Below are 115343 nucleotides of genomic sequence, written 5' to 3'. Positions count from 1 at the left end.
CCGATAACTGTTTTCTTTCAGAGAACTTTCCTTTAAATTAAGTACAAATTTAAAAGCATCAGGAATATTGTATTTCTTTAAATCGCTAATAAAATCGTTATCATCATATGGATTATAACCGTTTTCCAAGATGGTTGCCACCGCATTACGAAGAATTTTAATTGCTGCGTTGCGTTCTCGGAGTGTTTTAAATTGATTTACGCCTGAATAAATAGGGGGTTGTCGCTCTAATTTGTCAGTTTTTGGGTTGCGAAAGGAGAAATAAACGTACCAACGTATAGTTAAATCGCCATTTGCATCGTAGATTTTAGGCTGGGAAAATTTCTTCTTATAACTCAAATCGTATGCGTTAGCGTATTCATTTGACAAAAGTTGTCTGATTTTAGACATAAAAAAAGCGGTTTTAAATTGCTCTAAAACCGCATAAAATCTACATTTTTTTAATTTTTTAACCTAGTAGCGAGGACGGGAGTTGAACCCGTGACCTCAGGGTTATGAATCCTGCGCTCTAACCGACTGAGCTACCTCGCCATTTTTACGGTTATCCGACATCCTTGAATGCGGGTGCAAATATAAAACTTAAATCATAGGTTGCAAATATATATGGAGAAAAAATTTTATTTTTTATAAAGGCTTTTTTATTCATTTATTATTCTATATATTTCACAAATATTCTATATATTTCACAAAAAAATAATCGTTACCCATGGATAAAATCAAATATGAATTAGAGTTTCCTTTAAACTCATCCCCTCAATTGTTGTTTCAATACATATCAACGCCGTCAGGCTTGTCAGAATGGTTTGCCGATAATGTAAACTCAAGGGGTGAATTCTTTACTTTTATTTGGGATGGTTCAGAAGAAAAAGCAAGACTCTCTTCAAAGAAAACGGGAGAAAAAGTAAAATTCAGATGGATTGATGATAATAATAAAGACACCGATTTTTATTTTGAACTTCGTATTTTAGAAGACGAAATCACAAAAGACGTATCCTTAATGGTTACAGATTATGCCATAGAAGGCGATTTAGACGAAGCAAGACTCCTTTGGGAAAATCAAATATCCGACCTGAAACATGTGATTGGTTCTGTATAGATTTTGGTTATTAAAACTTATATTTGCCCTGAATTTAATTCAGGGCTTTTTTTATGATTAATTTTAATGGAACCATACAGTCTTCAGACGCCAATTTATTAGTTAACAATCGTGCTTTCCTTTATGGTGACGGTGTTTTTGAAACGGTAAAGATTATCGACAACAAAATTCTTTTTCTCGAAGATCATTATTTTAGATTAATGTCTTCGATGCGGGTCGTTCGAATGGAAATTCCTATGAACTTTACCATGGAATACTTTGAAGAGCAAATTTTATCTTTGGCGAAAGCCAATAATTTTTCCGCTTCAGCAAGAGCAAGAATTACGGTTTACAGGAATGATGGCGGTTATTACTTACCTCACGAGAATACGATTTCATTCTTGATTCATACAACTTCGTTGGAAAACACATTATATTTAATAGACAAAATAGCGTACGAAGTAGATTTATACAAAGATTTCTATGTGACAAAACAATTGCTTTCATCCATAAAAACTACCAATAAAATCATCAATATTACCGGAAGTATTTTTGCCCATGAAAATGGATTGGATAATTGTTTATTACTAAATGACAGCAAAAACGTAATTGAAGCATTACAAGGCAATATTTTCATGCTGTTGGATGGAAAACTAATAACTCCTCCCGTTTCAGAAGGCTGCCTGAATGGTGTAATGCGGAAGCAAATTATAGTATTAGCCAAAAAAATAGCAAATTTGGAAGTAGTTGAAGAACCAATATCTCCGTTTGATCTTCAAAAAGCAGATGAATTATTTATTACCAATGTTATCAAAGGGATTCAGCCTATTACGAAATATCGTAAAAAGGAATACGGAAGTGATTTAGCAAATGATTTGCTAATCAGATTAAATGCTCAGGTTAGGCTAGGTTAATTCAATAGTGGATTTTCTGGTGCATTAGACCAAATCAAATAATCGCCGCCCAATTCTACTATTTTTTCTTTCCAAAAATCGGCAGTTGATTGTCCTATAATTTTATTCTGATAGATGTTTTCGGCAATAATCCAGGAATTTGATTGCATTTCGCTTTCTAATTGTTCGGCATCCCAACCGGTATATCCCAAGAAAAAGCGAATATTATCCTCCTTAATTTTTCCCTCATTGATGAGGTCTTTAGTCAATTCAAAATCACCGCCCCAATAAATACCGTTTGAAATTTCGATACTATTTGTAATAAGTTCAGGGATATTGTGAATGAAATAAAGATTATCTTGCTCTATCGGACCACCATTATAAATTTTGAACGATGCATCGATTTCAGGAATTAAGTCGTTGATGGTGTATTTTAAAGGCTTGTTAATGATAAAACCGATGGATCCATCGCTGTTATGGTCTGCCAATAAAATAACCGATCTGTTAAATGATAAATCACCAATTATGGAAGGTTCTGCAACTAGCAGATGACCTTTTTTTAGTTTTTCTGAAATCATTTTGGATAGTATTTTAATTAAATTTAGCAAAAAAAACTATTACCTCCCAAATATAATCGATAATAGTATAAAAAAAGCCTTCCAAGTGGAAGGCTTCATTTTATATGGATAAACAAGTATTAGTTTACAGCTGTTTCTAATTCTGCTCCAGCTTTAAATTTTACTACTTTTTTAGCAGCGATTTTAATTGTTGCTCCAGTTTGAGGGTTTCTTCCGTCTCTGGCAGCTCTATCAGATACTGACCATGATCCGAAACCTACTAAAGATACTCTTCCTCCTTTTTTCAAAGTACCACCTACATTACCTAAAAATGACTCTAAAGCTAGTTTTGCAGCTGCTTTAGTAATTCCTGCGTCAGCAGCGATAGCATCGATTAATTCTGATTTGTTCATAATAATAGTTATTAATTGTTGGTTAAACATTATGTTACTTGTAACAAATTTAATAGGATTTCCTTTCTGCGCAAGTGTTTTCGTATGTTTTTCGTCAAATTGTTAATAACTTCGATGAATTGTTGATAAACTAAGTTGTTTTTATCGAAATTCTGTTAGATTCAGTGTTTTCGCACCTTAACAAACGACCGCGTTTTCCGAAAATGTCATCCCGTTTAATAATTCAGAAGTGCTCATTTTCTTCTTTCCAGGGAATTGTAAACTCAAAATTTGAATAAAACCGTCTTTAACGGCAACTTTCAATTCTTTTTTGGTCGCCAATATTTTTCCAATAGGTTCCTGATGTGCTTCCTGAATTATTTTATCTTCATAAATCTTCACATTCCATTCTTGTCCATTGTCTTTAAAAAAGCACCACGAAGCAGGATAAGGCGAAAGTCCTCTGATGAGGTTGTGAATTTCCTTTGCTGATTTAGCCCAGTCAATTTTGCAATTGCCTTTATCTAATTTGTAGGCTGTTTTAATGTCGTCATTGTCTTTTTGAATCGTAGTAACCACATTTCCTTTTTCAATCAAAGCTAAAGTTTCTATAACCGTTTCGCTTCCTAAATGCATCAGTCTGTCATGTAAATGTCCCGCATTTTCATCCGGTGAAATCTCAAGTTCAGAACTCAAAATCATCGCTCCCGTATCAATTTTGTCATCAATAAAGAAAGTCGTGACACCCGTTTTGGTTTCTCCATTAATAATAGCCCAATTAATAGGAGCTGCTCCACGATAGTTAGGAAGCAATGACGCATGTAAATTAAAGGTACCCAGTTTCGGCATTTCCCAAACTACTTTTGGCAGCATTCTAAAAGCCACAACGATTTGTAAATTGGCGTTTAAGGCTTTCAATTCCGCTAAAAAACTTTCGTCTTTTAAATTCGTTGGTTGCAATAAAGTCAAATTATGTTCTAATGCATATTCTTTTACCGCCGAATATTTAATTTTCTGGCCACGTCCTGCAGGTTTGTCGGCCGCAGTAATCACGCCCACAACGTCATATTTATTTTTGATGATGGTGTCCAAAATGCCAACGGCAAATTCAGGAGTTCCCATAAAAACGATACGTAATTTTTCCATTATGATTTTAAGGTATATTGATTGTTTGGTTTGACGATAATCATATCGTGTTCCAATAATTGTTGAAGGGCAAAGATAATATCGTCAGTCGAATTTTTAGTCAGAAATTGAATTTCTCTCGAATTCAAAGGTTCTGTTTTCAATAAGGCAAGGATATTTTTGGCTAACGAAATTGAATTGACTTCCGGTTTGTTTTGTTGAATGCAATAGGAACAAACACCACAATTTGAAATGGTTGTTTCTCCAAAATAATTCAGAATCAATTGACTTTTGCAAACTTTTTGATCATTCACATAATTCAAAACAGATTTCAATTGTGCTGCCTTGAGATTGTTTTGATTCTCTAAATATTTCGAAACGCGGTTAATTGTTCGCTCATCCTGACGGACTTCATTAAATATTAAAGTGGCATCATTATTTTTCGCTTGATAATCGATGATGTTTTTTTCTTTTAATTTTTGCAAAAGTTGGATAACCGCATTTTCATCCGTATTCGATTTTTTGGCAATCAATGGTAAGTTCAGGTTTGCAGGAACTTCATAAATCCCGGAATAGGTGCGAAGTATGGCCAGAATAATCGGTTCCTCTTTAGTATTCAAACTCATATATCGAATCACTTCTTTTGATTCTATAATAAACTGAACCGTGACTTTCTCCGAAAATTCCTGTGACAATGTAATAATTCCCTGTCGGTCTAAAAATTGCATCGCATTGAAAGTCTTCAAAATCGGAAAATGATAGTGTCCGCAGAAATGATTTAAATTAAATGAAAACTGTTCGTCAATTCCTTCTCCATAAGCAATCTGAAAATAATTGCATAACTTCACATACATCGTGGTCAAAAAACTTTTATCGGGCAAAACCGCAATAAACTGACCTTCTGCCTGAATAATATCCGATGGACTCGTTAATAAAACGGCAAATGCTTTTTCGCCATTTCGTCCCGCACGTCCTGCTTCCTGATAATAATTTTCGAGATTTTCTGGTAACTGAATATGGATGACGGTTTTTACATTGGCTTTATCAATTCCCATCCCAAAAGCATTCGTAGCCACAATAACCTGAACTTGCTCGTTCATCCAAAGCTGCATGTTCTTATCTTTTTCTTTAGAGGATAAGCCGCCATGATAATAAGTTGCTTTGAAACCTAAAGACTGCAACTGCGAAGAAATATCCAGACAAGATTTTCGGTTTCGCACATATATAATAGAAGGTTGCGGGTTTTTCTTCAGAATTTGTTCGATTCGAAACAATTTATCTTCGACTTCAAAAACCATATACGCCATGTTTTCCCGGGCGAATGATTTCTGGAAAACCACCGTTTTTTCTAATCCCAATTGGGTAATCACGTCTTCCTGAACCCGCTTCGTTGCCGAGGCAGTCAAAGCCAAAAATGGAATTTTCGGGAAATGGGTTTTTAAATCCGCAATCTTCAAATAAGCCGGACGAAAATCATGTCCCCATTGCGACACACAATGCGCCTCGTCAATAGCAATTAAATTAATAGGTAAGCCCTTTATTCGATCCAAAATCAAATCGGATTGCAAACGTTCAGGCGATAAGTATAAAAATTTATAATTTCCGAATAAACAATTGTCCAAAAGTTCCAGCACTTCATCGGATTTGATGCCGCCGGTCAAAGCAATGGCTTTAATGTCGCGTTTTTGTAAATTCTGAACTTGGTCTTTCATCAACGCGACCAAAGGTGAAATGACTAAACAAATCCCTTCTTTCATCATTCCCGGAACCTGAAAACAAATTGATTTCCCTCCGCCGGTTGGCATCAATGCAAACGTATCCTGACCGCTCAAAACCGAATCGATGATTTCGTTTTGCTGCGACCTGAAAGTGTCGTGTTTCCAGTATTTTTGAAGAATTTGTAAAGCCTCAGACATCAATTGCGAATTATAAATTATGGATTTCGAATTACAAATTAGGAACTCATAACGTACAATTCAAAACTCAAATTAATTAGAAATCTTATCTAAGATAAAAAGAATTCTGTTATCCAACGTGTCTTTTGGAACCTCAATTAAATTGTAACCGTAATTTTCGTAAGTTTCCGTAAGGTGATTATAGATGAGTTTTGCCTGTTCGTAATTCTCGTAACGCGCGTCATCACTCACATAAATTTCTTCCCAAGGCGGAAGAATAAATATTTTTGTATAGGTGTTTTCTCTGCAGGCAACATCAAAAAAAGAAGGATAACTGTCACCAATATAATGCATGTAAGCTAAAACGTCCGGAATACCACGATCCAAAAATACTATTTCGTGTGGTTCGTTTTGTGCATTTAAGAACTGTTTTTTTCTTCCTTCCAATAGCAATTCGCTAAAAAGCAACGGATTTTCAAGAAACAATTGCTCGATCCCCTGTTTTTTAGCTTCCAAAGTTACTTCGCGCGAAATCTCAGGATAACAGCAAAAACCTTTGGATATCAATCCATCGATGATAGTGGTTTTGCCCGTTCCTGGTCCGCCAATGATAACTATGATTTCTTTTTTCACTTTTTAGAAATAAGGCGCAAACTTACTCAAACTATTTGGGATATTAAAACTTAATTTTCAGGAGCGAATGGCTTGGGCTTTTTCTACAAATGCAATTCCTGCTGTGCGTTGTAAACAAAGTTCACTGAACTCCAATGAAAATAAAAGTATGTGAAGTAATCTCCCGAAAAAAAATCGGGAGGATTTCCACTTCCATCAGGGCTAGGGGACTTATCATTTGAATTTTTATAAAATTCCTCAATTCCTATTTCATACATTTAAAAATTATAATTTAAAACGTATATTTGCTTATATTTTTAAATGAAAATGGATAAGGATACCGAAGAATTTTACGAAAGATTGCGATTGGAATTAAACAGCGGTACCGAGCATTGGCCCACCGAATACCTGTTTAAATTCATCGTTCCGTCAGAAAAAGAAAAAATAGAAAAAGTAGAAAATGCATTTGATTGTATGGGTGCCGTTATAGAAACAAAAAAATCTAAAACGGGAAAATATACCAGTATTTCAATCGACGTACAAATGCAAAGTGCTCAGGCAATAATTGATAAATACCTTGAACTTTCTACCGTGAAAGGTATAATTTCCCTATAAATTATGGTTACAAAATATCAGAAAGAAAACGCAAATGATGTTGTTTTCAATTTAGAATACAATTCCGAAAGACAACATTTAATCATTCCGGAATACGGTCGTCATTTGCAAAAACTGATCGATCAGGCTACTGCTATTGAAGATAAAGCAGAACGTAACAAAGCTGCAAAATATATCATTCAGGTAATGGGAAGTTTAAACCCACACCTTCGTGATGTACCTGATTTTCAACACAAATTGTGGGATCAGATTTTTATTATGTCCGATTTCAGACTGGATGTAGATTCACCCTATCCAATTCCTTCCAGAGAAGTTTTGGTGCTAAAACCAGATGTTTTAAAATATCCTCAAAATTTCCCGAAATACCGTTTTTATGGTAACAATATCAAATATATGATTGATGTGGCCAATAAATGGGATGATGGCGAAATGAAAAATGCGTTGGTAAAAGTAATTGCCAATCACATGAAAAAATCCTATTTGAGCTGGAACAAAGACACAGTGAAAGATGATGTGATTTTCGAACATTTATATGAACTGTCAGACGGAAAAATCAATTTGACACAAAGTTCAGAAGAGCTTCTGAATACCACTGATTTGATGCGTACCAACAAACGCGTATCGAACAAAATTATGCCTGCCGGTGCTGCGATTAAACCAAAGATTACCAAAAACGCAAAACCAGGCAACCCAGTCCACAAAAACAGAAAATAGTTAGGAATGATGAGTTCTGAATTATAAGTTGAAAAACTGTAAGGACTACTCATGGCTCATAACTCATAACTTATAACTCATAATTAAAGAAATGGGAACTTTCAAAATCGAAGGCGGTATTCGTCTAAAAGGCGAGATTACGCCACAAGGAGCAAAAAATGAAGCATTACAAATTTTGTGTGCCGTTCTTTTAACTCCCGAAAAAGTCACAATCAACAATATTCCGGACATTATCGATGTCAATAAATTAATCACTTTGTTAGGGAATTTGGGTGTAAAAATTCAAAAAAACGGACCAAGTTCGACTACATTCCAAGCGGATGATGTCAATGTGGGGTATCTCGAAACCGAAGCTTTCAAAAAAGAAGGCGGATCTTTGAGAGGTTCCATTATGATTGTGGGACCGCTTTTGGCACGTTTCGGAAAAGGATATATTCCAAAACCGGGCGGAGATAAAATCGGAAGAAGAAGATTAGACACGCATTTTGAAGGTTTTATCAGTTTAGGCGCAAAATTCCGTTACAATAGAGAAGATCATTTTTATGGTGTCGAAGCTGCTAAGGGTTTGATTGGTACTGATATGTTATTGGATGAAGCGTCAGTAACCGGAACGGCAAATATTGTTATGGCTGCTGTTTTGGCAAAAGGAAAAACTACGGTTTACAATGCCGCTTGCGAGCCTTATTTGCAACAATTATGTAAGATGTTGAACTCCATGGGAGCCAAAATCACGGGAGTTGGTTCGAACTTATTGACCATTGAAGGCGTTAAAAAGCTTGGTGGTTGCGAACACCGTATCCTTCCTGATATGATTGAAATTGGTTCTTGGATTGGTCTTGCTGCCATGACAAGAAGCGAAATTACCATTAAAGATGTAAGTTGGGACAATCTTGGAGTAATCCCAAATACGTTTAGAAAACTAGGAATTACTTTAGAACGCAGAGGCGATGATATTTATATTCCGGAACACAAAGACGGATATGAAATCAAAACAGATATAGACGGTTCAATACTTACCATTGCCGATGCGCCTTGGCCAGGGTTTACTCCAGATTTACTGAGCATTGTTTTGGTTGTGGCCACTCAAGCCAAAGGTGATGTGCTGATTCACCAAAAAATGTTCGAAAGCCGTTTGTTCTTCGTTGATAAACTGATTGATATGGGCGCGAAAATTATGTTGTGTGATCCGCACAGAGCGGTGGTTATGGGACATGATTTCAAATCACAATTGAAAGCCACAACAATGTCTTCACCCGATATTCGCGCGGGAATTTCATTGTTGATTGCAGCACTTTCCGCAAAAGGAACGAGCACCATTCAAAATATTGAACAAATCGACAGAGGATACGAAAGAATTGACGAAAGATTGAGAGCCATTGGAGCGAATATTGTTCGGGTAGAATAAAACACAACAGTTATAATGACCAACGAACAAACAGCTGTAAAGGCAACTTATTTTAGTATAGCTGGAAATACTTGTTTGGCAATTATTAAGGGTTTAGCAGGTTTTTTCGGTAATTCATATGCTTTGATAGCCGATGCGATTGAATCTACGACAGATATTTTTTCTTCGTTTTTAGTTTTGTTCGGAATTAAATATTCCAACAGACCAGCTGATGATAATCATCCTTACGGGCATGGGCGAGCGGAACCTTTAATTACCTTTTTGGTAGTAGGTTTTTTAATTACCTCTGCGACAATCATCGCTTATGAAAGCATCAAAAATATTCAAACTCCACATGAATTGCCTAAATCCTGGACGCTTATAGTTCTTGGAGCAATAATTATCTGGAAAGAATTTTCGTTTCGTTTGGTACTGAAACGAAGTATTGAGACCAATAGTTCGTCACTAAAAGCAGATGCCTGGCACCACAGAAGCGATGCCATAACATCAGTGGCGGCATTTATTGGAATTTCTATTGCTTTGTTTTTGGGAAAAGGATACGAATCAGCAGATGACTGGGCTGCACTTTTAGCATCAGGATTTATTCTCTATAATAGTTATTTGATTTTCAGACCGGCACTTGGAGAAATCATGGATGAGCATTTATATGACGATTTAATTGATAAAATCAGAAAAGTTTCTCACCAAGTAGATGGAATAATAGATACCGAAAAATGTTTTATTCGCAAATCGGGAATGAAATATCATGTTGATCTTCATGCTATAGTTGATGCCAATATTTCAGTGAAAGAGGGTCACGAATTGGCACATAAACTGAAAGACACTTTGCAACAGGAAATTTTTGAATTGGGCCATGTTTTAATTCATATTGAACCTAACGAATAATATTAAAGGATAAACTAAAGTTTTTTTAAATAATAAAAGCGGGACTGATTTTTTAAAATCTGCCCCGCTTTTTATATATAATACTAATTCAAAAACTATCGTAACTATAAAATCTATTCAAAAGCATTCAGGAATTTAATTCCAAAAACAACACCATCACCCTGATATCCGTTTTGGTAAGAGCGAACATAATCCAATCTAAACATTCTGTATTTGCCAAAACCTAAGTCGTCCAGACCAACACTAAATTCCGAATACGGTTTTGTATTGGGAACAGCCAGCGTATGGAATCCTAAAATCAAAGTAGATTTCAATTTGTTCAGTAGCGGAATTTTATTCATAATATACCCTTTGTCATTGTGTTCCATATGGGCTTCAATGTAGCTGTCATTGGTACTGTTGGTATAATAAGGCATTAAATTAAATACATTCAGATAACGTTCTGTTTGACCGATATGCGTTTGGTTTCCATTAAAATGTTTGTAATCCACAAAAGAAATAGCATCGGCATTAAAGAATTTTCCAGCTTTTAAATTCATGCCCAGATTTCCTTTGTTTCCTAAGGTTACATCATAATACAAACGGGTATTCAAATGGTCAAACTCATATTTTTTCTCGCTGCCGGCAAAGCCTTTTTCATAACCAAAGAAAAGCGTTGGGTATTTATCGTTTCTAAGGTTAAATTTCCCGTCAGGACGTGTCCAATATTCTTGTCCAAAATTGATTCTCGCCTGTAATGTTGCCTTAATTAAATTGTGTTTTTCAAATGCAGGAGTCACATAATCATAAGGAGCTTGCGGATTATTGGAAGTATATAATTTGTCTTTTTGAAATATGGTATGATCAGTGAGGTTGAACAATGGTTTTCTTTCGGAATAATCAAGGCTTGAATTTAGAAAAAGTCCGTTAACAATTTCTCTTCCAAAAGATACATTGGCAAAATTTCTTTCGTATAATTTTATGAAGTTACTCTTGAAAGCTAATGTGGTTATCGAGTTTAATATGGTTACAATCGGATTGCTGCTGTTGAATTGCCTGATGCTGCTTCCCGCAGAAATCGTAATTTCACTTTGATTCATATTGTTGAATTTGTGCGCATAAGTAACATAAGCACGTAGTTTTTTCTCTGTAAAACCATAATCAAAATCTGAACTGATGCGTGAAAAGGTCCTTTTTTCTTCATCTCTTTTGGTAAATGATAAGCCGGTATTTAATCGGGTGCCCTGAACCGTATTGAAGCCGGTGCCCAGTAAAATACCATCATAACTTGCAGACCATTTTTTGAAAGAATTTTTATAGGTATATCCCGTTATAATATCAAAAACTCCAAATTTATTCCCTTTTTTATCGATGGAATCTAAGTATACCTGAGATTTTTTCTTTGTTTGTAAAATGTCTTTCTTGAGATAATCGGTGGTTTCTTCATTGGTCAAAGGAACTGGTCGTATCGTATTCCAGAAATCATTGTCTTTTTTATTTGCATTTTCCTGAAAAGACAAAACTTCACGGGTAAATGTTTTTTTATCAAATTGAGGTTCAAATTCAAAATTAGAATAGACATAAGTAAATTTACCGGAAACATTAATGCCAAGAATGCCTGCCTTAAAATCGATGGTTTGCGTATTTTTCACCCAAATTTTAGTAGCCGTATTGTAGCTGAAATTTTGCTTCAGCGTAAATATATTTATCGCCGGACTTTGCATCTGATCTCCTTTGATGTTACAATCCACACCATAAATTGCCCAACTGTCCTCTACAATATATAGGTAGCCTTCCATTACAGGTTCTGTTGCTCTTCGTGGCGTGACTTTTATTTTATTGATTTGATTGTTGTTGTCGTCAAAGAAAGTACCTTCGAGCTTGTATTTGTAATAGTTAAATGCATTGTCAGCAATTGGAGAGATGACATTAACATCAAAAGGCAGATAGTTGTCATAAAAATCAAAATTCACGGAAGCCGCATTGTTAAAACTAAAACCATTATCATTTCCGCTTACTTTGGATGCGATAATCGTTTCTTTCATTTTATCGGGTTTCTGGAATGTGATTTTAGAAACGGTTTCTGATAAATAAAGAATACCGCTTCTGGTAGAATCGAGCATATCATCAAACATATCGAGTTTTTGCCCTAATATTTTCTTTGGTGCATCTTTGATTCTAAAAATCCCACGAGAATAAAAATCGGCTTTGTAACGGGCGGTTTTATCCGAGTTCTCTTTTTTGTTTGCAATAGCATTTCTGATGATTCCGTTAGCTGGATTGTCTTTTGGGTTAATCACGACTTCATTTAATGAAAAACTTTCTTCCGGCATTTTTACATCCAAAGTATAGGGTAATGTTTCGGCAGTAATCGTTATTTTTTGAGTTTTAAATCCTAAAAACTGAAATACAATGATGTGTTTTCCGGTAGTTTTTATATTCAAATTGTATTTTCCCTGTTCGTTAGAAGTGGTTCCATTATAAGTGTTTTCGGCAAAAATAGTTACATAAGGCAATGGATTTCCTTTTTCGTCGGAAACGGTTCCTCTGATTTGTGCATAATTGGCAAATGATATTAGTAAAAAGAAGAACAGGTAAGCTTTTTTCATAATGGCGTTTATATATAAATACAAGGACGATTTTTTTGGGTAAATGGTTGCATGGCGTTTTATTTTATAAAAGATTGCAATGCCAAGTCATAACTCATCAATCCGAAACCAATGATTACCCCTTTTGCATTTGGAGAAATAAAAGATTGATGTCTAAAACTTTCACGGGAAAAAGTATTTGAAATATGAACTTCAATGACTGGAGTTTCAATGGCTTTTATTGCATCACCAATACCAATAGAAGTATGGGTATAGGCGGCAGCATTCAGGACAATTCCATCATAAGAAAAACCAACTTCCTGAATTTTAGAGATCAATTCACCTTCGATGTTACTTTGGAAATAATGCAATTCCATTTGTGGAAATTTACTTTTTAAAATTTCAAAATAATCTTCAAAAGTTTGATTACCATAAATTTCCGGTTCGCGTTTGCCTAACAAATTAAGGTTTGGTCCATTGATAATAATGATCTTCATAGATGAATTTTATAAAATAAAAAACCGTTCTTAATAAGGAACGGTTTAGTAAAAGTATATATTTTTTATTTAAAAAGTATAACCAACGGATAATTGAATAACCTTGTTTTTTACTTCAGCCTCTTTTGACATCTCTGTCAGACCAACCACATAACGCGCTTGAGCGAAAAGGTTTTTTGTGATATTTAGACCAATACCACCAACAGCAGCAAAGTCAAATGATTCGGTTTCAAAAGTTTCAGCAACATTATCGTCTACCAGAAAGCCAAATTGTGGGCCAACATCTAAGCTTAATCTGTCCGAGATTAAATAGAATTTAGCCAATACAGGAACGTTGATATAGTCCAACTTGAAATCATTAGAACCTTCAACTTTAGCCCCTTGCGAAGAAAACATCGCTTCAGGCTGTATGGCAAATTTGGAGAATACCTTAATCTCGACCAATGCACCAAAATGATAACTGGTAAGCGTGCTGGTATTAATATCATTGCCTTCAAAGTCTGAGAAATTTGCTCCGGCTTTAACTCCAAATTTTATTGCTTGTGCTTCAACATTGGTAGAAGCAGCAATTAGAAAAACGATTAATACAATTAATTTACTCATGTTTGTTTTTTTAGTTAGAAAATATAGCAAATATAACGAAATGCGGTAACTAATATTGCATTAAGGCGCCATTTTGCAGTGCTTTAAATGTTCATAACATTGTTAATAATTGCATTTTTCTTAAAAATTCATTAACATATTAATATTTAATTTTGGTATACTAATTTTAAATAAAAAAATATGAAAAAGGTAATTTTATCAGTAGCTGCATTATTCGCATTCGGATTTGTAAGCGCTCAAGATGTTAAGTTTGGTATTAAAGGTGGAGTTAACTTTGCAACTCTTACAGGAGATGTTGAAGATACTTCTATGAAAGTTGGTTTCAATGTCGGTGGACTTGTTGAAATTAAAGTTTCTGAAAAATTCTCAGTTCAACCAGAACTATTGTTCTCTACTCAGGGAGCTAAAGAAGAATACTCTGAAACTAGTGGAGCTGACTCTTACAAAGTTGAAAATAATCTTAATTTGGGGTATTTGAATATTCCTATTATGGCAAAATACTATGTAGTTGATAAATTTAGTTTAGAAGCTGGGCCACAATTTGGATTTTTAATGAGCGCTAAAAGCGATTATACAGAAACTCAAACTGTTGGAGGTGTGACTTCAACTTTTTCTGAAGAGGTTGACGTAAAAGACGATATGAATTCAGTTGATTTCGGTATAAACTTCGGAGCTGGATATGATTTTACTGAAAATATCTCTGCTGGTGTAAGATATAACCTTGGTTTGTCTGATATTACAGACGAACAAGAAGATAATTTCGAAATGAAAAACAGCGTTATCGCTTTATCAATTGGTTACAAATTCTAATATTTTTAGAAGCATAATATTTGAAACCTCCCAATTCGGGAGGTTTTTTTATGGTAAATTTTTACAATTTGGTACTTAATATTTTGGTATAAATGAAGTAATGATAATGATTTACAAACAAAAAATGTATAATATTGATTATCAGAATATTGAATGTATTTTTGATTTAAGAAGTGTAATGTTAAAGGTTTCCTAACTCTGGTTACTTTTTTCATGTATTTAATCGTATAATATTGATAATCAACGAGTTTGCTAATTTTAAAGATAGTTTTTTAGGTGGTTTTTTTAACTTTACCGGCATAAATTTAAAATTAAGAAATCATGAAAAAAATTATTTTATCAGCAGCAGCAGTATTTGCATTCGGATTTGCAAACGCGCAAGACAAAAGTGGTACTGATACTACTATGTCATTTGGAGTTAAAGGAGGTTTAAATGTGTCGACACTTTATAATGATGATGATGCAAATTCTTTAGTGGGATTTCATGTTGGAGGTTTTGCAGAATTTATGTTAAGCGATAAATTCGCTATTCAACCTGAAGTATTGTTTTCTGCTCAAGGTGCTAAATATGATAGTGGAAACGGAGATGTCAAATTGAACTACATCAATGTCCCGGTTATGGCTAAATATTATATAACAGATGTTTTTAGTATAGAGGCAGGTCCTCAAGTTGGTTTTTTAGTAACTGCTGAAGATAATGAAGTGGATATTAAAGATTTTTCTAATTCAGTTGATTTTAGTGTAGATTTGGGAGCAGGATACAATCTTAATGAAAATATGGTATTAGGATTGCGTTTTTGTATTGGTTTAGCTGATATAGAAAAAGATTTGCCTTCTGAAATAGATGGTACTAAAAATTTGGTAGGGCAATTATCTTTTGGATACAAATTCTAATAATTTAGAAGAATAATATTTAAAACCTCCCAACTCGGGAGGTTTTTTTTGTTTTTTCAACGGATTATATTGATAGTCAACGAGTTTTATGGATTAATGAAAAGAGTCTTTTTTGGATTGGTTAACTTTAACTTGTAAGTTAAAATATAGCAAAAATGAAAAAGAGTATTTTATTAGTAGTTGCAATATTTACATTCGGATTTGCTAACGCGCAATACAAAAATTTCGGACTTAAAGGCGGCCTGAATGTTTGTGATTTGTCCAATTCAGAAGCAAGTGCCTTAATAGGATTTCATGTCGGCGGTTTTGCGGAATTTATGGTAATGGAGAAATTTACATTGCAACCGGAATTGTTATTTTCTACCCAAGGCGCTAAGTATGATAATCTAAACTTTAATTTAATTTACATCAATCTTCCTGTTATGGGCAAGTATTATGTGATCGATGATTTTAGTATAGAGGCGGGGCCTCAAATTGGGCTATTAGTGTCGGCAAAAGAGGAGGATTCTGATGTTATAGATTCAATGAATGAAATTGATATCTGTCTAAATTTAGGCCTTGGGTATAATCTTAACGAAAACATGATGTTGCAATTGCGTTATAATTTAGGTTTATCTGAGATAGAAAAAAGGTTACCTTCTGGTATTGATGGTTCTAAAAATAGGGTTATGCAATTGTCTTTTGGGTATAAATTCTAATATTTTGAGCATATTAAAATAAAAAAACCTTCCGCCGCAGCGAAAGGTTTCTCATTATATAAAAAGTTTGTATTCTTAGAATTTGTATCCAACACCAATTTGGAAAACAGAATTTTTTGCATCAGAATTTTCAAAAATATCCGTCATACCATAAATATATCTTCCTGTTGCGAAAAGACCCATTTCAGTTTGGAAAGTTAATCCACCTGCTACACCAACTTCAAAGTCTTTAGCTTCATCTAAAGGACTGTCTCCACCGTTGCTATTTGCATTTGAATCATTTTCTTCGTTTACTTTGAAACTAAATTGTGGTCCAACTTCAAAACTTAAACCTTTTGTAGCATAAACTTTAGCTAAAACAGGCATGTTTACGTAATCTAATTGGTATTCTACTTTTCCTTCGCCGCCAACTAAATCGCCGTCAAAATCGTATTTAAATCCCTGTCCGGAATATAATGCCTCTACTTGAAGCGAAAATATATCCGCTATTGGGAATTCTCCTAATACACCCACGTGGAAACTTGTTCTTGAATCCGGATTGTCAAAATCATTTCCTGATAGCGTAGCGAAGTTGACCCCACCTTTAACACCGAAACTTATTGCTTTAGACTTAGTGTTATCTGCTTCTTGCGCGTTTGCGGTAATCGCTGCTAACATCAAGGTACCTGCGGTAATCATTTTTAAGAATTTCATAAATTTTGTTTTAAAAGTTATGGGTCAAAAGTAAAATGTTTGCCGTCTGTCAGTTCATAAATTTTTCTTAATTCACAAAAAATTAACAAATATGATTTATAATCAACAAAAAAAGTTTAATTTACGGCATAATTATTGAATATAACGTAACTATTTGAGGGTCTTGTGTTTATAAAAACTAATTAATAAAGATTGATTTGTAAGGCAAATAAAATTTACATCTTTAACTGAATTTTGTTTAGTTGCTAAAAACGACTTTTGTGTTTCATAATTGAATTATTTTTGTTTATTTGTACTGACCGTAACGTTTGCGACAGATTTTTTACGCTCCGATACCTTAAACAAATGAACAGCTGGAATAATTATATCAAGGATTTTCAATCTTATTTAAAAATTGAAAGAGGATTGTCTAAAAATACCATAGACAACTATTCTTTGGATATTGAGCGATTGCGTCATTTTTTAGAAGAAAATGCGATTTCCGTTTCTCCTGTACATATTAAGGAAGAAATTCTTCAGCAATTTATTTACAGTGTCTCCAAAGAGGTTAATCCTCGTTCACAAGCCAGAATCATCTCAGGATTGAAAAGTTTTTTTGCCTATTTGATTTTTGAAGATTATAGAGCTAATAATCCATTGGAGCTAATTGAAACCCCCAGAACTGGACGAAAACTTCCCGATACATTATCGGTTACAGATATAGATAGATTAATTGCCGCTATCGATTTGAGTTCGAATGAAGGCGAGCGCAATCGTGCTATCCTCGAAACACTTTATGGATGTGGACTTCGGGTTTCAGAATTGGTTGCCTTAAAGATTTCCGATCTGTTTTTTGAGGAAGGTTTTGTAAAAATTACCGGTAAAGGCAATAAGCAAAGATTTGTTCCGATAGGAAATGTAACTCAAAAATATATCGAAATTTATGCAGGGACTATTCGAACGCATCTGAATATTCAAAAAGGACATGAAGATACTTTGTTCTTAAATAGGAGGGGGCGGCAACTTACAAGAGCCATGATTTTTACCATCATTAAGGATTTGGCAAACAAAATTAATTTAAACAAAACCATAAGCCCGCATACTTTCAGGCATTCTTTTGCCACTCATTTATTGGAAAACGGTGCCGATTTACGTTCAATTCAACTGATGTTGGGGCACGAGTCAATCACGACCACGGAAATTTATGTTCATTTAGATAAAAAACATTTAACACAGATAATCAATACATTCCATCCTAGAAAGTAGTTTTTTATAGATTTTTATTGTTAGATTTGTCGTCTGGTTTTTTCTTTTTTAATGCAAAGTTAACCCCAAAAACAAATACCATAATAAATGAAGTTAGAAACTTTTTCTAATAACCTACTATTAGAAGAGAAAATAATTTTTTACAAGAAATTAATATCTCAAATACCTGATTTAATTTTTCAGGTGACCATCTCAAAAAAGGGAGAAGTACACTTTCCATTTCTGAGTCGTTCGGTTATAACTTACTTTGAACTCACCGACGAAGAGTTAAGCATGGAAGCCTATGACCTGTTAAAGGATAGAATCGCTTCGGATGATTTCAATGATTTTCTAAAATCTATTGATGATTCTAAAAATACTATAAAACCATGGTCTCATGAATTTAGTGTTATACTTCCTTCTAAAGGTATTCGCTGGGTTAAAGGTAAAGCAAGCGTTGAATTAGACGAAAAAGGCAATGTCATTTTTTATGGAAGACTAACTGATATTTCTGAAAAGAAAGAGCAAGATTTACGAATTAAACTTTCGGAAGAACGATACCAATTTGCATTAGAAGCTTCAAAAAAAGGGATTTGGGATTTGAATTTAAAAACTGATGAGGTTTTTCATTCTTCGCAATCCATGAAAATGTTAGACTTTGATGAAAAAGATCATGTAGATTTACATGATAAATGGGAAGATAGGGTCCATCCTGATGATAAAGAAAAATATCTGACAGCAATTCAATTGCACTTAGATAACAAAACCCCTTTTTATGAAAATGCAAAGAGGATGTTGTCTAAAACCGGTAGGTATAAATGGATACTAAGCCGCGGAAAAGTTATTGAAAGAGACAAAAATGGTGCCCCAAAAAGAATAATCGGTACCCATACCGATATCTCAATTCAGAAAGAAAGAGAGCAGGAATTAGAGCGTACACACGAAATTGTAAGCGAACAAAATAGCCGATTATTGAATTTTGCCCATATTGTATCTCATAATTTGAGGTCACATGTCGGGAATTTCAATATGTTATTAAAAATTATAGAAAGTGAAAATAATGCGGGAAATATAAGCGAAAGCTATTCCCATTTAAAATCAACATCTGACGCCCTGACAGAAACTATTGATCACTTAAAAGAGTTGATGGATATTCAGGCAGGATTGGTACATAAACGCGAAAATTTAGATTTGAATTATTTTTTAAAACATACTTTGAATATTTTAGTTAAAGACATTAACGAAAACGGTGTAATTATAATTAATGAAATTCCTGAAAACAGCACTATAGCATTCAATCCGGCCTATTTAGAAAGTATTCTTCTGAATTTTACCACGAATGCCATTAAGTATTCCAGTCCGGATAGAAAACCGGAAATTAAATATACTTTTGTGCTTCAGGACGGAATAAAATCCCTTGAAATAAATGATAATGGATTAGGAATTAATCTCGAAAAATATGGTGATAAGCTTTTTGGAATGTATAAAACCTTTCATAAGCACCCAAATTCCAGAGGTATTGGATTATTTATTACAAAAAATCAAATTGAGGCGATGGGCGGAACTTTGAATATTGAAAGTGAAGTAGGAGTAGGCACAACATTTAAAATATACTTTAATGAAGAAGTATAATAAGGTTTTTATTGTTGATGATGACAAGGTTTTTCATTTCATAATAAAAAAACTGTTGTTAAAAAATAATATTGATATTATCCCTATTTTTTTTGAAAACGGATATGATGCCATTGAAGAATTAAAAGAAAACATAAATTCGGAAACAGATTTTCCGGATTTGATTTTATTAGACATCAATATGCCAATTATGGATGGCTGGCAATTTTTGGATGAATTCAGGGTAGTTAAAAGCCAATTAAAGAAAAGGCCGATTATCTATTTAATAAGCTCCTCTGATGATATTGTGGATGTGAATAAATCGAAAGAATATAATGATGAAATAACGGATTATGTTCTAAAACCGATGGATACGGAAACCATAGAAAAAATATTTTTAAAATAAAAAAAAGCCTTTCAATTTTGAAAGGCTTTTTTAGTTTCTATATTTTAGAATATCTATTTAGCAATATTCACAGCTCTTGTTTCTCTAATCACCGTTACTTTCACCTGACCTGGATAAGTCATTTCTGTTTGAATTTTTTGTGAAATTTCGAAAGACAATGTAGCTGCATTATCATCAGATACTTTTTCGCTTTCAACAATTACACGTAATTCTCTACCAGCTTGGATTGCATAAGCATTTTTCACGCCATTGAATCCAAAAGCAATTTCTTCCAAATCTTTCAAACGCTGGATGTAAGAATCCAATACTTGTCTTCTTGCTCCGGGTCTTGCGCCTGAAATTGCATCACAAACCTGGATAATCGGCGACAATAATGATTTCATTTCAATCTCATCGTGATGCGCTCCAATCGCGTTGCAAACTTCTTCTTTTTCACCGTATTTCTCAGCCCATTGCATTCCTAATAAAGCGTGTGGTAAATCACTTTCTGTATCTGGCACTTTACCGATATCGTGAAGCAAACCGGCTCTTTTGGCTAATTTTACGTTCAACCCTAATTCGGCTGCCATGATTCCGCAAAGTTTAGAAACTTCACGGGAGTGTTGCAATAAGTTTTGTCCATAAGAAGAACGGTATTTCATTCGACCTACGACTTTAATCAATTCCGGATGCAATCCGTGAATTCCTAAATCGATAACGGTACGTTTACCAACTTCGATGATTTCATCGTCAATTTGTTTTGCTGTTTTAGCAACAACTTCTTCAATTCTCGCAGGGTGAATTCTTCCGTCAGTTACTAATTTATGTAAAGCCAATCTCGCGATTTCTCTTCTAACTGGGTCAAAACAAGAAAGAATAATAGCTTCCGGTGTGTCGTCAACAATGATTTCAACTCCGGTTGCAGCTTCTAAAGCTCTAATGTTTCTTCCTTCACGACCAATAATTCTACCTTTTACATCATCAGATTCAATGTTGAAAACGGAAACGCAATTTTCTACCGCTTCCTCTGTACCAACTCTCTGGATGGTGTTGATGATGATTTTCTTGGCTTCTTGTTGTGCAGTTAATTTTGCTTCTTCAATAGTGTCTTGAATATGCGCCATGGCTTTGGTTTTAGCTTCCGCTTTTAAACCTTCTACCAGTTGTTCTTTTGCATCTTCGGCAGACAAACCTGAAATAACTTCCAGTTGTTCTAATTGGCTTTTATGCATTCTTTCAACTTCGTGCTGCTTTTTATCCAGGAGTTCAATTTTTGAATTGTACTCTATAGTTTTAGCTTCAAAATCGTCGTTTACTTTTTTGGCTTTAGCCAATTCATTTGAGATTTGAGATTCTTTATCACGTGTTCTTTTCTCAACTTCAGCTACTTTTCTGTCACGAGCCAGGATTACTTGTTCGTGCTCTGCTTTAAGTTCAATGAATTTTTCTTTTGCTTGAAGAATTTTATCTTTTTTGATGTTCTCTGCTTCAAGATTGGCGTCTTTTAAGATAGAACCTGCCTCTTTTTTTGCATTTTTGATTAGGTTAGAAACATTGCTTTTCTCCATCAGTTTTGCAATTACAAAACCACCTACAATACCTACAATTCCTGAAATAATTATTATTAATGTACTCTCCATGTTTGTTTAAAATTTATATATAAAAAAGCCTACATTAGGTTGCTTGTATAAACTCGGAATGACAAGTTTTGAGCTAACTCACTGTTCAAGTTTCCTCGCCGAAGCGTGGCATGCTTTAGAAGTGATGATTTGCTCATTCTAATTTGTTAGTGTTGAGTTTACCAAATGTGAACTAATGTAGGCAGTATCTTAGTTTCTGTAAAGAACGTTTATTTATCGAGATATTTTGCTAATAAATCATTAATCTTCTTAAGCCTTTCGTTTGTTTCTACGTTATCTATTGACTTGTCGATTTGTTTTTGTTCTAATTGAGAAGCAAATTGTAAAGCACACATGGCCAAAACATCTTGTTTATCACGAACAGCATAACTTTCTTCAAACTGCTTAATCATAACATCAATTTTTTTAGAAGCACTTCTGAGTCCCTCTTCCTGAGACAAATCTACCGTTAACGGATAAACCCTGTCTGCAATTGATAGTTTAATTTTAAGCTTTTCATCCATGGTTTACTAGTCGGACAACTGTGCAATACAGTAGTCAATTTCACGAATTAATGAATTTATTTTTAGCTTTGTATCTCTTTTATTATCGTCACTGCCGAGCAATGAATTGGCCATTTTGAGTGATTCATACTGTGTTTTTAGCACCTCAATCTCATTCGATTGTTTTTGTATAATTGTTGCAGATTGGCTTAATTCTTGTTTTAAATTCTGGGTATTTTTCTCTAAAGCGTCTATTTTGCCAAAGAGTTTTTCTATCCTATTTTCAAGAGTATCAATTATTTCTGCAATTTCACTCATTAGAAACTATATTCATTACTTAATTGACAAAGTTAGTATTCCTATTTAATTATAGCAATATTTTTTCTAAAATTTTACCTTTTTTCTAATGAAAAATTATAATAATTTGTATGATAGCAAGTTATAACTAATAATATTTTTATAATTTTTAATCACTTTTTTCTATATTAGCAAAAACGTTACTCATGAGAATTACCTTCTTTTTTTTTATTTTTTACGCCTCCATTTTTGCCCAAAATCAATATCCTAAAGATTATTTTAGGTCACCATTGGACATTCCCATTCAATTATCAGGGAATTTTGGAGAATTAAGACCGAATCATTTCCATGCGGGATTTGATTTTAAAACCCAAAAAACAGAAGGCTTAAATATATATGCTGTCGCAGATGGGTATGTTTCAAGAATCAAAATTTCCACTTCCGGTTACGGAAAAGCGATTTATATTACGCACCCTAACGGATATACTACCGTTTACGGGCATCTGAAATCGGCAACGCCAATGATTGAAAAACACATCAAATCCAATCATTACATTGAAAAAAAATATGAGATTGAGCTTTTTCCTAAACCGGAAGAATTAATCGTTAAAAAAGGTGATATAATTGCTTTTTCCGGAAACACCGGTGGTTCAGAAGGACCGCATTTGCATTTTGAGATTAGAGATTCTAAAACGGAAAAAACAATAAATCCTTTATTTTTTGGTTTTGACAGCTTAGTCAAAGATACCAAAAAGCCAATAATCACCAATTTGGTTGTTTATCCAATTGATGAAAACGCAACAGTTAATCAATCCAAAAATCCTTTGATGATTAATCTGTCATTACAAAAGGATGGGACTTATGTAGCCGGAAAAGTGCTTGCCAGCGGAAAAATTGGTTTTGGAGTCAATACCTATGATGTGTATGATGTAGCTTGGGACAGAAATGGGGTTTTTAAAATTGAATCTTTTTTAAATGGCAAACCTTCCTTTGGTTTTCGGTTTGATACTTTTGCGTTTGATGAATCACGATATATCAACGCCTTGATTGATTATCCAAGATATAAAAGTATGTACCAGAGAGTACAGAAATTATTCATGAAAAATCCATTTCCATTGAGTATAATTCAACCGAATAAAGACAATGGAATTGTAGAAGTGGTTCCTAATGTTACCCAAATTTATCGTATTGAAGTGTCTGATTTTAATGATAATAAAAGTGTGATTTCCGTTCCAATTCAATATTCGTCAATTCCGGCTAGCGATGTTTTAAGGGTCAAAACAACGCCGTATTTTATAAAAACCAATAAAGAGTACAATTTTGAAAAAGACAATATGTCGGTTTTTATTCCCGCAGGAACTTTTTATGAAGATTTTTATTTAGATTTTGATGTAAAAAAAGACACTTTGTTTTTTCATAACGATAATATTGCTGTTCATAACAATTTTGTGGTTTCTATCCAAGATACCATTACCTCTGAAAAAGAAAAAGAAAAAATGTTCATCGCTTCCATTAATGGAAAAAAGTTAGGCTATAATTCGACGAAATTAAAAAAGAACACTTTCGTTACTTATACCAAAAATCTGGGTCAATTTGTTTTGGCAAAAGATACAACAGCACCAAAAATTTCCATTTCAAAAAGCATAGAAGGGAAATGGTTGAGTGATCAAAAATTCCTTAATCTCTTTATCAAAGATGATTTGTCCGGAATAAAAGAATATAATGGATATCTCAACGGACAATGGATTCTGTTTGAATACGATTATAAAACCAGAAAAATTACCCATAATTTCAATGATGGAATTGTTGCCGAAGGTAAAAACGATTTAAAAGTGGTAGTTTCGGATAATGTAGGAAATTCTACTATCTTTGAAACTCAATTTTTTAGAAGTCAAAAACAATAAAAACGAAAGCTCTTGAAAGTCAAAAATCAAATCATCAACCTTCTTTTTTTATGCATTGGATTCACTGCTTTTGCCCAAAACGCTAGAGTAAAAGGAATTATTTTGGATGAAAATAGCAATCCTGTTGAAAATGTAAATATTTCCTATCAAAATAAATCAGCGGTTACCAATGATAACGGTTTTTATGCCATAACGGTTCCTGCAAACCAAAAAGTAGTACTTGTTTTTACTCATATTTCACTTAAAAAAACAACAGCAACATTGGAGCTGAAACCCAATGAAGATTTTGAATTCAATGTGGTGATGAATGAAAAAGCCGAGCAAATGGGTGAAGTCATCATTACTGCAAACAACAGAAAACGAGTACAGGGCATAACCAATATTGAACCCGAGGTAATCCGAAAAATCCCCGGAGCAAATGCCGGTGTCGAAAATATTTTAAAAACATTGCCAGGCGTTTATTCTAATAATGAACTGAGCACCCAATATGCGGTTCGTGGCGGAAACTATGATGAAAATTTGGTTTATGTCAATGAAGTGGAAGTCTATCGACCGTTTTTGGTTCGTTCCGGACAGCAGGAAGGATTGAGTTTTACGAATACGGATTTGGTCCAAAATATAGAATTTTCTGCAGGAGGTTTTCAGGCTAAATATGGCGATAAACTTTCCTCTGTTTTGGATATTACATACAGAGTACCAACTAAATTTGGCGCATCCGCCGAAGCGAGTCTTCTTGGCGGAAGTTTAGCCATTGATGCAGTTTCAAAAAATCAAAAATGGTCTTCTATTACCGGAGTTCGTTATCGTGATAACAGTCTTTTGGTAAAGAGTCAGGAAACAGAAACGAATTTCAGTCCTACATTTGCCGATGTGCAAACCAATGTCATTTATAATGCTTCGACGAAATGGCAATGGAGTTTTTTAGGAAATATTTCCCAAAACAGATACAATTATCAGCCTTTATCGCGTCAGACTAATTTTGGGACCATCGACGAGCCTATTGCTTTGCAAGTGGCCTATGAAGGTCAGGAAAAAGACCGATATGACACTTATTTTGGAGCTTTGAAATCGACTTTTAAAGCCAATGATAATTTTACATTAAAGATTATCGGTTCAGCCTATCATACTTTAGAGCAAGAATATTTTGATATTTATGCAGGTTATTTCTTAGGCGAAGTTGACACTAGTATTGGTTCAGAAACTTTGGGAGATGTAACTTTTAGCAGAGCCATCGGAACCCAATTGAATCATGCCCGAAATGATTTAGACGCCTTAATTGTAAATGCTGAAGTTAAAGGGTTTCATGAATTGAAAAAAAATCAAATCGAATGGGGTTTCAAATACACCCGTGAAGATATTCGTGATAGGGTAGTGGAATGGGAAGTGATTGATTCTGCGGGATTTTCACTGAATCCTCCAATCATTGATTTGCCCACAAATGACCAGCCTTATAACCCTTATATCGGACCATTAGTTCCTTATCATAATGTCAGAGCTTTAAATTTTGTGACTATTGACAGATTTTCCGGTTATGCGCAATGGAATAGAAAAAGTAAATTACGAAATCACGACGTTTGGTTCAATGCAGGTGTAAGAATGCATCAATGGCAGGTTTCAGGAAAAAATATTGAGGGTAAAAGTCAGGTTGAATTTAGTCCGAGAGCGCAATTTGCCATCAAACCCGATTGGAAAAAAGATATGGTTTTTAGATTCTCGACCGGTTTATATGTACAACCACCTTCTTATAGAGAGTTGAGAAATCAAAGTGGTGAAGTGCTTCCGGATGTAAAAGCCCAAAAATCGATACATTTTGTACTGAGTAATGATTATAGTTTCAAAATGTGGAACAGGCCTTTTAAACTCGTTTCGGAAGCGTATTATAAATCATTATCCGATGTGAATCCGTACACTTTAGAAAATGTCAGAATTCGATATGCAGCGAATAATAATGCCAAAGCCTACGTTCAGGGTCTTGATTTTCGTCTTAACGGAGAGTTTGTTCCCGGAACCGAATCCTGGTTTAGTTTTAGTTATCTGAAAACAGAAGAAAACATTGATAATAAAGGTTTTATTTCAAGACCAACAGATCAACGATTGAAATTTGGAATCTTATTCCAGGATTATATGCCAAACCTTCCTAGTGTGAAATTATATCTCAATTTGGTTTACAATACCGGTTTGCCTGGCGGTTCGCCTTCCTATGCAGATCCTTATGTATATCAAAGTCGTTTGAGAGATTATCGCAGGGCAGATGTAGGTTTTTCTAAAGTTTTTACAGAAAATAATAAAGACAGACCTGATGGACATTGGTTAAAACGTTTCAAGGATTTATCCTTAGGGTTGGAGATTTTTAATTTGTTCAACAATCAAAATGCGATAACGAATACATGGGTTCGGGATGTGTATACAAAAAATCAATACGGAATTCCAAATTATATGACGACAAGGGTTTTTAATGTTAAATTGACCGCAAGGTTATAATTCATTAGATAAAAACTTAAAATTGTTTATATTTGAATTTAAAATAGCGCCTTATGTTTTTTAAAAACTAGGTTAAACGGATCAGAAATTATGAAAAAAATAAATATACTTCTCGTTGGAATTTCTGTTTTGCTCCTTACCAGTTGCAAACAAGAAGCCGTAAAACCAAAAGTGACCTACGATGCGACAAAAGGGAAAGTGAAATCTAGATTAGATACCACTCAAATTGAAGTTGCCGATTTACCAATTCAAATGGAGGGAACCAATTACCTGATTCATCCGGTTGGAGATTTGAGTATTTCAGAAGGAAGGACTAAATCCAGTTATGGTTCTACAAGTGCGGATCGCGTTAGTTTCACAATTTCCAATACGAGTGAATTTGAAATTACAGGTTATTTACGCAACCTGAAATTTCAGCAAATAGGCTCCGATTCAATAAAAGTATTAACGGATAAACCAGTTTTAATTCAAACTGCAACATACCTAAAAACGATTGCTGACAAGACCAAACAGCAAATTATGGTTTATACCATGGCTGACAGGGACACAAACAAAGACGGGAAATTAGACACAAGCGATATCAAAACACTATACATTAGTGAAATTAGCGGAAAGAAATTAATGAAACTTTCTCCGGAACTTCAGGATTTAATTGATTGGAATTTAGTAGAATCTAAAAATCGTTTGTATTTTAGAACGATAGAAGATGCTAATAAAAACGGACAGTTTGATAAAAATGATATTTTGTATTATCACTTTGTCGATTTATCCAATCTAGGGTGGGTAGTTATGGATTATAAACCGGTTTAGTTTTTTTAACTTAAATCAGAATATCACTTTCTAAATCTGATTTTTCTATCTCAAAACTAAAACCTAGTCTTTTTACCAATTCGATTACCAGATTTTTATACCAGTTTTCCGATTTCGGATGGATGTAGATTTTTTCTATGAGATGATTGATGTCAATATCAACCTTCAATCCGTTTTCGATGGTTAAATTGTGTTCAGTCACATCCGAAATAATTCTGATTTCTCGCTCATATTGAAAACTTTTTCGCTTAAATAAGAAAGGAAAAAAAGTATTATCAAACGGAATATATTCTTTTTTATAATCAATATAATTGACCTCGCCAATATGTTGTTCATACAGGATTTCAGGAGTTAAAGATTCCTGTAATCTTCCCAACGTTGACTGAATGGCTAAACCTTCGCTTTTTTGGGTGAAAATTTGCCACATCGCAAAAGATTCATACTCATTAATGTGCCAACTGCTGATGAACACATTTTTCCGATGTGTTTTATAAAAGTCTAAAAAAGCGGGATTGTCTGCTGAAAGTTTTCGGATTTCCTCAAAAGTAGGTTCGCTAAAAGTGCCTTCGTATTGGTCTTCAAACTTGTCTGAACGCGACATGAATAATTTTTTGTAAAGCAATAAATCGACAAATTTGGACAAGTCCAGGTATTTCCAAACGATGGTGTCTGGATCTTCAGGAAGCTTGATGTTTTTGTCGTTGATGTACATTTTTTATTATTTCAAAATTCGTTGTTCAAAATTCAAAAAATCCAAATCGTAAATCAAAATTACTCAAAAGATTGCATCGTCACTAATTTATTATAAGTGCCATTCAATGCAATCAATTCATCGTGTTTGCCTTGCTCAACGATTACACCTTTTTGCATCACCACAATTTTGTCTGCTTTTTGAATCGTCGAAAGTCGATGCGCAATAACTATTGAAGTCCTGTTTTGCATCATATTTTCCAAAGCTACCTGAACATATTTTTCGCTTTCGGTATCTAAAGCCGAAGTAGCTTCGTCCAGAATCATAATCGGTGGGTTTTTTAAAACCGCACGTGCAATCGATAAACGTTGTTTTTGTCCGCCGGAAAGCTTGTTTCCGCTATCGCCAATGTTCGTGTAAATTCCTTTCGGTAAATCCTTTACAAATTCATAAGCGTTCGCGATTTTCAAAGCTTCAATGATTTTATCATCACTTGCATCTAACTTTCCTAACGAAATATTGGCTTTTATAGTATCATTAAATAAAATACTGTCTTGTGTCACTAATCCCATCAAACCACGAAGCGACTGCAAATTCATGTCTTTGATGTTGGTTTCATCAATCGTTATTGTTCCGTCATTCACATCGTAAAAACGGGTCAATAAATTGGCAATGGTGCTTTTTCCACTTCCGGATTGGCCAACAAGTGCCACGGTTTGTCCTTTTTCAATTTCTAACGAAAAATTCTTTAAAACTGTTTCCTGTTCGTATTTGAAATTGATGTTTTTGATGGTTATATTAGAATCAAAAGTATTTTTTTGAATCGCATCCACTTTACTTGTAATGGGGTTTTCCTGTTCCAAAATCTCCAAAACGCGTTCTGCTGCGGCATTTCCTCTTTTGATATTATAAGACGCTTTCGAAATAGATTTTGCCGGAGTAAGAATATTATAGGCTAAACCCATGTAAGCAATAAAGGAAGCGCCATTCAATGTTTTTTCAATCAAAACCATGTGTCCGCCATACCAAAGTAAAATAGCAATAACCATAATTCCCATAAACTCACTTACGGGTGATGCCAGATTTTGTCTATTACCGATACTATTGGATAAATCAAAAAAGCGTTGGGTAGATTCCTGAAATATTCGATTGAAATAATTTTCAGAATTATATCCTTTTACAACTTTCAGTCCCCCTAAGGTTTCTTCTATAGTCGATAAAAATTGCCCTTGTTCCTGTTGCGCTTTGGTAGATTGTTTCTTTAATTGTTTTCCAATTTTAGAGATTACCAATCCTGAAAGGGGAATAAATATAAATACAAACAATGTGAGTTTTACGCTAATGGTCAGCATGGCGGTTATTGTAAAGATAATGGTCAAAGGTTCTTTTACAATAAGTTCCAGAATAGAAAGAAAGGAAGTTTGTACTTCATTCACATCACCTGCAATCCTGGAAATGGTATCGCCTTTTCTTTTTTCAGAAAAGAAGGAAAGCGGTAAATCGATTGTTTTTTTATACATCGCATTTCGCATGTCCCTTAAAACGCCATTTCGCAAAAAAGTAATAAAATACATGGCTAAATAATCACTCAGATTTTTCAGTAAGAAAATCGAAATAATTCCGGTTACCATTATCGATAAAGTAAACCCAATACCATTATTATCAGTAGAAGTTGTAATGTAGTAACTTAAAAAATCTTCCAGAAATCCTTTTGCATTTGCTATTCCTTCCCAAACAGGCCTGGCAGTATTTCTTTTGGTCTGGTCAAATAATACCTGCATCATAGGGATTAAAGCCATAAAAGAAAGCGTGCTGAACAAAGCATACAAAACATTAAAAAAAATGTTCAGGTACGCATACTTTTTATAAGGTAAAATAAAAGGAAATATCTTTTTGAAATTGTCCATTAAACGATTTTTAAATCTAATAGTATGTTTTTGATTTTGCTGTCTAAATACGCTTCGACTTCAGCAACATCTTCTATCGAATCCAATTGCGAATTTACGCTGACATAAAATTTTATTTTTGGTTCTGTTCCGCTTGGCCTTGCGGCAATTTTCGCACCGTCTTCCGTATAATAAATCAATACATCCGATTTTGGGATATTCATGGTTTCTTCTTCTCCGGTAAATAAGTTTTTGGCAATCGAAGTTTTATAATCTTCTACCATAACCACGCGCTCGCCATTGATTTCTTTCAAAGGATTTTCTCGTAAATCTACCATCATCTGGTTGATTTCCTTCAAACCTTCAATTCCTTTTTTGGTCATGGCAACCAAATATTCTTTATAAAATCCATGATCTACGTATAATTTCAATAATTCCTGATATACTGAACTTCCTTCGGCTTTGGCCTGAGCCGCAAACTCGCACATTAACAAAGTAGCTGCAACGGCATCTTTATCACGAACGGCATCGCCGACCATAAATCCGAAACTTTCTTCGCCACCGCCAATAAAATTCAATTCCGGGAAATCCTTAATCATTTTGGCAATCCATTTAAAACCGGTCAGACCTACTTTGCATTCTACTTCATAAGCCGAAGCCAATTCCAACATCATCGGAGTAGAAACTATGGTTGAGCCGATGAATTGGTTTCCGTTGATTTTGCCTTCTTTTCTCCATTGTTCCAATAAAAAGGCGGTCATCAAAACCATGCTTTGATTTCCGTTAAGCAAAACCATCTTACCATCCTTATTTCTAACCGCAACGCCTAATCGGTCACAATCCGGATCGGTTCCAATAACAATATCGGCATTCAATTTCTCAGCCAAAGCCAAAGCCATCGCCAAAGCTTCCGGTTCTTCGGGATTTGGAGATTTCACCGTCGGGAAATCACCATTTGGTTCCGCTTGTTCAGGAACGATATGTACATTAGAATATCCGGCCTGCGCTAAAGTAGCAGGAACAGATTTAATTGAAGTTCCGTGCAAGGAAGTGAAAACAATGCTCAGATTGTCTTTTGCCTCCGCCGAAGTATTGAAACTCGCGTTCTTAATCGAAGATTTGATAAACGCTTCGTCTATTTCTGAATCGATATATTGTATCAGATTTTCATTCGCCTGAAATTTGATTTCATCGTATTTTAAATCTTCAATAACCTGAATAATTTCTGCATCTTGTGGTGGAACGAGCTGTCCGCCATCTTCCCAATATACTTTATATCCGTTATATTCCGGTGGATTGTGGGAAGCAGTAAGCACGATTCCGCATTGGCAACCTAACTGTTTTACGGCAAAACTCAATTCCGGAGTCGGACGCATATCCGAAAACAAATACACTTTTATGCCATTGGCCGAGAAAACATCAGCCACCACTTTAGCCAACGTATTGCTGTTATGGCGACAATCATAAGCAATAGCCACTTTTAATTCCTTTCCGGGAAAAACGCGATGCATATAATTGGCAATGCCCTGAGTATTTTTTCCAAGCGTATATTTATTGATACGATTGGTTCCAACGCCCATGATACCGCGCATTCCACCCGTTCCGAATTCCAGATTTTTGTAAAAACGGTCTTCCAGTTCTTTCGGAGAAGTCGTCATTATTTCTTTGATTTCCTCTTGCGTCTGATGGTCAAATGTTGGCGTTAGCCATTCATTTACTGCATTTAATATGTTTTGTTCGATGTGCATTTTATATTTTTTTAGGAGCTGTTTCCTGCTTTCCGCTCTATCTTTTCTTGCTTAAAGAAAGCAAGAAAAGGATGCCGCTGCAATCAGGGCTAGTCAAGTAAAACCTGTGTTTTTATTTTCTATAGATTTAATAACAACTATAGATTGACTGAATTCGAAACCTTATATCGTTCCTCATTATTTTTTGTTCGTAAAATAATTTCACCCAAAAACCCGGCTAAAAACAATTGCGTTCCAATAACCATGGTAGCCAACGAAATGTAAAACCAAGGATTCTCAGTTACCAAAACCGTTGGTAAATGATTATAAAGGCGAATTAATTTATTTACTCCGATAAATCCTGCGGCAATAAATCCAATGATAAACATGATGGAGCCTAAAGCGCCAAACAAGTGCATCGGTCTTTTCCCAAAACGCGACAAAAACCAAATTGTGATTAAATCCAAAAAGCCATTAATAAAACGATCCATACCAAATTTGGTCGAGCCGTATTTTCGTGCCTGATGTTTAACTATTTTTTCACCAATTTTACCAAAACCGGCATTTTTTGCCAAAACGGGAATATAACGATGCATTTCACCGGAAACTTCCACGTTCTTGACAACGATATTTTTATAAGCTTTCAACCCGCAATTAAAGTCATTCAACTGAACACCGGACGTTTTTCGGGCAGCCCAATTGAATAATTTGGAAGGGATATTTTTTGTAACAACAGAATCATATCGTTTCTTTTTCCAACCGGAAACCAAATCGAAATTTTGATTCATAACCATATCATACAAACCTGGAATTTCCTCTGGATTATCCTGTAAATCGGCATCCATGGTAATCACCACATCGCCTTTGGCTTTGGCAAAACCAGCGTGTAAAGCTTGCGATTTTCCGAAATTTTTCAAAAACCGAATACCCTTTATATTAGGGTTTTCGGCTGATAATTTTTCAATAATAGACCAAGAATTATCCGTGCTTCCATCATCTATAAAGATCACTTCGTAGGAATAATTGTTGGCTTTCATTACAGAAACAATCCAATTGTGGAGTTCCTGCAATGATTCTTCTTCGTTGAGAAGTGGTATTATGATGGATAAATTCATTAAATTAGAAACTTTCAGGTTTGTCATTTTTAACAAATGCACCAATTATTAAGGAATAAATCAATCCTATAAAAGAAAACATAACAACAGTTACCGGAACAACAAGCGCCGGACTCATGAATTTTTTTGTCATAGACATGGCCATATCTAATTGCTCTGAGGTCATTTCAGGACTTTTTTGTACCATTACCTGTCTTGTTTTCTTCAAAATTTCGTCCATAAATTCTGGGAATATCAAATTGAAAACAATACTAAACAACGCATAAATTAAACCGGCAATCAAACAAATGGTAACGCCAATTTTCAGACATTCACCAAAAGAGATAAAACCAAAGTTTAATTTTTTCTTGTAATTATTGCATCCAATAATAATAAGGATAACCGGTAATACTAAATAATTTAAAACATTAACAACAATTCCAACAGTCGGATTTGTTATTGGGTCGATATTTAAAACATAAAGTATAACGAATTCTAAAACCATAAAAATTCCAAAAAGAATTCCGTAAGGTAAAGCAGATTTTGAAGGAGAGATTTTTTGTTCCATAAAAATGATTAGTTTTAAATTAATCCACAAATATATGAATTACCAAATTATGGAACGATAAAATTTGGTTTTAGATAAAGTTTAAAAAAAAGCACTCAAAGATTTGTTTATTGAAAAAAAATTGTAAATTTGCAAACTCAAAATAATAAAGTTAAAACAAAAAGTTATAATGAGTTTATACCTTTTCTTTACAGGAAAGCTTCAAAACAAGTTGTAATTAAACAAATAAAAAAGATTTACAAGATGAAAAAAGGAATTCACCCAGAAAATTACAGATTAGTTGCATTTAAAGACATGTCGAATGACGAAGTTTTTATTACTAAATCTACAGCAGACACTAAAGAAACTATTACAGTTGACGGTGTTGAGTATCCAGTTGTGAAAATGGAGATCTCTAGAACTTCTCACCCTTTTTACACAGGTAAATCTAAACTTATTGACACTGCTGGTCGTATCGATAAATTCAAAACGAAATACGCTAAACACGCTAAATAATAACGTGCTTGCTGTTATATATCAAAAGCCTTCCAATTTGGGAGGCTTTTTGTTTTTTATTTGATTGAATCCCACATAAATGATATTTTTCTTCCGATGATAAGAAAAGAGGGTTCTTGACAATCAAAATTTAAATACTTTTGGAAAAAAACTTTGTAACTTTGAATTCTAAATTTTGTGATGATTAGATTTTTGAATCAGAATATCAAATAATTAAATTAACGAATCAACATTTTATGAACTATATACTTTTTGACGGAACGGTCCGCAAGGCGCTGCTTCCATTCACTTTTACAAGACCCGTAGCAGATATTCGTGTGGGGATTTTGACCATTCGCGAAAAATGGGAAAAACATTTGGGTTCTACCACGACCACTTTGACCGAGGATTATTTGTCAGATAAATTTCCGATGGTTGAATTGGAAGAAAATGTAATGATAAATGCTTCTTTTTTGCCTAATAATGTATTGGTTGAATTGGTGAGTAATCTTGAGCCGAATCAAGCCATCTTTAAAGGAGAAGAAGTTATTGCTTTTTACACGCAGGAATCGCAGGAAGAAGTTGATTTTGATACGTATGAAATCATTGAATATAATGAGGATTGCCTCACAATTGAACATACCTGGGATATTTTTGCCAAAAACGATGCGGCAATCCGGGAAGATTTTGAACTTTTAACAGAGGATAGAAAATCTCAACCCATTCCAAAAAGCGTAAATGTAATTTCACCCGAAAATATTTTTATCGAAGAAGGAGCCAAATTGGAATTCGTAACCTTAAACGCTTCAACAGGACCAATTTACATTGGAAAAAACTCCGAAATCATGGAAGGTTCCGTAATCCGCGGACCATTTGCTTTATGCGAAGAAGCACAAGTGAAATTGGCTTCCAAAGTGTATGGCGCAACAACCGTTGGTCCTCATTGCAGAATTGGTGGCGAAGTAAATAATTCGGTATTGTTTGGGTACTCTAATAAAGGACATGACGGGTTTTTAGGAAATGCTGTTTTGGGCGAATGGTGCAATATCGGAGCCGACAGCAATAATTCCAACCTGAAAAATAACTACGAAGAGGTAAAATTATGGAGTTATGAAACCGAAAATTTCGCCAAAACTGGTTTGCAATTCTGCGGATTGATGATGGGCGACCATAGTAAATGTGGTATCAATACCATGTTCAACACAGGAACCGTAGTTGGTGTGAGTGCGAATATTTTTGGTAGCGGATTTCCAAGAAATTTTGTGCCTAGTTTTTCATGGGGAGGCGCTTCAGGTTTTACCACATACCTTACCAAAAAAGCATTTGAAGTTGCAAAAGTAGTAATGTCACGTCGTCACGTGGAATTCACGGAACAAGATGCTGCCATTTTGGAACACGTTTTTGAAGAATCTAAAAAATGGAGAAAAGAATAAAATCAGTTATAAAATCTACAGATTTTTATGATTAGAAACCAACCACAATTGCGAAAAGTAATTGTGGTTTTTTTATAAATTGAATTCTAAATTTAACTTTTCATAAAGTCCTATCTTTAAAATAAGGAGTATCTTTAGTGTGATTTTTAATACAAAATAGTGCAATATGTATAGAATAGAAAACGATTTACTAGGAGATTTAAATGTACCGATAAATGCCTATTATGGCGTTCAAACCCAAAGAGCAATTGAAAATTTTCATATTTCAGGAGTAAAATTAAATGAATTTCCGGAATTCATCAAAGGATTGGCTTATGTAAAATGGGCCGCAACCGAAACTAATTTTATGTTAGGTTTATTGGATGAAAAATTAAAAAATGTAATTGTTCAGGCAGCAAAAGAAGTAATCGATGGTAAATTCAACGACCAATTTCCAATTGATATGATTCAGGGTGGCGCCGGAACTTCTACTAATATGAATATTAATGAAGTCATAGCCAATCGGGCACTTGAAATTTTAGGCCATCAAAAAGGAGAATACCAATATTGTTCCCCAAACGATCATGTGAATCTGTCGCAATCTACGAATGATGCCTATCCAACTTCAATAAAACTGGCAACCATAAACTCGAATATTCAATTGATTGAACATTTGAAAAACTTAATTCTGTCGTTCCGAAGAAAAGGTGTGGAATTCAAGCATGTTTTAAAAATGGGAAGAACCCAATTGCAAGACGCTGTCCCGATGACTATGGGACAGGAATTTGAAGCCTATGCAGCAACTTTAGAAGAAGAAATTGAACGATTGAACCAAAACTCAGCCTTGTTTTTCGAAATTAATATGGGTGCTACGGCCATCGGAACCGGTTTAAACGCCGCTCCGGGTTATGCCAAACTTTGTGCTGAAAATTTAGCAAAAATTACAGGACATCCTTTTGTTTCCGCACCTAACTTGATTGAAGCTACACCAGATACGGGTTCGTATGTGATTTATTCCTCAGCTTTAAAAAGAATGGCAATCAAAATTTCTAAGATATGTAACGATTTACGTTTGCTGTCTTCAGGTCCTCGTTGTGGATTGAATGAAATTAATTTACCGCCAATGCAACCCGGATCATCGATTATGCCAGGAAAAGTAAATCCTGTAATTCCCGAAGTAATGAATCAGGTTTGTTTTCGGGTTATAGGAAACGATTTAACGGTGACCATGGCAGCCGAAGCTGGACAATTGCAATTGAACGTAATGGAACCTGTTTTGACGTATTGCATCATGGAATCCATGAAATTGCTTGAAAATGGGATGGATACATTAGCCACTAAATGTATTGACGGAATTACCGCTAATGAAGAACATTGTAAAGATATGGTCTTGCACAGCATCGGTATTGTAACCGCATTGAATCCTTATATTGGGTATAAAAACAGCACCAAAATTGCTAAGGAAGCGTTGGAAACAGGAAAAAGTGTTTACAATTTAGTGCTAGAACACAATCTTTTATCGAAAGAAGCATTAGATGATATTCTCAATCCGGAAAATATGCTGGCGCCAAAAGCAGTAAAGTAATTTTAAATTATTATAAAATAGTGATAGATAGCGTATTATTGATTTCGTTTTAAAGAATTTTGTATGTAAATTTGCAAACTCTTTTACAAAGATGAAAATATAATAAGATACTACTTAAAACGTAGTTTGTTCCTATGGAAAACAGAAAAAAAGTTGCCTTTTATACCCTTGGATGTAAACTGAATTTTTCAGAAACATCAACGATTGCCCGTAATTTCAATGACGAAGGTTTTGACCGTGTCGATTTTGAAGAAGTCGCCGATATTTATGTGATTAACACCTGTTCGGTAACGGAAAATGCAGACAAGCAGTTCAAGCAAGTCGTAAAAAAAGCGATGAAACTCAATGATAAAGCCTTTGTAGCCGCTGTAGGCTGTTATGCCCAATTAAAACCCGAAGAATTAGCAGCGGTTGACGGTGTGGATTTGGTTTTGGGTGCTACAGAAAAATTCAAAATCACCGATTATATCAATGATTTGTCCAAAAACGATATGGGCGAAGTGCATTCCTGCGAAATTTCGGAAGCCGATTTTTACGTTGGGAGTTACTCCATTGGAGACAGAACCCGAGCGTTTTTAAAAGTTCAGGACGGTTGCGACTATAAATGTACTTATTGCACGATTCCATTAGCCAGAGGGATTTCGAGAAGTGATGCATTAGAAAATGTGTTGCAGAATGCCAAGGATATTTCAGAGCAAAACATCAAAGAAATTGTTTTGACTGGTGTAAATATTGGAGATTACGGTAAAGGAGAATTCGGAAATAAAAAACACGAGCATACCTTTTTTGAATTGGTTCAGGAACTGGATAAAGTTGAAGGCATCGAAAGGTTGCGAATTTCATCCATTGAACCGAATTTATTAAAAAACGAAACCATAGAATTTGTTTCCAAAAGCAGAACTTTTGTACCTCATTTTCACATCCCATTACAATCAGGAAGCAATGATATCCTGAAGTTGATGAAACGTAGATACCTTCGCGAAATTTATACCGAAAGAGTCAATAAAATACGCGAAGTCATGCCACACGCTTGTATTGGTGTGGATGTTATTGTAGGATTTCCTGGAGAAACAGAGGAGCATTTCTTAGAGACCTATCATTTTCTGAATGAGATGGATATTTCTTATCTACACGTTTTTACGTATTCTGAACGCGATAATACTGAGGCAGCTTCAATGTCTGGTGAAGTTCCGGCCAATGTCAGAAGCAAAAGAAGCAAAATGTTACGTGGATTATCAGTAAAAAAACGTCGTGCTTTTTATGAAAGCCAATTGGGAACCAATAGAACGGTTTTGTTCGAAAGTGAAAATAAAGAAGGCTACATTCATGGTTTTACCGAAAATTATGTAAAAGTAAAAACACCCTGGAATCCGGAATTAGTGAATACCTTACATGAAATTAATTTGACAAAAATTGATGAGGATGGTTCGGTAAGAATGGAATTCGCCAATCTTTTGGTCTAATATTTATAGTGAAATCTTATTTTAGTGATTCGGTAAACGGTGTCGCTGTATCTTTCTATAAATTCAAATGAATTGCGTCCGGGCTGTTCAAAACTGATAATAATTGGTGCAGCAATTTCATAATACATTTTTTCTCCTTCCATCATCAGCCGGTCACCATTTTTTCTATAAGCTGAACGGATTAATACGAATTCGGATAAATTCCATGTAGTGAAATTCACGTCGAAATTTTCACTTTGTGAATACAATCCTTCCGTAATTTCGGTTTTGCAGCCATAATATTTTTCGATGTTTTCGAAAAAGTAAATAATTTTTGAATTGGTATCTTCAGAAGCCATCAGATAAAGATATGTTATTTTTTGAAAAATAAAAAGCCGTTCCAAATATTTGGAACGGCTTTTTATTAGGAATTAAAAAAATTATATTTTAATTCCTGGTGGTAATAAATCTCTGTAAATGGTGTTTTTTCTAAAGAAAGCGGCAATTTTAGGAAGAATAGGAACCACTTTAAGTTTGCGTTCATAGGCAATGGCCATGATGTTTTTTAGCAAATCATTTATGAATTCTTCATCTTCAAATTGGTCGGGAACATTAATTTTTGTTAGAAAAATCTTTTTTTCCTGAAAAGAATATTCCAACGAAATTAACTTTCCATCCACGAGTGTTTCAAATTGTCTTGAAAAAGTGTTGTCTTTAATTTCCATAGCTGCTTGTGCTTCCATAATTAGTTTTGCTTTATTGATACTTCTGTTAAAAGTATTTTTGATTTTTGTTTTACAACAAGATCAAATTGGTTAAAATCGGTTATTCCGATGGCATCCTTGGGGCTCAAAGTTTGATAGTTTACGTCAATTAAGGAGAGGTAAAACATCGTTTTCTGGAATATTTAATTTGTAAGTTGTTGTTTTCTGCACTTTCAAAAATGCCTGAATTCAAAAATGTTTGCTGGTAAACCAAAAGTGCATTTTTATCATTTTTGTAATGTGGCGGAACTACATTTACAAAGGTATTGATTTGACTTTCAATATCAAATGATTTCTTGTCATATCTCGGAGTTACGTGTTCTTTATCGGAAAAAATAGATAATTGTAAGGTTTTTTCTCGACCTTTCATGATGATGTTTATTTCGTAATGTTTAAACCTGCAAGCCAAAATCAACTTTGCTTCATTCAAAATATTTAAATAGTTGGGTATTCATAATTTATTGATAAATTAAAATGGGATTGAAGTTGGAATCGCTCAAAAAAACTATTTTTATGTAAATTTCATGATTATATAGTTTTAATCTTGTTATACTAGCGTTAAAAACCAATAAATGACAAAAATCCCAGTTTATTTCATGCCCGGATTAGCGGCAAGTTCATTAATTTTCGAAAAAATAGTTTTACCCGAAGATACTTTTGAAATTCATTTATTGGATTGGCAAATACCAGAAGCCAAAGAAACTTTGACGGATTATGCCAAAAGAATGGCAAAGAATGTCAAACATGAAAATGCTGTTTTGATAGGAGTTTCTTTTGGAGGGGTTTTGGTACAAGAAATGGCTGAATTTTTAAATTTGAGAAAATTAATTATTATTTCGAGCGTAAAAACGAATTTGGAATTGCCTTTGCGAATGAAAATTGCAAAATCAACAAAAGCTTATAAATTAGTTCCGACAAGCTTGTTTCAAAATGTTGAAATTTTATCTAAATTTTCATTTGGAACCCTAATAAAGCAAAGATTGAAATTGTATGAAAAGTATTTGTCAATGCGTGAAAAAGCATATTTAGATTGGGCGATTGAACAAATGATTTTGTGGAATAGGACGGAAGCAGATAAAAAGGTGATCCATATTCATGGCGATGCAGACGAAATTTTTCCCATCAAAAATATTAAAAATTGTATTGTTGTAAAAGGAGGAACGCACATCATGATTTTGATTAAATACAAGTGGTTTAATGAGAATTTACCGAATATTATTTTAGGGAAAGAAGTATAAATGGATTGGTTTTTGTGAGTTAACCAATCAATAAAAAGAAAAGAAAATATGAATAGGATAAAAAAAGCAGGCATAATCGCCTCAGTAGTTGTAATAAGCGGTGTTTCATTTTTTGGAATTTCCTATGAAAATAAAAATAAAATCACGCATGAAGGAACTGCAAATTATTTTCCGGTGGAAGTTGATTTTTCCGGAGAGAAGACCCCTTTGCATATTTCGGATGTGAGTGAGCGTTTTGACAGGGAATTGCTGGTCAATGCGAATCTTCACGCGTCAACTATTTTAATTATTAAAAGAGCCAATCGTGCCTTTCCGGTGATAGAACCTATTTTGAAAAGAAATGGTGTTCCTGATGATTTCAAATATTTGGCTGTTATCGAAAGTGCTTTGACCAATGCAGTTTCAAGCGCAGGAGCAAGAGGTGTATGGCAGTTTATGCCTGATACAGCGAAAGGAATAGGAATGGAAGTCAGCGAAACTGTTGATGAGCGCTATCATTTAGAGAAATCGACTGAAGCCGCTTGCAAGTATTTATTAGATGCAAAAAATAAATTTGGTTCATGGACTTTGGCAGCTGCCTCTTATAATGGCGGAATGAATGGGGTAAACAGACAAATCGAAAGTCAAAAAGTATCGAATTATTATGATTTATTGCTAAATGATGAAACCTCAAGATATGTCTTTAGGATTTTGGCGTTGAAGGAAATTATGAAAAATCCTGAAAAATATGGGTTTTCTGTTCCAAAGCAAGAATTATATGAACTTTTACCAACAAGGAAAGTTGAAGTTGACAGTACTATTTCTGATTTGGCTGATTTTGCCAAAACTCAGGGGATTAATTATAAAATTCTGAAAATTCATAATCCTTGGTTAAGAGATAAAAAATTGGATAACATAAATAAGAAGAAATACAGTATTGAAATTCCTTTAGGAGGGTATTAATTAGCAACCAAGCGTGAATGAACTACTGTTTTATTCAATATGGATTCATTTATGTTTTTACTGAAGTTGTCATAGCTCAAAGACAAAGCAATAGCAAAAGAAGTTCTTGGTTTCATTTGATTTGAAATGCGTTTGATGCTGATTACTTTTTTGTTTTCATCGATAAAAAAGGAAGTTGGGAAACCTAAAGTATGTTTTATTGTGGAAACAATCCGGTAATCATTGTCATAACCTTCATCGGCATAACAAATTTTAATATTGCTACTGAATTGATGTGCTATTTTCTTGATATTGGATTTTTTATCCCAAAACAACACTATAAATTGAATGTCATCACGATGTTCTTTTGCTAATTTATTTAAAGCAGGAATTTCTCCTTTACTTAATACACACCATGAAGCATAAGTAATAATGAAAACGGGCTTGTTGATTTTGTTTAATTTTACGCTTTTAGAATTATAACTTTTAATGGTAAAATCGTCAAATTGTGTGCCTAATAATTTATATTGAACCAAAGAATCGAATAAACGTTGTCCTTCGATAAAGTCTTTTTTATCAAAAGCACGATTACTTGCTTTGTTGTAGGTATTGATATTGGCTTTTATTGCATCAGAGAAATAAACAGCCGAATCTTGGCTGAAAGTAGTTGAAAAGGAAAGTATAAATAATAGTGTAAGTAGTTTTTTAGCCATAATAATCCATAATCTGATGCAAGATTAGATCATTTATAAACCATGGCATAAAATACCCGTTGAATTGTTAAAATACTCGATTAAATACCTCTATTACATAAAAAAACCACCTCAGAAGGTGGTTTTGTTTAAAATATCACAAAAAGGATTTTTTTTATTTAAAATTACATTTTCTTCAATTGTCCTTTCATCATTATAATTTGATCTTTCAGCATGTTTTGCTTGTCTAATTTTTTGGCTTCGTTCAATAAATTAGTGGCTTCCAGTTTTCTTCTTCTGGTCATGGCTACTCCGGCTAAATTCAATTTTGCCACAGCCAAATCCATATCCATAGACAATCCCAATTCGATTGCTTTTTTGAAGTATTTTTCTGCTTGGATTAAATTAGTTTGAGACAACATAATTCCGTGTAAATAATTGAAATATCCTTGTTGCTTTCTTACCAAAGCCGTTTCTGGGTTTTTGATAAAGGCCAGCCATTTTTGAGCCCCGGGAAAATCCTGTTTTCTCAGCTTCAGGAAAGCCAATAAAATGAATTCGTTTTTAAAATAAAGAAAAATAGGAATAGCAGTCAATAAGATCAGGAAAATCCCGTTTCCGATATTTCCTTCCGTAAATTGCCAAATGCCTGCAATAGTAATAAGTCCGGCGATTATAAGTTTAATATTTCTGTGAAACATAGTATGTGTTTTTATGAGAGTGCAAAGATAGTAAAAGGATTTTAAAATATTTTTACAAAACTACTTGCCAGAAAAAAAAGTCTTTGTATATTTGCACTCGGTTTTGAGACAACACGTTTTAAACCTATCACAGATATTTTAATTCAAGATTTTAAAGATAACAAAAAATGAGCAAAAGAACGTTTCAACCATCGAAAAGAAAAAGAAGAAATAAGCACGGATTTATGGACAGAATGGCTTCTGCAAATGGAAGAAAAGTTCTTGCACGTAGAAGAGCTAAAGGAAGACACAAATTGACAGTTTCTTGCGAACCAAGACACAAAAAATAATGTTTATTTAAACATAAATAAAGGCGTTACTTCTATTAGTATCGCCTTTTTTTATACCTTGTCGTGAAATTAAAGAGTTTAAAAGCTTTAATTATAAGCTGTTAAACCTTACTTGAAGCATAAAAATAACTACACAATAACTACAACACAATGCCAAAAGACAATTCCATAAAATCGGTTTTAATAATAGGTTCAGGACCAATCGTTATCGGTCAGGCTTGCGAATTTGATTATGCAGGTTCACAAGCTGCACGTTCCATACGCGAGGAAGGAATAGAAGTAATTCTGATTAATTCCAATCCGGCAACCATCATGACCGATCCATCTATGGCGGATCACGTTTATTTATTGCCGCTTACTACAAAATCAATCATTCAAATCCTAAAAGAACACCCGCAAATTGATGCTGTTTTGCCAACTATGGGAGGACAAACCGCTTTGAATTTGTGTCTGGAAGCAGATGCAAAAGGAATCTGGGAGGATTTTAATGTAAGATTAATTGGTGTCGATATCAATGCCATCAACATTACCGAAGACAGAGAGCAATTCAAACAGCTTTTAGAAAAAATAGGAATCCCTGCTGCACCGGCAAAAACGGCCACTTCTTACTTAGAAGGAAAAGAAATTGCACAGGAATTCGGGTTTCCGTTAGTAATTCGTCCATCGTTTACTTTGGGCGGAACCGGAGCTGCGATTGTTTATAAAAAAGAAGACTTCGACGATTTGTTAACCCGTGGGTTGGAAGCGTCGCCTATTCATGAAGTCTTAATAGATAAGGCTTTAATGGGATGGAAAGAATATGAATTAGAGCTTTTAAGAGATAAAAATGACAATGTGGTCATCATTTGTTCTATCGAAAATATGGATCCAATGGGAATCCATACCGGAGATAGTATCACTGTGGCGCCAGCGATGACTTTATCGGACACGACATTCCAAAAAATGCGTGATATGGCCATTTTAATGATGCGCAGTATCGGGAATTTTGCAGGAGGTTGTAACGTGCAGTTTGCCGTTTCTCCAGATGAAAAAGAAGATATCGTGGCTATTGAAATCAATCCGCGTGTGTCTCGTTCTTCTGCTTTAGCATCAAAAGCAACGGGTTATCCAATTGCTAAAATTGCTTCAAAATTAGCTTTAGGCTATCATTTGGATGAATTGCAAAATCAAATTACAAAATCGACTTCGGCTTTATTCGAACCGACTTTGGATTATGTAATCGTAAAAATCCCACGTTGGAACTTCGATAAATTCGAAGGTGCCGACAGGACTTTAGGTTTGCAAATGAAATCTGTAGGGGAAGTAATGGGGATTGGACGTTCGTTCCAGGAAGCTTTACACAAAGCCACACAATCTTTGGAAATTAAAAGAAACGGGCTGGGAGCGGACGGAAAAGGATATAAAAACTACGAACAGATTATCGAGAAACTGACTTTTGCAAGTTGGGATCGTGTTTTTGTGATTTATGATGCGATTGCCATGGGAATTCCATTGAGCACGATTCACGAAATCACCAGAATCGATATGTGGTTCCTGAAACAATACGAAGAATTATATACTTTAGAAAAAGAAGTTTCCAAGTATAAAATTGATAATTTACCTAAAGACTTAATGCTCGAAGCCAAACAAAAAGGTTTCGCCGACAGACAAATTGCACACATGATGGGCTGTCTGGAAAGTCAGGTTCATAAATTGCGTGAAGAACAAAAAGTAAACCGGGTTTACAAATTAGTAGATACTTGTGCGGCAGAATTCAAAGCACTAACCCCTTATTATTACTCCACATTTGAAGCTGAAATTGAAACGGCAACCGGAGAACGATATGTTCAGAACGAAAGTATTGTAACCAATAAAAAGAAAGTTGTAGTGCTGGGTTCAGGCCCTAACAGAATCGGACAGGGAATTGAGTTCGATTATTCTTGCGTTCACGGCGTAATGGCGGCATCCGAATGCGGTTATGAAACCATCATGATCAACTGTAATCCGGAAACGGTTTCCACTGATTTTGATACAGCCGATAAATTGTATTTCGAACCGGTTTTCTGGGAACATATTTACGATATCATCCGTCATGAAAAACCGGAAGGCGTTATCGTGCAATTGGGCGGGCAAACGGCTTTGAAATTGGCTGAAAAACTATCGAAATACGGAATCAAAATTTTGGGAACTAGTTTCGATGCTTTGGATTTAGCCGAAGACAGAGGACGTTTCTCAGAACTTTTAACCGATTTAAAAATCCCTTTCCCACAATTTGGAATTGCAGAAACGGCTGATGAAGCTTCGGCTTTGGCAGATGTTTTAGATTTCCCGCTTTTGGTAAGACCATCCTATGTTTTGGGAGGCCAAGGGATGAAAATCGTCATCAACAAAAAAGAATTGGAAGAGCATGTAATTGATTTGTTAAAATCGATTCCTGGGAATAAATTGCTTTTAGACCATTATTTAGACGGAGCCATTGAAGCCGAAGCGGATGCTATTTGCGATGGCGAAAACGTGTACATCATCGGAATTATGGAACACATCGAACCTTGCGGCGTGCATTCCGGAGATAGTAATGCCACTTTGCCACCGTTTAATTTAGGGGAATTTGTGATGCAGCAGATTAAAGATCATACTAAAAATATAGCATTGGCTTTGAGAACTGTTGGTTTAATCAACATTCAGTTCGCGATAAAAGATGATATTGTGTATATCATTGAAGCCAATCCGAGAGCTTCCCGTACGGTTCCGTTTATTTCGAAAGCCTATGGTGAACCTTATGTAAATTATGCAACCAAAGTAATGTTAGGGCATAATAAAGTAACGGATTTCAAGTTCAATCCGCAATTGAAAGGATTTGCTATTAAGCAACCGGTTTTCTCTTTCAGTAAATTCCATAATGTGAATAAAGCTTTAGGACCAGAAATGAAATCAACAGGAGAAAGTATCTTGTTTATTGATGATTTGAAAGATGATCAGTTTTATGAATTGTACTCCAGAAGAAAAATGTATTTGAGTAAATAAGCCTGAATTTATTATATATAAAAAAGTCCCGAAAATTTTCGGGACTTTTTTGTTAAATTAAATGAACTTTTATTCGAATTTAGTCAACATCATATCTATAATTGAAAGTTCCTTCGGTTGTAGTAAAATTGGTAACCGGGGATGCGGCATTTGCTTCATCAGCAGAATTAAAATAAAAAGTTCCTTTTACTGTTTTATCTGTAGTATTTACTGCAGTAATTGAAATAGAACCACTAAAGGTATCTTCATATTCAGCATTTGTATTGTCAATTAAATCAACATGAGATTTTGTACCGTCATACGTCTCTACGCTTAATGGATGTGTGCCAATTACTAAATCAGTTCGTTTAATCCAAATGTTTATTTCTTTTCCACCACCCAAACCACCGATGCTGCCTTGTAATCGTATAAATTCTGAACTAGGATAATAATCCCAAATTGTTGTGTTTGATTCGTTTGTACCAAAAACATTGTTCATTTCGTAATAAACGCCATTTATTTTAGCTGTCATTGCATATTGACTGGTGTTGTCACTTGAGTTGTCACTGGAACAACCAATTAGAGCAATAAAAAGAAAGGATAAAGAAAAATAATTAAAAATTTTCATAATATTTGTAATGTTAATTTGTTACATGTTTGGTGAGTAAAATTAATGTATCCAACAATAATGATGTTGTCGATTGCGCGTAAATACAATAAAATTCTTACTTTTCAAATATAGTAAAATTTTAATCATTTTAGATTTTTATAAATTATTTGCTCAAATAAAAAATGTATTTGAGTAAATAAACTTGAATTTAGTATAACAAAAAAGTCCCGAATTTTCGGAACTTTTTTGTTATAGAATAGGAGGCTGTTATAAATTGGTCACTTAATTTTAAAATTATAAGGAAGCTTCTTAAAAATGTGTTTTTAAAGATAATGCCTGTTAGCTGTAGCTTTGTTTCAATTAATGTCTATCCAAGGTATAAATGTATTTTTGGAAATTTTTGGGTAATTCATCCGTTATGGTCAATTTATTAGAAGTTATTGTAGGTTCAATCCTAATCACTTTCGTATTTTCATTAATTTCTACTTGATGTTTACTTTTCATGTTTACCATATCAATATGAAGCGCAGTAAATTCATATTTTCCGTTTTTTAAGTCAATTATTAGATATTCTTTAGGTCTAATTTGTCCTATAGATTTGTTGTCAATCCAAACATTTAGCCTAGCGGTGTTATCGACAGAATGTAGAATATTTGCACCATTATATATCATTATTTTTCCGTTTCCTAAAGTATTAGTGTCTACAACATCTAATTTAACAGAATTATATTCACTAGGTATTGGTTTTAGTGCACACGAGGATAAAATCGATATTAATATAAAAAGACATAATTTGATTCCACTTTTTCTAAAGATTTTCATTCTCACAGTTAATTTTAATTGTTATTGATTTAAAGTTACAGCTAACGTCCAGCTGCTTGTAAGCAGCGGCAGGAACTATCACTGACTATCACAAATATAGACGAAAATTGGAATTAACAGCGTTTTTTCCTAAGGGAAAAACTACTAAAGCCATTGTTGCAAACCGCTGCTAGGCACTCGTTGTTTTCTGCTTATATTTTTCCGTTATATTTTGGGTCAAAATCCACCATCCATTCAATACCGAATTTGTCTCTAAACATCCCAAAATAGGAACCCCAGGGACTTTCGCCAATAGGCATTTCAATATTTCCGCCCGCAGAAAGTCCGCTAAATAACTTGTCGGCTTCTTCACGACTTGCTGCACTAATAGATATTTTAGATCTGTTTTCATTTTCATTTACTCTACCCATACTTTCTGGAACATCATTCGCCATTAAAATATTTTTGCCAATAGGCAAAGCAATGTGCATTATTTTATTGGCTTCATTTTCTGCTATTGGAAATTCAGTCCCGAAGTTTCGGGATGACATATCTTTGAAACGCATAATCTTTGCGAACTCTCCGCCAAATACTGATTTGTAAAAATTGAATGCTTCTTCGGCATTTCCGTTGAAGTTAATGTAAGGATTGATAAGTGCCATAATTTTAATTTTTTAAGTTGTTTTTTTATTTCTTATTCCAAATATCTGAGTGCGGGGTTTCGCAATGCAATGACGCCTAACTTGTTTATATAACAAGGTTTTTAAAAAAATATTCTCCAATTAATCTAAAATAGCGTGACATTATTCCTAATGCACCTTTTTATATCTTCTATTAATATAATTAAAATTCTGGCAGAATCTATCTCTTCATCAGTTCCTGAATTTCCTTGATACTTTTACCGGCAAGCCATTCCGTTACGTTAAAATTTTGTTCTTCTGAATTAGTGGTTTAATGTAAAAAAGGTCAAATTTGACGTTACAGACGTTAAATTTGGGGTCTCTAACGCCAAATTTGAGGTCCATAACATCAAATTTGGGGTCTTTAATGCCAAATTTGAGGTCCATAACATCAAATTTGGGGGTTTATAACGTCAAATTTGGGGTCTCTAACACCAAATTTGAGGTCTCTAATGTCAAATTTGGGGTTTTCGATATTTTGTCCAAAAAAACGCTTTCAAAATTTAATTTCTGAAAGTGAATGTATTTTAAAATCTAAATTTTTAGTCAATCTATTTTATTTAGGACGACGCATTTATCTAAAATAGCTTGACATTATTCCTAATGCGCCTTTTTATATCTTCCGCTAATATGATTAAAATTCTGGTAAAATCTATCCCTTCATCAGCTCCTGAATTCCAAGACTATTTTGATTTTTGCTAAATTGAATTCTTTTAATGAGTGGATTTATTTTTCATATTTTTAATCCATTTCTCAAATTCCCCTGACCAAAATATAATGCTTGAGGCCGCCAGGGTTATAACCAACTCATAAAAAGTTAGTGGTTGTGTTTTGAAAATATTGTTAAAAAAGGGCGTATAAATAACCATAAACTGAAGTGTGATAGTTATCAGTAAGGCGCCCAGCATGGGTTTGTTGGAAAAAAAACCTATTTTAAAAACAGATTCCCGTTCTGAGCGAATGACCATTACATGCCCCAACTGGCTAAAACAAAGCACCGTGAATGCCATCGTTTGCCAATGTGCGTTCGTATCGTATATTGCCCATGCCTGAATTCCAATGGTTACTGAGCCCATTAAAAATCCTACCCATAAAATATGCATCGCCATACCGTTTGAAAAAATATTTTGCTTCGGATTTCTTGGTGGCCGTTTCATTATGGTTGCTTCGGATGGTTCTGAGGCCAGTGCTAATCCGGGTAAACCATCGGTAACCAGATTGATCCAAAGAATGTGTATGGCCAAAAGCGGAATGGGCAATCCGAAAAACGGCGCTAGAAATATGGCCCATATTTCCCCTGAATTTCCGGTCATTATATATTTGATAAATTTCAGGATATTATCAAATATCTTTCGCCCGTGTTTTACGGCAACAACGATAGTGGCAAAATTATCATCAAGCAAAATCATGTGTGAGGCTTCTTTGGATACTTCCGTGCCATTAATTCCCATGGCAATACCAATGTCGGCATTTTTAAGCGCGGGTGCATCATTCACGCCATCGCCAGTCATGGCAACAAAGTGATTTTTTGATTGCAAGGCATTAATGATTCTTAATTTCTGTTCCGGATTTACACGGGCATAAACCTTTACTTTTTCGACGATTTTCTCAAATTCTCCCTGAGATAATCCGGTAAGTTCAGAACCTGTCAGCACCAGATCTTCATCTGAGGAAATGATTCCCAGTTTTTCAGCAATGGCTTTGGCGGTAAGTTTATGGTCACCGGTAATCATAACCGGAATGATGCCGGCTTCTTTGCATTCGGAAACCGCTTGTTTTGCTTCTTCACGTGGCGGATCAATCATCCCGGCAAAACCAATGAGTGTTAGTCCCGATTCTATTTCGTCTGCATTTAATTTTTCGGGTAATGATGGAAGGGTCTTCATTGCATATCCCAAAACACGATATCCTTGTTCTGCCATTTCATTTGATTTGAGTTCAAATTCAGGAATACGCGATTTTTGATTGTCATCCAATTTGTCAAATAATACATCAACAGCACCTTTTGTAATGACAATAACCTCATTCGTGTTATCGATGCGATGTAAGGTGGTCATGCACTTTCGTTTGGAATCGAAAGGTAATTCAGCTTCTCGTGGATATTTTAATTCTAAATCATCTCGGTTTAAATTTTCATTGAAAGCATATTGTACCAATGCCACTTCGGTTGAATCGCCAAGCCATTTCCCCTCTTTATCTTTTGCGACATCATTATTTAATGCCATTACATTAAGGAGAATCTTATTTTCTGTAAAAACAGCATTATATTTTGTGTCTGAAGTTTCAAAAATTTCCTGTACGGTCATTTTATTCAGGGTAAGGGTTCCCGTTTTATCAGAGCAGATATAAGTTACCGAACCTAAGGTTTCAACAGCCGGTAACTTTCGGATAAGCGCATTGCTTTTTGCTAATTTCTTGGCGCCAAAGGCAAGTGCAATGGTTACCAATGCGGGCAATGCTTCCGGTATGGCAGCCACAGCAAGCGAAATGGAAGTAATCAGCATGGTTAAAATAGATTCCCCACGCAACCAACCGATAAAGAATATAACAGTGCAGATAATCAATATGGCCACAGATAATCGTTTTCCAAAAGAGGCTAATCTTTTTTGCAACGGTGTAGTAGTTTCATCGGTCTGAATCATTTTTGCGATATGTCCCAGTTCTGTATTCATTCCGGTTGCCACAACATAGGCTAGCCCTCGTCCGTTGGTAACTGACGTCCCTTTATAGCCCATATTGATACGATCGCCAAGCGGGTAGTCTGCTTTAGGCAGCTCATCAGGATTTTTTTCCACATTATGTGATTCACCTGTAAGGGCAGATTCATCTGCTTTTAACTGGTGTGTTTCAAAAAACCGGACATCAGCAGGAATGATATTGCCGGCTTCAAGTACCACTACATCACCTGAAACTAAGTCGGAAGCGGGAATATCAATCATTTTTCCATCGCGAATAACTCGGGCAAAATTTGCGGCCATATCCTTTAAAGCTTCCATCGCTTTTTCTGCACGGTATTCTTGTATGAACCCGACAAGAGCGTTAATGACAACAATGGCAAGAATAATTATGGTATCCGTTACATCGCCCAATATTCCGGAAATAATTGCTGCTATAATAAGGATTAAGATCATGAAATCAAGTAACTGATGCAATACCATCTGCAAAATGGTTTTCTTTTTTTTATCTTCAATTTGATTTTTTCCATTTTCTGACAAGCGTTTCAAAGCAGTAACATTATCAATACCTGATGGCGTTGTATTTAACAACTCTGTTATTTCTGATAGAGGGAGTAAATGCCAGTTCATCGCTTTTATTTTTTATTTTATATAATATAATAAGCCCATCATTAACACATATACCAACACTATTAAATAGGTATCGATGGCCAGTTTCCATTTTTTTTCTTCCTTGAAAACGATGCCGACAATACCAATTGCCGTAATGATAATGGTGCCAAGCACCGGTACAATATGATTGGGACTTGTATACTGGAAAATGGGACCTTTGGTGTATAGAATATCCTGAAGTGCCAGAATCGCAATATTGAAAATATTACTTCCAAAAATATTACCTATGGCAAGGTCAATAGTGCCCATCCGTATTGCAGCGATAGATACTACAACTTCGGGCAATGAGGTGGAAGCAGCTATAAATAAGGTACCGAAAAAACTTTGTCCCAATCCGCTAGCTTTGGCGAGATGTTCCCCGAAATAAGGCAATAGCATGGCAGCAGCCATCAAAATAACGGCATTCATAGCAAATTTGAGAACCACTTTTTTTAAGGTGATGGGAAAGGTATGTTTAGTTTCTTCCAGAAGAATACGCCCTTTTTTTTCGTAAAGAAATACAACCCGAATGGCAATAAAGTATAAAATGAGAAATAACAGGCTGAATTCTCCAATCCATATTATGGTTCCAAAAATATCGGGCATTAAAATGGCAATGGCAACAAAGCTCAGCAATATAATACCAAAGGATGCAGCAATCACATGACCTGTCTGAGCTACTGATGTTAATGGCTTTTTGTGATCATAAAACAAATCCATCATGGAAATGATAAGAATATTGAAAGCACAGCTTCCGACAATATCACCAACGGCAAGATCTGGTGCATCTAAAATGACAACAGAACTTATTCCATTCATTAATTCGGGCATCGAAGTTACGGATGCCATAAGGATAATTCCCATAAACATTTTTCCCCAACCGAGCATATCAGCCATCATATCGCCGTATTTTGAAAGCCGGGTTCCGGTTACAACGATTATCGCAGTTGCAATTATAAAGCCGATGATGTGTAAATATAAATTACTCATGATTGCTATTATTTCAAATGGTTGGAAATTATTTTACATTTCCTTTTTCAGGATATCTTTTACCATTATAAATTCTAAAATATTTTCAGTGTCTATTGCGCCTATTAGCCGATTGTTTTCCATCACAGGCATTAAGTTTGATTTATTTTGCTGTGCTTGCTGAAAGACCTCTTCAAGAAGAGCATCGGTGTTTAGAAAAATCAGATTGCTGTTCATCGCATTTCGGATTAACTCATTTTCACCTTGTTCTGATAGTGCTTTTATGATTTCATTTCTGCTTAATGTTCCAACAGGCTCATCGTTTTCAGTTACTAAAAAATTTTTGGATTGGCCATTCAACAACATTTGGACGGCTGCTTTTATTTTCTCGCCAGCATCAATTTTTTGGTAATGTTTCATGAGAACATCTTTTACCTTATATCCTTTTAACATTGATTTTACCTGAGTGTATTCGGCCTCAGCCTGTGCGGAAAGCATAACAAACAGGCCTATAAAAATCAAAAAAGGATTGTAATAAAAGCCTAAAAAAATAAATCCTAAGGCGAGTATCTGTCCGATTCTGGCAGCAATGTTAGTAGCAACCTGTCTTTCAAATTTCATGGCAAGCAATGCTCTTAGCACCCTTCCGCCATCCATTGGAAAAGCGGGAATAAAATTGAACAATGCCAGCCAAAGGTTGACGAAATAAAAAGCAAGAAAAAAATTGTTAGCGTTAATTCCACTAATTAATTGCTCGTTTAAAACTTTTGCGTCGGGTATTGTAATAAATAATCCGGTAATCATGGCTATAGCAATATTAACAGCAGGTCCTGCAATAGCAATTATTAATTCTTCTTTGGGTTTTTCGGGCATTGATTCTATACGGGCAAGACCACCAATGGGCAATAAAGTAATATCCTTGGTGATAATGTTGAATCTTTTAGCAGCCAGCGCATGACCCATTTCGTGCATTAAAACCGTGACAAATATGCTCAGTATGAAAATTACCGACCATATTATCTGTTCAGCATTTTGCCCCGCACGATAGTTGCTAAAAACGATGTAAGCGATAAGTATGGAAAAAGTCCAATGTATGAATAGATTAATCCCTGCAATATTTCCGATTTTGAATGATCCTTTCATGGTGTTTTTATTTTAGTTGTCCGATGGGATAAATGCTATTTTGGTTACGGTTTTACACATTTAAGGCAATTAAGGCTTTTTTACATGGTTATTTTACAAATAAAGGGTTGGCTTTAATGTTGTTTTCCGTTGCAGTATTGCCAACTGCTAAAAGCAAAGATTTTCTGCTGGAAAGAAATTCACGGTTCACATTCATTAATGTAGAAGCCTCGAATTCATTTAGTTGGTTTTTTTTCAATAGCACAATTACTTCCGATTTTTGCGCTTCTTCCAGTTTTATCGAATTGCTCATTGCAGTTTCAATTTCCAATGTCAATAGCGCTTTATCATGCAATTTTAACAACCGACTCAATAAGTTGTTGAATTCAATCCATTCGTTACGAAGAATCTCGCAGCGTTGGTATAAAACATCATTAGCTGAATCTTCAAAATCTATAAGATTGTGTTGAATGTCTTTTATGGCTTTGGCAGCAAAAACAGCCTGTCTGATACCACTTACATTTTGCAGCAGAAAATTGGCTTCGTCTTCCTCCAGATTGTTTTTCCGAATGCTGACATAATAGGCCAATAAGTCTCCTTCGGTTTGTTTTATTCGTTGGTATTCGAGTTCAATGTTTGTATCGGTTTTGGCAAATGATTTAATATTTTCAATAAATCCTTCAGGGGAATGTTTTTCAAGGTTTAGGATTTTTTTGATGAACTGGCGTATTTTATTAAATAGATTTAAAGCTTCATTTCGAAAAGTATCTGTGGCAAGCAAAGGTAAAACCGGCAGATTTTTACTGATGTATGTATTTTCGTTTGACCTGTCGGAAACAAATTTTCGTTCTAACCATTTAGAAAAAATATTTAGGAAAGGAATGAATAAAACGATGGACAACAAGTTAATGGACGTTTGAAAAAACACTAAACCAATTAAAGGATCATTAATCCGAACAATATTTTCAATAAAATAAATAATCCAATACAAAGAGAGATAGGCCACAATGGAAGTGAAAATATTATAGAAAAAATTACCGAAACCCACTCTTTTTTTATCCGCAGAACCAGTCATTCCCCAAAGCAATACTTTGATGGTGGTTCCTATTTCAGATCCAATGACGATTGCAGCTGCTGAAGGAAATGATATCGTGCCCGAGTATATTGCCGTAAGGGTTATCACTACAGTGGCAGAGCTGGACTGAATAATGGTTGTAACAATGAAGCCAATAATTACAAAAATAATGGGACTGTAATGGGAAAAAGATTTAAAGTCGACATATTTAACCAACTGCAAAGCCCCGTCTTTCATAAAGGCCAATCCCAAAAACAAAATTCCTAAAGCAAAAAAAACAACAAACAGATTATGCAATTTTCTTCTGTTTTCAGAAAAGAACATTCCGATTGCAGTGATGGCGATGATGGGTAATGCATAATTTAAAACGTCTAGCTTGAAACCTACGGATGCAATAATCCAACTGCTTAATGTGGTTCCCAAATTGGTTCCCAGAATAACACCCATGGCATTTCGGAAAGTTATAATGCCAGATTCAACAAAGGCGAGTACAATGAGGGATACTACGGAACTGCTTTGCACTATTCCCGTGATTATTGCGCCGCCAACAATAGATTTGAATAAATATTGCGTATTTCGTTTTAGAAAAAGTTTTAGTGATCGGCCTGAAATATTTTTCAATACCGTTTCCAATTGCCTCATTCCATAAAGAAAAAAGCCAAGCCCTGCTAAAAATTTCCATGTATCTAAGTACTGCATCTGTTGCTTCTATTTTTTGTTTAGTTAAACAAAATTATTAAGAACTTCAAGATTGTTTACTTTGGGGAATAAACAATAGGCATCAGCATGAGGAACAGACCAATTTGGGGTTTAATCGGTTGTGTTTTTAACTCGAAATATGTTAATGTCAACTACTATTTGATTAAATAACAAAATGAGATTTGAGGTTTCCTTTTTGAAAATTAATTAACCAGAATCGTCAGTAATTTTCCTTTTTGTGTATTGACGATATAAAATAAATATCCATTTAATTATTTAAGGTTATTTGCAAAATATTCCCATAAATAATTTAGCTTAACGTGCTAATTAATAATATTTTATAATTAAAAAATCAACAATATTTATAACAAATATAGTTATAAATATTGTTGATTTATAGAAATTGGTGCGCTAATTTTGGTCTCTGAATTTAGATAAATTGGGTTTTTTAAAAATGAATGGGTTCATTTATTTTACCAGAAAGTTTGTTTTTATGTTGACGGTTTTTGCTACTTTTTTGCTCACTACTTTTGGGATTTCAATGCCAAAATCATCTGAATTTACATTAAAATCTGAGATAATTTCTAAACCATCATCTACTTTTCTAAGTCTGACAATAGTGTTGATTTCTTTGGTTTTTCCATGCAATTCCAACACACCTTTCATTTTAAATTCTTTCGGAGACGTTCCAATGATATTCCAATTGAAACCCTGAATTTTACCTTTGAAAGTCGCCTTTGGATAAAGATCGCTTTCCATATAATTTTCATTAAAATGCTCTTCCATTAAAGCGATTTTAAAACGAAACCCTTTGATTAAAGCCAAGCTGGCAATTTCCCCGGTTTTTATATTTAAAATACAAGTGGCCGTTTCGTTCTTTGCTTTTACTTCTTCAAATGAAGGGACTGAGGCTTCAAAGATTATTTTACCAGTTTTGGTTAGCTTTTTATCTTGTGCAATTAAAGAGCCTGATGTCAAGATAATGATAAATAGTAATGTTAAATTTTTCATGATAGTGTTTATTTAATTATTCTAATAAACCGTCGTTTTTCCATTGAACTACTTGGTCAATAGTGCTTTGCGGCAATCTTGTTCCTCCGCTTGGCATCATGCCCGGACTTCCCTGAGGTCTGGAGATTCTGTCTAATAATCCTCTGTTTAAAACCGCATCCTTAACATTTGCGTATGTGGTTAAAGACATAGGCGCTCCGTTTGTAGGAGTGGTTCCATGACACATAATACAATTATTATCGATAATGTTTCTAATCGTACCCGTATAGGTTACGTTTTCATTAATAGGCGTATTGTTCGTTAAATCCGATTCCGAATCGGAAGTACAGCTTGTAATAATAAGGATTGACGAAAAAAAGGTTAGTGATTTTGTAAGTTTCATGGTTGATTTTATTGACATATTAAAGTTAAGGTTAAATATTTGAATATTAAAAAATTAATTAGTTAAATTTGTAAGATTAAACAGAAAATATGAAAAAAAATAAAATAATTTTAGTGTTTCTTTTTTTTACCATTGCTGCTGTTGGTTTGTATTTCTATCTTTATAAAGACCATCGCGACATTGCTTCAGAAAAAGAAAGTTATTTGGTATCAGCCAATTCAATATACGATGAATTTAAAAAAGATGAAACCAAATCTAACCAAAAATACCTTGACAAGACTATAGAAGTATACGGTAAAATATCAAGTTTGGATTCATCAACAAATACAATTGTCCTGGACGATAAATTAACAGCTGTTTTTACAGATAAAATTCCGACAAATACCTTGAAGTTATCAGCCATAAAAATAAAAGGCCGATTTATAGGTTATGATGATTTACTCGAAGAGTTAAAAATGGATCAATGCGTTTTAATAGTTAAATAAATTATTGATTATGAGGTATTTATACTTAACTTTATGCTTTGTTTTTTTTCAAACCGGATATTCGCAACAGGAGATTTTTGATGTCGCCAGAAAAGGAACTGTTGAAGAAGTAAAGGCAATAATGAAGCAATATCCGGATGCGATTAATTCTGTTAATGAAGCAGGATATTCACCATTAATTTTAGCGTGTTACAAGGGAAATGTAGATGTTGCAAATTTTTTAATAAAAAATGTGAAAGACATTGACGGAAACAGTTCCATGGGAACCCCTTTAATGGCAGCAGTTGTAAAAGGCAATAAAGAAATAGTTCAAGCACTTTTAGAAAACAAAGCCAACCCAAATATTACAGATCCAAACGGGACAACTGCTTTAATTTACGCCTCAATGTTTAAGAACTATGAAATAGTAAGTTTGTTGATAAAAGCACAAGCGAATCCAGATACTAAAGACAATAGAGGCAATTCGGCATTAGATTACGCCATACTTGCAAACGATGATAAATTAATTGAAATTATAAAAACAAAATAGCCATGAAAAAATTTACTTTAGCTTTGTCGATCTTTTTTGTTTTCTCAACTATGGTTGGGCAAACGTATTCAACGGGAACAATCCAGTTATCAAATACTGCCGGATTAGCATATTCAGCTAAAATTGATGTTACATCAAGTTTAGTAACGCTGACATTGGTTGGTCCGGGGGATAGATATTTAGGTTTAGGTTTTGGCGTTAATTCCATGACGTTAGGAGGAGATGCAGTAATTTATACCCAGAGCCCTACAGGAGCCCTTAGCGACAGAACATTTCAAGGAGTTGGCGTTGTTCCATCATTAGATGCCTCTCAAAGTTGGACCATAACCTCAAATACGGTAGCTTCAAATGTTAGAACATTAGTTGCCACAAGAGCTAGAGTTTCTGCAGGGAATTATACATTTAGTAATACTGCCGGACCATTAATGTTAGTTTGGTCGCGAGGAAATACGGCAAGTTATGATTTAGTGTATCATGGCGGTTCAAATAGGGGAGCATTAACAACAAACCTCACACTTGGAACAGAAGATTTTGCAGTTGAATCTTTCAAAATGTATCCAAATCCTACAAAAGGCTATACCACTATCGAGCTTCCTTCAGCAATTTCGTCTGGAGAAATTAAGGTTTATGATAATTTAGGAAGAGTGGTAAGTAAACAAACAATTACACCGCAAGAAAATAAAATTGACACTTCTTTTCTGTCCCAAGGTTCCTACATGGTTGTACTTAGAACAAATTATGGCAATTCAACAAAAACATTGTTAGTTGATTAAAATAACCTGAACCATCTATTAAATCTCAAAAATAGTTCATTAATGACTCGCAGTTATAATAGTTCAAGTAAAAGTTAATAGCTGCTTTTATGGAGAATAACTTATGTTAGGAATAAAAAAATTAATCTTTTAAAAAAATTAAATGCATCCAATTTGCGAAAAGCTACGTATATGATTTCAGAAAGTACCCAAACGAAATTATAAACCCTTTATTCGTCAATTAAAAATTAAGTATGAAAAAAATTATCCTCGCTTTATTATTCCCAATTTGTCTTTTTGCACAAGACGATTTACTATCTGAAATAGACACAGTTAAAGTCAATACAAAAGTGCAGTCGGCATTTAAATCTTTAAAAATAGTAAACATTGAATCGACCAAATTAGCCGCAAAAGACGATTTTTATTTTATAGTTGCCCACCGGTTTGACTATGTAAATCAAGGATTTGATGATTTTTTCGGTTTAGATAACGCCAATACGCAACTGAAGTTTCTTTACGGTGTAAACGATTGGTTAAACATTCATGTTTCCAGAAGTGGTTTTCAGGAAACCTATGATTTAGGGTTCAAATATTTGTTGAAGTCGCAGCAGAAAGACGGTTTTCCTTTCGCAATTGTTGGTTTTAGCAGTATTGCTGTTAATACAGAAATGAAGAAAGAAAATTTTCCAAAATTGAAGTTTGAGAACCGTTTGAGTTATGTTACCCAAGTACTGATTTCGAGAAAATTTACCGAGAAATTATCTTTAGAAATAGCACCAACCTATTTTCATGAAAATACCATAAGAGATATCCTAGACGAAAATAATGCTGTCATTTTGCCAAATCCACAGGATAACAGCCAGTTTGCGATAGGAGTAGGAGGAAGATATAAATTTGCGAAGCGTTGGTCTGTCAATATGGATTATGCGGCCCATTTGAACCGTGCAAATCAGTCTATTTATAAAAATCCACTTTCGATTGGGGTAGATTTAGAAACAGGCGGACATGTTTTTCAAATGCATTTTACTAATTCAAGAGCGATGCATGAAACCGGTTATTTGGGACAAACCACCGGCGATTGGGGTAAAGGTGAAATTGCTTTTGGTTTTAATTTAGTCAGAGTCTTTTAGTAGGTATAATTTTTATGGATTCAAAAAATCCCATCTGGTCAAAAACGGATGGGATTTTTTTATTTCATTTAAAATAATTATCGAATGAGTTTATTCAGCATTCCATTAAAAATAAATCCGTGAAATGGCAAAACAGAATACCAATATAATTTACCCCAAATACCTTTAGGTTTGAATGTTGCCGTTTGGTATAAGGTATTGTTGATGATTTTGAACTCTAACCAAGCTTGTCCCGGCAATTTCATTTCGGCATATAAAAGTAGTTTTCCTTCTTCTTTATTGGAATATAAAACACGCCAAAAATCCAACACATCGCCGGTATGGATTTCTGTCCTGTTGGTTCTGCCTCTTCTCGAACCAACCCCTCCGTATAATTTATCGATAAAACCTCTTATGCCCCAAAGCCAGTCGGCATAATACCAACCGGTGTCTCCACCAAGTGACCAAATGCGGTTGATGGTGAAATCCATGTTTTCAATTGTTTTTTTTCGTCTGTCGAGGTAACAATCTTTTCTGGGAACTTTTATATATTCGGATATACTGGTGCTGAATCGCCCGCTTACAAAGGAATCTTTCCAGCTGGAAGCAATTTTGTTTTCCTCGACTTTTATCAAGGCCCTGGAGATTGCCTGTTCATAGGACATTGGTGTAATGTGTAAGATTTCATTGATTCTATGATCTCTGCAAATCACTTCCACTTTCATGCTGCTCACCAATGCAGATGCCAGTTTGTAAGAAGTTGAGGTTATAAAATAAAGCCAATACGACGATAATTTTGGCGTCATTACCGGAATGGTAAAAATCCATCTTTTGAGTTTTCTGGCTTTAGCAAAACCCAATAGCATTTCTTTATACGTTAAAATGTCGGGGCCACCAATGTCAAAATTCTGATTATAGGTTAGGGGATTGAGTAATGATTTGGATAAAAACTTGAGTACATCGGATATTGCAATGGGCTGGCATTTTGTATTCAGCCATTTAGGCGCAATCATAATGGGAAGTTTGTTGACCAGATCCCGAATGATTTCGAACGAAGCACTTCCGGAACCCACAATAATTCCTGCTCTTAAAGTGGTTACAGGAAAGGCTCCTGAATTTAAAATTTCTTCTACTTTTTTTCTGGAAGACAAATGTTTTGAAAGCGATTTTTCATTGACAATTCCGCTCAGATAAATTACTTGTTTGGCATCAGTATAATTGATTCGTTCCACAAAATTCTCTGCTGAAATGCGCTCTAATTCATCAAAATCATCAGAAGCACCCGACATAGAATGGATTAGATAATAAGCGGCATCAATGTTTGCGGGAATATTATTTAAGGTAGTTTGATCTAAAAAATCGACTTCAATAACTTCTACTTTTTTTTGTAATTCTATCGGACAATAAAACCTGTTTTTATCTCTTACGCAACAAATAATATCGTGACCCTGCGCTGCTAAAATAGGCAAAAGCCGCTTCCCAATATATCCTGTTGCGCCGGTTAAGAGAATTTTCATGGTTTTATTTATAAATTTAAAACTTTTAGCTCAATTTATTGGAAACCAGACTGATAAATTCTTTTCTGGTTTTGTCTTTTTCAAAGGCACCGGTAAAAGAAGAAGTGGTGGTTACGGAATTTTGTTTCTGAATACCACGCATTTGCATGCACATGTGTTGCGCTTCAATCACAACAGCAACACCAAGCGGATTTAAAGCATCCTGAATACAATTTTTGATTTCGTCAGTAAGTCTTTCCTGAACCTGCATTCTTCTCGCAAAAGCATCTACTACTCTTGGTATTTTGCTCAATCCTACAATTTTTCCGTTTGGGATATACGCTACATGCGCTTTACCAAAAAACGGTAACATGTGGTGCTCGCACATTGAATAGACTTCGATGTCTTTTACGACAATCATTTGCTTATGATCTTCGGAGAACATAGCGGATTTTAATATTTCTAATGGATTCAAATCGTAACCATGGGTCAAAAACTGCATCGCTTTTGCCACGCGTTCCGGTGTTTTTTGAAGTCCTTCTCTGTTTAAATCTTCGCCTAGATCTTCAATAATGGATTTATAATTCTTTGATAAAGATTCAATTTTTTCTATATCGTAGGTTTCAACTTTTTCGTAGCTTTTCATTTATTAGGTATCGTTGTTTTATTCTTATTTACATTTTAAAAGTAACCAATCCGTAATCCATTTCGAAAACCTGTCCCGAAATAGACTTGGCATTTTCAGAAATAAGGAAATGCGCCATTTGTGCAACTTCATCTGGCTTTAAATAATTTTTCATAGGATGACGTTCGATCATATTTTCCTTCATTCGGTCATTTCTCAGAATATTTGCCGAAAGGGATGTTTCGGTAATCGTAGGGGCAATGGCGTTTATTCGGATAACGGAAGCAAGTTCAGCGCCAAGCGATTTTACCAGTCCTTCGACACCAGCTTTGGCAGTGGCTATGCTGGCATGAAACGGCATTCCTAATTTTGTCGCAACGGAGCTGAATAATACAATCGAGGGATTGTTTCCTTTTTTTAATGCCGGTAAAAATTTCTGGATGGTTTTTACAGCTCCAATCACATTGATTTCAAAATCATTTTTAAAATCATCAATACTCAAACTCATAATCGGTTTTAAGTTGATGGAGCCCGGACAGTAAATCAGCGCATCGATGTTCTCTATTTCCGGAAGTTCGTCCTGAAGCACATTCAGTGTAAAATGTTTCAGGTTTGGATGTGTGATTTCAGGAGCGGTTCGGCTGATATTGAAAACCGTATTGTTTTCGAGTTGCTGCAATAAAATGGCATTTCCAATTCCTTTGCTTCCGCCAATGATTACAATGTTTTTCATATTATCTTTTCGAAATTTTATTGTTATTGATTTGTCTTTGCATCGTACATTTAAAACGTCCTTCCCTAAATGCTCTTAATTTTTCATGCTTTGTTTTTCGTCCCTGAACTCTTTCGCGCCACATTTTGAAACTCGAAGCTTTCATTTCGGTTCGCATCAAATCAATGACTTGCTGTTCTTTCAATCCAAATTGCAATAAAATAGCATCGAAAGTGGTTCGGTCTTCCCAAGCCATTTCGATAACCCGGTCTTTATCCAGATCATTAAGTTCTTTTGACATTTTTCTATTGGTATTTCTGATATTGATTGACAACAATTTCGGCTTTCAAATCAAACATCAAATTGTACAATCCAAAGAAAGTTCGGTTCATATAGATGAAGTGTTTCGAGCCACGATTGCCATTCATTTTTCGGAGGTTGGTGTCATTGGCGAATCGTTCTCCCAATTTGGCGATATTTTCAAAAAATACGGCATCGGAAAAATCAAATGTCGGATTCTGAAACGGTTTGGTGAAAAGCGACAATAAATCATAAAACATTTCAGTGAAATATTCGATTTCTTCTTTGGAATCATCTACCCGCAGGATTTCTAAAGCAAATAATTTTTCGTTAAATAATTTCTTGTTATCGATTACTTTTTTATCAATCAATTCAAAATAAGGAACGTAGAAATCATCCGGAATCTGTTTCATACAGCCAAAATCCAACGCCACGAGTTCGTTTTTTTCGTTGACCAGAAAATTCCCGGGATGTGGATCGGCATGAACTTTTTTCAGCACATGAATCTGATACATATAAAAATCCCATAAAGCCTGACCAATTTTATTGGCGGTTTCTAAATCGTTGTTTTTATTGGTAAATTCCGAAAGATGGATGCCTTTCATCCAATCCATCGTGATGATTTTATCGGATGAAAATTCAGGATAATATTCCGGGAAAACCAGATTTGATATTTTCTTGCATGCTTTAACGACTTCCTGGCTTTGTTTCAGTTCCAATAAATAATTGGTTTCTTCAATCAGTTTGTCTTCCACTTCCTTAAAATATTTATCGGAATCTTTTCCCTGAAGGTTAAACATCCGGATTGCGATTGGTTTTACCAAAGCTAAATCCGAAGAAATGCTATTGGCAACTCCAGGATATTGAATTTTTACGGCGAGTTTTTTACCATTTTTTACCGCCAGATGCACCTGACCAATACTTGCTGCATTTACCGAATTGGCATTAAACTCATCGAAAATTTCATAAGGGGTTTTTCCAAAATTAGTTTTAAAGGTTTTCAAAACCAATGGTGCGGATAATGGCGGAACCGAAAACTGCGACAACGAAAATTTTTCTACATAAGCCTGAGGCAAAAAACTTTTGTCCATGCTTAACATTTGCGCTACTTTCAAAGCACTTCCTTTCAGGCTTTTCAGCCCGTCATAAATGTCTTCGGCATTGTTTTCATTAAGTTTGTCTTTGGTAATCTCGGGGTTCACTAATTTCTCTCCGTAATATTTTAGATAGTTGACGCCCACTTTAGCGCCGGTTTGCACTAACTTACTGGCACGTTCTATTTTTGATGTTGGAATATAATCGATCGTTTTCATGATTTGTTGTGTATTTTTTCTTTAAAAAGGAATTTACCAAAATCAATTAAACTGTCAATTGGCGTTATATTCATTAATTCGAAGGTGGCTTTTACGGATTTTTCAATAAAGATGTCAGTTTTTTCAAATGAAGGAGAGGAATCGTCCAGCCAGAATTTCATGGTCAGTAAAAGTTGTATCCAAGAGGCTTCCTGAATGGCTTTCTCCTGAAAATTTTGTAAACGTTCCTGTTGTGTTCTAAAATCGTCGGTAATTATTTCGGAAACATATTTTTTGAAACTGTTTCTTAAACCTGAAAGTTGCATCAAATTTTTCAGTTGATTTTGGTGTTCTTTCAAACTCATGACCACATAGCTTCTGTTGGCTGACAATAATTCGAAGAAAGTGAAATAAAAACTAAGCATTTTGGTTTTCATGTCATAGTCTTCGTAGTCTTTGTTTTTGTGCAGTAACTCGACTGTTTTTTCTAAAAAAGTCTTGAAGATTTCCTTTTCGATACTTTCCATCGTTCCGAAAAAGCTGTAGAATTCCGTTTCTGAGAAGCCATTTAGCTTTGCAAAATTGTAAACTGATTTTGGTTTTTCGTTATGCTCTAACGTATAATTCATATACATTGAGATAATTTTATCTTTTGTAAGTGCTGTTTTTTTAGTTGCCATGTGTATTTCTGATTTAGAGCATAAAGGTATATAATGTTTAACGATAAATAAATATAGTTAAACAAAATTTCACTTTATTTTATGCTTTTGAGAAGCATTGTTTAGAAATAACAGTTAGGAAGTTGATGTAAAATATAATTCAAGCTAAGAAGTGGCCTGATATTATTGGAATTATTTGTCAAATTGAAGCACCTATTTTAATTCTAATGAAACGTTGTATTGTTCGAGTTCCATCAAAACTTCTTTGGAAGAATAGTCGAAAGTTTCCTCGTGATGGTCTCTTTCTTTTTTGAGTGCCATTCTTTTCAGGCTATTATAAAAACGTCTTACTTCCTCCATGTTCGCAATAATTAATCCCGGAACTGTAACGGAATTTCCAAATTCATCTTTGGCAACCATCGTAAAATAGGAAGAATTACAATGTTTGACTTTGCCCGTCTGAATGTTTTCAGAATCAACCCGAATGCCAATTACCATCGATGTATTTCCAACATAATTTACCGAGGCTTTCATGGTTACCAATTCTCCAATTTCGATAGGTTTCAGAAAATCGACCGTATCCACAGAAGCCGTTACGCAATACGCTCCAGAATATTTCGATGCGCAGGCGAAAGCAATTTGATCCATTAGTGATAAAATATAGCCTCCGTGTATTTTTCCGTTAAAGTTAGAATGAGAGGGTAACATCAATTGTGAAATGGTCACTTTTGACGATTTTACATTTTTGAAACTGCTTTTCATTTTATCGGTTATTAAAATGTGGTGATTGTTCTTTTTCTACATTGGTCACAAAATATTTGGAATCACCCCACCAGGCAAACGTTTTGTATCTTTCGATATAAGTAAGTTTTACATATTGGCCTTGTAAATTTTTCAGATCTTCAATCACTTTTTTGTCTTTGTCCAAAACAGAAAAAGAGAATATTTGTGCGCCGGAAATTCCCTGGCTGATTTCGCCTTCCCAAGTTTTATAGGCGACTCCTTTGTTGCTAATTTTTATTAATTCGCCCGAACGAACTCCTTCGCTATAAGGAACGTAATATAAAAATGCGTAAAAAGAGACTGATATTATTACTAATGCTAAAACAGTAATGATTAAAAATTGTTTCATTATAATTGGTTTTAAAGTTCCGTTTCTTCTACTTCTGCTCTTTTTAAGATGCTTTCGGGAAGTGCTTTTTTGGCTTTGGCGCCCATTTTTTTGAGTTTTTCAACACTCGTGATGAGGTTTCCTTTTCCATCCACGAGTTTGTTCATGGCACCTTGGTATTCGGTTTTGCTTTCGTCTATTTTCTTGCCAATCTTGATTAAATCGGCTACAAATCCTTCAAATTTATCATATAAAGCTCCGGCTTGTCGCGCAATTTCAAAGGCATTTTCCTGCTGTTTCTGATTGGCCCACATGCTGTCAATGGTTCGCAAAGTGGCCAAAAGGGTAGAAGGTGTTACAATTACAATATTCTTCTCGAAAGCTTTGTTGTACAAAGATGTGTCTTCGTTTAATGCCAAAGCAAAAGCCGGTTCCATCGGAATAAAAAGCAATACGAAATCGGGACTTTCTATCTGGTATAAATCATGGTAATTTTTGTCGCCCAATTGTTCCACATGACGTTTGATGGAATTGACATGTTCTTTTAAAAAGCTGTTTTTTAAACTATCATCTTCTTCGTTAATGTATTTTTCATAAGCGGTTAAGGAAACTTTCGAATCGACAATCATCTTTTTTCCGTCAGGAAGATTAATCACTACGTCAGGAAATACGCGATTGCCTTCTTCATTGGTATGTGATTGCTGTACATAATATTCCCGGTCTTTTTCCAGTCCTGATTTTTCTAGAACTCTTTCGAGTACTAATTCTCCCCAATTTCCCTGCATTTTACTGTCGCCTTTTAATGCTTTGGTCAGGTTGATGGTTTCTTTGCTCATCTGGGTGTTCATTTCCTGTAGACCAAGGATTTGTTGGCGTAAAGCCGCATGATAATCGATACTTTCTTTGTGTGTGTCTTCGACTTTCTTTTCGAATAAATGAATTTTATCCTGTAAAGGCGAAAGGATATTTTTCATGTTTTCCTTATTCTGCTCCGTAAATTTACTGGACTTTTCGTCTAATATTTTATTGGCCAGATTTTCGAATTCTTTGGTGAATTTTTCTTGTAGTTTTTCGACTTCTTCTTTTTGTTTTTTATTGCGTTCCCAAAGATTTTCAAAATCCACTTCTTTTTTGGTAAGCTGAATGTTTATTGCTTCTTTTTCATTACGAATCATTTCTTTTTCGGAATGGGTTTGTTGTAATTGTTTTTCTAACGAAGTTTTATCGGATAAAAATTGTTCTTTTAAGCTATTAAATTGCGAAGTCAAACCGATTAGTTTTTCTTCTAAACCTGTTTTTTCGGCTTGGGCTTTGGCAGCAAAAAGCATTTTACCAATAAAAATGCCAATAGCTAACGCGATAATAAATGTGGCTAATACTAAAAATGCTTGTGACATTGATAAATTTAATTTAATGTAGCGTAAATGTAAGAAAAAATATTCGGGTTGTCGGGACGGATTGTTTGTATGAAATTTATAATTTCATACGCAACTAAACGAACTACATAAAAAGACCTGCATAAAGCAGGTCTTATATTAAATGGAGCAACTGATTTTTAATCAAAATTACCATTTAGGATTTGGCGCAGCCGCTTGGGCATTAATCGAAGCCATGGCGATTCCAGTCAAAGCAGCATCTGTTTTTTTCTTTTCATCAAGATTCATCGCCAATAATTGGGCAGCTTTGTCTTCACCGAGTGTTTTTGCGAAAGCATGTAATGTACCATAGGTAGCAATTTCATAATGTTCCACTTTTTGTCCTGCGGCAATAATTCCGGCATCACGCACATTACCTAATTCGGTTTCTTTCATTGTAACTTCACTTTCTTTTATTAAGCCCTCCATGGCGTTACTTTTTTTGGCCACTGTTTTGATTCCTGTGGATTTAAATATTTTTTCTAAACGCGAAACATGCTCTTCTGTTTCAGCTAAATGGTTTTTTAAAGCGGTAACTAATTCTGGAGAGGAAGCATTTTCGACCATTTTTGGCAACGATTTGGTCATTACTTTTTCTGCATAGTAAATGTCATTCAATCCAACTTCAAATAATTCTCTCAATCCTTTTGCTGCACTAGCTGTTGCTTTTACAACTCCTTTAGCATTTTCTTGTTTTTTCATTGATGGTTCCATAATAGTTGTTTTTAAATATTAATTTTTATAAGTAATTCCCAATCGGGTAACTCTATTTTGATAGGTTAATTATTAAATTTATCATGAAAAGAATATAAAAAATCTATATTGTTTATGGATTGTAAATTTAAAGAAATTAATTTTTAAAGTGTTGTTAATTAACTATTTATAAATACGAATAGTATGATTTTAAAATATTAAAGATGAATTTATAAACCAATTTCCGACAAGATTCTTTACAAGAATTCGTTGAAGATATTTTTGGATTAAATTTGAGTGTTAATATTAAAATGCAAATAAGATGAAAACATCAATGTAGGTGGTGAAATTTTGATAGCGAGTGCCAGGGATTTATGGGAGAACGTCATTGGGATCATTTACAATCCAGAATTTAATCTTTAAAAATCCAGTATTGTAATGTCTTTCCCCTTTTCAAAAAAAATAATAAAAAAGCCGATAAGAAATGATGTTCTTATCGGCTCATTAAATAAATTAAAATTATTTTTCGTCCAACTTTATATTCCCTCTGTTTTCATGATTGTCGGGATTCGAATTTGGATATCGGTTTGGCGTGATGTCTGAGTTTCGATCTTTGTTTTCGATAGTTTTGTCGACTTCTTTCTCAGTGGCTACACCACGACTTAAACTTTCATTTTCATTCCAGTTTCTGTCGGTTTCTTCCGGAGTGTTGGCTGTTGTTGCATCAATATTACGTGCTCTTTGAACTACTACCGGATTACCGTTTACGTCGATTTCTACTTCCGTTTTTAATGTTGGTGTTGATGGATTTTTTTCCTCTGACATATTTTCACCGCTAAATCCTTCGTTTACATTCTGTTTGTTGTTCATTTTTTTTGAACCTAAATCTTTATTTTCCATGACAATATATTTTATTGTTAGTTGTGCTTTTTTATAATATTACGTCTTTTATATTAAAGAAGATAGTCATTTAACATTGCTTTAGGTTTGTTACGATAAAATGTATCGTTGTACTTTTTTAAATGCTGCTAAAACAAAACTATCTTTGCATTCACAAAAGAAACAATAAAATGACTCATTCTCATTTCATCCTTCACAAGCCCTATGGCTATTTAAGCCAATTTATATATGAGCTAAAGAGAAAGAAAAAGCTCTTGGGTGAATTGTATGATTTTCCAAATGGCACGATGGCAATTGGTCGTCTTGATGAGGATTCCGAAGGTTTATTGTTGCTTACGACTAACGGAATGATGAGCGAAATTATTCGAAGTAAAAAGGTCGATAAAGAATATTATGTACAAGTTGATGGCATAATTACGCAAGAAGCTATCGATACAATGCAAGAGGGTGTCGAAATAGGTTTTAATGGAACTAAATACATCACCAAACCCTGTACCTCATTTTTAATTCATGAAGTTCCCGCCTTTGGTGCAAGAGGGAAAAAAATACGGGATGAACGTCACGGACCAACTTCCTGGGCTTCGATTACAGTTAATGAAGGAAAGTTTCGACAAGTTCGAAAAATGACTGCAGCTGTTGGTTTTCCTACGTTGCGATTGGTTCGTGTTCGTATTGGAAATGTGCATTTAAATAATTTACAATCAGGAGAAGTTTTAGAAGTTTCTGATTTTGAAATAGAAAATTAAATTGTTTGAAATATTTTTTTCAATCTTTTAATTTTTCAATCTTTTAATTAAAAAATATGTTAAACATCGTTTTAGTAGAACCTGAAATTCCGAACAATACCGGAAACATTGGTCGTTTGTGTGTGGGAACCGGAAACAGGCTGCATCTGATTCATCCATTTGGGTTTCAAATAACGGATAAAAATTTAAAACGCTCCGGATTGGATTATTGGGTACATCTCGATTGGAAAGAATATCAGAATGTAAGCGAGTGGATTGCCCAGATTCCGGATTTGTCACGCGTGTTTTTATTCAGTTCCCATAGTGATACTTCTTATTTGAAAGCAGAATTTCAAGAGGGCGACTGGTTGGTTTTTGGAAAAGAAAGTGTGGGTTTGAGTGATGCAGTTTTGGCACAGTTTTCCAATCACCTGACCATCCCTATTTCGCCTTTGGTACGAAGTTATAATTTAGCGAATTCTGTTGCTTTTGCTATTGGTGAAGCCAAAAGACAGATTGAATTGTAAAGGACGGAGTATGGGTTTTAAAAATGGTTCATCTTCTTTGGATGAAATTTTATATATTTGAGTAAGCCATTTTAAAATTCATTTTATGATTGATAAAGTTTTTCTCAGAAGTACCATTTTTAGACATTTGGATGGTTTAGTTACCGCACCGGTGGGATTTTCGTTGCATAAAAAAGGCGTTTTAGTCTATATTCTTGACAAAAAAGAAGCCACTCTTGCGGAACTTACTGCTGAATTCAAAGCCAATGAAGGTTATCTGAATGTGGGTTTACGGGTGTTGTGTTCTCAAGGATTTCTGAATTATCATATTAATAATGCTACCGACGAAATCAAATTTAGTGTTACAGACAAAAGTGAGATTGCTTTTTCGATGTTTCATTTGTATGGAGATGTGGTTGATTTATTGCAATTCTCGATGCAGTTTCATCCTCGATTATTTGAAGATGCCCCTTTTGAAAAACTGAATGTTATTTTTGAAAAATATAAAAATAATTATGGGATTTCATTCTCCAATGATCCTTTGACCAATGAAATTCAACATCAGATTTTAAAACATATTGAAGGCGCTTTGGTCGGACCTACTTTAGTTCGACTTGGCATGAGCGGGATGTTTCATAAATATTTCATGGAAATATCTTTCCGCCCGGAAGAGTTTCACAAGTCACCCGATAATTTTAAAAAAATATTGGATTTCTTCGTTTATTTAGGTTGGTTTACCCATAAAAACGGGAATTATCAATTTGCAGAAACAGGATTGTTTTTTGCCAAAAGAGCCACTGCTTATGGCGTGACCGTTTCCTATTTGCCAACTTTTAGTAAAATGGACGAACTGTTATTTGGTAATCCAAATGTATTGCGAACCGTTGCCGAAGGCGAAGATGAAATTCATGTGGATCGGGAAATGAATGTTTGGGGAAGTGGTGGTGCCCATGATACCTATTTCAAAATTGTGGATGAAATCATCATTAAATTATTCAATTTACCTATCGAAGAACAGCCCAAAGGGATTTTGGATATGGGATGTGGTAATGGCGCTTTCCTGCAACACGTTTTTGAGGTGATAGACCGACAAACGTTACGCGGAAAAATGCTCGATGATTATCCGTTATTTTTGGTCGGTGCCGATTACAATCAAACGGCGTTGAAAGTAACGAGAGCCAATTTGATCAAAGCCGATATTTGGGCCAAAGTAATTTGGGGTGATATTGGCCGTCCAGATTTACTTTCCGATGATTTGATGGAAAATTATAACATTGATCTGAAAGATTTATTGAATGTGAGGACATTCCTGGACCATAACCGAATTTGGGAAATGCCAAAACAACTGACTGCCGATAGAGTGAGTAAATCCACAGGCGCATTTGCCCATAGAGGTTTGCGAATCAAAAATAATCTGGTGGAAGATAATTTGTTGGAACATTTCAAAAAATGGTCTCCTTATGTCAGTAAATTTGGATTGTTGATGATAGAATTGCATACCATTGCTCCTGCTTTGACGGCCGCTAATCTGGGTAAAACTGCCGCAACTGCTTATGATGCTACGCATGGTTTCTCGGATCAGTTTATTGTGGAAATTGAAGTTTTACACAAAATATGTGCAGAAGCAGGCTTGTTTCCAGACGCTAATGTTTTTAGAAAATTTCCCGATTCAGATATTGCGACAGTGAGCATAAATTTATTGAAAGGAAAATAATTTAAACAATCATAAACTTCCCTTTCTCAGAATCAAAAACAATATGTTCATCTTTGAAAAGGGAATTAAAAGTCCCTTTTGAAATGAAATTGCAAGGCTGATCCTGTAGCACCATTTCTGGGGTCATGATAATCATTTCGTCACTCAATTGTATCGCCATGTCGATATCATGCGTAGAAAACAAGATGCATTTTTGGGTTTCCTTCGTCAGTTTTTTCAAAAGTTTGAATAACGCCACTTTATGCAATAAATCCAAATGAGTTGTAGGTTCGTCCAGAATTATCAACGGAGTATCTTGTGCCAAAGCTCGCGCTACCAAAACATTTTGCAATTGCCCGTCACTGATTTCGTAATGCTTTTTATTGGATAGATGACTGATTTGGGTGAGTTCCATGGCTTCGTGGACTTTTTCAATATCGGTCTCGGTTAACTTTCCGATCCAATTGGTGTAAGGCTGTCTTCCTAAAGCAATGAGTTCAAAAACGGTTAAATTACTGGGAGGCAATTTTTCGGTTAACACAATACTTAGATTTTGCGCTAAGGTTAAGGAATCCAATTCGTGAATGTTTTTGCCGTTGAGTAAAACTGTTCCTGAAATGGTATTTTGAATACCGGTAATGGTTTTTAAAAGTGTTGATTTTCCGATTCCGTTGGCACCGATTAACGCTACTAATTTTCCTTTTTCCAAAGATAAATCAATGTTGGATGCAACAATAGTTTTTTCTTTTTTATGAGCATAGCCAATGCTGATTTTTGAAGCCTGTAATATAATTTTACTTTCCATTAGGTCATCATTTTACGTTTTCCAACCAATAGCCAAATCACAATCGGTGCTCCAAAAATAGAAGTCACCGCATTGATGGGTAATGTAATATCGCTTCCCGGAACTTGTGAAATGCCATCACAAATAAGCATAATCATCGCCCCGAAAAGCAAGGTGCTCCAAAATAAAATCGTGTGATTGCTGGTCTGAAAAACCAATTTTGCAATATGCGGAACGGCTAATCCGATAAAGGCAATAGGACCCGCAAAGGCAGTGATGCTTCCTGCCAAAATACTCGTCGCAAATATGATGATAAGTCTCGTTTTTTTATAATTCAATCCCAAACTTCGGGCGTAGTTTTCTCCTAAAAGCAAGGCGTTTAAAGGCTTGATGCTGAAAATACTCAAAAGCAAACCAATGGTCACACAGATGGATAAAATCAATATTGATGTCCAAGATAAATTACCTAAATTTCCCAATGACCAGAAAGTGAATTTTTGCAACTGTTCTGCTGTACTAAAATACGTCAGGGTTCCAACAATGGCGCTGGTCAAGCTTCCAAACATTAATCCCACAATCAAAATGGCCATGGTATCTCGCAATCGGTGGGAAACGGCTAAAACGGCCAGTAAAACCAAAAAACTTCCCATACTCGAAGCTAAAACAATTCCATAAGAAGAAAGTAAAACGGAAGCTAAAAAACTCGGTAAAAACCCTGCACCTAAAATAACCATGGCTACACCTAAACTTGCACCGGAACTCAACCCTAGAACATAAGGTCCAGCCAATGGGTTTCGAAATAAAGTTTGCATTAATAATCCGCTAATTGACAGTCCCATTCCAACCAAAATGGCAGCAATAGCTTTGGGTAAGCGGTAATTAATAATGATATATTCCCATGTTTCTTTACTGGCATTTCCACCAGTCAGACTGTTAAATACCTCTTTGATTGGAATAGAAACCGATCCCAAACTGATATTTACCAGAAACAAGAAAATGACTCCGATGGTCAGGAGTACGAAAAGAATCGTATTTCGGTTGGTTTGGGTCAATTTATTCTAATTTCTGAAAGAAAAAAAGTTTGTGGTTGGGCAATAATTCGGGATGAAAAATTTTAATCAAATCTTTCAAGACCCAGTCAGGGCGGGTAGGAGACCACTCAAAATAAAGAATTCCACCTTTTGCGCCTTTGTTTATTCCGTACGAATATACTTTTTTATTTTTAAACGAAGCAAACTGACCGTAATGCGGATTGCTGTCGCTCATTTCCTTTAACGAAGAAAAATCTCCCGGCGCAATCCAGTATTCGGCATCCTGCGCTTTTTCTAATATATTTTCAAAGGGTAAAGTCAAGCTGCCCGTTCCTTTGCTATCGGCCCATAAATAATTGGATTCGGCATCTTTCAAAAACAAGGAAGCCCAACTCTCGCCCTGCGGCACATACCATTGGTCCTGAAACATGGCGCCACTTAACACTGTGGGTTTTGTCATTGCCTTTTTGGCTAAAGCTAAAGTGTTTGTATATTCTTTTTTAATTTCTGAAAAAACGGTATTGGCTTTGGAATCCAATCCGTATAATGCTCCAAAAAACTTAATCCATTCGGCTTTTCCGAGTGGAGATTGTTCGGTCCAATCACCATTAATCATTACTTTTAAACCGCTTTTTTGTAAATTATCCAAAGTTGGATTGCTGTTGTTTAAACCAAAACTAACAATCACATCAGGAGCCATATCGATTAAAACTTCGGTATTTAAGGTTTCGTTTGCGCCTACTTCCCGAACTTTTCCGGCATCGATTCGTTTTCGGGTTTTCTCGGACGAAATATAATCGGTATTGGGAAAACCAACTAAAGTATTTTCGACACCTAACATTTCTAAAGCGGGAATGTGAGTAGTTGAGGTCACAACAATAGATTTTATGGGAATTTGAATGGTAGTAAACTGTTTTAAACTATCCGGGATAATTCCATTTTTTTCCTGTAAAACATAAGTGAAATTTTCTTTTGCTTCCGGCCAGGGACTGGTTATTTTTACTAAAGAATAGCCTTTGTGTTTATAGATTTCAAGCCCTTTGGCGTATTGAATGGAATTCTCAGTAGTTACTTCTGAAGTTTCCTTTTTTTCTTCTTTTTTACATTGAATGAATAACAAAGCAATTAAAAAGTATAATAAGGATTGTTGTGCTATTTTCATTAAAAATATTTTTGCAAAAGTAAAGTTTTGTTTCTATAAAAATGAACTTGTGAAACATTTGATACCAATCCCTTTGTTGAAAAACTGTAATTTTATCAAAAAAAACAAGTTATGAGAAACGATTCAAACACTTTTGTTTATATAGTTGCAGGGATTATCCTGTTACATTTTTTGATTGGTTTTGCATGGTTGATAATCAAACTTTCAAAAAAGAAAGATGATATTCAGAAATAGGAGAACTCATTTTATTTTATATCTAATTTAAAAAAATTGTTAGTTGAGATAGCTCTATCTGATGCTTACCTAATAATTATTTATATATTTGCGCCCGTATTGAGGTTGTGACTTTGTTTTTTCAAATCGCATTAAAAGGGAATTAGGTTCAAAACCTAAGCTGTACCCGCAACTGTAAGCTATCAAGCTTGTTGTTATCTACAAAACCACTGTTTGCCGCGGCGAATGGGAAGGTAAACAACAAGACGCAAGCCAGGAGACCTGCCTAATACATCGAGTATCAAACTTTCGGGAAAAAAAGGTTTGGGTATGGGTCAATTCTATGCTTTTCTCCCCACTTTATTAAAATTATTTTTAACTAAAATGAACAAAAAAATGGTTCGCCTAAGTGCGTTTGCATTGTTTATTGCAATGAATGCCTTTGCTCAGGAGCAAGAAGTAAAACTGGATGAAGTTGTAATTTCGGATTCGAAATTTGCTTTGCCAAAAGAAAAATCAGGAAAAGTAATCGTGAAAATTACTGCCGAAGAATTAGCGAAAAAATCAGGTCAATCCCTGGCCAATGTTTTAAGCACAGTTGCCGGACTTGAGGTTAACGGAAACCAAAGCAGTGCCGGAAAAAATTTAGGGTATTACCTTCGTGGTGGTCGTAATCGTCAAACGTTGATTCTAATTGACGGAATACCGGTCACAGATGCTTCCGGGATTAATTTAGAGTATGATTTGCGATTAATTCCAGTGGAACAAGTAGAAAGTATTGAGGTTATGAAAGGTGCGGCGAGTACTTTATACGGGACCGGGGCCGCTACCGGAGTAATCAACATTACTTTGAAAAAAGCCGGCAAGAAAGCAATTTCCGGAAATGCCTATATGAGCATGGGGACGCAAGCTACTGCTGACAAAGTAAAATACAATCCGCAAGATTTTAATCAAGGATTTGTTTTGAATGGCAATATTGAAAAATTCAATTATTTTGCTTCTTTAAATAGTACGGAAACCAAAGGAATTTCGGAAGCCGCAGTTCCACAATCTTCCACTTATGAGGAAGATCGTTTTTCCAGAGTGAATTCGTTGGTGAAATTTGGCTTTAAACCAACAACTAAATTAACATTGGATTTCTTTGCCAATTATGACAAAGTAAAGAGTGACTTTGACGGAACCTTTGACAATTTCAGCAATCCGGATACTTCATTAAATGAATCTACATCGGAACAATTCCGTTTTGGATTTTCGCCAAAATACAAATACAATAAAGGAGAATTTGTTTTGAATTCCAGCTTTAATACTATCGAAAGAAATTACAATACTTTTAATAGCTGGGCAAATGCAGTTGAAGTCAGTGATTACAAATCAAAAAGTGTGAATGTTGATGTGTTTAATAAATATTCATTTAACAAACAATTTTTTGTTGTTACAGGAAGCCAATTCCAATTCCACGAAATGAATTCGGAAACACCCTATGATGCAATAACCAATGAAACAGCAAAATTTAATACCATTGATCCTTATTTAACGGCAGTTTATAATTCTGATTTTGGTTTGAATATAAATGCCGGAGCGCGTTACAACATGCACAGTATTTATGATACTCATTTTGTTTATAATGTAAATCCGTCTTATTCTTTTTCGAAAATACCTTTAAAAGTTTTGACTTCCTATAGTACCGCTTACATTACTCCGAGTTTATACCAATTGTATTCGCCTTACGGAAATTTGGATTTAACTCCGGAAGAAAATAGTACGGTAGAAGCAGGTTTTGAAGTGGAGTTATTAAATAAAAAATTCACTTTCAATGCCGTTGCTTTTCATAGAGAAGAAAAAAATTCCATTGGATTTTATACAGACCCAATTACCTGGACATCCAATTATGTAAATATTGAAGGGAAAAATGACGCAAAAGGGATTGAAACTATGATTTCTTATTCTTTTTCAACCAAAATAAAAGTCAACGGAAATTATACTTTTACTCAAGTAGAGCAGCCTTTGAGCAGATTAATTCCAAAACATAAAGGAAATGTTTCCTTAGATTATCAGGCAACGACAAGGACGTTTTTTAATGTAAACTATCAATATGTGGATAAAAGAAACGATGCTTTCTTTGATGGAGGCACTTTTGCAACCACACCAGTTTTGTTAGATTCTTATCAGTTGGTAAATGTAACGGCTAAGTATGAATTAATCAAAAACAGAATGACTGTTTTTGGAGCAGTCACCAATATTTTAAATGAAGAATTTGTTGAATCTGTAGGGTATAGCACCAGAGGAAGAAATTTTAAAATCGGTTTGAATATCTTGTTCTAAAAAGATAAAATCTTTTAATTTAATTAAAAATCCCGCTTCAAATTTCTTGGAGCGGGATTTTTGTTTGTTTAGAAATTGGAGAGTTTTATTTTAATTCCGAAATAAAATCTATAATAGTTTCCGCAAGACGGTTTTGTTCTTTTTCATCAGTCAGGTATTTTGAATCACTTTCGTTAGATAAATACCCAAGTTCTACAAGTACTGCAGGCACTTCTGATTTTTTTAGAATATAAAATTTCGCGTTTTTTATTTCGTTTACTTTTAAATTATTATTTATAAATTTATCATAAAGCTTTCCTGCAAAAGCTAGCGACATTTCAGAAGATTTATTTTCATTTGCCACATACATTTCCATTCCTGATTTGTTTTTATTTGAGTTTGAATTTACATGTAAAGACAAAACTAAATCCGGTTTTAATGCATTTATGGTATTGGTTCTTTCTACCAATGAAACAAATGTATCAGAGCTTCGGGTTAAATGAATCACGACATTTTTATTTTTATTTAAAGCATAGATTTTATGGGTAATCTGTTCTACAATCTGTTTTTCGGTAAAACCCCCCACTTTTGCACCTGAATCATATCCGCCATGGCTCGCATCAATAACTACATTGATTTGTTTGGGTTCAATAAATTTGGGTTTTACAAATGCAAAAGAAATCAAAGCAGTTAAGGCTAAAAATAATTTGGTTGTGTTTTTCATGTGATTTTGGTTTTATAAATAGTTGGTTATTTAATAGTATCGCATAAATATACTTTTTTATTGTGTTGAATTCAAAAATACATCAGGAATTTCTTCTAAATATATCTCCTTTTGTATGCTATAATTCACTAAGTTTAGAATTATTTTGAATTTGTTTGTAACAAAAAATAATATCCTTCGTCTTGATTGTATAACCGACCAAATAAACCAACGATAATGAACCAAAACGAGTTCGTGCATTTAATCGCTCCTTTCAAGGACAAAGTCTTTAGGCTTGCAAAGAGATTACTGGTAAGCACAGAAGAAGCCGAAGATGCCACTCAGGAGGTTTTGGTAAAATTGTGGAATAAAAATGAAGGCTTGAGCGAATACAATAGTGTGGAAGCTTTTGCGATGACGATGACCAAGAATTATTGTCTGGATCAATTGAAATCGAAAAGAGCCGGAAATTTAAAAATCGTTCACAATAATTTTACGGATAGGGAAGCCGGTTTACAGCAAAAAGTAGAAGATCAGGACAGTTTGGATTGGGTTGAAAAAATCATCAATCAATTGCCCGAACAACAACGATTAATTATTCAAATGCGGGATATCGAACAATATGAGTTTGAAGAAATCGCGAAAATTTTAGATATGAATGAAACCGCTATTCGCGTAGCGCTTTCAAGAGGAAGGAAAACGGTAAGAGAATTTATGTCAAAAACACACAGTTATGGAATTAGATAGAATAGAAATATTATTAGAAAAATACTTTCAGGGAGAAACCAGTATTGCCGAAGAAAATGAATTGAAAGATTACTTCTCTTCCTCAGATGTTGCGCAGCATTTGGAGCAGTACCAATCCTTATTTGGATATTTCTCTCAGGCAAAAGAGCAAAAGTTTAAGCAAGAAATACCACTACAATCTAAAAAACGTAATGTAGCGTGGTTATCGATTGCCGCTTCGGTTGTTGTTTTGCTGGGAATTGGAACATTTACTTATCTGAATTATAACAATGCCGAAAAGCAGGATTTAGGTTCTTATGATGATCCTGAAGTCGCTTTAAGAGAAACACAAAAAGCATTGGCACTATTATCCGAGAATGTAAATGTTGGCATAGAAAGTGTACAGTATGTTGAAGAGTATGAAACAGCAAGGGATAAAGTATTCCTTAAATTTTAAAAATTAGATTAAGATAGTTTCTGACTATCATGGGAAACAATAAAAAAAATAAAAAATAAAAAAAGAAATCATGAGAAAAATAATTATGACCTTAGTATTCGCGTTATTGCCAACAGTGTTTTTTGCACAAGCGGCATTCGATAAGTTTGACGGTCAGGACGATGTAACTTCTATCATTGTGAACAAAAAAATGTTCGAATTGATGAGTAAAGTAAAAGTGGATGCCTCCGATAAAGAAGCGCAACAGTATATGAAATTAATCAAAAAGTTAGACAATCTGAAGGTTTTTACCACTACAAGCACCAGAGTTTCTGCAGAAATGAAATCAGCTTCTGAAAAATATTTAAAATCTGCCGGATTAGAAGAACTGATGCGAGTGACCGATAATGGAAAAAACATCAAAATCTTAGTAAAATCGGGAGCCAAAGATTCTCAGATTAAAGAATTGCTGATGTTTATGGAAGGGAATTCGAAAGGAAACCAAACCGTTTTGATGTCACTAACAGGTGATTTCGATTTGAATGAAATTTCAGTTTTAACTGATAAAATGAGGATTCCTGGTGGTGATGAGTTGAAGAGAGCATCAAAAAATAAATAAAAAAAGATGAAACGTATTTATAGCATCGCCATTTTATGCAGTTTGTTTTTAGGAAGTTGCAACAACAAGCCAACCTTGCAAAAGTACTTTGTAGAGAATACAGAAAATAAGAATTTCATCGCATTGGATGTTTCACCAAGTATTTTGAACGTAGACAAAACAAAATTGTCAGCGGAGCAAAACACAGCTTTGGAATCCTTTGACAAAATGAATATTCTGGCTTTCAAATTGAATGATGCCAACAAAGCACAATTTGATACCGAAAGAGCCAAAGTGGTTGCTATTCTAAAAGATGAAAAGTACCAACAATTAATGAAATTTGGTTCCGGAAAAGAAGGTGCTTCCGTAAGTTTTGTTGGAGATGACGAACATATAGAAGAGTTTATTTTGTTCGCCAACCAAAAGGAAAACGGTTTTGCAGTAGTTCGTATTTTAGGAAAAGATATGAATCCCACAGGAATCATGACCATGATGTCGGTATTGAAAAGTTCTAATATAGATTTAGAACAATTGAAACCTTTGCAGGAAATGTTCAAAAAATAGGTTAATAGGTTAGTTATACTAAAAAAGCGTTCCGTATGGAGCGCTTTTTTTATGAATTATTTTTTGAAGTATTTAAACGGAACCATCAGCATTCCAAAACATTCCCCATTTTCTTTACCAATATGTTTGTGATGCATTTTGTGTCCTCTGCGAACGGCTCGGGAATATACATTGTTTGCGTTTTTAAACAATTTAAAACGCTGGTGAATAAAAATATCATGAACGATAAAATAAGCGACTCCATAAGCGAAAATACCTATTCCGATGGTCAATCCGATTTCTAAAATCTGATATTGCCAAAGCAGAAAAAATCCGATACTAATCACTGCATAGATGATAAAAAAAGCATCGTTTCTCTCGAACCACGAATCATGGTCTTTTTTATGATGATCGGCATGCAGACTCCATAAAAAACCGTGCATGATATATTTGTGACTGAACCAAGCCATGAATTCCATGAACAAGAAAGTGAGAATAAAAACTAAAACGTGTAACCACATGATTTTTAAATTTAAATGATGTTTAATTTATAACTAAAATAACACTTGGCAAATAGTCCGTATTTTTGATAATTTGGAACCCTGATTCGCGTGTTTTTTATTTCGGCCGATGGTGTTTTTTTTAATTTGGACAACAATTTTTTATAATAAATATAAGCCGTGTAAACGCCAAATTTTGCTTCAATAGGCAAATGAACGATTCCTTCGAAACCTGCCCTGAAATCAGCTTCAATTTCTTCTATGATTTTTAGTTTGGAAGTTTCATCCAATTGGTTCAAATCTGTGTTTGGAAAATAAGTTCGGCTCAAATCTTCGAAATCAGCTTTTAAATCCCTTAAGAAATTCACCTTTTGGAAAGCAGAACCCAATCGCATAGCGGAATGCTTCAATTCATTGTATCTAGCATCATCGCCTTTCACAAAAACCTTTAAACACATTAGACCTACCACATCCGCTGAACCAAAAATGTATTCATTGTATTCGTCCTTAGTTTTATATTCGGTTTTGGTTAAATCTAATTTCATGCTTTTCATAAAAGAAGCAATCAACTCAAAGGGAATATTATATTTATTTACGGTGTGCTGAAAAGCATTGAGCACAGGATTTAGACTAATCTTGTTTTTTAGAGCCAATTCTAAATCATTTTCAAATAGTGTGAATAATGTTTCTTTGTCATAATCATGAAAACTATCCACGATTTCATCGGCAAATCTCACAAATCCATAGACGTTATAAATATCCTGACGAATGCTTGGCGCCAGAATTTTCACTGCCGAAGAAAAGGACGTGCTGTAGGATTTCGTAACGTTTCTGCTGCATTCAAAAGAAACTTTGTCAAAAATAGATTTCATATTAAAGGTGTTTCTCGATTAATTCTGCTACTAACTTTCCTGAAATTAATGCCGGCGGAACACCAGGCCCGGGAACTGTAAGCTGTCCCGTAAAATATAGGTTTCTAACTTTTTTGCTTTTTAATTTGGGTCTTAAAAAAGCGGTTTGCAATAATGTATTTGCCATTCCGTAAGCATTTCCTTTATAAGAATTGTAATGTTCGATAAAATCATTTTTACAAAAAGATTCCTTAAAGATAATATTATTTTTTACACTTTGTTGCGTCAGAGTTTCAAAACGTTCAATGATTTTATTGAAGTATTCTTCTCTTAAGGCTTCATTATCAACAATGTCTGGAGCCAGCGGGATTAAAAAGAATCCAGATTCCATTCCTTTTGGCGCTGCCGTTTCATCCGTTAAAGATGGGAAGTTTGCATAAAATAAAGGTTCATCCGGCCATTTCGGTTTGTCATAAATGTCTTTCGCATGCTGATTAAAATCCACATCAAAAAACAAAGCATGATGCGAAATATTTTCAATTTTTTTATCAAAACCAACGTAGAACAGAAGTGAGGAAGGAGCAAAAACTCTGCTTTCCCAGTATTTTTCAGAATAAGCTCTGTGTTTTTCGTCTAACAAGGTTTCTGTATGATGGTAATCGGCACCACTCAAAATTACATCCGCATATTTTATTTCTCCATTTACAATTAAAGCCACGGCTTTTTTATTCTCGACAATTATTTTTTCGATATTTGAATTGGTGTGAAAAACAACACCCAATTCTCTTGCCAGTTTTTCCATGGCTAAAACCACATCGAACATTCCGGTTTTTGGATGCCAGGTTCCCAGTCCGAAATCGGCATAATTCATAAAACTATAAAAAGACGGTGTGTCCGAAGGTTTTGCCCCAAGAAATAAAACCGGAAATTCTAAAATTTGAATTAATCGCTCGTTCTTGAATTTTTTGTGTACATCCCGGCTTATGTTGCTTAAAAACTGACCTACTTTCTTGGCCGTTTCCGCTGTAATTAATTCTAAAGGTGATACTCCAGGTCGGTAAACCAAATCTTTAATGGCAATATCATAATTGCTTTTGGCCTCCGCCATGAATGCTTCTAAAATGGCTCCGCTGCCTTTTTCAATTTCTTCAAAAGTGGTTACGATTTCAGGTAAATTATCGGCTATTGAAATGAATTCATTGATGCCAAAATAGACCCTGTAGGCTGGGGATAATTTTATAAGTTCATAATAATCGGATGTTTTTTTGCCAAAGTCAGCAAAAAAACGTTCGAAAACGTCCGGCATCCAATACCAACTTGGACCCATGTCGAACGTAAATCCGTCTCTTTTGAGTTGTCTGGCTCTGCCGCCAATAGTTGCATTTTTTTCGTAAACAGTGACTTTGTGCCCTTTTTTTGCCAAATATGATGCTGCAGCTAATGCTGAAAAACCAGAACCTATTATTTTTATATCTTTTTTCATATTGTTTAACAAATATATAAAATAGTTAAACAAAATTAATGATTTTTTAAAAAAAAATATTTAAAGTTTATTTACCAATTCATTGATGGAGTAAAAAATGGTTGTTTTTGGTGAGATTATTTGGGTATCAATATGTTCGACCATTCTTCCGAGTAGCCATAATTCAGAATTTTCTTCGTTCAAAATTTCGGTATTGAGTTTTGAAAGGTAATCGTTGACTTCTTCTTTTTGAGGCTGAACAGTAAAATACGATACAAAAACGATGTTGTCAAAATATTTTTTTAAGTCTTTTAAGCTTTCCAACGGAACACTTTCGCCTAAATAAATGGATTTGTAACCGTGTAATACGATTTCGTAATTCAGATACATTAGGCCCAATTCATGAATTTCATTCAGAGGAAGGTATAAAACAAAAATTTTACTGCTATTGGTTGGCTTCGTCACCTGAATTTTCTCCGTGTTTATTAAAAGTTTTTGCTTTATCAGATAGCTCATAAAATGTTCATGTGCCGGAGTAATGGTGTCCGTTTGCCATAATAATCCTATTTCATTCATTAACGGGATAAAAACTTCATAAAAGACTTCTCTGAATGTTTTTTCAGCAAGTAAACCATCATATGTTTTGTAAAACAGGTATTGGTCGAAATTCATCATGGCTATCTTAAAAGTATTTATAGCATGATTTTTTTTACTTTTTTCGGATACGATTTCTCTAACCATTAAAGGAATTTTCTCATTAGAGAAGGTTGCAATTCTCGATATTTTATAACCGTGATCATGTAACAGGGTGATATTCAATAATTTTTGTAAACTGGCCAAATCATAATAACGAATATTTGTTTCAGATCTCATTGGCTCAAGCACATTATACCTTTTTTCCCATATTCTAATGGTATGTGCTTTTATTCCTGAAAAGTTTTCGAGATCCTTTATACTAAAGGTATTTTTAATATTGTTCATGAGTTATTGAAATTTCGTAAACAAATTTAAAAATTTAATTTGGAATGGCAATTGAATGTTTGGATTTAAATAAAAAAAGTCTGGAGAGGTTTGATTTTTTTGTGGCATCACAGAATTAAACAACATTTAAAGAAAATCCTTTAGAAGCACAACCTGCATTCTAATGATTATGCATAAAATGCTGACAATGTGGAAAGCCGTAAACTATATTAATTTTGTTAGATTAGATTTGATATTCATTAAGTTACAATTAAATGAATAGATGAGATTTTAAAAACCAAAACCAAAACTTATGATGGCAACAAACATTCCTAAACAAGCAGTCAATCAATTGAAAAAAGCCCTGGATAATTTTAAACTTAACGATGCAATTGAATTGTGTGCTAATGAAGCGCAAACACGTAAGTTTTTAATTGAGCCTTTTTTTGAAATGCTGAACTATGTTTCAAATGATTTAATTCCGGAATATAATGCTGATTTCGGCGAACGTGTTAGTCAAAAAATTGATTATGCTATAGTTTTAAATAAAAAAGACACTATTTTAATTGAAGCTAAAAAGCAAAATAGCCGATTAACAGACAAGGAAGCCGCGCAATTAAATGGATATTTCAATAATACCAGAAATTCAAAAATTGCAATTTTGACAAATGGTATTGAATATAGGTTTTATTCGGATGTTTTAGAGCCAAATGTAATTGACGGTAAACCTTTCTTTGTTTTTAATTTGAGTGCATATAAAGATAAAGATGTTGATACTCTCATTAAATTCGATAAACGATATATCGTAATTAAAGAAATTATCCAAACCGCCCAGGAATGTGTTTTTACAGAAGATTTCGAAAATGCACTATTTAAGGAATTAACGGAACCTACAAAAGACTTATTGAAAATCATACATAGAAATATGAATTTTAAAACGAAGTTCAATGAAGGTACGCAAATCAAAATGAGAGGCTTCATTAATTCTTCTTTGTTAAAATCTTTGTATGATAAAAAAGTTATTGCCGAGTCAAACTCAAACTCGTTAGGTATTGTAACTACTGAATTAGAAATTCAAGCCTACCATACAATAAGAACGTTGCTTATTCAAAACAAAAAAATCCCTAACGAAAGATTGGGTTATAGAGATTTTAAAAGCTTTTTCAATATAAGTATTGATGACAATGCAAAAAAGGTTATTTGCAAATTGGTTTTTAATGATTCTAAAATGAAAATGTTTATAGATAATAATGAGTATGCTTTAGAACATATTGACGATGTTTTAAAACACAAAAACGAGTTGACTAACAGAACGCTTGCTTTAGTTGAATAATTGAAGTGTAACGAAAGGAATGAAAAGGCATCCATAATCGGACCGCCTTTTTTTGTTCAAATAGTCCAACCACAGGGAAGCGTAAATCTTATCAAATATAAGTATTGATGACAATGCAAAGAAAGGATATTTGTAAATTGGTCTTCAATTATTCTAAAATGAAAATGTTTATAGATAATAATATGTATGCTTTAGAGCATATTGATGATGTTTTAAAACATAAAAACGAGTTGACTAACTAAGGCTAACTTTGGTTCTCACTATTTCTTAAAAGGATTTCAGTATCTTGAGCAATATCTCATCAATGTTTTTTACTTCAATTAATTACACCTAACGGGTTTTTTATTTCCATTTTCATATGTAAATTCATTAAAAAATGGTGTAAGCTTTAAGGTATTTGATAGCCTCAATTTCAGCATTTGTAATTTCTAAATTATCCGAATAATGATTCGTTTCGTAATGATTTAATACTCCTTTTAGTTCCAGTACTTTAATTTGCAATTTAGCTTTTTGTCTAAACCTGGACAATTCCTTCTCTACAATCACTAATTTTTCTTTTGATATTTTTAGTTTCCCTTTTTTATATTGTGACAAGTTATAAATTTCAAGTAAATCCATTTCTTCAACTTGTTGGATTAAAATTTTCAAATTAAACGGATTTTCAACTAACGGTAAAATAATACTGATTGATCTAATAATTCTTTTCACAACAGTAGGATCTTCTTTTCCCCACTGAAAAATCTGATCGTAGCAAAAGTCAATAAATTCTTCAAAATTAAATTCATTTACTTGAATTTTTTTGGAACCCAAAGTCCTTGAATCCGTAGTTGGGAATTCTCGTATGGCTAATTCTTTTGCTATTTCCCCAATCTGGTCTATACAATTCAAACAAGTCGTTGGATCATTCACCGCAGGAGAAATGGCTTTTATGGCAATATCAACAAGCTTTCTGACACCAAAATTCACATCTTGCGTATGGCTTCTGAACAATTTAACTCTAAAAGTAGTGCTGACAATCGCTGCTATTTCTTTCTTCAAACGAAGTATCTGATTCATTTGGAGTTCCTCGCTAAAGACTAATACCATAAGCGTAGTGGTATTTTTCATGATAAATTCTCCTACAATTGGTTTTTGATAGGCATTTTCAAAAAATACGCGCACATCAGAACTACTGATATATTCCGTTATTTTTTCTAGTTTTTTATAATTCACACTGTCTAAATAGCCCGTTTCAAATGGACTTACGATTTTTATTTGAAATTTATCCGGGTTTATTTTGGAACGTTTGTAAAGCAAATTTTTTCCAACACTCCAATTTTCCTGATACAACACATTGATTTCTTCAACCATTTCCGCTTTAATTCCATTTGTGATACTGGAGACATTCATGTTTATACTTAAATAGCTAATCATGTTAGGATAAGACCATACTAAACAGTAAAATGCGAGAAGAGAGCCTGTAGTAAGTGTTAAAAGAAAAGAAGTCTGGTAAAAAACGGAAGCTAATTGAGGTAATACACACAACGAAATTGTACCCACAAATAATCCGATAAATTGTTGCATTTTGATATTATTTGATAAAAAATGTCTCAAAATTCGAGGAGAAAACTGAGAAGATGCCAGTTGCATCACAACAAAAATAACAGAGAAAGTAGTTAATGAAATCCCAATAAGAATAGAGATTAAAATGGTAGAAACCGGAATCAGTCGATTATAAATTTCAACTTCATTGATTTTGAATTTCAATCCAAAATCAACATAATAATCAACCGTCAATAAAACAGAGCCAATAATAAACGCATAAATACCACTGGTAAATGTGCCCATATGTTTTATCTGATGTTCCAATATATTTTTGACCCGCTGTCTTAATTTTTGTATCATAATTTGAATTTCAATGTGTAAATTTAACATAAATACATCTGTAATAGCAGTATTAATTTTCAATGACATATAGAAAACTATGTTTCTTTGCGTTAAAAAAACTTGAATTACCCCCAATGGGTTAATGTATTAATTTTATCACTGAATTAAATCAAAAAAATGGACATTCATCAGTTTTTTACCAATGATTGTAACGCTAAAAAATAAAATCTGGTAGGATCTTAAGAGGTGAGGATACTGAATTTATTTATGGTAAGTAGAAATGAATTGTAAACAATATGAATTAGGCCAAAAAAATAGTATAAAAAAGTTTTCCCGCACCACCTAAAAAAATATTCTCGGGTACATCGGATTGTTTATTCACGACAAGAATGGGATTGACTTCGTCTTTCCCAACAAAGCTCCGCTTTGAAAATAGAAATGCTTCAAAAATAATTTCAAGTAAACTTGATTATTTTTGAAGCATTTCTATTTATTCGTGACCACGGCGGGATTTGAACCCGCACGCCCTTGCGAGCACCAGCCCCTCAAGCTGGCAAGTCTACCGTTTCTCCACGTGGCCTTAAAAAAGAAAAGGTCAAGTAATAAATTACTCGACCTTTAGTGACCCGACTGGGGCTCGAACCCAGGACCCCATCATTAAAAGTGATGTGCTCTACCAACTGAGCTATCGAGTCATTGATTCAAGAAAAGTATGTGTTAATCACAAAATTTGTGACCCGACTGGGGCTCGAACCCAGGACCCCATCATTAAAAGTGATGTGCTCTACCAACTGAGCTATCGAGTCAAATTCTTTTCTTGAATGCGGGTGCAAATATAGGGCGTTATTATTTATTTTTCAAAGCAATTTTAGTATAAATTTACATTTTTTTAATAAATACTTTTAACGCCTTAGTTTATAAGGTTTTATTCCGATGAGAAAAATACTTTTATTAGGTTATATGGGTTGTGGTAAGTCTACAATTGCTAAATTATTGTCCGAAGCAATCGGTATTCCCTATTTCGATTTGGATAAAATCATCGAAGAGAAGACCAATCTGTCAGTAAAAATTCTCTTTAAAGAAAAAGGAGAAATCTATTTTAGAAAGTTAGAACATGAAGTTTTTCATGATTTAATGCACAATTCTGATAGTATGATTTTGAGTTTGGGAGGAGGTACGCCTTGCTATGCGAATAATCATGAATTGTTGAAAGGAGAAAATACAATTTCAATCTATTTGAGCGCTTCCATAGATACATTGTATAATAGGCTTCTTAACGATAAAAACAATCGACCGCTGATCGCTGACAAAAGCGAAGAAGAATTAAAAGAATTTATCGCAAAACATCTTTTTGACAGAAGTTTTTATTACCATCAAGCCCAATATAAAATTAATGTCGATGGTAAAACACCGGAAAATATTGTTGAAGAAATTGAAGAATTATTAGCTTAAATAGGCGTAATCTTTATGGTCTTCAAAAACAACCTGAACATGTTCTAATAGGGAAGTGGAAAGCGAAATGCCTTTGAAATCAGCTTTTACAGGATACTTTTTATGGTTTCTGTCGACTAAAACCGCAGTCTTTAATTTCTTTAAAGGAACGTCTAAGAAATGTTTTACACCGTAAATCAAAGTGGTTCCGGAATTTAATACATCATCAACCAATACCAAGCCTTTGTTCTCATATTGTTCTTTTGTCAATGAAGTGGTTATAGGTGCATTTGGATTTTGCTTGTCGATATAAACTTCACAAAGAATTACTTTTATAGGAGCTATATTTTCTAAAGCAAGCGCCAGTTTTTTGGCAAAAATAAAACCATTAGTCGCAATTCCGGCAATTACAATTTCCTCTTCATCAACAAATGTCTCATAGATTTGGTAAGCAATTCGTTTGATTTTGTGCTCGATTTCCTGATTATTAAGAATGATGTTTTGGCTCATTGTAATTATTTTTTTTCAAACCGACTTAAAAAGCCTTTTTCCTAAATTAAATCCAAAAATAAAGAATTTTTATCAAAGGTTGCTTCTTCCTTGAGCTAAATATCATTTCGGAAGCAAGATAAAAAAGAGTTCCTTTCCTTCTCTTGGTTTTATTGAATTATAAGCGGCTTCTAATGTTTTTATATTAAAATCATTTTCAAATAAGTTTTTATATTCTTCAATTGAACCGCCAAAAGGAGGACCTTCTTCCGTTAATGGAAATTGAAAAAGCAATCCTACTATTTTTCCATTTGGTTTTAAAAGCGATTTCATTTTCTGGACATATGCTGTTCTTAATTTTGGATCTATGGCGCAGAAAAAGGTTTGCTCGATGATTAAATCATATTGCCCTTCTAATTTGAAAAAGTCAGAATGGATTAGTTGTTTTTCATCCAGTTCGGGCATTCTTTTTTTGATGTTTTCCAATGGAGTTGACGCAAAATCCACTACAAACGAATGCTTAAACCCTTTGTGAATTAAATATTCGAACTCATATCCATTTCCGGCTCCGGGGATTAGAATCTGGATTGTTTTATCCTCTAACTGGTCAATATATTCTTTGATGGGCGTGGTGATTTCGCCAACATTCCAACCGATTTCATTGTTTTGATAACGGTCTTCCCAATAATTACTGTTCAGTTTCATCTTCATTTGTTTCGTTTCCAAAATCTTCTAAATCTCTGCGATCCTTTTTCGTTGGACGTCCGTCACCTGTTTTTCGATAATGCTCTTTGGATAGTTTCAATAATTCCAAATGCTGGAAAGCTTCGGCCGGCGTTTCGTCTTTTCGATACATATCCACCAATTTGGCTCCAACGCGATTAGGCGGAATGTCTAACACGGTGATAATTTGCGTAATTTGATCTTTTCTGAACGTAATTTTATCCGTAGGAAAAACCTCTTTTGATGGTTTTGCAACCAGGCCGTTTACTGTAATATGATTTTTTTTACAGGCTTCGGTAACCATGTTTCTGGTTTTGTAATATCTCACGCACCATAAATATTTATCAACTCTCATATTTTTTCTAAAATCAACGTTAAATTGTTTACAAAAATAAATCAATATTGTATCTTGCGCACTTAAATTATACGAATAATGAACAAAATTCATAAATTATTTTTGATTCTTACTGTTGGAATTTTATTTGCCTCATGTGTAAAAGACGATGAGCAAAAAGTAGAGCCGCTAAGAGATTACACAGAACAATATAATAAAGATTTAGATTCTTTGGATAAATACATAGATACACATTACATTACAGTTGATGCTGATTATAATGTGACAATGACTAAAATACCAGTAGGAGGAACGCAAGAATCTATTAGAATCCAGGATGACTATCCTTTGGTATCTAAAATGGTTCAAAATGATGATCATGACGTTAATTACAAAGTGTATTATATAAAGCTTCGTGAAGGTGTAAATGAAACACCAACAGCTGTCGATTCTGTTTATGTATCTTATAAAGGAAATCTTGTAAGTGATTTTCAATTTGATTATGCCCAAAATCCAGTATGGTTTCAATTAGAGGATGTTGTTCCGGGATGGGCAGAAATTATTCCGTTATTCAAAACGGGTAACTATGATACTGCCGAAGGACCGAACCCTACTGCTTTTACTGAATTTGGAGCGGGAGTAATGTTTTTACCTTCAGGTTTAGGGTATTATAATATGACAACATCAGCAGGAACAATAGGTGCTTATTCTCCATTAATTTTTAGTTTCAAATTGAATAAACTCCGTTATAAAGACCATGATAGAGATGGTGTATTATCTAAGGATGAAGTTGATCCAACTATAGCAAATCAAAAACCAATAGATTATGACAGTGATGGCGATGGTTTTGCAAACATGTTTGATCTTGATGATGATGGCGATAATATTTTGACTAAAAATGAGATACATAAAAACCTTGACGGGACAATTATTTTTGAAGATTGTGATGGTGATGGTATTCCAAATTATTTAGATCCAACGATTTGTCCATAAGCTTTTAGCATATAAAAAAAATCCCGTTTCATAACTGAAACGGGATTTTTTTATATATAACAGATAAACTATTTTCTCCTCAAAACTTTTTCTACAGCTTCAACAATCGCCTGATTGTTCAATTTGTATTTATCCATTAATTGTTCCGGAGTTCCGCTTTCGCCAAAACTATCCTGAACCGCAACGAACTCTTGTGGAGCAGGACTATTCATAGCCAGAACTCTGGAAACGCTTTCGCCAAGTCCGCCAAGAATATTGTGTTCTTCGGCAGTAACGATACATTTGGTTTTAGCCAAAGATTTCAAAATCGCTTCTTCGTCCAAAGGTTTAATAGTGTGAATATTGATGACTTCAGCAGAAATTCCTTTTGCTTCCAAAGCTTCAGCAGCAATTAAAGCTTCCCAAACCAAATGTCCGGTTGCAATAATGGTAACATCAGTTCCTTCGTTTAATACAATTGCTTTTCCAATTACGAAAGGCTCGTCAGCTGGCATGAAATTAGGAACTACCGGACGGCCAAAACGCAAATAAACTGGTCCGTGATGATCGGCAATCGCTAAAGTAGCCGCTTTAGTTTGGTTGTAATCACAAGTGTTGATTACAGTCATTCCCGGCAACATTTTCATAAGTCCGATGTCTTCCAGGATTTGGTGTGTTGCGCCATCTTCTCCTAAAGTTAGACCTGCGTGAGAAGCACAAATTTTCACATTTTTCTCAGAATAGGCTACCGATTGACGGATTTGGTCATAAACTCTTCCTGTAGAAAAGTTAGCGAAAGTTCCTGTGAAAGGAATTTTTCCACCAATGGTTAAACCGGCTGCGATTCCAATCATGTTGGCTTCTGCAATTCCGATTTGGAAAAAACGCTCCGGATGATTTTTCTTGAAATCATCAAATTTTAACGAACCGATTAAGTCGGCACAAAGCCCAACAACGTTTTCATTCTTTTGACCTAATTCGGTCATTCCTGCTCCAAAACCGGAACGGGTATCTTTACTGCCTGTATTTATATGTTTTTTCATTTTACTGTGTGTGTTGTTTTGGGAATATGATAAGGAAAAGCATCATTAATTTTAAAAGTGAAATTGAAATCAGCAGTGTCGATCGCTACAAATTCAGTTTCTGAGGCATTTTTTGCACCTTTCAGGTGTATTATTTTTCCAATATTTTCATCTTCTTTTATATTAATTTTATACTTGCTGCTCAAATAATTTTTTAAGGAGTTTTTTTGACTAAAATTTAATTTGTTGTTTTTTTCAAAAAAGTAATAATGCTCATTAATTATTTTTTTTCTTTTACTGTTTTTATATTGGGTAAGATGGACAATAGTTACATTAGTCACCGAATCTCTTTCATATTCAACATCTTCCACAAATTTTTTGAACTTTGTTTTTCTGCCATAAAAAAAATTGTTGTAAAGAATGGCATTGTTTAATTTATTCAGGTCTTCAACTGTACTATAATTGAAATTAGCATCAAACTTTATCAATAATTTATTTTTGTAATCAAACAGTGTTGCAGTTTTAAAATTTGCTTCTAAACTTAATAATAATACATATGTTGAATCATTTACATTTCTGAAATGGATGGATTTAACTCTAGCACCGTTTTCGTAATTTTTAATATTACTTACCGTAACCAAATTAAAATAGTAATTCATTTTATGGTCTTGGGCAAATAACCCAAAAGTAAACAGGCAAAACATTAAAGCCAAAAGTGACTTCATTTTACTAATAGTCACTATCTCCATGAGTGTAATTTTGGCTTAAAGCGCTAGCCAATTGCTCATTATTAGGGGCTTTACCATGCCAAGCATGACTGTACATCATAAAATCTACACCATGCCCCATTTCTGTGTGCAATAAAACACAAACTGGTTTTCCTTTTCCGGTTCTTGATTTGGCATCGGTCATTCCTGCAATAATGGCCTCAATGTTGTTACCTTCTGCAATTTCAAGAACATCCCAATCAAAAGCTTCAAACTTTGCGCGGATACTTCCCATTGGTAAAACTTCGTCGGTAGCACCGTCAATTTGCTTTCCGTTAAGATCGATTGTAGCAATAATATTGTCCACTTTTTTAGCAGCGGCATACATGATAGCTTCCCAGTTTTGACCTTCCTGCAATTCCCCATCACCATGAAGACTGTAAACCAAATGGTTGCATTTATTCAATTTTTTTGCCTGAGCGGCACCAATGGCTACAGATAATCCTTGTCCTAAGGAACCTGAAGCAATTCTCACTCCCGGTAAACCGTCATGAGTGGTTGGATGACCTTGCAGTCTTGAATTGATAAGGCGAAAAGTAGCTAATTCCGAAACCGGAAAATAACCGCTTCTTGCTAAAACGCTGTAGAAAACAGGCGAAATATGCCCGTTTGAAAGGAAAAAAAGATCTTCTCCAATACCATCCATGTCAAAACCTTCTTTGCGATCCATCAAGTTTTGGTATAAGGCTACCATAAATTCGGTGCAGCCTAGAGAACCTCCCGGATGACCTGAATTGACAGCATGTACCATACGAAGAATATCTCTTCTGACTTGGATAGTTAAATCGTTTAATTGTTGTGTGTTAGGCTTCATTTTGTTTGTTAAAGTTAAACTGTGGCAAAGATAATCAGATAATTGGATTTTTCAGATTAATAGATTGTTCGATTTCATGAAAGTTGTCAAGAGTTGTTGAGAACTTTAAATATATAAAGCCTGCATCAGGCAGGCTTTATATCAAACGGGAATAATTACTCAAATAGGAATAATCAATAAAAAATATTATTTATGATGTGCAGTGGCAGCATTTGGATTAATAGCAGACAGCGCAATAGTTGTCAAAGTTGCATCTGCTCTTTTCTCTTCTTCAAGAGTTTTAGCTAATAAAGTGGCCGCTTTATCTTCTCCAAGAGTTAATGCGAAGGCATGTAAAGTACCATAAGTAGCAATTTCATAATGTTCTACCTTTTGTCCTGAAGCTATAATTCCAGCATCACGCACATCACCTAATTCGGTTTCTGCCATAATGAGTTCGCTCTCTTTTATTAATCCTTCCATTGCGTCGCATTTTTTGGCAACAGCTTTGGTACCGATAGCTTTAAATACTTGTTCTAAGCGTGAAACATGTTCTTCTGTTTCAGCTAAATGACTTTCTAAAGCATGAATTAGTTTTGACGATGAAGCGTTTTTAGCCATTCTTGGCAGTGATTTAGTCAATACTTTTTCTGCCCAGTAGATGTCTTTTAATCCATTTTCAAATAAATCTCTCAATTCATGTGCTGCATTCGATTTTGCTTTTACAACTCCTTGTTTTTTAACTGTCGTTTCCATAATAATTGTTTTTATATTAATATTATTTTTAAAAAAGTAGTATGAAATTTGGGGTTATATCTTACAAAATTATGATATGGTTATTATTGAAAATTCAATTGTGGGATATTTAATTTTTTAATAATTATAATTTGAAGGTTTTGTTCTCGCCATAATTATTTTATACTTTCATCGAGTTTGTCGAAAGATTCGTTCCAGCCAACATTAGTCATATCGGTTATTTCGCCAGTCGGGATGCCAATATGTTTGAGAGTCATTTTTGTGTTGCCATTATGGTCTTCAAATGTTACTGTTACCATTAATTCCAAAGGAAAACCTTCCATGCCATAATGTGTAGCCGGAACCACATTTCCTTTCTCGTCTGCAAAAGAATCGGTGAAGACAATTCGTTCCATTGGAGCGATTTCCTTATAGATGCCTGTACTCCAAAAATCTTTGCCCTCAGGAGAACGCATACAGAAAAAATATTTACCGCCTGTTTTAAAATCAACCTCACAGCTTGGGCAAGTGTATCCTTTTGGTCCCCACCATTTCTTGATCATCGCTGGTTCTGTCCAGGCTTTCCAAACAAGTTCTCGTGGTGAATTAAATTCTCTGGTAATGATGAGTTCTTTTTTGCCTGGTTCGGCGGTTGTTGTTGTCTGATTATTCTTTTCCATTTTGATAACTTTTAATTGTTATTCTTTCGCTCTAGGTTTTAGATTTTTAATTACTATAAATTTAAATAAAATTTTATAAACAGCTGTTAATTAATTAGTTAAAAAAAATAAATAATTGTAATGGTTCTGAAAACAACAGAATTTAGTTTTTCAAAATATTTAGAATAAAATTATAAACTCGAATTTTTTTTGTAATTTTATTCTTTAAAAATCAAATTGTTATGAAAAAAATATTTGTATTGTTAGTAGCCATTATTTTTTCGATGGGAATTGTTGCCCAGGAAACCAAAATGGTAAAGATGAAAAATCATGTAATGATGAAAGACGGCAAAATGATGATGGTGAAAGAGGGTAAAATGATGATGATGTATAAAGATGTAACCTTGGCAGACGGATCTGTAGTTTCTTCGAACGGAATGGTAAAAATGAAAAACGGTAAAACCATGATGATGAAAAACGGAGACATGATGGATATGAACGGCAGGATGATGGTAAAAATGTCAGACTATCTAAAAATGAAAGATGGTAAAATGATGATGATGAAAAATGGTAAAATGGTGATGATGAATAAAGCCATGACCATGTCAAATGGTACTATTGTTTTTCCAAACGGCATGATAAAAATGAAAAATGGCAAAACCATGATGATGGCAAACGGTGATAAGATGTATATGAACGGAATGATGAAAAAAAGAAAAATGGAGAAAAAAATGATTCATAAAAAATAAAATAATTCGTTTTGAATTTATTTAAAATGTCCTGCTGTATGGCAGGACATTTTAATTTTATACTGTATCTGATTAAATTTTTAAAATTAAAATATGTTTTTAAATCGTATTTTTTTTCATTGCCACCTTTCCACTTTCCAATATTTATTAAAAGAAATAATGGTATTGTTAATTTAATTCACAATTCACAATTCATAATTCACAATTCTCTTATCTTTGCCGACTGAAAAAAGCCTATATGAAGTTTGATTTATTACATACAGATCCCTTATCTAAAGCAAGAGCAGGGACAATTACTACCGATCATGGTGTTATTGAAACTCCTATTTTTATGCCTGTTGGAACTGTTGCTTCTGTAAAAGGAGTGCATCAGCGGGAACTGAAAGAAGAAATTAATCCCGATATTATTCTGGGAAATACCTATCATTTATACCTGCGTCCTCAAACCGAAATTCTGGAGAAAGCCGGTGGATTGCATAAATTCATGAATTGGGACCGAAATATTTTAACCGATTCCGGTGGATATCAGGTGTATTCGCTTTCAGCAAACAGAAAAATAAAAGAAGAAGGCGTAAAGTTCAAATCGCATATTGATGGTTCATACCACTTTTTCACACCCGAAAACGTGATGGAAATCCAGCGTACCATTGGAGCCGATATTATCATGGCTTTTGATGAATGTACGCCGTATCCGTGTGATTATAATTACGCAAAACGTTCGATGAAAATGACCCACCGCTGGTTGGACAGATGCATCAACCATTTAGAAAAAGTACCCACTAAATACGGTTATGATCAAACCTTTTTTCCGATTGTTCAAGGAAGCTGTTACAAAGATTTGCGTATGCAATCGGCCGAATATATTGCCAATGCCGGAGCACAAGGGAATGCCATCGGTGGACTTTCTGTAGGAGAACCTGCAGAAGAAATGTATGCGATGACCGAAATTGTGACCGCTATTTTACCAGAAGACAAACCCCGTTATTTGATGGGTGTCGGAACGCCAATAAATATTCTGGAAAATATTGCACTCGGAATTGACATGTTCGATTGTGTGATGCCAACACGGAATGCCCGTAACGGAATGTTGTTTACCGCAAACGGAACCATAAACATCAAAAACAAAAAATGGGAAGATGATTTTTCTCCAGTGGACGAAATGGGACTTACTTTTGTAGATACAGAATATTCTAAAGCTTATTTACGCCATCTTTTTGCCGCCAATGAATATCTTGGAAAGCAAATTGCCACCATTCATAACCTCGGTTTTTATATGTGGTTGGTTCGTGAAGCAAGAAAACATATCTTAGCAGGAGATTTTTATGCCTGGAAAGAAAAAATGGTGAAACAAATGAGTCAGAGATTATAGATAATTTGTTGATTTGGTTAATCGATTAACCGAATAACCAAATCAACGATTAACAGATTAAATAAACTAATGAAAATAATTGATAAATACATATTAAAAAGATATCTAGCCACTTTTGTGACGATGTTGTTGATGTTTATCCCGATTGCAATTGTGATTGACGTTTCGGAGAAGGTCAACAAAATGATAGAAAACAAAATTCCACTTCTTGATATTGCCATCTATTATTATCATTTTACAATTTATTTCGCCAATTTATTATTTCCCATATTTTTATTTCTTTCCGTTATTTGGTTTACGTCAAAACTGGCGAACAATACCGAAATCATTGCTATTTTAAGCTCCGGAATATCATTTTCAAGATTTATGCGCCCCTTTATTATGGGTGCTACAATTGTCTCCATTTTTGCTTTAGTAATGGGCGTTTTCCTTGTGCCAAAGGCCAGTGAAGGTTTTAACAATTTTCGATATACCTATCTGAAAGGCGGCGGAAAAGAATCCATGAGAGACAATTCAAATGTGTTCAGACAAATTAGTGATAATGAATTTATCTATGTTGGAAATTTTAATCAAACCTCTAAGGTTGCGTTCAACTTTTCATTGGAAAAATTCAAAGGTCAAAAACTGGATTTCAAAATTACCGCAAACAGAATCAAATGGAACCCCAAAGATAGTACGTATACGATGTTCAACTATACGAAAAGGAAAGTGGGAGAAATTAATGATATCATAGAATCGGCAGAAAAAAAAGACACGGTTTTCAGCTTTGATTTAGAAGATTTAACGCCTGTAGTTTATGTTGCTGAAACATTGCCATTAAATGAATTATATCGATTTATCGAAAAAGAAAAAAAACGGGGTTCTTCAAATATCAATACTTATTTGGTAGTGCTTTATAAAAAATACAGTCTTCCGGTTTCAGCTTTTATCCTAACCATCATTGCCGTTGCGGTATCTTCAATGAAAAGAAGGGGAGGAATGGGATTGAATTTAGCCATAGGAATTGGTTTGGCATTTTCGTTTGTGTTTTTCGATAAAATATTTGGCGTCTTGGCCGAAAAATCTAGCGTTCCGCCATTGGTAGCCGTTTGGCTTCCTAATTTTGTCTTCGGTATTTTAGCAATTTATTTACTCAGGAATGCAAAACGATAACCTGAAAAGCTATATTCATCTTCATTTCATTGTCTTTATTTGGGGATTCACGGCTATTTTAGGAGCCTTGATTTCGCTTGATGCCTTACCATTGGTTTGGTACCGAATGCTGTTGGCCGTTGGATTCATTTTAATTTATATTTGGTATAAAAAAATCCCGATGAAAGTTCCCCCAAAGACACTCATTGGGTTTTTATTCATGGGTTTAGTCATTGCTTTGCATTGGTTTACCTTCTTCAAAGCGATTAAAGAGTCGAATATCTCCGTCACCTTAGCCTGTCTTTCAACAGGAGCCTTTTTTGCATCGCTTTTAGAACCTTTATTCTACGGCAGAAAAGTCATTTGGTACGAAGTGCTTTTCGGGTTAATTGTCGTGCTGGGTCTTTACATCATTTTTAATGTAGAAGGCAATTACCTTTACGGAATACTGCTTGCCCTAAGCTCCGCTTTTCTATCCGCTTTATTTTCAGTTATAAATGGCAAATATGCCAAAGAGTACAATCCTACGGTTATCTCTTTTTATGAACTCGTTGGAGGCGTGCTGTTTTTCTCTGTATTTTTACTTTTTACCAGTAGTTTCGACGCGGCATTTTTCAAAGTTTCCGCATCCGATTGGATGTATCTGGCAATTTTAAGCTCCTTTTGTACCGCTTATGCATTTATTGCCTCCGTAAAAGTGATGAAGTTCCTAAGTCCATACACCGTTATGCTTACCATAAATTTAGAACCTATTTATGGAATAATTCTGGCTGTAATCGTTTTTCAGGAAAAAGAAAAAATGAGCGCCGCTTTCTATATTGGCGCATTAATAATACTTTCGACCGTCATTCTTAACGGGATTGTGAAATATTATAAAAAAGGAAAAGTTTAAATTATCAGGAGCTGATACCTGCTGTCTGTTGCAATATTACGGTTTGAAATGCTTTTTTTCCATGACAAAAAAGGAGCTTCCTTTGGTCGCTCTTTTTCATCAGGAAAAAATACCATTCAAACCACAAGGATTTCAACTCCCATCAGGGCTATGACATTTTGGTAAAAACTAAATTATTGTAAGAAATCAAAATCTTTCAATCCTTAAATTTTCCAATATTTAAATATAAAACTATCTTTGCGCTTCGAACTAAAACTAAAAACGCACAAATCCTATGGAATATTTAGATTTTGAGCTTCCTATAAAAGAACTTGAAGACCAATTAGACAAATGTCAAATTATTGGTCAAGAATCCAATGTAGATGTTTCCAACACCTGCAAACAAATTGAAAAAAAATTAGAAGAAACAAAGCGAGACATATATAAAAACCTAACGGCTTGGCAACGTGTTCAATTATCGAGACACCCAAGCAGACCCTACACAATGGATCATGTTAGAGCGCTTTGTGGAGAAACCTTCTTAGAATTATTCGGTGATCGTAATTTCAAAGATGATAAAGCGATGATCGGTGGTTTAGGAAAAATTGGCGGGCAATCGTTTATGATTGTGGGTCAGCAAAAAGGATACAATACCAAAACACGTCAGTTCCGTAATTTCGGAATGGCCAATCCCGAAGGATACCGAAAAGCATTGCGATTAATGAAAATGGCCGAGAAATTCGGCATACCTGTTTTAACTTTAATTGACACTCCGGGAGCTTATCCGGGATTGGAAGCCGAAGAACGCGGACAAGGAGAAGCTATTGCCAGAAATATTTTTGAAATGATCTGCTTAAAAGTGCCTATAGTTACCGTAATCGTAGGTGAAGGAGCATCAGGCGGTGCATTAGGAATTGGAGTTGGAGACCGGGTATTAATGATGGAAAACACATGGTATTCTGTTATTTCTCCAGAATCCTGTTCCTCTATTCTTTGGAAAAGCTGGGAATATAAAGAACAAGCTGCCGAAGCATTGAAACTGACTTCTGCGGATATGAAAAAACAAAAATTAGTTGATGATATTATACCAGAACCACTTGGTGGCGCTCATTATGATAGAGAAACTACTTTTAAAACGGTTGAACAATATGTCCTCAAAGCATATAACGAATTGAAAGACTTATCAACATCTGAATTAGTAGCCCAAAGAATGGACAAATACAGCAAGATGGGTGAGTTTAAGGAGTAAATTCTTATAAATTTATATTAAATCCGAAGCCCAATGGTTTCGGATTTTTTTTTTGGTTATCAACAAAAAAACTTTAGTTATAAACAATTTTTAGTAATAACTCAATAGCTGATTTTTTTAATTTTTACTTACTTTCGCTACATGGAAAATTTCAGAAATATTAACCCTATCAAAATAGATAAAACTACAATTATCAATTTAGAAAAAGGAAAACTCCCGCCACAAGCGCTAGAGTTGGAGGAAGCAGTCCTTGGCGCTATGATGATTGATAAAAAAGGAGTAGATGAGGTAATCGATATTCTGCAGCCGGATGCCTTTTACAAAGATGCTCACAAACATATTTTTGAAGCCATTTTTCAGTTATTCACCGATTCTCAACCGGTTGACTTATTAACAGTTTCCTCTCAATTAAAAAAGAATGCGAAACTGGAATTGGCGGGCGGTGATTTTTATTTAATTCAGCTTACGCAAAAGATTTCATCTTCGGCGCATATTGAGTTTCACTCCCGAATCATTTTACAAAAATTCATACAGCGAAGTCTGATAAAAATATCTTCAGAAATAATCGAAGAGTCTTACGATGAATCAACCGATGTTTTTGATTTATTGGACAAAGCAGAATCCAAATTATACGAAGTTACCCAAGGAAATATCAAGCGTAGTTCCGAAACAGCTCAGAGTTTAGTAATTCAGGCCAAGAAACGTATCGAAGAAATCGCCGGAAAAGAAGGACTAAGCGGAATCGCAACCGGTTTCGAAAAATTAGACAAAATTACTTCCGGCTGGCAACCAAGTGATTTGATTATTATTGCAGCCCGTCCAGGTATGGGAAAAACAGCGTTTGTACTTTCGATGGCTCGTAATATTGCCATAGATTTTGGTCATCCTGTTGCATTATTCTCCCTGGAGATGTCTTCTGTTCAGTTGATTACCCGTTTAATTTCATCAGAAACTGGTTTGTCTTCAGAGAAATTGAGAACCGGTAAATTAGAAAAACACGAATGGGAACAACTGAGTATCAAAGTAAAAAATCTGGAAAAAGCACCTCTTTTTATTGATGATTCTCCTTCGCTTTCAATTTTCGATTTACGTGCAAAATCCAGACGTTTAGCCTCACAACACGGTATTAAACTAATCATTGTCGATTATTTGCAATTGATGACCGCCGGTGGAAGCAACGGAAAAGGCGGCGGAAACCGGGAGCAGGAAATCTCAACCATTTCCCGAAACTTAAAAGCTCTGGCCAAAGAATTAGGTGTTCCGGTAATTGCATTATCCCAATTATCGCGTGCAGTTGAATCAAGACCGGGACATAAACGCCCTTTGTTATCTGACTTACGTGAATCGGGAGCAATTGAGCAGGATGCCGATATTGTTTCGTTTATTTACCGTCCGGAATATTATAAATTGGACGAATGGGATGATGATGAAAATTCACCTACCCAAGGTCAGGCCGAGTTTATCATTGCAAAACATAGAAATGGTAGTTTGGAAAACGTTCGTTTGAAATTTATCGGGAATCTAGGTAAGTTTGATAATCTGGAAGACTTTAGTGCCGGTTATGATGATTTACCTTCCAAAATGAATTTAGAGGATAATCCTTTCCAAACAAAAAATCTGCCCTCAGTGAATGAAGCATTTGGAAGTAGTTCAAATAATTTTGATGACGACAGTGATGTTCCTTTTTAGAATATAAATAAAAAATCCGCTAGAATTAGCGGATTTTTTTTATCTTTTTCTTCACATAAAAACTGCTATCTTTGACACAAGCGAAGCAAATAAAAAATTCACAATGTCTTTCAAAAAGTCACTTTATATACTATTAATCCTTATTTCCTTTTCGGCAAAAGCATCCTTTATTTTGTTGCCAATGGATGAAACCACGCAGCAAAATCATCTGAAAGCCTACGGAATTACCTTTTGGTGTCTGGATAAAAACTATAAGGCCAGTTGGTTACTCAATTACCGTGGCGGTTCTTTTCTGTTGCCTGATGCATCTGAAATCCGAAAAGAATGTCAAATTCGCGGGGTTAGTTTTGAAGTGTTGTCTGATGGCCAAGCCAATAGTATTCTCGATGAAATATCCAGTCCTTCTCAAAATATGGAAACCGTTATTTTGGAAAAAGCACCAAAAATTGCTGTTTATACTCCAAAAGGAAAACAGCCTTGGGATGATGCAGTGACTTTAGTTTTGACGTATGCCGAAATTCCGTTTACACCCATTTATGATGAAGAAGTGTTGTCTGACGGATTGTTACTTTATGATTGGCTGCATTTGCATCATGAAGATTTTACAGGACAATATGGAAAATTTTTTGGAGCCTATAGAAATGCGCCTTGGTACATAGAACAGAAAAAAGATGCCGAAGCATTGGCGACGAAATTAGGTTATAAAAAAGTTTCGGAAGAAAAATTGGACGTGACTAAAAAAATCAGGGATTTCGTTATTGGAGGTGGATTTATGTTTGCCATGTGTTCCGCGACTGATAGTTTTGATATTGCATTGGCTGCCGAAGGCGTTGATATTTGCGAACCGATGTTTGATGGAGATCCAAGCGAAGGCAATTATCAATCTAAAATTGATTATTCTAAATCCTTTGCATTCAAAGATTATATTTTGGAACGAAGACCTGAAAAATATGAGTTTTCGGATATTGATATGACCGAAAAAAGAATAATCCCAATGGAGAAAGATTATTTTACTTTAATGGAATTCTCCGCTAAATGGGATCCAATTCCGAGCATGTTGTGTCAAAATCATACGCAATTGGTCAAAGGTTTTATGGGACAAAGCACCTCGTTTGACAGGAATTTAATAAAATCAAATATTTTGGTTTTAGGAGAAAACCAATTAAATAGCGAAGCCCGTTACATTCACGGACAAAAAGGAAAAGGCATGTTTACTTTTTATGGCGGACACGATCCGGAAGATTATAAACATCAGGTTGGTGATGAGCCGACCGTTTTAGATTTACATCCGAATTCTCCGGGATATCGATTAATTTTGAATAATGTTTTGTTTCCTGCTGCCAGAAAAAAGAAACAGAAAACATAATATTTAATTATACTTTTCAAAATTCATCTTCAATTTCATGGAGTCTATGAACTACAAAACTATTTTACAAGAAATATATCAAGAAGCAAAAGCCTTTCCAATTATTGGAAATGTGGCTACCACCATTCCTGAATTAGCCAAAATTGCTCCGAATAAATTCGGAATGCACTTAACAACGATTAAAGGAGAAGATTTCGGAATTGGTGACAGTAACGAAAAATTTTCTATTCAAAGTGTTTCCAAAGCCTTGACATTAACATTGGCTTTCTCTTTTTTGGATGAAAAAACATGGGAAAGAGTAGGCGTGGAACCTTCAGGGGATCCGTTTAATTCGTTAGTGCAGCTGGAGTATGAAAAAGGAATTCCGAGAAATCCATTTATTAATGCAGGTGCATTAGTCATTGCCGATATATTAGTTTCGCATTTAAAAAATCCGAAACAGGATTTTTTAGACTTTATAAGAATGATTTCCGGAAGTCCGACGATTGATTTTAATTTGAAAGTCGCACAATCCGAAAAAGAAACCGGTTTTAGAAATGCCGCTTTGGCCAATTTTTTAAAGTCGTTTGGCAATATTGAGAATGATGTGGAAACCGTTTTGGATTTTTATTTTCATCAATGTTCTCTGGAAATGACCTGTAAAGAACTGGCGCATTCTTTTTTCTTTTTAGCCAATGAAGGAAAAAGCCAAACTGGAAAACAAGTTTTATCCAAAAGTCAGGTCAAACGTTTGAATGCCCTGATGCAGACTTGCGGTTTTTATGATGAGTCGGGAGAGTTTACCTATCGGGTTGGTTTGCCGGGCAAAAGTGGCATCGGTGGAGGCATTGCCGCTTTGGATCCTAAAAATTTTGTGGTTGTCACTTGGAGTCCAAGATTAAATGAAAAAGGAAATTCGGAATTGGGAATGTATGCTTTGGAATTATTAACAACAAAAACTGGGATGTCGATATTTTAATCATTAACAAAAATCAATTATAAACAAAAAGCCAATCAATTACGATTGGCTTTATTGTTTATGGTACTAAATATTACTTATTATTTTCTATTACATAATTCAATACTTTAGTCATTAAATGCACGCGATCTTTGCCTTGTACATTGTGTTTGTGCATCGGGTAAGGAAAGAAATCCACTTGTTTTCCTACTTCTATAAACTTTTTAATTAAAGCCAAGTTATGTTGCATCACCACGACATCATCGCTGGTTCCGTGGATAAGCAGTAATTTCCCTTTCAAATTGTTTACATAATTTAAGGTATTGGATTCATCAAATCCTTTTTGGTTTTCGGCTGGTGTATCCATATAACGCTCACCGTACATCACTTCATAATATTTCCAGTCCGTAACGGGTCCGCCTGCAATACCTACTTTGAAAGCATCGGGTTTGCGTAACATAATCGAAGTGGTCATGAATCCACCGAAACTCCATCCGTGAACAGCCAAACGATTGCCATCTACATAAGGCAACGATTTCAAATAATCAACTCCTTTCATTTGGTCATCGATTTCGTTTACACCTAATTTTCCGTGAACAATACTTTCGAAAGCAAATCCGCGATTATCTGAACCACGATTGTCTACCGTGAAAACCAAATACCCTTGTTCCGCCATCCAATACATCCAAAGATTAGCACCATCCAAATACGAATTCGTAATCATTTGCGCATGTGGACCGCCATATACATAAACCAAAACAGGATATTTTTTGCTTGGGTCAAAATTGCTAGGCTTGATTAATCGCGTATATAAATCGGTAGTTCCGTCAGCACTTTTTATGGTTTTGATTTCGGAAGTTCCCATTTGGTAATCCGCATATTTATTGGTGCTTTCTAAAAGCGTTTTGCCTTTTAATTTGTTGTCATACAAAATCGATTTTGAAGGTGTAGTATGATTTGAATACTCATCAAAAAACCAATTTCCGTCTGTGCTTGCAACAACAGTGTGGATTCCTTGGTCTTTAGTAATCAAAGTTTGTTTTCCTTTTAAGTCTACTTTGTATCCTAACATATTCGTTGGATTTTCTCCTGTAGCCATGAAATAAATTTCGGTTCCGGTTGGATTACTTCCAAGAATTGTTCTTGTGATGAATTTATTTTTGGTCAATTGTTTGATTAATTTTCCTTCGATTGAATAATAATATAAATTATTGAACCCGTCTTTTTCGCTTATCCAAACTAAATTATTGGATTTTTTGTTTGGGAAAAATGCTGCATGTTCCGGTTCTACCCAACGGTTGCTTTTTTCGTTTAAAATAGTTCTCATGAAAATACCCGTTTGAGCGTCATAGACATTTAAAGACATGTCATTTTGACCACGGTTTAATTCGGCAATCACCACATATTTTTCGTCCGGTGTCCAGGAAAGGTTTGTTAAATAGTCATCCTGATTTCCTCTTGGAGTAATGAAAACGGTTTTTTTGGTCGAAAGATTATAAATTCCAACTCTTGGTTTTTCGCTTTTTTGACCAATCATCGGGTATTTGATGTTTTCTAATTTACCAGGAGTTTGGGTAATATCCAATAAAGGATAATCGGCTACTTCGGTTTCATCTTTTTGGTAAAAGGCTAAATAAGTTGCTTTTGGCGACCAGAATATTCCGTTGCTGATACCAAATTCACTTCGGGAAATGGATTGCCCGGAAACGATTGCCTCATTTGCTTCATTGGTAACAGTAACTTTTTCTTTGTTTTTATTCAGAAAATATAAATTGTTCTTTTCGGTATAAGCGATGTTTTCTTTTGCATCGTCGAAAGTTGTATTTTCTGCTTTTTCCGTTAATTCAGAAACTAATTTTCCTGTTTTAGCGGCAACATTATATTCATAATATTTTGTTCCGTTGGATAAAATAAAAGTTGATGCGTCTTTCCATATTACTCCGAAGAAACTTTTGAAATCGGAACCAAGTGTTTTGTTAACCTCTGAAAGCGTAACCATTTCAGTTGCATTTGTGTTTTTGGTATCGGCAGTCATTAATTTTTTTCCTGCTTCAGCAAAATAGATGTACTTATTGGTATTCGGAACCCATTGAAATCCTAATAATTTATCGGCTCTGAAATTCCTGTTTTGTTGTAAAACACCATCTTCGAGCGTTATTTTTTTTGTTTGCCCGAAAGCGGTTACAGCTATAAAAAAACTGAAAATTAGTATTAAATGCTTATTCATAATTTAAAAATTTTGAGGTGTACTAAATGTATTAAAAAAGGATAATGATAATAGACTTTATTGGTCTACTAACATTACCCTTTGTTACAAATAGATAGAATTATTTTAATAAAAACTAAATAATTCCCTGTTCATTTTCTTTATCTAAATATTGTTGAACAATATCGATGGCATTGGTCACCACATCGCTCAAAGCAGTAATGAAACTTCCGTCTTCAGCACTATTGATGGCATGTTTGATGGCTTCAACTTCCTTACTAATGATTTCGTGGGTGACAGTTCTGCCAGATTCAGCAATACCTTCCAGAATTAAATCGATGATTTCTTCTTCGGTTCTTCCACGCAGGTGTTTTTCCTGGCGAATAATAATATGGTCAAACATTCTGCCGGCAATTCTCGCGCATTCTTTGATGTCTTCGTCACGACGATCACCAACTCCGGCAATAATTCCAATTTTTTTATTGGCTTCCACGCTTTGCAAATACTCCTCCACACCTCTGTAACCTGCAGGATTGTGAGCAAAATCAATCAATACTTTGAATTTCTTAAACTCAAAAATATTCATACGACCCGGAGTTTGGGCAGCACCCGGAATGAAAGTTTGTAAGGACAAGCTAATATCTTCCGTTTTGAAACCCCATAAATAACTTGCCAGAGTTGCGGCAAGCACATTAGAAATCATAAATTTGGCTTTTCCGCCAAGGGTTAACGGAACATGTGTAGCGCGTTCAATACGGATTTTCCATTCACCTTTTTTAACAGTGATGAATCCATTTTCATAGACTGCTACCATTTTTCCTTCTTTAGCCAATTTCTTAACCAGAGAACTTTCTTCATCCATGCTAAAATATGCCACATTACAAGTCAAATCAGCACCAATTTTTACGCAGTATTCATCATCAGCATTCAAAATTGCCCAACCGTCTTTCTTCACACTTTTCACAACTGTGCTTTTTACACGGGCCAAATCATCCAGATTGTCAATATCATTTAATCCTAAATGGTCTTCTTGAATGTTAGTAACCACCGCAATATCGCAACGGCTGAAACCTAAACCTGAACGAAGGATTCCACCACGGGCAGTTTCCAGAACGGCAAATTCTACTGTTGGATCTTTTAGAATATATTCGGCACTAAGCGGTCCGGTAGTATCTCCTTTTTCCATCATGTGGTTTTGAATATAAATACCGTCTGATGTAGTGAAACCTACTTTGTATCCGTTATTTTTTACGATATGAGCCAAAAGTCGGGTAGTGGTTGTTTTTCCATTGGTACCGGTAACCGCAATAATCGGAATGCGGCTTGGTTTACCCAATGGATATAACATATCAATAACGGGTGAAGCGACATTTCTTGGTAATCCTTCTGAAGGAGCCAAATGCATACGGAAACCCGGAGCAGCATTAACTTCCAGAATAACGCCACCATTTTCTTTTAACGGTTGCGTTAGGTTTTCTGCCATAATATCAACACCGCAAATATCCAGACCAATTATTCTTGAAATTCTTTCGCACAGAAAAATGTTTTCAGGATGCATCATATCGGTAACATCTACAGAAGTACCGCCTGTGCTTAAATTGGCTGTCGATTTTAGATAGACAATTTCACCATTTTTAGGAACAGTTTCTAAAGTATAATCTAATTTATCTAATAAATCCAAAGTATCTCTGTCTACCGTGATCTCGGTTAATACATTTTCGTGGCCATAACCTCTTTTTGGATCTAAATTTACTGTGTCAATCAATTCCTGAATGGTATTTGTTCCGTTTCCAATCACATTGGCCGGAACTCTTTTGGCTGCAGCCACGAGTTTATTGTCAATTACCAAAACCCTGAAATCGAATCCGGTGATGAATTTTTCTACAATTACACGTCGGCCATATTCTTTGGCGAAAGCCAGACCGGATTTGGCGTCTTCCCAATTGGTTACATTAATCGAAGCCCCTTTTCCGTGATTTCCATCTAAAGGTTTTAAGACAATTGGATAGCCAATTTTTTTAATAGTTGCTTCTAATTCCTCTTCTTCAGAACAAATGCTTCCGCTTGCCACAGGTATTGAAGCGCCATCCAACATGCGTTTTGTCTCTTCTTTATTACAGGCTATACCAACAGCTATATTGCTGGTTTTACAAGTAATCGTAGCTTGAAATCGCATTTGATTGATGCCGTAACCCAATTGAACTAAGGAATTGGTTCCTAAGCGAATCCACGGAATATCTCTGGCAACAGCTTCTTCAACAATACTTCCCGTACTTGGTCCTAGACGAACCAGTTGACGAATTTCACGCATTTTTTGAATATCGGCTTCCAAATCATAGTCGGTTCCGGCAATTAGTGCTTCAGCAATAGCTACCGAACTTTCAGCTGCAAACATGCCCACATTTTCTTCGGTGTAACTAAATACTACATTATAGATACCAGGTGTTTTGGTTTCCCGAGTTCTTCCGAAACCAGTTTCCATTCCGGCAAGAGTCTGAATTTCTAGTGCTATATGTTCTATAACATGCCCCATCCAGGTACCATGTTCAATTCGCATAAAAAATCCACCACGAACCCCTTCGGAACAACGGTGTTCAATCATGGTGGGAAACATGGCTTCTAATCTTTCTTTAAAGCCATCAATTTTATTAGTAGGAAATTGTTCTATTTCTTCCAAATCTAAACGCATCTGGATTAATTTTTTTCTTTGGACACTCCAGATATTTGGTCCGCGAAGGGCTTGTATTTTTAATATTTTCATAAAAAACGATTGTTATTTTTAAATAAGGGGCTGATAGCTAGTTTATTGTAATTGATTATTTTAATTTTTTATAAAAATCAATTACAGATTGTTAAAGATTTGGTTAAAATATTAGAATATAATTCACTAAAATAATTTTTTTAACGAACTAATCAAAATTTAATTCGTTAAAATATGGTTATATTTTTTGTATCTTAAATAATCAGAAAAAAAGCAGGCGTTCAATTGTCTGTTTTATCTTTTTAGTTATTTTTACCAAATGAACATACGAGGAAAATTAATCATAATAGGTGGTGCAGTAGATAAAGGAAGTTTTACTGAAACCGATTTGGACAAAAATGTCTCCAATAATTTAAATTTTTTTGAAGCTGGAATTTTAAGACGCATGTTGGTTGAGTCTAAGCATAAAGAAAATTCAAGAATTGAAGTGGTTACAACCGCTTCAAAAATTCCAAGAGAGATAGGGCCTGAGTATATAAAAGCGCTTAATTATTTGGGAGCAACCAATGTCGATGTTTTGCATATTGAAAAACGTGAGCAAGCTACCGATCCGGAAATTTTAGAACGATTGAAAGCTGCCGATGTGGTAATGTTTACCGGTGGCGATCAATTGCGATTGACTTCTATACTTGGAGGATCCGCTTTTCATGATATTTTACTGGATAAATATCACAACGAAGATTTTATCTACGCAGGAACTTCCGCGGGAGCTGCTGCGGCTTCAAACAATATGATTTATCAGGGAAGCAGTCATGAAGCTTTATTAAAAGGAGAAGTGAAAATTACCAGTGGATTAGGATTAATTGATGGTGTAATTATCGATACTCATTTTGTACAACGTGGAAGAATTGGTAGATTGTTTCAGGCAGTTGTTGGTAATCCGAGAACTTTAGGGATTGGGCTTGGAGAAGATACAGGTTTGCTAATCACTGAAAACACTAAAATGGAAGCGATAGGTTCCGGACTTGTAATCCTTGTAAATGGACGTCAAATAAAGGATACCAATTTGACTGAAATAGAGTTAGGACAGCCCATTTCTGTCAACAATTTTTCGGTACATGTGATGAGTAAATACGATACTTATGATTTGAAAACTCATGTAATGAGCATACATTCTTCACAATATACCTAATATTTGATTTTAGATTAAAAAGAACATAAATCATAAGTTAATAGCATAAATCTAAAATGAAAGTAATCATTCACGGCGGTTTTTTTTCAGAATCTTCTACTAATGCAGAAACGAAATTAGCCAAGCAAAAAGCTTTAGAGCGTATTGTAAAACAATCGTATACTTTTTTAAAAATGCATTCGGCATTGGAAACAGTGGCTTTTGCTGTTTCTCAATTGGAAGACGACGAATTGTTCAATGCAGGTATAGGTTCGCAAATTCAAAGTGACGGAAAAATAAGAATGAGTGCCGCTTTAATGGATGGTACAACTCAGAAAATGAGTGGTGTTATCAATATTGAAGATGTAAAAAATCCAATCCAAGTGGCGGTAAAGCTATTGGATTATGATGATAAAGTTTTGGGGGGAGAAGGAGCAACGGAATTCGCACGTAAAAATGGCTTTGACGTTTATTTAACTGAAATTCCACAACGCCGTGCAGAATATGAAGACAAACTGAAAGCTACCGGAACAGGAACTGTGGGCTGTGTTGCTTTAGATAACAATGGAAGACTAGCTGTTGCGACATCAACAGGTGGAAAAGGTTTTGAAATTCCGGGACGTATTTCCGATTCTGCAACTGTAGCTGGAAATTATGCAAATGCCTTTTGTGGCGTGAGTTTAACCGGAGTGGGCGAGGATATAGTTAGTAATGCTACTGCAGCTAAAATTGTAACCCGTGTTACGGATGGTTTTACGATAAAAGACGCCTTCGATAAAACCTTTGCGGAATTGAAAGAAATTGATGGTTTTGCTGGTGCAATTGCTATTGATAATAAAGGAAATATGTATCACCAGGATTCGTATCCAAGTATGGTTTTTGCAAGTTTTGATGGAGAGAATTTTGAGGTTTTTGAATAATAAAGAGCAATAAATATTTTATAAAAAAAACAAAAAACCCATTCGAAAGAATGGGTTTTTTTATAAGTAAGTAAGGTAAATATATGTTTATAAAACGTTTATTTTACTTTATTAAGTACAGCTTTAAAAGCTTCAGGGTGGTTCATTGCTAAATCGGCAAGAACTTTTCTGTTCAATTCGATTCCGTTAGCTTTTACTTTCCCCATGAATTGAGAATAAGACATTCCTTCCAATCTGGCTCCAGCGTTGATACGTTGAATCCATAAAGCACGGAAATTTCTTTTGTTCACTTTTCTGTCACGGTAAGCGTAGCACATTGCTTTCTCTACCGCGTTTTTTGCAACTGTCCAAACGTTTTTACGTCTACCAAAGAAACCTTTGGCTTGCTTCATTATTTTTTTTCTTCTTGCTCTTTTAGCAACTGAATTTACCGATCTAGGCATAATTTTGATGTGTTTTTGTAGCAGGCGGCTTGAATTTAATCAAAAGCACTTAATGGCCATACTCCAAGGTTATTTTAAATTGTTTTAACCTAAAGAATTATTATATAATTCTTAATTGTTGTTTGATGCTTTTCATATCTGTTTTGTGAACTAGCGCTGAATGTGTCAAAGCTAATTTACGTTTTTTAGATTTCTTGGTCAAGATGTGACTTTTGAAGGCATGCTTTCTTTTAATCTTTCCAGAACCAGTAACTTTAAAACGTTTCTTGGCGCTAGATTTGGTTTTCATTTTAGGCATTTTTTCCTAGTGTTTTAATTTATTCTTACTTACTTATCTTTTTATTCTGCAATATTAAATTACGGAATACTATTTTTTCTTTTTAGGAGCAATGAAAATAATCATTCTCTTTCCTTCCAGAACCGGCATCGCTTCCACTTTACCAAATTCCTCTAAATCGGTAGCCAATCTTAATAACAAGATTTGACCTTGATCTTTATAAATAATCGAACGTCCTTTAAAGAATACAAACGCTTTCAATTTAGCCCCTTCTTTAAGGAACTTCTCGGCATTCTTTCTTTTGAATTCATAATCATGCTCATCCGTCTGTGGTCCGAAACGAATTTCTTTCACGACTACCTGAGTAGATTTTGCTTTAAGCGCTTTATCACGCTTCTTTTGTTCGTAAATGAATTTTTTATAATCCATTATTTTACAAACCGGTGGATCTGCGTTTGGTGAAATTTCAACCAGATCCAATTCGAATTGGTCCGCTAATTTTAAAGCTTCAGAAAGTTTAAAAACTCCCGGCTCAATATTTTCACCTACAAGTCTAACTTCTTGCACACCACGGATAAGATTGTTGATCCTGTGTGCGTCTTTTTTTTCTACTCGAGGTTGGTAACCTCTATTGCTTCTTATTGCTATGACTTTATAATTTAAGTTAAACTGTAAATACTTTTAATGTTTTGTTGATTTCCTCGTTCACCATCGAAGCAAATTCTTCTATAGTAACGCTGATATTCCCTTTTCCTTCCTGTCCATGACGACGGATAGAAATGGTTCCGTTTTTCTCTTCTTCCTCGCCTACAATCAACATAAACGGGGTTTTCTGCATTTCAGCGTCTCTAATTTTCTTACCGATTGTTTCGTTTCGGTTGTCAATTAGTGCGCGAATTTCGTGATTTTCTAGCAGATTTAAAACTTTTTTCGCATAATTTTCATATTTCTCACTCAAAGACAAGATTATAGCCTGTTCCGGCATCAACCAAAGTGGGAAATTTCCTGCCGTGTGCTCCAATAAAATTGCAATGAAACGTTCCATAGATCCAAAAGGCGCTCTGTGAATCATTACAGGTCTATGTAATTCATTATCAGAACCTTTATAGGTCAATTCAAAACGCTCCGGCAAGTTGTAATCTACCTGGATTGTTCCCAATTGCCATTGTCTTCCCAAAGCATCTTTGACCATGAAATCCAACTTCGGACCATAGAAAGCGGCTTCGCCATATTCAACAACAGTATTCAGGCCTTTATCAGCAGCTGCATTGATAATCGCGTTTTCTGCTTTTTCCCAATTTTCATCGCTACCTATATACTTATCTCTATTTTCTTTGTCTCTCAATGAAATTTGAGCCGTGAAATTTTCAAATCCTAATGAACTAAAAACATACAACACCAAATCAATCACTTTCTTGAACTCTTCGTCCAATTGTTCCGGAGTACAGAAAATGTGTGCATCATCCTGAGTAAATCCACGAACACGGGTCAAACCATGTAGTTCGCCACTTTGCTCATATCTGTAAACGGTACCAAATTCAGCATAACGCTTAGGTAAATCTTTATAAGACCAAGGTTTTGTGTTGTAAATTTCACAGTGATGAGGACAGTTCATCGGTTTCAACAAGAATTCCTCGCCTTCAGCCGGAGTACTTATCGGTTGAAAACTATCCGCACCATATTTTGCATAATGCCCCGATGTTACATATAATTCCTTCTGACCAATATGTGGAGTAATCACTTGCTCGTAACCTGCCTTCTTTTGTGCTTTTTTCAAAAACTGCTCCAGTCGGTCACGAAGTGCTGCACCTTTCGGTAACCACAACGGCAAACCTGCGCCTACTTTTTGTGAAAAAGCAAACAATTCTAATTCTTTACCTAATTTTCTATGGTCACGACGTTTTGCCTCTTCCAATAACAATAGGTAATCAGTCAAATCTTTTTGTTTTGGAAACGAAGTCCCGTAAACACGCGTCAACTGCTTGTTCTTTTCATCACCTCTCCAATACGCACCGGCAACACTCATGATTTTCATCGCCTTGATAAGTCCTGTATTCGGAATATGGCCACCACGACACAAATCTGTGAAAGTAGAATGATCACAAAAAGTAATCGTTCCGTCTTCAAGATTCGAAATTAATTCTATCTTATAAAGATTGTTTTCTTTTGCATAAAATGCCAATGCTTCTTCTTTAGTTGCTGAACGCATCGTAAATTCATGTTTCTCACGAGCAATTGCTAAAACGCGATCTTCAATGGCTTTGAAATCGGCATCACCAACTTTATATTCGCCAAAATCAACATCATAATAAAAACCGTTTTCAATCGCAGGTCCGATAGTCAGTTTAATTCCAGGATATATTTCCTGTAAAGCCTGAGCCAAAACGTGAGATGTCGAATGCCAAAAAGCTTTTTTTCCTTCTTTGTCATTCCACGTATATAATATAAGAGCACCATCCGTCGTCAAAGGCGTCGTTGTTTCAATCGTTGTACCATCAAAAGCTGCCGAAATCACGTTTCTCGCAAACCCTTCACTAATATTTTTGGCAACATCCATCGGAGTTACGCCTGGCGCAAACTCTTTAACTGACCCATCGGGTAAAGTAATCTTAATCATCGTTAGTATTTTATGAACCGCAAATATAAAGGATTACCAAAACACACACAATATATATATCAGGTTTGTTACATATATATAGGTGTAAATATTCCAAAAAACCAAATTACTCCTATTATATAGTGTCAGGAGCGCAAAGTCTGTCCTTATATATAAGTCATATACCCGCTTTCCGCTCCAATCTTTCGCTTTTTAAAGGAAAAAGCGAAAGGATTTCCGCTGCACTCGGGGCTAAAGGAGGAGTTTGAGGCTTATTTATGAATTTCCTTTCATCTACAATCCGCAAAAACCATCCATTTTCAAAAG

114 protein-coding genes, 4 tRNA genes and 1 riboswitch (1 of these 119 running past the window's edge) are annotated in these 115343 nt (G+C 34.7%); of the genes, 48 read left to right on the top strand and 70 right to left on the bottom strand.

The features are described 5' to 3' along the window. A protein-coding gene (locus VI621_RS14690; RefSeq protein ID WP_324219157.1) for a tyrosine-type recombinase/integrase crosses the window boundary here: on the bottom strand, positions 1-390 show its 5' portion. The gene continues 828 nt to the left of window position 1, outside the view; the window shows 390 of its 1218 coding nt (coding positions 1-390); its start codon is at positions 388-390; its stop codon lies off the left edge, out of view. A 67-nt stretch (positions 391-457) separates the two neighbouring features. Continuing rightward, positions 458-531, bottom strand: a tRNA-Met gene (locus VI621_RS14685). Between the two features lie 175 nt (positions 532-706). On the opposite strand from VI621_RS14685, the gene VI621_RS14680 reads away from it, so the two are divergent. Both VI621_RS14680 and VI621_RS14675 read left to right on the top strand, forming a co-directional pair. Beyond that, positions 707-1096: an START-like domain-containing protein gene (locus VI621_RS14680; RefSeq protein WP_324219156.1), complete on the top strand. Its 390-nt coding sequence runs from the start codon at positions 707-709 to the stop codon at positions 1094-1096. Positions 1097-1149: 53 nt separating this feature from the next. Next, positions 1150-1989, top strand: a complete 840-nt coding sequence (locus VI621_RS14675) for an aminotransferase class IV (protein ID WP_324219155.1) — start codon at positions 1150-1152, stop codon at positions 1987-1989. Here the strand turns inward: VI621_RS14675 and VI621_RS14670 are convergent. The 5 genes from VI621_RS14670 to VI621_RS14650 form a co-directional block, all read right to left on the bottom strand. Next, the gene (locus tag VI621_RS14670) at positions 1986-2546 is read right to left on the bottom strand and encodes a YqgE/AlgH family protein (protein ID WP_324219154.1); all 561 of its coding nucleotides are present in this window, start codon (positions 2544-2546) and stop codon (positions 1986-1988) included. The two genes, VI621_RS14675 and VI621_RS14670, sit on opposite strands and share 4 nt — an antisense overlap. 119 nt (positions 2547-2665) lie before the next feature. Continuing rightward, complete coding sequence (locus VI621_RS14665) at positions 2666-2938, bottom strand: HU family DNA-binding protein (protein WP_324219153.1); 273 nt, start codon at positions 2936-2938, stop codon at positions 2666-2668. Positions 2939-3115: 177 nt separating this feature from the next. Beyond that, positions 3116-4063 carry a methionyl-tRNA formyltransferase gene (gene fmt, locus VI621_RS14660; protein WP_324219152.1) on the bottom strand — a complete coding sequence of 316 codons (948 nt, stop codon included), beginning with the start codon at positions 4061-4063 and terminating at the stop codon, positions 3116-3118. Then, a complete protein-coding gene (locus VI621_RS14655; RefSeq protein WP_324219151.1) occupies positions 4063-5958 on the bottom strand; it encodes an ATP-dependent DNA helicase RecQ in 1896 nt (631 codons plus the stop codon). The genes fmt and VI621_RS14655 overlap by 1 nt, the downstream gene beginning before the upstream one ends. 72 nt (positions 5959-6030) lie before the next feature. Beyond that, positions 6031-6570 (bottom strand): ATP-binding protein, encoded by a 540-nt coding sequence (locus tag VI621_RS14650; RefSeq protein WP_324219150.1) that lies wholly within the window; start codon positions 6568-6570, stop codon positions 6031-6033. Between the two features lie 306 nt (positions 6571-6876). Between VI621_RS14650 and VI621_RS14645 the strand changes: the two genes are divergently transcribed. The 4 genes from VI621_RS14645 (at position 6877) to VI621_RS14630 (ending at position 10168) form a co-directional block, all read left to right on the top strand. Next, a complete protein-coding gene (locus tag VI621_RS14645; RefSeq protein WP_414655498.1) occupies positions 6877-7164 on the top strand; it encodes a DUF493 family protein in 288 nt (95 codons plus the stop codon). 3 nt (positions 7165-7167) lie between these two features. Further along, positions 7168-7878, top strand: a complete 711-nt coding sequence (locus VI621_RS14640; protein WP_324219148.1) for a DUF4290 domain-containing protein — start codon at positions 7168-7170, stop codon at positions 7876-7878. Positions 7879-7969: 91 nt separating this feature from the next. After that, entirely contained in the window at positions 7970-9283 is a 1314-nt protein-coding gene (gene murA / locus VI621_RS14635; RefSeq protein ID WP_324219147.1) for a UDP-N-acetylglucosamine 1-carboxyvinyltransferase, read from the top strand. A gap of 15 nt (positions 9284-9298) precedes the next feature. Then, on the top strand, positions 9299-10168 hold the full coding sequence (locus tag VI621_RS14630; protein ID WP_324219146.1) for a cation diffusion facilitator family transporter: 870 nt from the start codon (positions 9299-9301) through the stop codon (positions 10166-10168). A 113-nt stretch (positions 10169-10281) separates the two neighbouring features. Here VI621_RS14630 and VI621_RS14625 read toward each other — a convergent pair whose 3' ends face one another. From VI621_RS14625 to VI621_RS14615, 3 genes are all read right to left on the bottom strand, one after another. Next, positions 10282-12756, bottom strand: a complete 2475-nt coding sequence (locus VI621_RS14625; RefSeq protein WP_324219145.1) for a DUF5686 and carboxypeptidase regulatory-like domain-containing protein — start codon at positions 12754-12756, stop codon at positions 10282-10284. 59 nt (positions 12757-12815) lie between these two features. Continuing rightward, positions 12816-13232 carry a type II 3-dehydroquinate dehydratase gene (gene aroQ / locus VI621_RS14620; protein WP_324219144.1) on the bottom strand — a complete coding sequence of 139 codons (417 nt, stop codon included), beginning with the start codon at positions 13230-13232 and terminating at the stop codon, positions 12816-12818. 69 nt (positions 13233-13301) lie between these two features. Further along, on the bottom strand, positions 13302-13835 hold the full coding sequence (locus VI621_RS14615) for a porin family protein (RefSeq protein ID WP_324219143.1): 534 nt from the start codon (positions 13833-13835) through the stop codon (positions 13302-13304). Positions 13836-14015: 180 nt separating this feature from the next. On the opposite strand from VI621_RS14615, the gene VI621_RS14610 reads away from it, so the two are divergent. From VI621_RS14610 to VI621_RS14600, 3 genes are all read left to right on the top strand, one after another. After that, positions 14016-14645: a porin family protein gene (locus VI621_RS14610; protein ID WP_324219142.1), complete on the top strand. Its 630-nt coding sequence runs from the start codon at positions 14016-14018 to the stop codon at positions 14643-14645. A gap of 321 nt (positions 14646-14966) precedes the next feature. Further along, the gene (locus VI621_RS14605) at positions 14967-15539 is read left to right on the top strand and encodes a porin family protein (protein WP_324219141.1); all 573 of its coding nucleotides are present in this window, start codon (positions 14967-14969) and stop codon (positions 15537-15539) included. 155 nt (positions 15540-15694) lie between these two features. Further along, positions 15695-16237: a porin family protein gene (locus VI621_RS14600; protein ID WP_324219140.1), complete on the top strand. Its 543-nt coding sequence runs from the start codon at positions 15695-15697 to the stop codon at positions 16235-16237. Between the two features lie 75 nt (positions 16238-16312). Here the strand turns inward: VI621_RS14600 and VI621_RS14595 are convergent, their stop codons facing one another. Further along, positions 16313-16930, bottom strand: coding sequence for a porin family protein (locus VI621_RS14595; RefSeq protein WP_324219139.1), 618 nt, complete (start codon positions 16928-16930; stop codon positions 16313-16315). 345 nt (positions 16931-17275) lie between these two features. Here VI621_RS14595 and xerD point away from each other — a divergent pair, with 345 nt between their 5' ends. From xerD to VI621_RS14580, 3 genes are all read left to right on the top strand, one after another. Beyond that, positions 17276-18175 (top strand): site-specific tyrosine recombinase XerD, encoded by a 900-nt coding sequence (xerD, locus tag VI621_RS14590; RefSeq protein ID WP_324219138.1) that lies wholly within the window; start codon positions 17276-17278, stop codon positions 18173-18175. An 87-nt stretch (positions 18176-18262) separates the two neighbouring features. Continuing rightward, positions 18263-19786 (top strand): PAS domain-containing sensor histidine kinase, encoded by a 1524-nt coding sequence (locus tag VI621_RS14585; protein ID WP_324219137.1) that lies wholly within the window; start codon positions 18263-18265, stop codon positions 19784-19786. Continuing rightward, a complete protein-coding gene (locus tag VI621_RS14580) occupies positions 19773-20171 on the top strand; it encodes a response regulator (protein ID WP_324219136.1) in 399 nt (132 codons plus the stop codon). Before VI621_RS14585 ends, VI621_RS14580 begins: the two co-directional genes overlap by 14 nt. A 53-nt stretch (positions 20172-20224) precedes the next feature. Here the strand turns inward: VI621_RS14580 and rny are convergent, their stop codons facing one another. From rny to VI621_RS14565, 3 genes are all read right to left on the bottom strand, one after another. Then, positions 20225-21790, bottom strand: a complete 1566-nt coding sequence (gene rny / locus VI621_RS14575) for a ribonuclease Y (RefSeq protein ID WP_324219135.1) — start codon at positions 21788-21790, stop codon at positions 20225-20227. Between the two features lie 209 nt (positions 21791-21999). After that, on the bottom strand, positions 22000-22293 hold the full coding sequence (locus tag VI621_RS14570; protein WP_324219134.1) for a cell division protein ZapA: 294 nt from the start codon (positions 22291-22293) through the stop codon (positions 22000-22002). 6 nt (positions 22294-22299) lie between these two features. Then, entirely contained in the window at positions 22300-22590 is a 291-nt protein-coding gene (locus tag VI621_RS14565) for a hypothetical protein (RefSeq protein ID WP_324219133.1), read from the bottom strand. A 185-nt stretch (positions 22591-22775) separates the two neighbouring features. Here VI621_RS14565 and VI621_RS14560 point away from each other — a divergent pair, with 185 nt between their 5' ends. The 3 genes from VI621_RS14560 (at position 22776) to VI621_RS14550 (ending at position 27764) form a co-directional block, all read left to right on the top strand. Continuing rightward, on the top strand, positions 22776-24473 hold the full coding sequence (locus tag VI621_RS14560) for a M23 family metallopeptidase (protein WP_324219132.1): 1698 nt from the start codon (positions 22776-22778) through the stop codon (positions 24471-24473). Positions 24474-24485: 12 nt separating this feature from the next. Further along, a complete protein-coding gene (locus tag VI621_RS14555; protein WP_324219131.1) occupies positions 24486-26954 on the top strand; it encodes a TonB-dependent receptor in 2469 nt (822 codons plus the stop codon). A 90-nt stretch (positions 26955-27044) separates the two neighbouring features. Continuing rightward, positions 27045-27764, top strand: a complete 720-nt coding sequence (locus tag VI621_RS14550; protein WP_324219130.1) for a hypothetical protein — start codon at positions 27045-27047, stop codon at positions 27762-27764. 10 nt (positions 27765-27774) lie between these two features. On the opposite strand, the gene VI621_RS14545 is transcribed toward VI621_RS14550, so the two are convergent. From VI621_RS14545 to VI621_RS14525, 5 genes are all read right to left on the bottom strand, one after another. After that, on the bottom strand, positions 27775-28476 hold the full coding sequence (locus tag VI621_RS14545; RefSeq protein ID WP_324219129.1) for a hypothetical protein: 702 nt from the start codon (positions 28474-28476) through the stop codon (positions 27775-27777). 59 nt (positions 28477-28535) lie between these two features. Beyond that, positions 28536-30362 (bottom strand): ABC transporter ATP-binding protein, encoded by a 1827-nt coding sequence (locus VI621_RS14540; RefSeq protein WP_324219128.1) that lies wholly within the window; start codon positions 30360-30362, stop codon positions 28536-28538. Beyond that, the gene (locus VI621_RS14535) at positions 30362-32089 is read right to left on the bottom strand and encodes a phospho-sugar mutase (RefSeq protein ID WP_324219127.1); all 1728 of its coding nucleotides are present in this window, start codon (positions 32087-32089) and stop codon (positions 30362-30364) included. The genes VI621_RS14540 and VI621_RS14535 overlap by 1 nt, the downstream gene beginning before the upstream one ends. 137 nt (positions 32090-32226) lie before the next feature. Continuing rightward, entirely contained in the window at positions 32227-33183 is a 957-nt protein-coding gene (locus VI621_RS14530) for a glycosyltransferase family 2 protein (RefSeq protein ID WP_324219172.1), read from the bottom strand. A gap of 4 nt (positions 33184-33187) precedes the next feature. Then, positions 33188-33730, bottom strand: a complete 543-nt coding sequence (locus VI621_RS14525) for a DUF4199 domain-containing protein (protein ID WP_324219126.1) — start codon at positions 33728-33730, stop codon at positions 33188-33190. 243 nt (positions 33731-33973) lie between these two features. Here VI621_RS14525 and VI621_RS14520 point away from each other — a divergent pair, with 243 nt between their 5' ends. The 4 genes from VI621_RS14520 to mtaB all read left to right on the top strand — a co-directional run bounded on the left by VI621_RS14520 (position 33974) and on the right by mtaB (position 38664). Next, complete coding sequence (locus VI621_RS14520) at positions 33974-34225, top strand: type B 50S ribosomal protein L31 (protein WP_291251212.1); 252 nt, start codon at positions 33974-33976, stop codon at positions 34223-34225. Between the two features lie 236 nt (positions 34226-34461). Beyond that, positions 34462-35637, top strand: coding sequence for a GlmU family protein (locus VI621_RS14515; RefSeq protein WP_324219125.1), 1176 nt, complete (start codon positions 34462-34464; stop codon positions 35635-35637). Between the two features lie 166 nt (positions 35638-35803). Continuing rightward, positions 35804-37201 carry an aspartate ammonia-lyase gene (aspA, locus tag VI621_RS14510; protein ID WP_324219124.1) on the top strand — a complete coding sequence of 466 codons (1398 nt, stop codon included), beginning with the start codon at positions 35804-35806 and terminating at the stop codon, positions 37199-37201. A 134-nt stretch (positions 37202-37335) separates the two neighbouring features. Beyond that, positions 37336-38664, top strand: a complete 1329-nt coding sequence (mtaB, locus tag VI621_RS14505) for a tRNA (N(6)-L-threonylcarbamoyladenosine(37)-C(2))-methylthiotransferase MtaB (protein WP_324219123.1) — start codon at positions 37336-37338, stop codon at positions 38662-38664. Here the strand turns inward: mtaB and VI621_RS14500 are convergent. From VI621_RS14500 to VI621_RS14490, 3 genes are all read right to left on the bottom strand, one after another. Further along, positions 38661-39002 carry a hypothetical protein gene (locus VI621_RS14500; RefSeq protein WP_324219122.1) on the bottom strand — a complete coding sequence of 114 codons (342 nt, stop codon included), beginning with the start codon at positions 39000-39002 and terminating at the stop codon, positions 38661-38663. The two genes, mtaB and VI621_RS14500, sit on opposite strands and share 4 nt — an antisense overlap. Before the next feature lie 81 nt (positions 39003-39083). Further along, a complete protein-coding gene (locus tag VI621_RS14495; protein ID WP_324219121.1) occupies positions 39084-39386 on the bottom strand; it encodes a GNAT family N-acetyltransferase in 303 nt (100 codons plus the stop codon). 130 nt (positions 39387-39516) lie between these two features. Continuing rightward, positions 39517-39777, bottom strand: coding sequence for a hypothetical protein (locus VI621_RS14490; RefSeq protein ID WP_324219120.1), 261 nt, complete (start codon positions 39775-39777; stop codon positions 39517-39519). A gap of 202 nt (positions 39778-39979) precedes the next feature. Between VI621_RS14490 and VI621_RS14485 the strand changes: the two genes are divergently transcribed. Then, positions 39980-40645: an alpha/beta hydrolase gene (locus VI621_RS14485; RefSeq protein ID WP_324219119.1), complete on the top strand. Its 666-nt coding sequence runs from the start codon at positions 39980-39982 to the stop codon at positions 40643-40645. A 48-nt stretch (positions 40646-40693) separates the two neighbouring features. Beyond that, on the top strand, positions 40694-41587 hold the full coding sequence (locus VI621_RS14480) for a lytic transglycosylase domain-containing protein (protein WP_324219118.1): 894 nt from the start codon (positions 40694-40696) through the stop codon (positions 41585-41587). Here VI621_RS14480 and VI621_RS14475 read toward each other — a convergent pair. Both VI621_RS14475 and VI621_RS14470 read right to left on the bottom strand, forming a co-directional pair. Beyond that, positions 41584-42279, bottom strand: coding sequence for a TlpA family protein disulfide reductase (locus VI621_RS14475; RefSeq protein ID WP_324219117.1), 696 nt, complete (start codon positions 42277-42279; stop codon positions 41584-41586). The two genes, VI621_RS14480 and VI621_RS14475, sit on opposite strands and share 4 nt — an antisense overlap. Positions 42280-42443: 164 nt before the next feature. Beyond that, a complete protein-coding gene (locus tag VI621_RS14470) occupies positions 42444-42959 on the bottom strand; it encodes a DUF2892 domain-containing protein (RefSeq protein ID WP_324219116.1) in 516 nt (171 codons plus the stop codon). A 167-nt stretch (positions 42960-43126) separates the two neighbouring features. On the opposite strand from VI621_RS14470, the gene rpmH reads away from it, so the two are divergent. Together rpmH and carB are read left to right on the top strand one after the other, a co-directional pair. Then, positions 43127-43288, top strand: a complete 162-nt coding sequence (gene rpmH / locus VI621_RS14465) for a 50S ribosomal protein L34 (protein WP_007136275.1) — start codon at positions 43127-43129, stop codon at positions 43286-43288. 150 nt (positions 43289-43438) lie between these two features. Next, on the top strand, positions 43439-46291 hold the full coding sequence (carB, locus tag VI621_RS14460) for a carbamoyl-phosphate synthase large subunit (protein WP_324219115.1): 2853 nt from the start codon (positions 43439-43441) through the stop codon (positions 46289-46291). A 79-nt stretch (positions 46292-46370) separates the two neighbouring features. Here carB and VI621_RS14455 read toward each other — a convergent pair whose 3' ends face one another. From VI621_RS14455 to VI621_RS14415, 9 genes are all read right to left on the bottom strand, one after another. Beyond that, positions 46371-46898, bottom strand: a complete 528-nt coding sequence (locus tag VI621_RS14455; protein WP_324219114.1) for a hypothetical protein — start codon at positions 46896-46898, stop codon at positions 46371-46373. Between the two features lie 342 nt (positions 46899-47240). Beyond that, the gene (locus VI621_RS14450; protein ID WP_324219113.1) at positions 47241-47552 is read right to left on the bottom strand and encodes a hypothetical protein; all 312 of its coding nucleotides are present in this window, start codon (positions 47550-47552) and stop codon (positions 47241-47243) included. Positions 47553-47893: 341 nt separating this feature from the next. After that, positions 47894-48343, bottom strand: a complete 450-nt coding sequence (locus VI621_RS14445) for a VOC family protein (protein WP_324219112.1) — start codon at positions 48341-48343, stop codon at positions 47894-47896. A gap of 731 nt (positions 48344-49074) precedes the next feature. Beyond that, positions 49075-51666: a cation-translocating P-type ATPase gene (locus VI621_RS14440; protein WP_324219111.1), complete on the bottom strand. Its 2592-nt coding sequence runs from the start codon at positions 51664-51666 to the stop codon at positions 49075-49077. A gap of 12 nt (positions 51667-51678) precedes the next feature. Then, the gene (locus VI621_RS14435) at positions 51679-52677 is read right to left on the bottom strand and encodes a hypothetical protein (RefSeq protein ID WP_324219110.1); all 999 of its coding nucleotides are present in this window, start codon (positions 52675-52677) and stop codon (positions 51679-51681) included. Between the two features lie 33 nt (positions 52678-52710). Next, positions 52711-53799 (bottom strand): site-2 protease family protein, encoded by a 1089-nt coding sequence (locus VI621_RS14430; protein WP_324219109.1) that lies wholly within the window; start codon positions 53797-53799, stop codon positions 52711-52713. Between the two features lie 88 nt (positions 53800-53887). Next, positions 53888-55552 carry a Na/Pi symporter gene (locus tag VI621_RS14425; protein WP_324219108.1) on the bottom strand — a complete coding sequence of 555 codons (1665 nt, stop codon included), beginning with the start codon at positions 55550-55552 and terminating at the stop codon, positions 53888-53890. Between the two features lie 468 nt (positions 55553-56020). After that, on the bottom strand, positions 56021-56563 hold the full coding sequence (locus VI621_RS14420) for a YceI family protein (protein ID WP_324219107.1): 543 nt from the start codon (positions 56561-56563) through the stop codon (positions 56021-56023). A 16-nt stretch (positions 56564-56579) separates the two neighbouring features. Next, positions 56580-56945 (bottom strand): hypothetical protein, encoded by a 366-nt coding sequence (locus VI621_RS14415; RefSeq protein WP_324219106.1) that lies wholly within the window; start codon positions 56943-56945, stop codon positions 56580-56582. Positions 56946-57034: 89 nt separating this feature from the next. Here VI621_RS14415 and VI621_RS14410 point away from each other — a divergent pair, with 89 nt between their 5' ends. From VI621_RS14410 to VI621_RS14395, 4 genes are all read left to right on the top strand, one after another. Beyond that, on the top strand, positions 57035-57430 hold the full coding sequence (locus VI621_RS14410) for an OB-fold protein (RefSeq protein WP_324219105.1): 396 nt from the start codon (positions 57035-57037) through the stop codon (positions 57428-57430). Between the two features lie 10 nt (positions 57431-57440). Beyond that, positions 57441-57959, top strand: coding sequence for an ankyrin repeat domain-containing protein (locus VI621_RS14405; protein ID WP_324219104.1), 519 nt, complete (start codon positions 57441-57443; stop codon positions 57957-57959). A 2-nt stretch (positions 57960-57961) separates the two neighbouring features. Beyond that, a complete protein-coding gene (locus VI621_RS14400; protein ID WP_324219103.1) occupies positions 57962-58732 on the top strand; it encodes a T9SS type A sorting domain-containing protein in 771 nt (256 codons plus the stop codon). Positions 58733-58965: 233 nt separating this feature from the next. Next, positions 58966-59841 carry a DUF5777 family beta-barrel protein gene (locus tag VI621_RS14395; protein WP_324219102.1) on the top strand — a complete coding sequence of 292 codons (876 nt, stop codon included), beginning with the start codon at positions 58966-58968 and terminating at the stop codon, positions 59839-59841. 77 nt (positions 59842-59918) lie between these two features. Here the strand turns inward: VI621_RS14395 and VI621_RS14390 are convergent, their stop codons facing one another. From VI621_RS14390 to VI621_RS14340, 11 genes are all read right to left on the bottom strand, one after another. Further along, complete coding sequence (locus VI621_RS14390) at positions 59919-61337, bottom strand: SDR family oxidoreductase (protein WP_324219101.1); 1419 nt, start codon at positions 61335-61337, stop codon at positions 59919-59921. Between the two features lie 25 nt (positions 61338-61362). After that, complete coding sequence (folE, locus tag VI621_RS14385) at positions 61363-61962, bottom strand: GTP cyclohydrolase I FolE (RefSeq protein ID WP_324219100.1); 600 nt, start codon at positions 61960-61962, stop codon at positions 61363-61365. Positions 61963-61990: 28 nt separating this feature from the next. Continuing rightward, positions 61991-62674, bottom strand: a complete 684-nt coding sequence (locus tag VI621_RS14380) for an SDR family oxidoreductase (RefSeq protein ID WP_324219099.1) — start codon at positions 62672-62674, stop codon at positions 61991-61993. A 1-nt stretch (position 62675) separates the two neighbouring features. After that, positions 62676-62954, bottom strand: a complete 279-nt coding sequence (locus VI621_RS14375; RefSeq protein WP_324219098.1) for a TIGR03643 family protein — start codon at positions 62952-62954, stop codon at positions 62676-62678. Positions 62955-62958: 4 nt separating this feature from the next. Beyond that, positions 62959-64266 carry an ABC1 kinase family protein gene (locus tag VI621_RS14370; RefSeq protein WP_324219097.1) on the bottom strand — a complete coding sequence of 436 codons (1308 nt, stop codon included), beginning with the start codon at positions 64264-64266 and terminating at the stop codon, positions 62959-62961. Then, positions 64263-64925 (bottom strand): TetR family transcriptional regulator C-terminal domain-containing protein, encoded by a 663-nt coding sequence (locus VI621_RS14365; RefSeq protein ID WP_324219096.1) that lies wholly within the window; start codon positions 64923-64925, stop codon positions 64263-64265. Before VI621_RS14365 ends, VI621_RS14370 begins: the two co-directional genes overlap by 4 nt. 192 nt (positions 64926-65117) lie before the next feature. Then, positions 65118-65666: an acyl-CoA thioesterase gene (locus tag VI621_RS14360; protein ID WP_324219095.1), complete on the bottom strand. Its 549-nt coding sequence runs from the start codon at positions 65664-65666 to the stop codon at positions 65118-65120. A gap of 1 nt (position 65667) precedes the next feature. Further along, the gene (locus VI621_RS14355; protein WP_324219094.1) at positions 65668-66036 is read right to left on the bottom strand and encodes a 6-phosphogluconate dehydrogenase; all 369 of its coding nucleotides are present in this window, start codon (positions 66034-66036) and stop codon (positions 65668-65670) included. Positions 66037-66047: 11 nt separating this feature from the next. Continuing rightward, positions 66048-67412 (bottom strand): DNA recombination protein RmuC, encoded by a 1365-nt coding sequence (rmuC, locus tag VI621_RS14350; RefSeq protein ID WP_324219093.1) that lies wholly within the window; start codon positions 67410-67412, stop codon positions 66048-66050. Between the two features lie 168 nt (positions 67413-67580). Then, positions 67581-68144 (bottom strand): ferritin-like domain-containing protein, encoded by a 564-nt coding sequence (locus VI621_RS14345; protein ID WP_324219092.1) that lies wholly within the window; start codon positions 68142-68144, stop codon positions 67581-67583. Positions 68145-68642: 498 nt separating this feature from the next. Further along, positions 68643-69023 carry a hypothetical protein gene (locus VI621_RS14340; protein ID WP_324219091.1) on the bottom strand — a complete coding sequence of 127 codons (381 nt, stop codon included), beginning with the start codon at positions 69021-69023 and terminating at the stop codon, positions 68643-68645. A 170-nt stretch (positions 69024-69193) separates the two neighbouring features. Between VI621_RS14340 and VI621_RS14335 the strand changes: the two genes are divergently transcribed. The 3 genes from VI621_RS14335 to VI621_RS14325 all read left to right on the top strand — a co-directional run bounded on the left by VI621_RS14335 (position 69194) and on the right by VI621_RS14325 (position 71968). Next, positions 69194-69769 carry a pseudouridine synthase gene (locus VI621_RS14335; RefSeq protein WP_324219090.1) on the top strand — a complete coding sequence of 192 codons (576 nt, stop codon included), beginning with the start codon at positions 69194-69196 and terminating at the stop codon, positions 69767-69769. A 56-nt stretch (positions 69770-69825) separates the two neighbouring features. Next, positions 69826-70275, top strand: a complete 450-nt coding sequence (locus VI621_RS14330) for a tRNA (cytidine(34)-2'-O)-methyltransferase (RefSeq protein WP_324219089.1) — start codon at positions 69826-69828, stop codon at positions 70273-70275. 85 nt (positions 70276-70360) lie between these two features. Next, complete coding sequence (locus VI621_RS14325; protein WP_324219088.1) at positions 70361-71968, top strand: class I SAM-dependent methyltransferase; 1608 nt, start codon at positions 70361-70363, stop codon at positions 71966-71968. A gap of 1 nt (position 71969) precedes the next feature. Here VI621_RS14325 and VI621_RS14320 read toward each other — a convergent pair whose 3' ends face one another. From VI621_RS14320 to VI621_RS14310, 3 genes are read right to left on the bottom strand one after another with little or no spacing between them, the layout of a single operon-like run. Then, on the bottom strand, positions 71970-72752 hold the full coding sequence (locus VI621_RS14320) for an ABC transporter ATP-binding protein (RefSeq protein ID WP_324219087.1): 783 nt from the start codon (positions 72750-72752) through the stop codon (positions 71970-71972). Next, positions 72752-73783, bottom strand: coding sequence for an iron ABC transporter permease (locus VI621_RS14315; protein WP_324219086.1), 1032 nt, complete (start codon positions 73781-73783; stop codon positions 72752-72754). Before VI621_RS14315 ends, VI621_RS14320 begins: the two co-directional genes overlap by 1 nt. Before the next feature lies 1 nt (position 73784). Beyond that, complete coding sequence (locus VI621_RS14310) at positions 73785-74924, bottom strand: ABC transporter substrate-binding protein (protein WP_324219085.1); 1140 nt, start codon at positions 74922-74924, stop codon at positions 73785-73787. A 319-nt stretch (positions 74925-75243) separates the two neighbouring features. Continuing rightward, positions 75244-75441: riboswitch (cobalamin riboswitch) on the top strand. 80 nt (positions 75442-75521) lie between these two features. Here VI621_RS14310 and VI621_RS14305 point away from each other — a divergent pair. Next, positions 75522-77459: a TonB-dependent receptor plug domain-containing protein gene (locus tag VI621_RS14305; RefSeq protein WP_324219084.1), complete on the top strand. Its 1938-nt coding sequence runs from the start codon at positions 75522-75524 to the stop codon at positions 77457-77459. A gap of 85 nt (positions 77460-77544) precedes the next feature. Here the strand turns inward: VI621_RS14305 and VI621_RS14300 are convergent, their stop codons facing one another. Then, the gene (locus VI621_RS14300; RefSeq protein WP_324219083.1) at positions 77545-78162 is read right to left on the bottom strand and encodes an N-acetylmuramoyl-L-alanine amidase; all 618 of its coding nucleotides are present in this window, start codon (positions 78160-78162) and stop codon (positions 77545-77547) included. A gap of 216 nt (positions 78163-78378) precedes the next feature. Here VI621_RS14300 and VI621_RS14295 point away from each other — a divergent pair, with 216 nt between their 5' ends. The 4 genes from VI621_RS14295 to VI621_RS14280 all read left to right on the top strand — a co-directional run bounded on the left by VI621_RS14295 (position 78379) and on the right by VI621_RS14280 (position 80465). Further along, positions 78379-78888, top strand: coding sequence for a sigma-70 family RNA polymerase sigma factor (locus VI621_RS14295; protein WP_324219082.1), 510 nt, complete (start codon positions 78379-78381; stop codon positions 78886-78888). Next, the gene (locus tag VI621_RS14290; protein ID WP_324219081.1) at positions 78875-79324 is read left to right on the top strand and encodes a hypothetical protein; all 450 of its coding nucleotides are present in this window, start codon (positions 78875-78877) and stop codon (positions 79322-79324) included. Before VI621_RS14295 ends, VI621_RS14290 begins: the two co-directional genes overlap by 14 nt. 70 nt (positions 79325-79394) lie before the next feature. Beyond that, positions 79395-79922 (top strand): DUF4252 domain-containing protein, encoded by a 528-nt coding sequence (locus tag VI621_RS14285; RefSeq protein WP_324219080.1) that lies wholly within the window; start codon positions 79395-79397, stop codon positions 79920-79922. Positions 79923-79928: 6 nt separating this feature from the next. Beyond that, the gene (locus VI621_RS14280; protein WP_324219079.1) at positions 79929-80465 is read left to right on the top strand and encodes a DUF4252 domain-containing protein; all 537 of its coding nucleotides are present in this window, start codon (positions 79929-79931) and stop codon (positions 80463-80465) included. 56 nt (positions 80466-80521) lie between these two features. Here VI621_RS14280 and VI621_RS14275 read toward each other — a convergent pair whose 3' ends face one another. Genes VI621_RS14275 through VI621_RS14260 form a run of 4 tightly spaced genes read right to left on the bottom strand, consistent with a single transcriptional unit; the run spans position 80522 to position 84238 of the window. Beyond that, entirely contained in the window at positions 80522-80965 is a 444-nt protein-coding gene (locus VI621_RS14275) for a beta-carotene hydroxylase (RefSeq protein ID WP_324219078.1), read from the bottom strand. 11 nt (positions 80966-80976) lie between these two features. Further along, on the bottom strand, positions 80977-81816 hold the full coding sequence (locus tag VI621_RS14270) for a phytoene/squalene synthase family protein (protein ID WP_324219077.1): 840 nt from the start codon (positions 81814-81816) through the stop codon (positions 80977-80979). 1 nt (position 81817) lies between these two features. Next, entirely contained in the window at positions 81818-83296 is a 1479-nt protein-coding gene (locus VI621_RS14265) for a phytoene desaturase family protein (RefSeq protein ID WP_324219171.1), read from the bottom strand. Between the two features lie 42 nt (positions 83297-83338). Next, a complete protein-coding gene (locus VI621_RS14260) occupies positions 83339-84238 on the bottom strand; it encodes a MerR family transcriptional regulator (protein ID WP_324219076.1) in 900 nt (299 codons plus the stop codon). 292 nt (positions 84239-84530) lie between these two features. Here VI621_RS14260 and VI621_RS14255 point away from each other — a divergent pair, with 292 nt between their 5' ends. After that, positions 84531-85550: a type I restriction enzyme HsdR N-terminal domain-containing protein gene (locus VI621_RS14255; RefSeq protein WP_324219075.1), complete on the top strand. Its 1020-nt coding sequence runs from the start codon at positions 84531-84533 to the stop codon at positions 85548-85550. Between the two features lie 369 nt (positions 85551-85919). Here the strand turns inward: VI621_RS14255 and VI621_RS14250 are convergent, their stop codons facing one another. The 4 genes from VI621_RS14250 to VI621_RS14235 form a co-directional block, all read right to left on the bottom strand. Beyond that, entirely contained in the window at positions 85920-87377 is a 1458-nt protein-coding gene (locus VI621_RS14250; protein WP_324219074.1) for a DUF2254 family protein, read from the bottom strand. 536 nt (positions 87378-87913) lie between these two features. Further along, positions 87914-87996: transfer RNA gene (locus VI621_RS14245), tRNA-Leu, on the bottom strand. Positions 87997-88038: 42 nt separating this feature from the next. Then, positions 88039-88111: transfer RNA gene (locus tag VI621_RS14240), tRNA-Lys, on the bottom strand. Between the two features lie 38 nt (positions 88112-88149). After that, positions 88150-88222, bottom strand: a tRNA-Lys gene (locus VI621_RS14235). Positions 88223-88349: 127 nt separating this feature from the next. Between VI621_RS14235 and VI621_RS14230 the strand changes: the two genes are divergently transcribed. Then, positions 88350-88868 (top strand): shikimate kinase, encoded by a 519-nt coding sequence (locus tag VI621_RS14230; RefSeq protein WP_324219073.1) that lies wholly within the window; start codon positions 88350-88352, stop codon positions 88866-88868. Here VI621_RS14230 and VI621_RS14225 read toward each other — a convergent pair. The 3 genes from VI621_RS14225 to VI621_RS14215 all read right to left on the bottom strand — a co-directional run bounded on the left by VI621_RS14225 (position 88860) and on the right by VI621_RS14215 (position 90414). Then, the gene (locus tag VI621_RS14225) at positions 88860-89357 is read right to left on the bottom strand and encodes a phosphoribosyltransferase domain-containing protein (protein ID WP_324219072.1); all 498 of its coding nucleotides are present in this window, start codon (positions 89355-89357) and stop codon (positions 88860-88862) included. The two genes, VI621_RS14230 and VI621_RS14225, sit on opposite strands and share 9 nt — an antisense overlap. Positions 89358-89459: 102 nt before the next feature. Next, on the bottom strand, positions 89460-90041 hold the full coding sequence (locus VI621_RS14220; RefSeq protein ID WP_324219071.1) for a methyltransferase: 582 nt from the start codon (positions 90039-90041) through the stop codon (positions 89460-89462). Next, positions 90025-90414, bottom strand: a complete 390-nt coding sequence (locus tag VI621_RS14215; RefSeq protein ID WP_324219070.1) for an RNA-binding S4 domain-containing protein — start codon at positions 90412-90414, stop codon at positions 90025-90027. The genes VI621_RS14220 and VI621_RS14215 overlap by 17 nt, the downstream gene beginning before the upstream one ends. A gap of 78 nt (positions 90415-90492) precedes the next feature. Between VI621_RS14215 and VI621_RS14210 the strand changes: the two genes are divergently transcribed. Beyond that, on the top strand, positions 90493-91386 hold the full coding sequence (locus VI621_RS14210) for an FKBP-type peptidyl-prolyl cis-trans isomerase (RefSeq protein ID WP_324219069.1): 894 nt from the start codon (positions 90493-90495) through the stop codon (positions 91384-91386). A gap of 68 nt (positions 91387-91454) precedes the next feature. Here the strand turns inward: VI621_RS14210 and VI621_RS14205 are convergent, their stop codons facing one another. The 5 genes from VI621_RS14205 to VI621_RS14185 form a co-directional block, all read right to left on the bottom strand. Continuing rightward, entirely contained in the window at positions 91455-92408 is a 954-nt protein-coding gene (locus tag VI621_RS14205) for a transketolase family protein (protein ID WP_324219068.1), read from the bottom strand. After that, on the bottom strand, positions 92405-93136 hold the full coding sequence (locus VI621_RS14200) for a hypothetical protein (RefSeq protein ID WP_324219067.1): 732 nt from the start codon (positions 93134-93136) through the stop codon (positions 92405-92407). Before VI621_RS14200 ends, VI621_RS14205 begins: the two co-directional genes overlap by 4 nt. Further along, positions 93117-93968 carry a transketolase gene (locus VI621_RS14195; RefSeq protein ID WP_324219066.1) on the bottom strand — a complete coding sequence of 284 codons (852 nt, stop codon included), beginning with the start codon at positions 93966-93968 and terminating at the stop codon, positions 93117-93119. The genes VI621_RS14200 and VI621_RS14195 overlap by 20 nt, the downstream gene beginning before the upstream one ends. 186 nt (positions 93969-94154) lie before the next feature. After that, on the bottom strand, positions 94155-94703 hold the full coding sequence (locus VI621_RS14190; protein WP_324219065.1) for a ferritin-like domain-containing protein: 549 nt from the start codon (positions 94701-94703) through the stop codon (positions 94155-94157). 155 nt (positions 94704-94858) lie between these two features. Further along, a complete protein-coding gene (locus VI621_RS14185) occupies positions 94859-95362 on the bottom strand; it encodes an SRPBCC family protein (protein WP_324219064.1) in 504 nt (167 codons plus the stop codon). A gap of 221 nt (positions 95363-95583) precedes the next feature. Between VI621_RS14185 and VI621_RS14180 the strand changes: the two genes are divergently transcribed. From VI621_RS14180 to VI621_RS14145, 8 genes are all read left to right on the top strand, one after another. Then, on the top strand, positions 95584-96090 hold the full coding sequence (locus tag VI621_RS14180; RefSeq protein ID WP_324219063.1) for a DUF6799 domain-containing protein: 507 nt from the start codon (positions 95584-95586) through the stop codon (positions 96088-96090). Positions 96091-96328: 238 nt separating this feature from the next. After that, positions 96329-97459, top strand: a complete 1131-nt coding sequence (gene tgt, locus VI621_RS14175) for a tRNA guanosine(34) transglycosylase Tgt (protein ID WP_324219062.1) — start codon at positions 96329-96331, stop codon at positions 97457-97459. Positions 97460-97528: 69 nt separating this feature from the next. After that, positions 97529-98611 (top strand): LptF/LptG family permease, encoded by a 1083-nt coding sequence (locus tag VI621_RS14170; RefSeq protein WP_324219061.1) that lies wholly within the window; start codon positions 97529-97531, stop codon positions 98609-98611. After that, complete coding sequence (locus VI621_RS14165; protein ID WP_324219060.1) at positions 98598-99482, top strand: DMT family transporter; 885 nt, start codon at positions 98598-98600, stop codon at positions 99480-99482. Before VI621_RS14170 ends, VI621_RS14165 begins: the two co-directional genes overlap by 14 nt. A 274-nt stretch (positions 99483-99756) precedes the next feature. Continuing rightward, positions 99757-100710 (top strand): acetyl-CoA carboxylase carboxyltransferase subunit alpha, encoded by a 954-nt coding sequence (locus tag VI621_RS14160; RefSeq protein WP_324219059.1) that lies wholly within the window; start codon positions 99757-99759, stop codon positions 100708-100710. A 141-nt stretch (positions 100711-100851) separates the two neighbouring features. Next, positions 100852-102399 (top strand): replicative DNA helicase, encoded by a 1548-nt coding sequence (gene dnaB / locus VI621_RS14155; protein WP_324219058.1) that lies wholly within the window; start codon positions 100852-100854, stop codon positions 102397-102399. A gap of 103 nt (positions 102400-102502) precedes the next feature. Then, complete coding sequence (locus tag VI621_RS14150; RefSeq protein ID WP_324219057.1) at positions 102503-103765, top strand: asparagine synthetase B; 1263 nt, start codon at positions 102503-102505, stop codon at positions 103763-103765. A gap of 46 nt (positions 103766-103811) precedes the next feature. Continuing rightward, positions 103812-104723, top strand: a complete 912-nt coding sequence (locus tag VI621_RS14145; RefSeq protein WP_324219056.1) for a glutaminase — start codon at positions 103812-103814, stop codon at positions 104721-104723. Between the two features lie 73 nt (positions 104724-104796). Here the strand turns inward: VI621_RS14145 and VI621_RS14140 are convergent, their stop codons facing one another. Both VI621_RS14140 and cphA read right to left on the bottom strand, forming a co-directional pair. After that, on the bottom strand, positions 104797-106929 hold the full coding sequence (locus tag VI621_RS14140) for a S9 family peptidase (RefSeq protein WP_324219055.1): 2133 nt from the start codon (positions 106927-106929) through the stop codon (positions 104797-104799). A gap of 115 nt (positions 106930-107044) precedes the next feature. Continuing rightward, the gene (gene cphA, locus VI621_RS14135) at positions 107045-109669 is read right to left on the bottom strand and encodes a cyanophycin synthetase (RefSeq protein ID WP_324219054.1); all 2625 of its coding nucleotides are present in this window, start codon (positions 109667-109669) and stop codon (positions 107045-107047) included. Between the two features lie 259 nt (positions 109670-109928). Between cphA and VI621_RS14130 the strand changes: the two genes are divergently transcribed. Both VI621_RS14130 and VI621_RS14125 read left to right on the top strand, forming a co-directional pair. Continuing rightward, positions 109929-110801: a cyanophycinase gene (locus VI621_RS14130; RefSeq protein WP_324219053.1), complete on the top strand. Its 873-nt coding sequence runs from the start codon at positions 109929-109931 to the stop codon at positions 110799-110801. A gap of 56 nt (positions 110802-110857) precedes the next feature. Further along, on the top strand, positions 110858-111700 hold the full coding sequence (locus VI621_RS14125; RefSeq protein ID WP_324219052.1) for an isoaspartyl peptidase/L-asparaginase: 843 nt from the start codon (positions 110858-110860) through the stop codon (positions 111698-111700). Positions 111701-111798: 98 nt separating this feature from the next. Here VI621_RS14125 and rplT read toward each other — a convergent pair whose 3' ends face one another. The 4 genes from rplT to thrS form a co-directional block, all read right to left on the bottom strand. Further along, entirely contained in the window at positions 111799-112143 is a 345-nt protein-coding gene (gene rplT, locus VI621_RS14120; protein WP_035633036.1) for a 50S ribosomal protein L20, read from the bottom strand. Between the two features lie 100 nt (positions 112144-112243). Next, entirely contained in the window at positions 112244-112441 is a 198-nt protein-coding gene (rpmI, locus tag VI621_RS14115; protein WP_022827375.1) for a 50S ribosomal protein L35, read from the bottom strand. 69 nt (positions 112442-112510) lie between these two features. After that, on the bottom strand, positions 112511-113068 hold the full coding sequence (gene infC / locus VI621_RS14110; protein ID WP_414655499.1) for a translation initiation factor IF-3: 558 nt from the start codon (positions 113066-113068) through the stop codon (positions 112511-112513). A gap of 16 nt (positions 113069-113084) precedes the next feature. Next, positions 113085-115037, bottom strand: a complete 1953-nt coding sequence (gene thrS, locus VI621_RS14105; protein ID WP_324219051.1) for a threonine--tRNA ligase — start codon at positions 115035-115037, stop codon at positions 113085-113087. Positions 115038-115343: the final 306 nt, after the last annotated feature.

Origin of the sequence: Flavobacterium sp. (assembly GCF_035292545.1) — a bacterium.
In the GTDB taxonomy this organism is placed as follows: Bacteria; Bacteroidota; Bacteroidia; order Flavobacteriales; family Flavobacteriaceae; genus Flavobacterium.
This window is presented reverse-complemented; position numbering and strand designations above follow the sequence as displayed.

Bases quoted from the DNA above. Each gene is read 5' to 3' on its own strand.
- VI621_RS14680 (WP_324219156.1), top strand. From the start codon at position 707: ATGGATAAAATCAAATATGAATTAGAGTTTCCTTTAAACTCATCCCCT.
- VI621_RS14675 (WP_324219155.1), top strand. From the start codon at position 1,150: ATGATTAATTTTAATGGAACCATACAGTCTTCAGACGCCAATTTATTA.
- VI621_RS14670 (WP_324219154.1), bottom strand. From the start codon at position 2,546: ATGATTTCAGAAAAACTAAAAAAAGGTCATCTGCTAGTTGCAGAACCT.
- VI621_RS14665 (WP_324219153.1), bottom strand. From the start codon at position 2,938: ATGAACAAATCAGAATTAATCGATGCTATCGCTGCTGACGCAGGAATT.
- fmt (WP_324219152.1), bottom strand. From the start codon at position 4,063: ATGGAAAAATTACGTATCGTTTTTATGGGAACTCCTGAATTTGCCGTT.
- VI621_RS14655 (WP_324219151.1), bottom strand. From the start codon at position 5,958: ATGTCTGAGGCTTTACAAATTCTTCAAAAATACTGGAAACACGACACT.
- VI621_RS14645 (WP_414655498.1), top strand. From the start codon at position 6,877: ATGGATAAGGATACCGAAGAATTTTACGAAAGATTGCGATTGGAATTA.
- VI621_RS14640 (WP_324219148.1), top strand. From the start codon at position 7,168: ATGGTTACAAAATATCAGAAAGAAAACGCAAATGATGTTGTTTTCAAT.
- murA (WP_324219147.1), top strand. From the start codon at position 7,970: ATGGGAACTTTCAAAATCGAAGGCGGTATTCGTCTAAAAGGCGAGATT.
- VI621_RS14630 (WP_324219146.1), top strand. From the start codon at position 9,299: ATGACCAACGAACAAACAGCTGTAAAGGCAACTTATTTTAGTATAGCT.
- VI621_RS14625 (WP_324219145.1), bottom strand. From the start codon at position 12,756: ATGAAAAAAGCTTACCTGTTCTTCTTTTTACTAATATCATTTGCCAAT.
- aroQ (WP_324219144.1), bottom strand. From the start codon at position 13,232: ATGAAGATCATTATTATCAATGGACCAAACCTTAATTTGTTAGGCAAA.
- VI621_RS14615 (WP_324219143.1), bottom strand. From the start codon at position 13,835: ATGAGTAAATTAATTGTATTAATCGTTTTTCTAATTGCTGCTTCTACC.
- VI621_RS14610 (WP_324219142.1), top strand. From the start codon at position 14,016: ATGAAAAAGGTAATTTTATCAGTAGCTGCATTATTCGCATTCGGATTT.
- VI621_RS14605 (WP_324219141.1), top strand. From the start codon at position 14,967: ATGAAAAAAATTATTTTATCAGCAGCAGCAGTATTTGCATTCGGATTT.
- VI621_RS14600 (WP_324219140.1), top strand. From the start codon at position 15,695: ATGAAAAAGAGTATTTTATTAGTAGTTGCAATATTTACATTCGGATTT.
- VI621_RS14595 (WP_324219139.1), bottom strand. From the start codon at position 16,930: ATGAAATTCTTAAAAATGATTACCGCAGGTACCTTGATGTTAGCAGCG.
- xerD (WP_324219138.1), top strand. From the start codon at position 17,276: ATGAACAGCTGGAATAATTATATCAAGGATTTTCAATCTTATTTAAAA.
- VI621_RS14585 (WP_324219137.1), top strand. From the start codon at position 18,263: ATGAAGTTAGAAACTTTTTCTAATAACCTACTATTAGAAGAGAAAATA.
- VI621_RS14580 (WP_324219136.1), top strand. From the start codon at position 19,773: ATGAAGAAGTATAATAAGGTTTTTATTGTTGATGATGACAAGGTTTTT.
- rny (WP_324219135.1), bottom strand. From the start codon at position 21,790: ATGGAGAGTACATTAATAATAATTATTTCAGGAATTGTAGGTATTGTA.
- VI621_RS14570 (WP_324219134.1), bottom strand. From the start codon at position 22,293: ATGGATGAAAAGCTTAAAATTAAACTATCAATTGCAGACAGGGTTTAT.
- VI621_RS14565 (WP_324219133.1), bottom strand. From the start codon at position 22,590: ATGAGTGAAATTGCAGAAATAATTGATACTCTTGAAAATAGGATAGAA.
- VI621_RS14560 (WP_324219132.1), top strand. From the start codon at position 22,776: ATGAGAATTACCTTCTTTTTTTTTATTTTTTACGCCTCCATTTTTGCC.
- VI621_RS14550 (WP_324219130.1), top strand. From the start codon at position 27,045: ATGAAAAAAATAAATATACTTCTCGTTGGAATTTCTGTTTTGCTCCTT.
- VI621_RS14545 (WP_324219129.1), bottom strand. From the start codon at position 28,476: ATGTACATCAACGACAAAAACATCAAGCTTCCTGAAGATCCAGACACC.
- VI621_RS14540 (WP_324219128.1), bottom strand. From the start codon at position 30,362: ATGGACAATTTCAAAAAGATATTTCCTTTTATTTTACCTTATAAAAAG.
- VI621_RS14535 (WP_324219127.1), bottom strand. From the start codon at position 32,089: ATGCACATCGAACAAAACATATTAAATGCAGTAAATGAATGGCTAACG.
- VI621_RS14530 (WP_324219172.1), bottom strand. From the start codon at position 33,183: ATGAATTTATCCATCATAATACCACTTCTCAACGAAGAAGAATCATTG.
- VI621_RS14525 (WP_324219126.1), bottom strand. From the start codon at position 33,730: ATGGAACAAAAAATCTCTCCTTCAAAATCTGCTTTACCTTACGGAATT.
- VI621_RS14520 (WP_291251212.1), top strand. From the start codon at position 33,974: ATGAAAAAAGGAATTCACCCAGAAAATTACAGATTAGTTGCATTTAAA.
- VI621_RS14515 (WP_324219125.1), top strand. From the start codon at position 34,462: ATGAACTATATACTTTTTGACGGAACGGTCCGCAAGGCGCTGCTTCCA.
- aspA (WP_324219124.1), top strand. From the start codon at position 35,804: ATGTATAGAATAGAAAACGATTTACTAGGAGATTTAAATGTACCGATA.
- mtaB (WP_324219123.1), top strand. From the start codon at position 37,336: ATGGAAAACAGAAAAAAAGTTGCCTTTTATACCCTTGGATGTAAACTG.
- VI621_RS14500 (WP_324219122.1), bottom strand. From the start codon at position 39,002: ATGGCTTCTGAAGATACCAATTCAAAAATTATTTACTTTTTCGAAAAC.
- VI621_RS14495 (WP_324219121.1), bottom strand. From the start codon at position 39,386: ATGGAAGCACAAGCAGCTATGGAAATTAAAGACAACACTTTTTCAAGA.
- VI621_RS14490 (WP_324219120.1), bottom strand. From the start codon at position 39,777: ATGAAAGGTCGAGAAAAAACCTTACAATTATCTATTTTTTCCGATAAA.
- VI621_RS14485 (WP_324219119.1), top strand. From the start codon at position 39,980: ATGACAAAAATCCCAGTTTATTTCATGCCCGGATTAGCGGCAAGTTCA.
- VI621_RS14480 (WP_324219118.1), top strand. From the start codon at position 40,694: ATGAATAGGATAAAAAAAGCAGGCATAATCGCCTCAGTAGTTGTAATA.
- VI621_RS14475 (WP_324219117.1), bottom strand. From the start codon at position 42,279: ATGGCTAAAAAACTACTTACACTATTATTTATACTTTCCTTTTCAACT.
- VI621_RS14470 (WP_324219116.1), bottom strand. From the start codon at position 42,959: ATGTTTCACAGAAATATTAAACTTATAATCGCCGGACTTATTACTATT.
- rpmH (WP_007136275.1), top strand. From the start codon at position 43,127: ATGAGCAAAAGAACGTTTCAACCATCGAAAAGAAAAAGAAGAAATAAG.
- carB (WP_324219115.1), top strand. From the start codon at position 43,439: ATGCCAAAAGACAATTCCATAAAATCGGTTTTAATAATAGGTTCAGGA.
- VI621_RS14455 (WP_324219114.1), bottom strand. From the start codon at position 46,898: ATGAAAATTTTTAATTATTTTTCTTTATCCTTTCTTTTTATTGCTCTA.
- VI621_RS14450 (WP_324219113.1), bottom strand. From the start codon at position 47,552: ATGATATATAATGGTGCAAATATTCTACATTCTGTCGATAACACCGCT.
- VI621_RS14445 (WP_324219112.1), bottom strand. From the start codon at position 48,343: ATGGCACTTATCAATCCTTACATTAACTTCAACGGAAATGCCGAAGAA.
- VI621_RS14440 (WP_324219111.1), bottom strand. From the start codon at position 51,666: ATGAACTGGCATTTACTCCCTCTATCAGAAATAACAGAGTTGTTAAAT.
- VI621_RS14435 (WP_324219110.1), bottom strand. From the start codon at position 52,677: ATGAGTAATTTATATTTACACATCATCGGCTTTATAATTGCAACTGCG.
- VI621_RS14430 (WP_324219109.1), bottom strand. From the start codon at position 53,799: ATGAAAGGATCATTCAAAATCGGAAATATTGCAGGGATTAATCTATTC.
- VI621_RS14425 (WP_324219108.1), bottom strand. From the start codon at position 55,552: ATGCAGTACTTAGATACATGGAAATTTTTAGCAGGGCTTGGCTTTTTT.
- VI621_RS14420 (WP_324219107.1), bottom strand. From the start codon at position 56,563: ATGAAAAATTTAACATTACTATTTATCATTATCTTGACATCAGGCTCT.
- VI621_RS14415 (WP_324219106.1), bottom strand. From the start codon at position 56,945: ATGAAACTTACAAAATCACTAACCTTTTTTTCGTCAATCCTTATTATT.
- VI621_RS14410 (WP_324219105.1), top strand. From the start codon at position 57,035: ATGAAAAAAAATAAAATAATTTTAGTGTTTCTTTTTTTTACCATTGCT.
- VI621_RS14405 (WP_324219104.1), top strand. From the start codon at position 57,441: ATGAGGTATTTATACTTAACTTTATGCTTTGTTTTTTTTCAAACCGGA.
- VI621_RS14400 (WP_324219103.1), top strand. From the start codon at position 57,962: ATGAAAAAATTTACTTTAGCTTTGTCGATCTTTTTTGTTTTCTCAACT.
- VI621_RS14395 (WP_324219102.1), top strand. From the start codon at position 58,966: ATGAAAAAAATTATCCTCGCTTTATTATTCCCAATTTGTCTTTTTGCA.
- VI621_RS14390 (WP_324219101.1), bottom strand. From the start codon at position 61,337: ATGAAAATTCTCTTAACCGGCGCAACAGGATATATTGGGAAGCGGCTT.
- folE (WP_324219100.1), bottom strand. From the start codon at position 61,962: ATGAAAAGCTACGAAAAAGTTGAAACCTACGATATAGAAAAAATTGAA.
- VI621_RS14380 (WP_324219099.1), bottom strand. From the start codon at position 62,674: ATGAAAAACATTGTAATCATTGGCGGAAGCAAAGGAATTGGAAATGCC.
- VI621_RS14375 (WP_324219098.1), bottom strand. From the start codon at position 62,954: ATGTCAAAAGAACTTAATGATCTGGATAAAGACCGGGTTATCGAAATG.
- VI621_RS14370 (WP_324219097.1), bottom strand. From the start codon at position 64,266: ATGAAAACGATCGATTATATTCCAACATCAAAAATAGAACGTGCCAGT.
- VI621_RS14365 (WP_324219096.1), bottom strand. From the start codon at position 64,925: ATGGCAACTAAAAAAACAGCACTTACAAAAGATAAAATTATCTCAATG.
- VI621_RS14360 (WP_324219095.1), bottom strand. From the start codon at position 65,666: ATGAAAAGCAGTTTCAAAAATGTAAAATCGTCAAAAGTGACCATTTCA.
- VI621_RS14355 (WP_324219094.1), bottom strand. From the start codon at position 66,036: ATGAAACAATTTTTAATCATTACTGTTTTAGCATTAGTAATAATATCA.
- rmuC (WP_324219093.1), bottom strand. From the start codon at position 67,412: ATGTCACAAGCATTTTTAGTATTAGCCACATTTATTATCGCGTTAGCT.
- VI621_RS14345 (WP_324219092.1), bottom strand. From the start codon at position 68,144: ATGGAACCATCAATGAAAAAACAAGAAAATGCTAAAGGAGTTGTAAAA.
- VI621_RS14340 (WP_324219091.1), bottom strand. From the start codon at position 69,023: ATGGAAAATAAAGATTTAGGTTCAAAAAAAATGAACAACAAACAGAAT.
- VI621_RS14335 (WP_324219090.1), top strand. From the start codon at position 69,194: ATGACTCATTCTCATTTCATCCTTCACAAGCCCTATGGCTATTTAAGC.
- VI621_RS14330 (WP_324219089.1), top strand. From the start codon at position 69,826: ATGTTAAACATCGTTTTAGTAGAACCTGAAATTCCGAACAATACCGGA.
- VI621_RS14325 (WP_324219088.1), top strand. From the start codon at position 70,361: ATGATTGATAAAGTTTTTCTCAGAAGTACCATTTTTAGACATTTGGAT.
- VI621_RS14320 (WP_324219087.1), bottom strand. From the start codon at position 72,752: ATGGAAAGTAAAATTATATTACAGGCTTCAAAAATCAGCATTGGCTAT.
- VI621_RS14310 (WP_324219085.1), bottom strand. From the start codon at position 74,924: ATGAAAATAGCACAACAATCCTTATTATACTTTTTAATTGCTTTGTTA.
- VI621_RS14305 (WP_324219084.1), top strand. From the start codon at position 75,522: ATGAACAAAAAAATGGTTCGCCTAAGTGCGTTTGCATTGTTTATTGCA.
- VI621_RS14300 (WP_324219083.1), bottom strand. From the start codon at position 78,162: ATGAAAAACACAACCAAATTATTTTTAGCCTTAACTGCTTTGATTTCT.
- VI621_RS14295 (WP_324219082.1), top strand. From the start codon at position 78,379: ATGAACCAAAACGAGTTCGTGCATTTAATCGCTCCTTTCAAGGACAAA.
- VI621_RS14290 (WP_324219081.1), top strand. From the start codon at position 78,875: ATGGAATTAGATAGAATAGAAATATTATTAGAAAAATACTTTCAGGGA.
- VI621_RS14285 (WP_324219080.1), top strand. From the start codon at position 79,395: ATGAGAAAAATAATTATGACCTTAGTATTCGCGTTATTGCCAACAGTG.
- VI621_RS14280 (WP_324219079.1), top strand. From the start codon at position 79,929: ATGAAACGTATTTATAGCATCGCCATTTTATGCAGTTTGTTTTTAGGA.
- VI621_RS14275 (WP_324219078.1), bottom strand. From the start codon at position 80,965: ATGTGGTTACACGTTTTAGTTTTTATTCTCACTTTCTTGTTCATGGAA.
- VI621_RS14270 (WP_324219077.1), bottom strand. From the start codon at position 81,816: ATGAAATCTATTTTTGACAAAGTTTCTTTTGAATGCAGCAGAAACGTT.
- VI621_RS14260 (WP_324219076.1), bottom strand. From the start codon at position 84,238: ATGAACAATATTAAAAATACCTTTAGTATAAAGGATCTCGAAAACTTT.
- VI621_RS14255 (WP_324219075.1), top strand. From the start codon at position 84,531: ATGATGGCAACAAACATTCCTAAACAAGCAGTCAATCAATTGAAAAAA.
- VI621_RS14250 (WP_324219074.1), bottom strand. From the start codon at position 87,377: ATGGGCACATTTACCAGTGGTATTTATGCGTTTATTATTGGCTCTGTT.
- VI621_RS14230 (WP_324219073.1), top strand. From the start codon at position 88,350: ATGAGAAAAATACTTTTATTAGGTTATATGGGTTGTGGTAAGTCTACA.
- VI621_RS14225 (WP_324219072.1), bottom strand. From the start codon at position 89,357: ATGAGCCAAAACATCATTCTTAATAATCAGGAAATCGAGCACAAAATC.
- VI621_RS14220 (WP_324219071.1), bottom strand. From the start codon at position 90,041: ATGAAACTGAACAGTAATTATTGGGAAGACCGTTATCAAAACAATGAA.
- VI621_RS14215 (WP_324219070.1), bottom strand. From the start codon at position 90,414: ATGAGAGTTGATAAATATTTATGGTGCGTGAGATATTACAAAACCAGA.
- VI621_RS14210 (WP_324219069.1), top strand. From the start codon at position 90,493: ATGAACAAAATTCATAAATTATTTTTGATTCTTACTGTTGGAATTTTA.
- VI621_RS14205 (WP_324219068.1), bottom strand. From the start codon at position 92,408: ATGAAAAAACATATAAATACAGGCAGTAAAGATACCCGTTCCGGTTTT.
- VI621_RS14200 (WP_324219067.1), bottom strand. From the start codon at position 93,136: ATGGAGATAGTGACTATTAGTAAAATGAAGTCACTTTTGGCTTTAATG.
- VI621_RS14195 (WP_324219066.1), bottom strand. From the start codon at position 93,968: ATGAAGCCTAACACACAACAATTAAACGATTTAACTATCCAAGTCAGA.
- VI621_RS14190 (WP_324219065.1), bottom strand. From the start codon at position 94,703: ATGGAAACGACAGTTAAAAAACAAGGAGTTGTAAAAGCAAAATCGAAT.
- VI621_RS14185 (WP_324219064.1), bottom strand. From the start codon at position 95,362: ATGGAAAAGAATAATCAGACAACAACAACCGCCGAACCAGGCAAAAAA.
- VI621_RS14180 (WP_324219063.1), top strand. From the start codon at position 95,584: ATGAAAAAAATATTTGTATTGTTAGTAGCCATTATTTTTTCGATGGGA.
- tgt (WP_324219062.1), top strand. From the start codon at position 96,329: ATGAAGTTTGATTTATTACATACAGATCCCTTATCTAAAGCAAGAGCA.
- VI621_RS14170 (WP_324219061.1), top strand. From the start codon at position 97,529: ATGAAAATAATTGATAAATACATATTAAAAAGATATCTAGCCACTTTT.
- VI621_RS14165 (WP_324219060.1), top strand. From the start codon at position 98,598: ATGCAAAACGATAACCTGAAAAGCTATATTCATCTTCATTTCATTGTC.
- VI621_RS14160 (WP_324219059.1), top strand. From the start codon at position 99,757: ATGGAATATTTAGATTTTGAGCTTCCTATAAAAGAACTTGAAGACCAA.
- dnaB (WP_324219058.1), top strand. From the start codon at position 100,852: ATGGAAAATTTCAGAAATATTAACCCTATCAAAATAGATAAAACTACA.
- VI621_RS14150 (WP_324219057.1), top strand. From the start codon at position 102,503: ATGTCTTTCAAAAAGTCACTTTATATACTATTAATCCTTATTTCCTTT.
- VI621_RS14145 (WP_324219056.1), top strand. From the start codon at position 103,812: ATGAACTACAAAACTATTTTACAAGAAATATATCAAGAAGCAAAAGCC.
- VI621_RS14140 (WP_324219055.1), bottom strand. From the start codon at position 106,929: ATGAATAAGCATTTAATACTAATTTTCAGTTTTTTTATAGCTGTAACC.
- cphA (WP_324219054.1), bottom strand. From the start codon at position 109,669: ATGAAAATATTAAAAATACAAGCCCTTCGCGGACCAAATATCTGGAGT.
- VI621_RS14130 (WP_324219053.1), top strand. From the start codon at position 109,929: ATGAACATACGAGGAAAATTAATCATAATAGGTGGTGCAGTAGATAAA.
- VI621_RS14125 (WP_324219052.1), top strand. From the start codon at position 110,858: ATGAAAGTAATCATTCACGGCGGTTTTTTTTCAGAATCTTCTACTAAT.
- rplT (WP_035633036.1), bottom strand. From the start codon at position 112,143: ATGCCTAGATCGGTAAATTCAGTTGCTAAAAGAGCAAGAAGAAAAAAA.
- rpmI (WP_022827375.1), bottom strand. From the start codon at position 112,441: ATGCCTAAAATGAAAACCAAATCTAGCGCCAAGAAACGTTTTAAAGTT.
- thrS (WP_324219051.1), bottom strand. From the start codon at position 115,037: ATGATTAAGATTACTTTACCCGATGGGTCAGTTAAAGAGTTTGCGCCA.